At 58.7% G+C, this 108,391-nt stretch carries 92 protein-coding genes, 2 tRNA genes, 1 other RNA gene and 3 pseudogenes; 39 read left to right on the top strand and 59 right to left on the bottom strand.

All coding sequences use genetic code 11. The annotated features are described in order from the left end of the window. Nucleotides 1-68: 68 nt before the first annotated feature. From msrQ to mrcB, 9 genes are all read right to left on the bottom strand, one after another. Entirely contained in the window at nucleotides 69-689 is a 621-nt protein-coding gene (msrQ, locus tag H097_RS24190; RefSeq protein ID WP_032862951.1) for a protein-methionine-sulfoxide reductase heme-binding subunit MsrQ, read from the bottom strand. Beyond that, a complete protein-coding gene (gene msrP, locus H097_RS24185; protein ID WP_032862949.1) occupies nucleotides 689-1,702 on the bottom strand; it encodes a protein-methionine-sulfoxide reductase catalytic subunit MsrP in 1,014 nt (337 codons plus the stop codon). Before msrP ends, msrQ begins: the two co-directional genes overlap by 1 nt. 63 nt (nucleotides 1,703-1,765) lie before the next feature. Further along, nucleotides 1,766-2,623, bottom strand: a complete 858-nt coding sequence (gene pssA, locus H097_RS24180) for a CDP-diacylglycerol--serine O-phosphatidyltransferase (protein ID WP_029298897.1) — start codon at nucleotides 2,621-2,623, stop codon at nucleotides 1,766-1,768. 143 nt (nucleotides 2,624-2,766) lie between these two features. Further along, complete coding sequence (gene ilvC, locus H097_RS24175) at nucleotides 2,767-3,783, bottom strand: ketol-acid reductoisomerase (protein WP_007948647.1); 1,017 nt, start codon at nucleotides 3,781-3,783, stop codon at nucleotides 2,767-2,769. A gap of 47 nt (nucleotides 3,784-3,830) precedes the next feature. Further along, nucleotides 3,831-4,322 carry an acetolactate synthase small subunit gene (ilvN, locus tag H097_RS24170; RefSeq protein WP_003176102.1) on the bottom strand — a complete coding sequence of 164 codons (492 nt, stop codon included), beginning with the start codon at nucleotides 4,320-4,322 and terminating at the stop codon, nucleotides 3,831-3,833. Between the two features lie 2 nt (nucleotides 4,323-4,324). Continuing rightward, the gene (locus tag H097_RS24165; RefSeq protein ID WP_032862959.1) at nucleotides 4,325-6,049 is read right to left on the bottom strand and encodes an acetolactate synthase 3 large subunit; all 1,725 of its coding nucleotides are present in this window, start codon (nucleotides 6,047-6,049) and stop codon (nucleotides 4,325-4,327) included. A gap of 431 nt (nucleotides 6,050-6,480) precedes the next feature. Next, nucleotides 6,481-6,810, bottom strand: coding sequence for a YqcC family protein (locus tag H097_RS24160; protein WP_032862947.1), 330 nt, complete (start codon nucleotides 6,808-6,810; stop codon nucleotides 6,481-6,483). Then, nucleotides 6,810-7,541, bottom strand: coding sequence for a tetratricopeptide repeat protein (locus tag H097_RS24155; RefSeq protein ID WP_032862945.1), 732 nt, complete (start codon nucleotides 7,539-7,541; stop codon nucleotides 6,810-6,812). Before H097_RS24155 ends, H097_RS24160 begins: the two co-directional genes overlap by 1 nt. Before the next feature lie 16 nt (nucleotides 7,542-7,557). Beyond that, complete coding sequence (mrcB, locus tag H097_RS24150; RefSeq protein ID WP_032862944.1) at nucleotides 7,558-9,879, bottom strand: penicillin-binding protein 1B; 2,322 nt, start codon at nucleotides 9,877-9,879, stop codon at nucleotides 7,558-7,560. Between the two features lie 117 nt (nucleotides 9,880-9,996). Between mrcB and H097_RS24145 the strand changes: the two genes are divergently transcribed. The 3 genes from H097_RS24145 to H097_RS24135 all read left to right on the top strand — a co-directional run bounded on the left by H097_RS24145 (nucleotide 9,997) and on the right by H097_RS24135 (nucleotide 12,463). Continuing rightward, the gene (locus H097_RS24145) at nucleotides 9,997-11,553 is read left to right on the top strand and encodes a bifunctional aminoglycoside phosphotransferase/ATP-binding protein (RefSeq protein WP_032862958.1); all 1,557 of its coding nucleotides are present in this window, start codon (nucleotides 9,997-9,999) and stop codon (nucleotides 11,551-11,553) included. Between the two features lie 91 nt (nucleotides 11,554-11,644). After that, a complete protein-coding gene (locus H097_RS24140; RefSeq protein WP_032862942.1) occupies nucleotides 11,645-11,989 on the top strand; it encodes a pentapeptide repeat-containing protein in 345 nt (114 codons plus the stop codon). 201 nt (nucleotides 11,990-12,190) lie between these two features. Then, a complete protein-coding gene (locus tag H097_RS24135) occupies nucleotides 12,191-12,463 on the top strand; it encodes a TfoX/Sxy family protein (RefSeq protein WP_032862941.1) in 273 nt (90 codons plus the stop codon). A gap of 236 nt (nucleotides 12,464-12,699) precedes the next feature. On the opposite strand, the gene H097_RS24130 is transcribed toward H097_RS24135, so the two are convergent. The 3 genes from H097_RS24130 to H097_RS24120 are packed head-to-tail and all read right to left on the bottom strand — an operon-like array spanning nucleotide 12,700 to nucleotide 15,379. Continuing rightward, nucleotides 12,700-13,467: a heme ABC transporter ATP-binding protein gene (locus H097_RS24130; RefSeq protein ID WP_032862940.1), complete on the bottom strand. Its 768-nt coding sequence runs from the start codon at nucleotides 13,465-13,467 to the stop codon at nucleotides 12,700-12,702. Further along, a complete protein-coding gene (locus H097_RS24125) occupies nucleotides 13,467-14,504 on the bottom strand; it encodes an iron ABC transporter permease (RefSeq protein ID WP_032862939.1) in 1,038 nt (345 codons plus the stop codon). Before H097_RS24125 ends, H097_RS24130 begins: the two co-directional genes overlap by 1 nt. Further along, on the bottom strand, nucleotides 14,501-15,379 hold the full coding sequence (locus H097_RS24120) for an ABC transporter substrate-binding protein (protein ID WP_032862938.1): 879 nt from the start codon (nucleotides 15,377-15,379) through the stop codon (nucleotides 14,501-14,503). Before H097_RS24120 ends, H097_RS24125 begins: the two co-directional genes overlap by 4 nt. A gap of 207 nt (nucleotides 15,380-15,586) precedes the next feature. Between H097_RS24120 and H097_RS24115 the strand changes: the two genes are divergently transcribed. After that, nucleotides 15,587-15,904 carry a Rieske (2Fe-2S) protein gene (locus H097_RS24115; RefSeq protein ID WP_032862936.1) on the top strand — a complete coding sequence of 106 codons (318 nt, stop codon included), beginning with the start codon at nucleotides 15,587-15,589 and terminating at the stop codon, nucleotides 15,902-15,904. Here the strand turns inward: H097_RS24115 and sfsA are convergent. Both sfsA and H097_RS24105 read right to left on the bottom strand, forming a co-directional pair. Then, nucleotides 15,901-16,614 carry a DNA/RNA nuclease SfsA gene (gene sfsA, locus H097_RS24110; RefSeq protein ID WP_032862935.1) on the bottom strand — a complete coding sequence of 238 codons (714 nt, stop codon included), beginning with the start codon at nucleotides 16,612-16,614 and terminating at the stop codon, nucleotides 15,901-15,903. The two genes, H097_RS24115 and sfsA, sit on opposite strands and share 4 nt — an antisense overlap. Then, nucleotides 16,614-17,786 (bottom strand): pyridoxal phosphate-dependent aminotransferase, encoded by a 1,173-nt coding sequence (locus H097_RS24105; protein WP_032862934.1) that lies wholly within the window; start codon nucleotides 17,784-17,786, stop codon nucleotides 16,614-16,616. Before H097_RS24105 ends, sfsA begins: the two co-directional genes overlap by 1 nt. A 320-nt stretch (nucleotides 17,787-18,106) precedes the next feature. Between H097_RS24105 and dksA the strand changes: the two genes are divergently transcribed. From dksA to H097_RS24035, 14 genes are all read left to right on the top strand, one after another. After that, nucleotides 18,107-18,541 (top strand): RNA polymerase-binding protein DksA, encoded by a 435-nt coding sequence (dksA, locus tag H097_RS24100; protein WP_032862933.1) that lies wholly within the window; start codon nucleotides 18,107-18,109, stop codon nucleotides 18,539-18,541. 84 nt (nucleotides 18,542-18,625) lie between these two features. After that, a complete protein-coding gene (gene gluQRS, locus H097_RS24095; protein WP_032862932.1) occupies nucleotides 18,626-19,513 on the top strand; it encodes a tRNA glutamyl-Q(34) synthetase GluQRS in 888 nt (295 codons plus the stop codon). 62 nt (nucleotides 19,514-19,575) lie between these two features. Next, entirely contained in the window at nucleotides 19,576-19,752 is a 177-nt protein-coding gene (locus H097_RS28265; RefSeq protein WP_003176118.1) for a hypothetical protein, read from the top strand. Next, a complete protein-coding gene (locus H097_RS24085; protein ID WP_162237657.1) occupies nucleotides 19,736-22,690 on the top strand; it encodes a sensor histidine kinase in 2,955 nt (984 codons plus the stop codon). The genes H097_RS28265 and H097_RS24085 overlap by 17 nt, the downstream gene beginning before the upstream one ends. Nucleotides 22,691-22,712: 22 nt before the next feature. Then, a complete protein-coding gene (locus tag H097_RS24080) occupies nucleotides 22,713-24,146 on the top strand; it encodes a sigma-54 dependent transcriptional regulator (RefSeq protein WP_032862930.1) in 1,434 nt (477 codons plus the stop codon). Between the two features lie 712 nt (nucleotides 24,147-24,858). Further along, nucleotides 24,859-26,256 carry a polynucleotide adenylyltransferase PcnB gene (locus tag H097_RS24075; protein WP_029298948.1) on the top strand — a complete coding sequence of 466 codons (1,398 nt, stop codon included), beginning with the start codon at nucleotides 24,859-24,861 and terminating at the stop codon, nucleotides 26,254-26,256. A gap of 5 nt (nucleotides 26,257-26,261) precedes the next feature. Continuing rightward, nucleotides 26,262-26,762: a 2-amino-4-hydroxy-6-hydroxymethyldihydropteridine diphosphokinase gene (gene folK, locus H097_RS24070; RefSeq protein ID WP_032862929.1), complete on the top strand. Its 501-nt coding sequence runs from the start codon at nucleotides 26,262-26,264 to the stop codon at nucleotides 26,760-26,762. Between the two features lie 289 nt (nucleotides 26,763-27,051). Then, nucleotides 27,052-27,852: a 3-methyl-2-oxobutanoate hydroxymethyltransferase gene (gene panB, locus H097_RS24065; RefSeq protein ID WP_032862928.1), complete on the top strand. Its 801-nt coding sequence runs from the start codon at nucleotides 27,052-27,054 to the stop codon at nucleotides 27,850-27,852. Beyond that, nucleotides 27,849-28,703, top strand: coding sequence for a pantoate--beta-alanine ligase (panC, locus tag H097_RS24060; RefSeq protein WP_032862927.1), 855 nt, complete (start codon nucleotides 27,849-27,851; stop codon nucleotides 28,701-28,703). The genes panB and panC overlap by 4 nt, the downstream gene beginning before the upstream one ends. Nucleotides 28,704-28,992: 289 nt before the next feature. Then, a complete protein-coding gene (gene pgi / locus H097_RS24055) occupies nucleotides 28,993-30,657 on the top strand; it encodes a glucose-6-phosphate isomerase (protein WP_032862925.1) in 1,665 nt (554 codons plus the stop codon). 97 nt (nucleotides 30,658-30,754) lie between these two features. Next, nucleotides 30,755-32,692: an acetate--CoA ligase gene (gene acs, locus H097_RS24050; protein WP_032862924.1), complete on the top strand. Its 1,938-nt coding sequence runs from the start codon at nucleotides 30,755-30,757 to the stop codon at nucleotides 32,690-32,692. A 16-nt stretch (nucleotides 32,693-32,708) separates the two neighbouring features. Next, the gene (locus H097_RS24045) at nucleotides 32,709-33,578 is read left to right on the top strand and encodes an oxygenase MpaB family protein (RefSeq protein WP_032862922.1); all 870 of its coding nucleotides are present in this window, start codon (nucleotides 32,709-32,711) and stop codon (nucleotides 33,576-33,578) included. Nucleotides 33,579-33,754: 176 nt separating this feature from the next. Beyond that, nucleotides 33,755-34,771: a class I SAM-dependent methyltransferase gene (locus tag H097_RS24040; RefSeq protein WP_032862921.1), complete on the top strand. Its 1,017-nt coding sequence runs from the start codon at nucleotides 33,755-33,757 to the stop codon at nucleotides 34,769-34,771. Between the two features lie 107 nt (nucleotides 34,772-34,878). Then, a complete protein-coding gene (locus H097_RS24035) occupies nucleotides 34,879-37,812 on the top strand; it encodes a DUF748 domain-containing protein (RefSeq protein ID WP_032862920.1) in 2,934 nt (977 codons plus the stop codon). 363 nt (nucleotides 37,813-38,175) lie between these two features. On the opposite strand, the gene H097_RS24030 is transcribed toward H097_RS24035, so the two are convergent. The 16 genes from H097_RS24030 to rlmE form a co-directional block, all read right to left on the bottom strand. Beyond that, complete coding sequence (locus H097_RS24030) at nucleotides 38,176-38,523, bottom strand: BON domain-containing protein (protein WP_032862919.1); 348 nt, start codon at nucleotides 38,521-38,523, stop codon at nucleotides 38,176-38,178. A 297-nt stretch (nucleotides 38,524-38,820) separates the two neighbouring features. Continuing rightward, nucleotides 38,821-40,926: a polyribonucleotide nucleotidyltransferase gene (gene pnp, locus H097_RS24025; protein WP_032862917.1), complete on the bottom strand. Its 2,106-nt coding sequence runs from the start codon at nucleotides 40,924-40,926 to the stop codon at nucleotides 38,821-38,823. A gap of 195 nt (nucleotides 40,927-41,121) precedes the next feature. Next, nucleotides 41,122-41,391 (bottom strand): 30S ribosomal protein S15, encoded by a 270-nt coding sequence (gene rpsO / locus H097_RS24020; RefSeq protein ID WP_003177875.1) that lies wholly within the window; start codon nucleotides 41,389-41,391, stop codon nucleotides 41,122-41,124. Nucleotides 41,392-41,506: 115 nt separating this feature from the next. After that, nucleotides 41,507-42,424: a tRNA pseudouridine(55) synthase TruB gene (gene truB, locus H097_RS24015; RefSeq protein WP_003176136.1), complete on the bottom strand. Its 918-nt coding sequence runs from the start codon at nucleotides 42,422-42,424 to the stop codon at nucleotides 41,507-41,509. A gap of 3 nt (nucleotides 42,425-42,427) precedes the next feature. Beyond that, a complete protein-coding gene (rbfA, locus tag H097_RS24010; protein ID WP_029298974.1) occupies nucleotides 42,428-42,823 on the bottom strand; it encodes a 30S ribosome-binding factor RbfA in 396 nt (131 codons plus the stop codon). Nucleotides 42,824-42,982: 159 nt separating this feature from the next. Next, nucleotides 42,983-45,505 (bottom strand): translation initiation factor IF-2, encoded by a 2,523-nt coding sequence (gene infB / locus H097_RS24005; RefSeq protein WP_032862915.1) that lies wholly within the window; start codon nucleotides 45,503-45,505, stop codon nucleotides 42,983-42,985. A gap of 27 nt (nucleotides 45,506-45,532) precedes the next feature. After that, nucleotides 45,533-47,014 (bottom strand): transcription termination factor NusA, encoded by a 1,482-nt coding sequence (gene nusA / locus H097_RS24000; RefSeq protein ID WP_029298976.1) that lies wholly within the window; start codon nucleotides 47,012-47,014, stop codon nucleotides 45,533-45,535. 59 nt (nucleotides 47,015-47,073) lie between these two features. Beyond that, nucleotides 47,074-47,532, bottom strand: coding sequence for a ribosome maturation factor RimP (rimP, locus tag H097_RS23995; RefSeq protein WP_032862957.1), 459 nt, complete (start codon nucleotides 47,530-47,532; stop codon nucleotides 47,074-47,076). Between the two features lie 140 nt (nucleotides 47,533-47,672). Continuing rightward, nucleotides 47,673-47,749 (bottom strand) — tRNA-Met (locus H097_RS23990). Nucleotides 47,750-47,845: 96 nt separating this feature from the next. Continuing rightward, nucleotides 47,846-47,931, bottom strand: a tRNA-Leu gene (locus tag H097_RS23985). A gap of 22 nt (nucleotides 47,932-47,953) precedes the next feature. Beyond that, complete coding sequence (secG, locus tag H097_RS23980) at nucleotides 47,954-48,337, bottom strand: preprotein translocase subunit SecG (RefSeq protein WP_032862914.1); 384 nt, start codon at nucleotides 48,335-48,337, stop codon at nucleotides 47,954-47,956. A gap of 4 nt (nucleotides 48,338-48,341) precedes the next feature. Continuing rightward, a complete protein-coding gene (gene tpiA / locus H097_RS23975) occupies nucleotides 48,342-49,097 on the bottom strand; it encodes a triose-phosphate isomerase (protein ID WP_032862913.1) in 756 nt (251 codons plus the stop codon). 66 nt (nucleotides 49,098-49,163) lie between these two features. After that, nucleotides 49,164-50,501, bottom strand: a complete 1,338-nt coding sequence (gene glmM, locus H097_RS23970; protein WP_032862911.1) for a phosphoglucosamine mutase — start codon at nucleotides 50,499-50,501, stop codon at nucleotides 49,164-49,166. A 16-nt stretch (nucleotides 50,502-50,517) separates the two neighbouring features. Then, nucleotides 50,518-51,369, bottom strand: a complete 852-nt coding sequence (gene folP, locus H097_RS23965; RefSeq protein WP_032862909.1) for a dihydropteroate synthase — start codon at nucleotides 51,367-51,369, stop codon at nucleotides 50,518-50,520. Nucleotides 51,370-51,377: 8 nt separating this feature from the next. Continuing rightward, nucleotides 51,378-53,288, bottom strand: coding sequence for an ATP-dependent zinc metalloprotease FtsH (gene ftsH / locus H097_RS23960; RefSeq protein WP_032862907.1), 1,911 nt, complete (start codon nucleotides 53,286-53,288; stop codon nucleotides 51,378-51,380). A 200-nt stretch (nucleotides 53,289-53,488) separates the two neighbouring features. Further along, a complete protein-coding gene (gene rlmE, locus H097_RS23955; protein ID WP_032862906.1) occupies nucleotides 53,489-54,139 on the bottom strand; it encodes a 23S rRNA (uridine(2552)-2'-O)-methyltransferase RlmE in 651 nt (216 codons plus the stop codon). A gap of 105 nt (nucleotides 54,140-54,244) precedes the next feature. Between rlmE and H097_RS23950 the strand changes: the two genes are divergently transcribed. After that, the gene (locus H097_RS23950) at nucleotides 54,245-54,553 is read left to right on the top strand and encodes a YhbY family RNA-binding protein (protein WP_029298992.1); all 309 of its coding nucleotides are present in this window, start codon (nucleotides 54,245-54,247) and stop codon (nucleotides 54,551-54,553) included. A gap of 8 nt (nucleotides 54,554-54,561) precedes the next feature. Here H097_RS23950 and H097_RS23945 read toward each other — a convergent pair whose 3' ends face one another. The 8 genes from H097_RS23945 to grpE form a co-directional block, all read right to left on the bottom strand. Continuing rightward, nucleotides 54,562-54,966 carry a hypothetical protein gene (locus H097_RS23945; RefSeq protein WP_032862904.1) on the bottom strand — a complete coding sequence of 135 codons (405 nt, stop codon included), beginning with the start codon at nucleotides 54,964-54,966 and terminating at the stop codon, nucleotides 54,562-54,564. A gap of 28 nt (nucleotides 54,967-54,994) precedes the next feature. Then, the gene (gene greA, locus H097_RS23940) at nucleotides 54,995-55,471 is read right to left on the bottom strand and encodes a transcription elongation factor GreA (RefSeq protein ID WP_032862903.1); all 477 of its coding nucleotides are present in this window, start codon (nucleotides 55,469-55,471) and stop codon (nucleotides 54,995-54,997) included. After that, nucleotides 55,468-58,689: a carbamoyl-phosphate synthase large subunit gene (gene carB, locus H097_RS23935; protein ID WP_032862901.1), complete on the bottom strand. Its 3,222-nt coding sequence runs from the start codon at nucleotides 58,687-58,689 to the stop codon at nucleotides 55,468-55,470. Before carB ends, greA begins: the two co-directional genes overlap by 4 nt. A 105-nt stretch (nucleotides 58,690-58,794) precedes the next feature. Continuing rightward, nucleotides 58,795-59,931: a glutamine-hydrolyzing carbamoyl-phosphate synthase small subunit gene (carA, locus tag H097_RS23930; protein ID WP_032862900.1), complete on the bottom strand. Its 1,137-nt coding sequence runs from the start codon at nucleotides 59,929-59,931 to the stop codon at nucleotides 58,795-58,797. 259 nt (nucleotides 59,932-60,190) lie between these two features. Continuing rightward, nucleotides 60,191-60,997, bottom strand: coding sequence for a 4-hydroxy-tetrahydrodipicolinate reductase (gene dapB, locus H097_RS23925; protein ID WP_032862899.1), 807 nt, complete (start codon nucleotides 60,995-60,997; stop codon nucleotides 60,191-60,193). Nucleotides 60,998-61,007: 10 nt separating this feature from the next. Beyond that, the gene (gene dnaJ, locus H097_RS23920; protein WP_032862898.1) at nucleotides 61,008-62,132 is read right to left on the bottom strand and encodes a molecular chaperone DnaJ; all 1,125 of its coding nucleotides are present in this window, start codon (nucleotides 62,130-62,132) and stop codon (nucleotides 61,008-61,010) included. 316 nt (nucleotides 62,133-62,448) lie between these two features. Further along, on the bottom strand, nucleotides 62,449-64,371 hold the full coding sequence (gene dnaK / locus H097_RS23915; protein WP_032862897.1) for a molecular chaperone DnaK: 1,923 nt from the start codon (nucleotides 64,369-64,371) through the stop codon (nucleotides 62,449-62,451). A gap of 101 nt (nucleotides 64,372-64,472) precedes the next feature. Further along, complete coding sequence (grpE, locus tag H097_RS23910; protein WP_032862896.1) at nucleotides 64,473-65,042, bottom strand: nucleotide exchange factor GrpE; 570 nt, start codon at nucleotides 65,040-65,042, stop codon at nucleotides 64,473-64,475. Nucleotides 65,043-65,273: 231 nt separating this feature from the next. Here grpE and recN point away from each other — a divergent pair, with 231 nt between their 5' ends. Continuing rightward, complete coding sequence (gene recN, locus H097_RS23905) at nucleotides 65,274-66,947, top strand: DNA repair protein RecN (RefSeq protein WP_032862894.1); 1,674 nt, start codon at nucleotides 65,274-65,276, stop codon at nucleotides 66,945-66,947. Nucleotides 66,948-67,042: 95 nt separating this feature from the next. On the opposite strand, the gene fur is transcribed toward recN, so the two are convergent. Then, nucleotides 67,043-67,447, bottom strand: a complete 405-nt coding sequence (gene fur, locus H097_RS23900) for a ferric iron uptake transcriptional regulator (protein WP_003194220.1) — start codon at nucleotides 67,445-67,447, stop codon at nucleotides 67,043-67,045. Nucleotides 67,448-67,545: 98 nt separating this feature from the next. Here fur and H097_RS23895 point away from each other — a divergent pair, with 98 nt between their 5' ends. Beyond that, nucleotides 67,546-68,073, top strand: coding sequence for an outer membrane protein assembly factor BamE (locus H097_RS23895; RefSeq protein ID WP_032862893.1), 528 nt, complete (start codon nucleotides 67,546-67,548; stop codon nucleotides 68,071-68,073). Nucleotides 68,074-68,134: 61 nt separating this feature from the next. Here H097_RS23895 and H097_RS23890 read toward each other — a convergent pair whose 3' ends face one another. Both H097_RS23890 and H097_RS23885 read right to left on the bottom strand, forming a co-directional pair. Then, entirely contained in the window at nucleotides 68,135-68,449 is a 315-nt protein-coding gene (locus H097_RS23890; protein WP_032862892.1) for an RnfH family protein, read from the bottom strand. Further along, nucleotides 68,442-68,876 (bottom strand): type II toxin-antitoxin system RatA family toxin, encoded by a 435-nt coding sequence (locus tag H097_RS23885; protein ID WP_032862891.1) that lies wholly within the window; start codon nucleotides 68,874-68,876, stop codon nucleotides 68,442-68,444. Before H097_RS23885 ends, H097_RS23890 begins: the two co-directional genes overlap by 8 nt. Nucleotides 68,877-69,044: 168 nt before the next feature. Between H097_RS23885 and smpB the strand changes: the two genes are divergently transcribed. Then, on the top strand, nucleotides 69,045-69,527 hold the full coding sequence (gene smpB, locus H097_RS23880; protein WP_029299012.1) for an SsrA-binding protein SmpB: 483 nt from the start codon (nucleotides 69,045-69,047) through the stop codon (nucleotides 69,525-69,527). A 65-nt stretch (nucleotides 69,528-69,592) separates the two neighbouring features. Here smpB and H097_RS23875 read toward each other — a convergent pair whose 3' ends face one another. Next, entirely contained in the window at nucleotides 69,593-70,360 is a 768-nt protein-coding gene (locus H097_RS23875; RefSeq protein WP_032862889.1) for an FCD domain-containing protein, read from the bottom strand. A gap of 260 nt (nucleotides 70,361-70,620) precedes the next feature. Here H097_RS23875 and H097_RS23870 point away from each other — a divergent pair, with 260 nt between their 5' ends. The 5 genes from H097_RS23870 to H097_RS23855 all read left to right on the top strand — a co-directional run bounded on the left by H097_RS23870 (nucleotide 70,621) and on the right by H097_RS23855 (nucleotide 77,592). Beyond that, entirely contained in the window at nucleotides 70,621-72,315 is a 1,695-nt protein-coding gene (locus H097_RS23870; protein ID WP_032862887.1) for a lactate permease LctP family transporter, read from the top strand. A 126-nt stretch (nucleotides 72,316-72,441) separates the two neighbouring features. After that, nucleotides 72,442-75,276 (top strand): FAD-binding and (Fe-S)-binding domain-containing protein, encoded by a 2,835-nt coding sequence (locus H097_RS23865; protein ID WP_032862886.1) that lies wholly within the window; start codon nucleotides 72,442-72,444, stop codon nucleotides 75,274-75,276. 103 nt (nucleotides 75,277-75,379) lie between these two features. Continuing rightward, nucleotides 75,380-75,664 (top strand): hypothetical protein, encoded by a 285-nt coding sequence (locus H097_RS23860; RefSeq protein WP_032862884.1) that lies wholly within the window; start codon nucleotides 75,380-75,382, stop codon nucleotides 75,662-75,664. Nucleotides 75,665-75,754: 90 nt separating this feature from the next. Beyond that, nucleotides 75,755-76,148: a transfer-messenger RNA gene (gene ssrA / locus H097_RS28015) on the top strand. Between the two features lie 187 nt (nucleotides 76,149-76,335). Further along, nucleotides 76,336-77,592, top strand: a complete 1,257-nt coding sequence (locus H097_RS23855; RefSeq protein ID WP_010206636.1) for an integrase domain-containing protein — start codon at nucleotides 76,336-76,338, stop codon at nucleotides 77,590-77,592. Between the two features lie 165 nt (nucleotides 77,593-77,757). Here H097_RS23855 and H097_RS28940 read toward each other — a convergent pair whose 3' ends face one another. Genes H097_RS28940 through H097_RS23835 form a run of 4 tightly spaced genes read right to left on the bottom strand, consistent with a single transcriptional unit; the run spans nucleotide 77,758 to nucleotide 80,734 of the window. Next, the gene (locus H097_RS28940) at nucleotides 77,758-78,027 is read right to left on the bottom strand and encodes a hypothetical protein (protein ID WP_032862882.1); all 270 of its coding nucleotides are present in this window, start codon (nucleotides 78,025-78,027) and stop codon (nucleotides 77,758-77,760) included. After that, nucleotides 78,024-79,004, bottom strand: a complete 981-nt coding sequence (locus H097_RS23845; protein ID WP_032862881.1) for an integrase domain-containing protein — start codon at nucleotides 79,002-79,004, stop codon at nucleotides 78,024-78,026. The genes H097_RS28940 and H097_RS23845 overlap by 4 nt, the downstream gene beginning before the upstream one ends. Continuing rightward, on the bottom strand, nucleotides 78,988-79,341 hold the full coding sequence (locus tag H097_RS23840) for a hypothetical protein (protein WP_032862879.1): 354 nt from the start codon (nucleotides 79,339-79,341) through the stop codon (nucleotides 78,988-78,990). The genes H097_RS23845 and H097_RS23840 overlap by 17 nt, the downstream gene beginning before the upstream one ends. Continuing rightward, nucleotides 79,328-80,734, bottom strand: a complete 1,407-nt coding sequence (locus H097_RS23835) for a YfjI family protein (RefSeq protein WP_032862878.1) — start codon at nucleotides 80,732-80,734, stop codon at nucleotides 79,328-79,330. The genes H097_RS23840 and H097_RS23835 overlap by 14 nt, the downstream gene beginning before the upstream one ends. 880 nt (nucleotides 80,735-81,614) lie before the next feature. Between H097_RS23835 and H097_RS23830 the strand changes: the two are divergent. Continuing rightward, nucleotides 81,615-82,418: pseudogene (locus H097_RS23830) on the top strand (tyrosine-type recombinase/integrase); the annotation flags it as partial. Nucleotides 82,419-82,584: 166 nt separating this feature from the next. On the opposite strand, the gene H097_RS28005 reads toward H097_RS23830, so the two are convergent. Further along, nucleotides 82,585-82,854 carry a hypothetical protein gene (locus H097_RS28005; protein ID WP_082445662.1) on the bottom strand — a complete coding sequence of 90 codons (270 nt, stop codon included), beginning with the start codon at nucleotides 82,852-82,854 and terminating at the stop codon, nucleotides 82,585-82,587. Next, nucleotides 82,851-83,069 (bottom strand): annotated as a pseudogene (locus tag H097_RS28935) (integrase); the annotation flags it as partial. The pseudogene H097_RS28935 and the gene H097_RS28005, both read right to left, overlap by 4 nt. 720 nt (nucleotides 83,070-83,789) lie before the next feature. On the opposite strand from H097_RS28935, the gene H097_RS23825 reads away from it, so the two are divergent. Beyond that, nucleotides 83,790-84,185: a heme-binding protein gene (locus tag H097_RS23825; protein WP_032862877.1), complete on the top strand. Its 396-nt coding sequence runs from the start codon at nucleotides 83,790-83,792 to the stop codon at nucleotides 84,183-84,185. 42 nt (nucleotides 84,186-84,227) lie between these two features. Further along, nucleotides 84,228-85,244 (top strand): aldo/keto reductase, encoded by a 1,017-nt coding sequence (locus tag H097_RS23820; RefSeq protein ID WP_032862876.1) that lies wholly within the window; start codon nucleotides 84,228-84,230, stop codon nucleotides 85,242-85,244. A 174-nt stretch (nucleotides 85,245-85,418) separates the two neighbouring features. Here H097_RS23820 and H097_RS23815 read toward each other — a convergent pair whose 3' ends face one another. The 10 genes and pseudogenes from H097_RS23815 to H097_RS23770 all read right to left on the bottom strand — a co-directional run bounded on the left by H097_RS23815 (nucleotide 85,419) and on the right by H097_RS23770 (nucleotide 97,914). After that, nucleotides 85,419-86,777: a carbohydrate porin gene (locus H097_RS23815; protein ID WP_032862875.1), complete on the bottom strand. Its 1,359-nt coding sequence runs from the start codon at nucleotides 86,775-86,777 to the stop codon at nucleotides 85,419-85,421. A gap of 132 nt (nucleotides 86,778-86,909) precedes the next feature. Continuing rightward, complete coding sequence (locus H097_RS23810; RefSeq protein ID WP_032862874.1) at nucleotides 86,910-87,839, bottom strand: FAD-binding protein; 930 nt, start codon at nucleotides 87,837-87,839, stop codon at nucleotides 86,910-86,912. A gap of 16 nt (nucleotides 87,840-87,855) precedes the next feature. After that, nucleotides 87,856-88,605 carry an electron transfer flavoprotein subunit beta/FixA family protein gene (locus H097_RS23805; protein WP_032862872.1) on the bottom strand — a complete coding sequence of 250 codons (750 nt, stop codon included), beginning with the start codon at nucleotides 88,603-88,605 and terminating at the stop codon, nucleotides 87,856-87,858. Between the two features lie 99 nt (nucleotides 88,606-88,704). Beyond that, nucleotides 88,705-89,791: pseudogene (locus tag H097_RS23800) on the bottom strand (alcohol dehydrogenase catalytic domain-containing protein). 103 nt (nucleotides 89,792-89,894) lie between these two features. Further along, nucleotides 89,895-90,842: an ABC transporter permease gene (locus tag H097_RS23795; RefSeq protein WP_032862871.1), complete on the bottom strand. Its 948-nt coding sequence runs from the start codon at nucleotides 90,840-90,842 to the stop codon at nucleotides 89,895-89,897. Between the two features lie 12 nt (nucleotides 90,843-90,854). Further along, nucleotides 90,855-92,357 carry a sugar ABC transporter ATP-binding protein gene (locus H097_RS23790; RefSeq protein ID WP_032862870.1) on the bottom strand — a complete coding sequence of 501 codons (1,503 nt, stop codon included), beginning with the start codon at nucleotides 92,355-92,357 and terminating at the stop codon, nucleotides 90,855-90,857. A gap of 9 nt (nucleotides 92,358-92,366) precedes the next feature. Then, complete coding sequence (locus tag H097_RS23785) at nucleotides 92,367-93,350, bottom strand: ABC transporter permease (protein WP_241495442.1); 984 nt, start codon at nucleotides 93,348-93,350, stop codon at nucleotides 92,367-92,369. A 60-nt stretch (nucleotides 93,351-93,410) separates the two neighbouring features. Beyond that, nucleotides 93,411-94,517: a sugar ABC transporter substrate-binding protein gene (locus H097_RS23780; RefSeq protein WP_032862868.1), complete on the bottom strand. Its 1,107-nt coding sequence runs from the start codon at nucleotides 94,515-94,517 to the stop codon at nucleotides 93,411-93,413. Between the two features lie 195 nt (nucleotides 94,518-94,712). Then, nucleotides 94,713-96,365, bottom strand: coding sequence for a choline dehydrogenase (locus H097_RS23775; RefSeq protein WP_032862867.1), 1,653 nt, complete (start codon nucleotides 96,363-96,365; stop codon nucleotides 94,713-94,715). Between the two features lie 37 nt (nucleotides 96,366-96,402). Further along, nucleotides 96,403-97,914: an aldehyde dehydrogenase family protein gene (locus H097_RS23770; RefSeq protein WP_032862865.1), complete on the bottom strand. Its 1,512-nt coding sequence runs from the start codon at nucleotides 97,912-97,914 to the stop codon at nucleotides 96,403-96,405. 225 nt (nucleotides 97,915-98,139) lie between these two features. Between H097_RS23770 and H097_RS23765 the strand changes: the two genes are divergently transcribed. Further along, entirely contained in the window at nucleotides 98,140-98,796 is a 657-nt protein-coding gene (locus tag H097_RS23765; RefSeq protein ID WP_032862863.1) for a TetR/AcrR family transcriptional regulator, read from the top strand. A 56-nt stretch (nucleotides 98,797-98,852) separates the two neighbouring features. On the opposite strand, the gene H097_RS23760 is transcribed toward H097_RS23765, so the two are convergent. Continuing rightward, on the bottom strand, nucleotides 98,853-100,364 hold the full coding sequence (locus H097_RS23760) for a CoA-transferase (protein WP_032862862.1): 1,512 nt from the start codon (nucleotides 100,362-100,364) through the stop codon (nucleotides 98,853-98,855). Nucleotides 100,365-100,554: 190 nt separating this feature from the next. On the opposite strand from H097_RS23760, the gene H097_RS23755 reads away from it, so the two are divergent. The 8 genes from H097_RS23755 to H097_RS23720 all read left to right on the top strand — a co-directional run bounded on the left by H097_RS23755 (nucleotide 100,555) and on the right by H097_RS23720 (nucleotide 107,671). Next, nucleotides 100,555-101,700 (top strand): acyl-CoA dehydrogenase family protein, encoded by a 1,146-nt coding sequence (locus H097_RS23755; RefSeq protein WP_032862860.1) that lies wholly within the window; start codon nucleotides 100,555-100,557, stop codon nucleotides 101,698-101,700. Further along, entirely contained in the window at nucleotides 101,697-102,467 is a 771-nt protein-coding gene (locus H097_RS23750) for a 3-ketoacyl-ACP reductase (RefSeq protein ID WP_032862859.1), read from the top strand. Before H097_RS23755 ends, H097_RS23750 begins: the two co-directional genes overlap by 4 nt. Before the next feature lie 19 nt (nucleotides 102,468-102,486). Further along, entirely contained in the window at nucleotides 102,487-103,662 is a 1,176-nt protein-coding gene (locus H097_RS23745; RefSeq protein WP_032862856.1) for a dihydrodipicolinate synthase family protein, read from the top strand. A 67-nt stretch (nucleotides 103,663-103,729) separates the two neighbouring features. Beyond that, entirely contained in the window at nucleotides 103,730-104,587 is an 858-nt protein-coding gene (locus H097_RS23740; protein WP_032862855.1) for a sugar phosphate isomerase/epimerase family protein, read from the top strand. Nucleotides 104,588-104,629: 42 nt separating this feature from the next. Next, nucleotides 104,630-105,910 (top strand): MFS transporter, encoded by a 1,281-nt coding sequence (locus H097_RS23735; RefSeq protein WP_032862854.1) that lies wholly within the window; start codon nucleotides 104,630-104,632, stop codon nucleotides 105,908-105,910. A gap of 79 nt (nucleotides 105,911-105,989) precedes the next feature. Continuing rightward, on the top strand, nucleotides 105,990-106,709 hold the full coding sequence (locus H097_RS23730) for an IclR family transcriptional regulator (protein WP_032862853.1): 720 nt from the start codon (nucleotides 105,990-105,992) through the stop codon (nucleotides 106,707-106,709). 84 nt (nucleotides 106,710-106,793) lie between these two features. Continuing rightward, a complete protein-coding gene (locus H097_RS23725) occupies nucleotides 106,794-107,186 on the top strand; it encodes a heme-binding protein (protein WP_032862852.1) in 393 nt (130 codons plus the stop codon). Beyond that, a complete protein-coding gene (locus H097_RS23720) occupies nucleotides 107,183-107,671 on the top strand; it encodes an MFS transporter (RefSeq protein ID WP_241495441.1) in 489 nt (162 codons plus the stop codon). The genes H097_RS23725 and H097_RS23720 overlap by 4 nt, the downstream gene beginning before the upstream one ends. Nucleotides 107,672-108,391 lie beyond the last annotated feature (720 nt).

The following is a 108,391-nucleotide window of genomic DNA, read 5'->3' as shown; positions in this document are numbered from 1 at the left end:
TTTTCCGTTTCGACTGCGCCGGAAGTGGGGCGAATTATAGACTTCCTGATTCTGCGGTCAAGGGCTAATTACACTTTTGTTGCAGAAGGTGCTTTTTTAGCAATAAGACGAGGGATTCGACGCATCACAGGCGGGATCCGCAGGAGCAAAAGCAGCGCGCCTATAGAAGCATAGATAGCCCATTCCTTCAGGTCAGCCCGCACGATCCAAAGCATGTGCAATAAACCAAGCCCCAGAATCACATACACCAAGCGATGCAGCTTCTTCCAACGGCTACCCAACCGACGCTGGCTGTAGCGATTAGAGGTCACCGCCAACGCCAGCAGGCCAAGGAAACCCAGCGCCCCCACAATAATGTAGGGCCGCTTGCGTAACTCCACACCCAATTGCGACCAATCCAACCCCAGGATAAATACACAGTAAGCCGCAAGGTGCAGCACCACATAAGCAAAGCACCACAACCCCAACTGCCGGCGCACAGCGATCCACCCTGCCCAACCGCTCAGTTTTTGCAGAGGCGTCATCCCCAGGGTGACCAGCAACAGGATTAGCGTTCCCAGCCCCAGGCGATCAACCAGCACTTTGCCGGGATCTGGCCCCAAGGCCAGGCTCCAGGCCTCATACAACCAATACAACGGCCACACCGCCGCTGCTATAAAGACGCCAACGCGCCATATGGGGTAACGCATCAATAGTTCTTCCGCAGATCAAGGCCCGTATAAAGAGAGGCGACCTCTTGCGAGTAACCGTTGAACATCTGCGTCTCGCGCACATTCGGGCTGAACAAGCCACTGGGCAGCCGTCGTTCCCGCGCCTGGGTCCAGCGCGGATGATCGACCGTGGGATTCACATTCGCATAAAACCCATACTCATCCGCCGCAATGCTTTGCCAGGTAGTTTTCGGCTGCTCACTCACCAGACTGATCCGCACGATGGACTTCACACTCTTGAAGCCATACTTCCATGGCACCACCAAACGCAGCGGCGCACCATTCTGGTTGGGCAATTCACGCCCATACATGCCCACCGCCAGGATCGCCAGAGGATTCATCGCCTCATCCAGGCGCAACCCTTCTACATAAGGCCAGTCGATCAGGCCGAAGCTCGAACGCTGGCCCGGCATGCTCTTGGGGTCCTGGAGGGTTTCAAAGCGGATGTACTTGGCCTTGGAGGTCGGCTCAACCTGTTTCAGCAGGGCTGATATGGGGAACCCCATCCAGGGAATGACCATCGACCATGCCTCGACACAGCGCAGACGGTAGATCCGCTCTTCCAACTGATACGGCTTCATGAAGTCTTCCAAGGCATAACGCCCCGGCTTTGCAACCTCCCCATCAATTACGACGCTCCATGGCTCGGTCTTGAGTGACCCGGCATTCGCCGCCGGGTCGCTCTTGTCGGTACCGAACTCATAGAAGTTGTTGTAGTGGGTCGCATCCTTGAATGGCGTGATGGCTTCGTCTTTGACCGTCACCGCCTGCCATTGCGTACCAGGCAGCTTCTCGGTAAACCAGCCGGGAGCCTTGCCGGGCTCGACATCGGCATAACGCGCAGCGTCAGCCGCACTCGCCCAACGCGGCAGGCTACTGGCCGCGATACCGGCAAGCGCGCCACCGAGCAAACTGCGACGGGAGAAATAGAGGGATTCTGGGGTGACATCCGATTCGTGGCAGTCGGACGCTTTGGGCAACTTGATTAACATGGCAACTCCGCAGCATTGGAGAACTGATGCACCAATAGACTGCGGAGTATGGGGGAAATTACATTAAGGCAATGTTTTGTCCCGGCGAAGATGCAGCAGGTACTGAACCGGACCCGATGCGGCATACACCAGGAACGCCAGCAGCAGAATCCGCGGTGGATCGCTGAAGACGACCGCGAAGACCAGCACCACCACCAGAATCGCCACGAAAGGCACTCGCCCCTTCAGGTCGAACTCCTTGAAGCTGTTGTACTTGATGTTACTGACCATCAGCATGCCGGCCGCCGCAACCATCAAGGCCACCAGGAACGACATCTTCGAACCCTGGATACCGTAATCACTGAACGCCCAGACAATACCCGCCACCACACCTGCCGCGGCAGGGCTGGCCAGGCCAATGAAGTAGCGTTTGTCGGCAGTACCTACCTGGGTATTGAAGCGCGCCAGACGCAGCGCAGCTCCCGCCACATAGATGAAGGCAACCATCCAGCCAACCTTGCCCATATCTCCCAGCGCCCAGGCAAACGCCAACAACGCAGGTGCGACACCAAAGGCAACCATGTCCGACAGAGAGTCGTACTCGGCACCGAAGGCGCTTTGGGTATTGGTCATCCGCGCCACGCGCCCATCAAGGCCGTCGAGCACCATGGCCACGAAGATCGCGATGGCGGCAAAACCGAAGTATTTGCTGGCACTCGCCGCATCACCTGCCGCCAAGGCGCTCTGGGCGCTCATGGAATTGATGATGGAGTAGAAACCGGCAAACAGGTTCGCCGTGGTGAACAGGTTGGGCAGAAGATAGATGCCACGATGCCGGACCTTGCGGCCTTCCGCGTCATGCCCTTCTTCGACATGCTCATCGATCGGTAGCAGGCTTTCGGCGTCAGAGGCCTGGTTTGGCTCTTCGGGACGTTCGCTCATGGACTTTACCTTGCAACGGTGTGAAAAAATTCGACAGACACTTGCGGCGAGTGTTCGCCCGCAAACGATGCAGCTTTATACCAGAACCAGCCCTCAAACGAAAAAACGCGGCCGAGGCCGCGTTTTCACTTGATACGTACGACTTAGTTCTTGGCTTTGTCGACAATCTTGTTGGCACCGATCCACGGCATCATGGAGCGCAGTTGCTCGCCGATGATTTCGATACCGTGAGCGGCGTTGTTACGACGCTTGGCGGTCATCGAAGGGTAGCCGGTTGCACCTTCGCTGATGAACATTTTGGCGTACTCGCCGTCCTGAATACGTTTCAGGGCGTTGCGCATGGCCTGACGGGATTCGGCGTTGATCACTTCCGGACCGGTCACGTACTCGCCGTATTCTGCGTTGTTGGAGATCGAGTAGTTCATGTTGGCGATACCGCCTTCGTACATGAGGTCAACGATCAGCTTCAGTTCGTGCAGGCACTCGAAGTAGGCCATTTCCGGCGCGTAGCCAGCTTCAACCAGGGTTTCGAAACCAGCTTTTACCAGCTCGACGGTACCGCCGCACAGAACGGCTTGCTCGCCGAACAGGTCGGTTTCGGTCTCGTCCTTGAAGGTGGTTTCGATGATGCCGGTACGACCACCACCAACGCCTGCGGCGTAGGACAGTGCAACATTCTTGGCGTTGCCCGAGGCGTCCTGATAGATCGCGATCAGGTCAGGGATACCGCCGCCTTTGACGAACTCGGAACGTACGGTGTGGCCTGGAGCCTTGGGCGCGATCATGATCACGTCGAGGTCAGCGCGCGGTACTACCTGGTTGTAGTGGATCGCGAAGCCGTGGGAGAAGGCCAGGGTGGCGCCCTTCTTGATGTTCGGCTCGATTTCGTTCTTGTACAGCGCGGACTGGAACTCGTCCGGGGTCAGGATCATGACCAGGTCGGCAGCAGCAACAGCGGAAGCAACGTCAGTCACTTTCAGGCCATGAGCCTCTGCCTTGGCAACGGTCGCCGAGCCTTTGCGCAGGCCAACGGTCACGTCAACGCCGGAGTCTTTCAGGTTGCACGCTTGAGCGTGGCCCTGGGAACCGTAGCCGATGATGGCAACTTTTTTGCCCTGGATGATCGACAGGTCACAATCTTTTTCGTAATAAACTTTCATGAGGTTCCTCTATATATCCAGGCCCTTAAGGCCATTCACTAATTGGGTTAGATGCTGAGTACTTTGTCGCCACGGGCAATCCCGGTGACACCACTGCGTACGGTTTCCAGAATCGAGGCCGTCCCGATCGACTGGATGAAGCTGTCCAGCTTGTCGCTTGTACCGGTCAGTTGCACGGTATAAACGCTGGCGCTCACATCGACGATCTGCCCGCGATAAATATCGGTAGTGCGTTTGATCTCGGCACGCTGGGCGCCCGTGGCCTTGACCTTGACCAGCATCAGCTCGCGCTCGATGTGGGCACTTTCCGACAAGTCGACCAGCTTGACCACTTCGATCAGCTTGTTGAGGTTCTTGGTGATCTGCTCGATCACCTCATCGTGGCCTACAGTAGTCAACGTCAGGCGCGACAGGGTCGGGTCTTCGGTCGGGGCCACGGTCAGGCTTTCGATGTTGTAGTTGCGTTGCGAAAACAGGCCGACAACACGAGACAGAGCGCCGGGTTCGTTCTCCAGAAGCAGGGAGATAATGTGCCGCATGATTAGGTTCGCTCCGTCTTGTTCAGCCACATGTCGCGCATAGAGCCGTCTTTGATCTGCATCGGGTAGACGTGCTCGCTGGTGTCGACCTGGATGTCGATGAACACCAGGCGATCCTTCATGGCGAACGCCTCTTCCATCTTCGGCTTCAGATCCTTCAAATCGGTGATGCGCATGCCGACGTGGCCATAGGCTTCAACCAACTTGACGAAATCAGGCAGCGATTCCATGTAGGAATGGGAGTGACGGCTGTTGTAGCTCATGTCCTGCCACTGGCGAACCATGCCCAGTACACCGTTGTTCAGGCAGACGATCTTCACCGGCAAGCCATATTGCAGGCAGGTCGACAGCTCCTGGATGTTCATCTGGATGCTGCCCTCACCGGTCACGCATGCAACGTCGGTGTCGGGGAAGCTCAGTTTCACACCCATGGCCGCAGGGAAACCAAAGCCCATCGTGCCCAGGCCACCGGAGTTGATCCAGCGGTTAGGCTTGTCGAACTTGTAGTACTGCGCGGCGAACATCTGGTGCTGGCCCACGTCGGAGGTCACAAAGGCGTCGCCCTTGGTCACTTCGCACAGGGTTTCGATCACGGTCTGTGGCTTGATGATGCTGCCGTCGCCCTTGTCGTAAGGGAACAAGCCGCGATCGCCACGCCATTCGTCGATCTGCTTCCACCAACTGGCAACGGACTCCTTGTTCGGTGCCTCACCGATGTCCTTGAGCGCGGCGACCATTTCGGTCAATACGCTTTCCACTGGACCTACGATCGGCACGTCGGCCTTGATGGTCTTGGAGATGGACGCCGGGTCAATATCGATGTGGATGATCTTGGCATTCGGGCAGAACTTGCTCGCGCCGTTGATCACCCGGTCATCGAACCGCGCCCCCACGGCCAGAATCACATCGGCGTGGTGCATGGTCAGGTTGGCGGTGTAGCTGCCGTGCATGCCGAGCATGCCGACGAACTGACGATCCGAACCCGGGAAGGCGCCGAGCCCCATCAGGGTGTTGGTCACTGGCAGGTTCAGCATCTTGGCCAGTTCGGTCAGCGGTGCGGAACCGCCGCCCAGGATCACCCCACCGCCGGAGTAAAGCACTGGGCGCTTGGCCGCCAGGAGCATTTCTGCTGCCTTGCGGATCTGCCCCGAGTGCCCACGAACAGCCGGGCTGTAGGAGCGCAGCTTGGCTTTCTTCGGGAAGACGTATTCGAATTTTTCCGCCGGGTTGGTCATGTCTTTCGGGATATCGACCACCACCGGACCCGGGCGACCGGACTGTGCGAGGTAAAAGGCCTTTTTCATGACGTCCGGGATCTCCGACGGATGCTTGATCATGAAGCTGTGCTTCACGATCGGCCGGGAGATACCGATCATGTCGGTTTCCTGGAATGCATCGGTACCAACCATGGTGCTAGGCACCTGGCCGGAAATGATCACCATCGGAATGGAGTCCATATAAGCAGTCGCGATGCCGGTAATGGCATTGGTTGCGCCTGGGCCGGACGTTACCAGGACCACGCCGGCTTTACCGGTGGCACGGGCATAACCGTCAGCCATATGGGTCGCGGCCTGTTCGTGGCGAACCAGGATGTGGGTAACACCAGGTTCCTTGAACAGTGCGTCGTAGACATGCAGCAGAGCACCACCTGGGTACCCGTAGATATAGTCGACGCCTTCGTCACGCAAAAAGCGGACGAGCATCTCACCACCAGATAAAAGCTCCACGTTGTTCACCTCTAAAACGCCAGAATACCGTCCGTTGAAAACCGACGGGTCTTAATAGGTTTACTTCTCAACAGAGCATGAGCGACGGTGGTCGCCGACTACGTCAGCACTGACTGAGCAAGTATTGGGATCGTCCCAAGTGTTGCGGGCTTTTCCCACCCAGCGCGAGGTAACGCGTTGCGGGTGTAACAGGTCGGCGCGGATGTGCGCCTCATGATCTGCTGAGCGGGCCTGCTTCTGGCAGTCCCGATACAGCGGACTTTGGATTCTTCTGTTTCAGCCCCTTCAAGTCAAGCAATAATTGCGCTTTTTTCCAACTAAGCGCATGAGAACGCAGAAGAAAGGGGTTTGAGGAGGGATAAAACTCGCCTGAATGTCGTCAAGCGGTAGAAATGTGCGCAAGGCTGCCGGAAAACCCGGCAGTCAGGCAATTAACGAGCGTCGACGATCAGTTGGTCGAACTTTTTCAGCGCATTGCGCAAGCCGAGGCTCTCGCGCGGACGATCGGCGTAGACCATCTCGGCCATCTCCAGGATTCCCGACGCATTGGGCAGCGGCAAGTCCTGCTCCAGGATCTGTTTCATCCGGGCCAGGAAAATCCACTGCAACCACTGATGAAAATCCAGGGTATCGACAGAAAAAGGCTCGACGCTGCTCAGCGCCTCGGCGCTGGGAGACACTTCGTCCCACCAGCCCTGCACGCGCAGTTCACGCTCAATCAACAGCAATTGTTCGGCAATCGCCGGAAAACGCGAATCCATCAGAGGCTGACCTTGGCTTTTTGCCGGGCCTGGGCTGCGCCAGCGGCGTCACCTTGCGCAGCGCGCGCATCACCAATCAAGGCCCACAGACTGGCTTGCAGGTCAGGGCGACCATTGGCCATGGTCAAGCCACGACGGGCGAACTGTTCAGCTTGTGGCGCATCCCCCTGGGCCATGCGCACTTGTGCCAGGCGATACAGAACCTGTGGTTCACGCGGCGCTACACGCTGGGCGCGCTCAAGGCTGGACGATGCGCCGTTCAAGTCACCCCCAGCCTGCTGTTGCTGGGCGGTCGTGAGCAAGGCCAGGACCGGACCGTCCAATTGCTCGTCGGCAGACAGCCCACCGCTGCTTGCGGAAGGAATCCCACTCGGTGTCGAAGGCATGGAGTAGCTGCCCTGGTTGATCGGCGCCGTTTGAATCGGCGCGGAGTTCGACGGACCCGGGGTGATAGGCCCAGGCGTCCATGGCGCGGAGCTGATCGGCGCAGAAGTCGTGGCACCACCGCCCGGAACCATGACCACCACCCCGGAATCCTGAGGCACGGCCTGCGTCGTGGCTGGGTTCGGGCGCGTGACCACGGTCTGGCGAAAACCGCCATTGGCCGAAATCCGATCATTGTTGGACACGGCCGTGCCGGAATCCACCACCGGGATGGAGCCACGCTGCACGGTGGAACAACCACTGAGCAAAGCCAATGTTGTAACAGCTGGAATCAACCACTTGTTCACTTGAAATCCTCTTTGCTTAATTCATCCAGCCCTTGACCCAATCCATCACCGAATCCGCGTCTGTGGGCACGCCACCACACGGTGCGCCGGCTGGCGGTTCGCTGCCGCGAATATACGGCATCTGCACCGCGCCCGGACAGTTGGCATCGGAGCCCTGGCCGGTATGGGGATCGATCCAGGCCTGAACGATATTGTCAGGTTGTGGCATGTTCAGTGGCAGCGGGTCGGCCTTGCGCATAAAGCTGGTCCAGACCTGCAGGGCGCCGGTCGCGCCGGTAAAAGGTGTCTTGCCGTTGTCATCACGCCCCAGCCAGACCACCGCGAGCAGGTCCTGGCTGAAACCGGCGAACCAGCTGTCACGGGAATCGTTACTGGTACCGGTCTTGCCAGCCAGCGTCAGGTTGGACGGCAACACACTGTAGACCGAGCGCCCGGTACCTTCGCGCATGACGCGCTGCATGGCGTTCTGGGTCAGGTAGATGGAGGCTGGATCAAAGCGCTGTTCAATCTGGAACGGATAACGCTTGAGCGGCTCGCCTTCCGCCGTGAGAACACTACGAATCCCGCGCATCGGCGTGTTGAAACCACCGTTGGCGAGGGTCTGGTACATGGTTGCCACTTCCATCGGGCTCAAGCCCCCCGCACCCAGCAACATCGACGGGAACGCCGGGAACTCGCGGCTGACGCCCAGTCGCGCCAGCGTCTTGAGCACATTCGGCACACCCAGTTCCAGGCCAAGTCGCGCCGTGGACAAGTTGTAGGAATGCGCCAGGCCCTGGTACAGGAAAACCGTACCGTGGGAGCGGCGATCATAGTTCTGCGGCTTCCACACCTGACCATCGGCACCCTTGACCGAAAACGCCTCGTCGGACAACCAACTGGTCAGTGTGTATTTGCTCGGTTTTTCCAGCGCAGTGAGGTACACCGCCGGTTTGATCAGCGAGCCAATCGGCCGCACGGCATCCAGCGCCCGATTGAAACCGGCGAAGCTGGCCTGACGGCTACCGATCATGGCCTGGACTTCACCGGTTTCCGGATTGGTCACCACCATGGCGGCTTCGACTTCGTCCGAGCCTTTACGCCCGGCCAGGCGCTTGAAGGTATCGCTGACCGAAGCCTCGGCCTTCATCTGCAGGATCGGGTCGAAACTGGTGAAGATCCGCAGGCCTTCTTCGGTCAAGTCTTCGTCGCGATAATCTTCGCGCAACTGGCGTTTGACCAGGTCGATAAAGCCGGGGAACGAGCTGTCTGCCAACTTGCCACGGGTGGTGACACCCAGGGGCATCTTCTTCGCGGCAGCCACCTGTTCAGCGCTAGCAACGCCCTGCTGCTCCAGCACATCGAGCACCAGATTGCGGCGTTCCAGCGCCCGCTCCGGGTTGCGACGCGGGTTGTAATAGGACGGCCCCTTGACCATGCCCACCAGCAACGCCACCTGGTGCAGCTTCAATTCGGACAATGGTTGACCGAAGAAGAACTGGCTGGCCAGGCCGAAACCGTGCACCGCCCGCTGGCCATCCTGGCCGACAAACACCTCATTGAGGTACGCCTCCAGAATTTCCTGCTTGCTGTAATGCAGCTCCAGCAACATTGCCATCATGGCTTCGGTGAGTTTGCGAGTCAGGCTGCGCTCACTGGTCAGGTAGAAATTCTTGACCAATTGTTGCGTCAGGGTACTGCCACCCTGAGTCATCCGCCCGCCGGAGGTGTTGACCCACACGGCACGGGCGATGGACTTGGGCGATACGCCCCAGTGGCTATAGAAGTCCCGATCTTCGACCGCGACCAGGGTTTCCAACAGGTAGGGCGGTACCTGATCGATCTTGATCAGGATGCGATCTTCAAGGTTCTTCGGGTAAATCCCGCCGATCAGCAACGGCTCAAGGCGCACCACCGGCAGTTTGCCGCCATTGAGTGCCGACAGCTCGGCAACGTAATCACCGGAGAAGCGCACACGCACAGGCTGCGCCTTTTCCAGGCCTTCATAGAACTGGAAACCCCGGGTATTCAAGTCAACCGTGTTCCCGCTGACAGCCGCAGCGCCCGGGCCGTTGGCCACGGCTTCACGCCGATAGCCCAGCGCATCGAGTTCGGTGAGGAAGTCCGCCTTGCTCAGCTTCTGGCCGGTAAACAGTTCCAGCGGGCGAGCGTAGACCTTCGCCGGGATGGTCCAGCGTTTGCCTGAGAACTTCTCCTGGACCACCGCATCGAGGTAGACCGCGATGCCTGCGATCACCACCAGGCCCACCAGGCCGAGCTTGAGCGCCCAGCCCAACCAGGGGCGCAGGCTGCGGGGAGGAGGTTTTTTACGGGAACGGGGAGATCGGGTACGAGTCATGGCGGCGGATTATACGCACTTTATTGATGATCAACATGAACCGGACGGCGGTTTGCATGACCGGCTTGAGCGGCCATAATGCGCACCATTATTTTCCCAGACTCCGAAGGATCGCCCGTGAGCCAGCCCCTGATTGCCGCCCTGCAAAACCCGGCCTTGTTTCCTCATCCGGTCGACGCGTTTCAAGTCATCGAAACCCATATTTCCTGGGTCCTGCTCACCGGCCCCTATGCCTATAAAATCAAGAAGCCGGTGAACTTCGGCTTCCTCGACTTTACCCAATTGGACGCCCGCGGCCACTTCTGCAATGAAGAGCTGCGCCTCAACCAACGCCTGACACAAGATTTGTATCTTGACGTGTTGCCGATCACCGGCAGCGCTGAAGCACCGCAACTGGGCGGCGAAGGCCCAGCCATTGAATATGTGCTGAAAATGCGCCAGTTCCCGCAAAGCCAACTGCTGAGCACGTTGCAGGCCAATGGCGAGCTGACCAGTGGCCACATTGATGAGATGGCCAGCCAGATTGCCCACTTTCACCTGAGCGCGCCCAAGGTTCCCGAAGCCCATCCCGCCGGCACCCCGAACGAGGTGATGGCGCCGGTGCGGCAGAACTTCGAGCAGATTCTTCCCTTCCTCAGCGACAAGGACGACCTGGCCCAACTGCAAGCCCTGCAAGCCTGGGCCGAGAGCAGCTTTGAACGCCTCAAGCCGCTGCTGGAGCAACGCAAGCTCAATGGCTTTACCCGTGAGTGCCACGGTGATATTCACCTGGGCAACGCGACCATGATCGACGGGCACGTGGTGATCTTCGACTGCATCGAGTTCAACGAACCGTTTCGCTTCACCGACGTGTGCGCCGACACTGGCTTCCTGGCCATGGACCTGGAAGACCGTGGCCTCAAGTCGCTGGCCCGACGTTTTATCAGCCAGTACCTGGAGCTGACCGGCGATTATCAGAGCCTGGAGCTGCTGAACTTCTATAAAGCCTACCGTGCCCTGGTGCGGGCCAAGGTCGCGCTGTTCAGCATGCCGTCCGAGGCAACACCGGTCGAGCGGGCCACCACCCTGCGCCAATACCGCAACTACGCCAACCTGGCCGAAAGCTACAGCACCATCCCCTCGCGCTTCCTGGCGATTACCCATGGCGTGTCGGCGACCGGCAAAAGCCACGTGGCGATGCGTCTGGTCGACGCGCTGGGCGCCATTCGCCTGCGCTCGGATGTCGAGCGTAAACGCCTGTTCGGCGAGCAGCAGGTCGAAAATACCCCGCAAGCCGGGATTTATGCCGCAGATTCCAGCGCAGCGACCTACGCCCGCCTGCATACCCTCGCCGAAACCGTGCTGCGCGCAGGCTTCCCGGTGGTCCTGGATGCGACCTACCTCAAGCGTGAGCAACGCGCCGCTGCCGCCCAGGTCGCAGAAGCGACCGGGGCGCCCTTCCTGATCCTTGATTGCAATGCACCGCAGGCAGTTATCGCCAGTTGGCTGGCAAAACGTCAGGCAGATAAAAACGATCCGTCTGACGCCACCCTGGCAGTCATTGAAGAGCAGCAAGCCAGCCGTGATCCCCTGAGCGCCGAAGAACTGCTGCTGAGCAAACGGGTCGAGACCAATGAAAGCGGGACACTGGACGCACTGGTTGCCCATGTCCGCCAACGCTTGCCGGGCCTGTAATAAATATTTCTTGGCCGTGAAGCCGTTAACAGCTCACGGCCAGCAATAGTGGCACTATAATGGCGTCATAATTCCAACGGGAGATGCCGCCATGGGCCAGCCGAAGCTGCTTGATACCCCGCTCTACGCACTACTGCATAAAGATGACATCCGTGGCTTCAACCAGGAACGCCCCAAGGGTGGCCCCATCGATATGCGCGGTGGCGATTTCCGTGGGCTCGACCTGCGGGATCTGGACGCTGCCGGCGTGGACTTCACCGACGCCTACTTCCGCTCGGCCGACTTGCGTGGCCTGGACCTGCGCGACTGTTCGCTGGAAGGCGCCAGCCTGGCCCATGCGCAGATTTCAGGCGCTTACTTCCCGCCCGAACTGAGCGCTGACGAGATCCTCATGTCGGTCAATTTCGGCACTCGCCTGCGTTACCGCACCCGCTGACAGCACATCCTCACCCCCGGCCCCGCGCAATGCGGGCTGGGGGCTTGCGCCGCTCACCGTCAACATTCCAGCGCCAGCCTTAGAAGCGTTTACATCGTTTCTGAGCAAAGAACTACGCTTTTCCTACTGAGCGCTACACTCCTTTCAGGCTTGCCTGGTCACGATACCCACCGAACCATTCGGCCGTCGCAAGGAGGCTTGATGAATGATGAGCTGCAACACCTGAAAAACCTTGGCAAGACCTCGGCACAATGGCTGCATGCGGTGGGCATCCATAGCGCTTCGGACCTGCGCCGCCTGGGCGCGGTAGACGCCTACCGGGCAGTACGCACCCGCGGCTTCCGGGCTTCCAAAGTCCTGCTGTATGCCATCGAAGGCGCATTGATGGATGTGCATTGGAACGATATTCCAACCGAGCGCAAGGAAGCCCTGAATCGCCAATTGGACGCACTGTCGGTCCGCAACAAGAGCTGAGAGGGCCTGATGCCCAGCGTTTTCGGGAATTCCAAACAGACGTTTGAGGAAACATCCCGGGGCCGCAAAAACAAATGTTGACTCTTAAATGAGAATCGTTATGATTATCACAACTGGTCGCGAGATCAGCCGATAACTGAAAGACCATTGGTTCGGACTCTCAGCTTATCTCCTCATCAGGCTAATCACGGTTATTTGACCCGGCTCTTGCCGGGTCTTTTTTTGCCTACGGTTTTTTAACGGGCGATGATCAATGGATGACCTAGCTCAGGATGGGGCTGCACCAGTACATCCAGGCCAAACACCGCCTTGAGCAGTTCAGGACGCAACACCTGCGTCGGCGTATCCAGGGCATGGGGGCGGCCGTTCTCCAGCAGCAGGATACGGTCGCAGTAGCGCGCGGCCAGGTTCAGGTCGTGGAGGATCACCAGCACGGCGGCACCACGGTCAGCGAAGCTGCGGATGGCCTGCAAGGTGGTGTGCTGGTGCAAGGGGTCAAGCATCGAGGTCGGCTCATCGAGCAATAACGTCTGCCCAGCTTCACCCGGCCATAGTTGCGCCAGTACCCGCGCCAGGTGCACGCGCTGGCGCTCGCCACCGGACAAAGCCAGGTAGCTGCGCCCGCTCAAATGGCCCACATCGGCGGCCTGCAGGGCGGCGGCGATGATTTCATCGTCGCGCACGCGCCCGGTCTGATGGGGCAAGCGCCCCATGCCCACCACTTCCTCGACGCGAAAAGCGAAGTCCAGGGTCGACACTTGGGGCAGCACCGCAAGGCGCTGGGCCCGTTGCGCGCCCTGCCAATCCTTTAGCGCGCGATCGCCCAGCCATACCTGCCCCTCATCCGGGTGCAACTGCGCACACAATGCACCGAGCAATGTGCTTTTGCCCGCGCCATTAGGGCCCAGCACGCCCAATACTTCACCCGGCCTGAGGTCCAGGGTCACATCGGCCAATACGGTTTTGCGACCGCGACGGACCTGCAGGTTTTCCACTCGCAGCATCAGGCGCGTCCTCGTAACAACAGGTAAAGAAAGAACGGGGCGCCGATAAAGGCGGTAACAATCCCAATGGGCAATTCCGCGGGTGCCAGGGCCAGGCGCGCTACCAGGTCAGCGAATAACAACAGGCTCGCGCCAGCCAGCACCGAAGCCGGCAACAGCACCCGGTGATCCGGCCCGGCCAGCAGCCGCACAAGGTGCGGCACCACCAGCCCGACAAAACCGATCAACCCTGCGGCCGCGACCGCTGCGCCCACCCCGAGGGCCGTGCAAAACACCAGCTCACGCTTGAGCCCCTCAACGTTGATCCCCAGGTGACTGGCTTCCGATTCCCCCAGGAGCAAAGCGTTGAGCGCCTTGGCCCGGCGCGGTAGCCACAGCGCCACACCGGCACTGACCAGCAACAACGGCCACAAACGCGAGTAGCTGGCACCATTGAGGCTGCCCAGGTTCCAGAACGTCAGGGTGCGCAAGGTGGCGTCATCCGCCAGGTAGGTGAACAGGCCCACCGCCGAGGCCGCCAGTGCGGTCAAGGCGATGCCGGCCAACAGCATGGTTGCGACATTGGTCTGGCCGTCACGTCGTCCCAGGCGATAGACCAGCGCAGTCACACCCAGCCCGCCGAGAAACGCACACAACGACAGCAGATACGGCCCCACGGCATCCGGCAGGCCACCGAAGGCCGCGCCACCGACGATGGCCACCGCCGCCCCCAGCGCGGCGCCACTGGACACGCCGACCAAACCCGGGTCGGCCAACGGGTTGCGGAACAACCCCTGCATCGCCACCCCCGACAGCGCCAGCACCCCGCCGACCGCCAGCCCCAACAAGGTGCGCGGTAAACGGATCTGCCCGAGAATCAACTCGGCCTGCTCCAACCCCTGGGCCTCGATGGGCACGCCAAGCAAACGCAAGGCGGCGCGCAAGGTGTCGAGCAATGGCAGGCTGACCGGCCCCAAAGCCAGGGACAGCCAGATCGCCAATACACATAACAGGCTCAAGCCGATGAACAGCGCGCGCGGTTTAACCAGAGTGGTCATGGGGCAGCTTGGGTTTTAGGCGGATAGAACCCGGCGGACAAGGCTTGCAGGCTGGCCGGCAAACGCGGCCCCAGGCCACCGACCAACAAGGTGGGGTCCAACTCAAAGACTCGCCCGGTCTTGGCCGCAGAAGTGGCTGCCAGAATCGGGTTTTCCTTGAACAAGGCCGCGCGGGCTGCCTCGCCACTCAGGGCGCGATCAGAGAACACCAGCACTTCAGGACTCAGCCCCGCCAGGGACTCTACGGAAAATGGCTTGTAGCCACTGTGCGTCGCCAGGTTGTGCCCACCGGCTTGTTGCAGCACCCAATCGGCGGCAGTGTCCTTGCCGGCGATCAGTGGTTTGCCACCGGCATGCCCGAGCACCAGCAGCACACCTGGGGCCTTTTGCCGGGTTTGCGCCTGGGCCACAGCCGCTTTCTGCTCGTCCAGTTGCTGCTGATAGGTGTTGAACAGTGCCGCAGCCTTGGCTTCGGCCCCCAACAGTTTGCCAAGATGTTGCAGGTTGCCTTGCAGGGTCGGCAAATCCGGCTGCGCGGAGAACAGCTCCACTTGCACGCCTGCACCACGAATCTGCGCCAGCACCGGCGGCGGCCCCATTTCCTCGGTGCCCACCAGGATTTGCGGGCGCAGGCTCAAGATCCCTTCGGCCGACAGTTGGCGCTGGTAACCGATACTGGGCAGTGCCTTGAGTGATTGCGGATGCTGACTGGTGGTGTCGACACCCACCAGTTTGGACTCCCCACCCAGGGCCGTCACCCACTCCGACAATGCACCGCCTGCACTGACCCAGCGTTGTGGCAGCTCAGAGGCTTGTGCCCCGTGGTTGACCAGCAGTCCGACAACAAGCGCAATAGCGCTGGTACTCAGGCGCATAAAAGGGTTTCCTTCCAAGGGGTGGAGCCACTGAATCACTCAATCGTGTGACAGATCCTGGCGGTCTGGCATCGTACTGAGCACGCAGTCAGCTAACGGGCGAAGCCGGCATTTGATAATTGTTTGCATTTGAACGTCAAGCGCCAGGCTCGCCCATAAACCCTGGTTCGCCCTGCAGCCCTTGACCCGCACCACCTGAGAACACTCATGAAGTTTCTGTGCCCGTCCCACGAACTTGCCCAAGACAGCAGCCGCGGCTTCGATCTCGATGGCCGCAAGCTGTTTGCCGTACGCCGCGAAGGCCGGGTGTATTTCTATATCAACCGTTGCCCTCATCGCGGCGTACCGCTGGAATGGCAACCTGACCGGTTTCTCGACCCTAGCGCGAGCATGATCCAATGTGCCACCCATGGCGCATTGTTTCTGATCGAAAACGGCGAATGCGTCGCCGGCCCCTGCGCAGGCCAAAGCTTGACCCCCCTGCCCGGCCGCGAGGACGCACAGGGATTGTGGGTACAGCTCTAGGGGTTGAGCAACACTGGCAGTGGGCGATCGATATAGATTTGCTGCGCACTCACCTGCACACCGTAAGCTAAGACTTGCACCCCGGCAGCCTTGGCTTCACGCAGTGCCGCGGCATAGCCCGCGTCGATTTCCTCGGCCGGCCGTACACCGTCGATGCCAGACAGATTCACACAGTACAACTGCACGGCTCGTACACCGCTGCGAGCCAGATGCGCCAGCTCACGCAAATGTTTGGCCCCACGCTGGGTCACCGCATCGGGAAACGCTGCGATAGGCGTGCCGTCAAACCCCAGGGTGACACTTTTGACTTCGACATAAGCTGCACCGTCGGGGTAGTCCAGGCGAAAGTCGATACGGCTCTTCTCCTGGCCGTAGGGCACTTCGCGCTTTAAGGCGGTAAAGCCGTTGAGTTCGGTGATCACTCCAGCATTCAGCGCTTCTTCAACCAGTTGATTGGCGCGCGCGGTGTTGACGCACGCCAGGCGGCCCTGGGGTGTTTGCGCGATTTCCCAGGTCCCCGGCAGCTTGCGCTTGGGGTCGTTGGAGCGGCTGAACCAGACTTGCCCGCCCTCGACCATGCAGTTGAACATCGAGCCAGTGTTCGGGCAGTGGATGGTCAGCAATTCGCCGGCTGCGGTTTCGATGTCGGCCAGAAAGCGCTTGTAGCGGCGAATCAGCCGACCTTCTTCGAGAGGAGGATGAAAGCGCATCAGCCTTGCCAACTCTGCAAGCCACGGGCAATGCGTTCCACTGCTTCCTGTAGTCGATCAAGGTTTTGCGTGTAGGCAAAACGCACATGATGACCGGCCTGGAAGCGACCGAAATCCAACCCTGGCGTGAATGCCACATGCTCGGTTTCCAGAAAATGCCGGCAGAACGCGAAAGCATCGCCACCAAAGGCGCTGATATCGGCATACAGGTAAAACGCCCCTTCAGGCTCGACCGCAATACCGAAACCCAACTCGCGCAGCGCCGGTAACAAAAAGTCACGCCGGCGCCCGAATTCGGCCCGTCGATCTTCAAGAATCGCCAGGGTCTGCGGGGTAAAACAAGCCAATGCTGCGTGCTGGGCCATGCTGGGGGCGCTGATGTACAGGTTCTGCGCCAGTTTCTCCAGTTCGCCCACGGCTGCGGGGGGCGCCACCAGCCAGCCAAGGCGCCAACCGGTCATGCCGAAATACTTCGAAAAACTGTTTAGGACGAACGCGTCATCATCCACTTCCAGCACGCTGGCTGCGTCAGTGCCATAGGTCAGGCCGTGATAGATCTCATCCACCACCAAATGGCCATTGCGCGCCTTGATCGCACCGGACAGGCCAGCCAGCTCATCACGGGTCAGGATGGTCCCGGTCGGGTTGGCCGGCGAGGCAACCAAGGCCCCCACGCTGTCCTGGTCCCAATAACGCTCCACCAGGTCGGCGGTCAGTTGGTAACGCACCTCGGGACCAACCGGCACCAGTTGCGCCGCGCCCTCGACCAGTCGCAGGAAATGCCGGTTACAGGGGTAGCCAGGGTCCGCCAGCAACCAGTGCTTGCCGGGATCCACCAGCAGGCTGCTGGCCAACAGCAAGGCCCCGGAGCCGCCCGGGGTGATCAGGATGCGCTCGGGGTCGATGTTCAAGCCATAGCGCTGCTGGTAGAAACCACTGATGGCCTCGCGCAACTCCGGCAGGCCACGGGCAGCGGTGTAGCGGGTCTTGCCATTGGCCAGCGCGGCCTGGCCGGCCTGGATGATCGGCTCGGCGGTGGTGAAGTCCGGTTCGCCGATCTCCAGGTGAATCACATCATGGCCAGCGGCCTGTAGCTCATTGGCCCGCGCCAGCAACGCCATGACATGAAAAGGTTCGATAGCACGACTGCGAGCACTGTAGGGCTGAGCCATTAGCCTTCCTTAACAATGAGGACAAAATCGGGATTCTACCGAACCCGTGAGGTAAAACATGTTCTATTGCCTGCCTGGCTGGCGATGATGAGCCGGGCAAGCGCCGGCAAAAAGACTAAAATCATCATTCGGGACGATGCATGCCCGGCCACGGCGGGTCGCAGCCGTTTGCAACCCCGGCGCGACGGGCCCAGACAACCGGGAGTGGCGCACCCCGAATCTATCTGGTAAGTTCGCCCGCTTGCAGCCGCAGGGCCGGCAGGTGTCGGTGATGTTGCAATCCTGCGCAATGGATTAGAAGAGTGAGAGGCGGTCTATTCATGTCCACCCAAGCAAAGCAACAGAGCATCAGCGGCTTCGAACCCTACATCGAGTCGAAGGGCGAAGAGTACATGGGCGAGCCCATGCGCAAGCACTTCACCAAGATCCTGCAGAAATGGAAACAGGACTTGATGCAGGAGGTCGACCGTACCGTTGACCATATGAAGGACGAAGCAGCCAACTTCCCTGACCCGGCCGACCGAGCCAGCCAGGAAGAAGAGTTCAGCCTTGAACTGCGCGCCCGTGATCGCGAGCGCAAGCTGATCAAGAAAATCGACAAGACGCTGCAACTGATCGAAGACGAAGAATACGGTTGGTGCGAATCCTGCGGCGTCGAGATCGGCATTCGCCGCCTGGAAGCCCGTCCTACCGCAGACATGTGCGTGGACTGCAAGACCTTGGCCGAAATCAAGGAAAAGCAGGTCGGCAAGTAATCCCTGCCGAGCTGAACGAATGGGGCGTGCAAACGCCCCATTTTTGTTTCTGGCGCCTGGCGGTTTTCCAGTAATATCCAGGCCATGACAGCCTCCCCCTATATCGGGCGTTTCGCCCCCACGCCCAGCGGCCACCTGCACTTCGGCTCCCTGGTTGCAGCCCTCGCCTCCTATCTCGACGCCCGTGCCAATCAAGGCCGCTGGCTGATGCGCATGGAAGACCTCGACCCACCCCGTGAAGAACCCGGCGCCCAGGCAGCGATCCTGCATGCCCTGGAAAGCTATGGTTTTGAGTGGGACGGGGAACTGGTCCGACAAAGCGAGCGGCATGATGCCTACGCCAAAGTACTGAACGACATGTTCAACCATGGCCTGGCCTACGCCTGCACCTGCTCACGCAAGCAACTGGAACCGTACAACGGCATTTACCCCGGCCTATGCCGCAATGCCGGCCACGATCAGCAGGATGCCGCCATTCGTCTACGTGTTCCCGAGCTGGAATACCATTTCACCGACCGTGTACAAGGCCAATTCCGACAACACCTGGGCCGCGATGTCGGCGATTTCATCATCCGCCGCCGCGACGGCCTATATGCCTATCAACTGGCCGTGGTGCTCGACGATGCCTGGCAAGGCGTAACCGATATCGTACGCGGCGCCGACCTGCTCGACTCCACGCCACGCCAGCTGTACCTGCAAGAGTTGCTGGGCCTGCGCCAGCCGCGCTACCTGCATGTGCCCCTGATCATCCAGCCGGACGGTAACAAGCTGGGCAAATCCTACCGCTCCCCGCCATTGATGCCCGACCAGGCCACACCGTTGCTACTAAGGGCGTTGCGCGCGCTCGGCCAGCAACCTGGGGATGAACTGCACCATGCCAGCCCACGGGAACTGCTGGATTGGGGCATTGCGCACTGGGATGCCACTCGGATCCCGCGCACACTCACATTGGCCGAGGCGCAATTACACTGAAGGCGCTTGCAGCCTGCCAGCCATCCGTTAACATCGCCGCAGTTTTTCAATCAGAGGCCAACATGTACATCTATCGCTTGGTCCTGCTGTTGGTCGTCGGGATCTACCTGTTTTCTCCCGCCATCATGGACTGGTGGATCGACGCCACGGGCGCCTGGTATCGCCCTTATCTGCTGTGGCTGATCCTGATCGTCGTGACCTTTATCCTGCAGAGCCAAAAAGATGCCGATGAGCTTTAGCCTGACCCAGATGCTGCTGATCAGCGCCGCCTACCTGGCCGCGCTGTTCGGGGTGGCCTGGATCAGTGAGCGCGGGATGATCCCGCGGGCGATCATTCGCCACCCGCTGACCTACACCTTGTCGCTGGGCGTGTATGCCAGCGCCTGGGCGTTCTATGGCACGGTGGGCCTGGCGTACCAGTACGGTTACGGATTTCTTTCCAGCTACCTCGGAGTCTCTGGGGCCTTCCTGCTGGCGCCGGTGCTGCTGTACCCAATCCTGAAGATCACCCGCACCTACCAGTTATCGTCGTTGGCCGACCTGTTTGCCTTTCGCTTTCGCAGCACCTGGGCCGGCGCGCTGACCACGATTTTCATGCTGATCGGCGTGCTGCCGCTTTTGGCCCTGCAAATCCAGGCCGTGGCCGATTCCATCGGCATCCTCACCCATGAGCCGGTGCAACATCGCGTGGCCCTGAGCTTTTGTGCGCTGATTACCCTGTTCACGATTTTTTTCGGCTCGCGGCATATCGCCACCCGGGAAAAACACGAAGGCCTGGTGTTTGCGATTGCCTTCGAATCAGTGATCAAGCTGATCGCCATCGGCGGCGTGGGCCTGTACGCGCTGTACGGCGTGTTCGACGGCCCGCAACAACTTGAGCTGTGGCTGCTGCAAAACCAGACCGCCCTCGCCGCCCTGCACACCCCGCTGCAAGAAGGCCCATGGCGCACGCTGTTGCTGGTGTTCTTTGCCTCCGCCATCGTCATGCCGCACATGTACCACATGACCTTTACCGAGAACCTCAACCCGCGCTCGCTGGTCAGCGCCAGTTGGGGCCTGCCGCTGTTCCTGCTGCTGATGAGCCTGGCGGTGCCGCTGATCCTCTGGGCCGGCCTGAAACTGGGGGCCACCACCAACCCGGAATACTTCACCCTCGGCATCGGCATCGCCGCCAACAGTAAATCCCTGGCCTTGCTGGCCTACGTCGGCGGCTTATCGGCGGCCAGTGGCTTGATCATTGTCACCACCCTGGCGCTGTCGGGCATGGCCCTCAACCACCTGGTGCTGCCGCTGTACCAGCCGCCTGCCGAAGGCAACATCTACCGCTGGCTGAAATGGACACGCCGCGCGCTGATCGTGGCAATCATCATGGCCGGCTATGGCTTCTACCTGCTGATGGCGGCCGAGCAGGACCTGGCCAACCTCGGCATTGTGGCCTTCGTCGCTACGTTGCAGTTCTTGCCGGGCGTGCTCTCGGTGCTGTACTGGCCGACCGCCAACCGGCGCGGGTTTATCGCCGGGCTGCTGGCGGGGATCCTGGTGTGGCTGGTGACCATGCTGCTGCCGCTGGTCGGTAACCTGCAGGGCTTCTACATCCCGCTGCTGAACATGATCTACGTGCTGGATGACACCAGTTGGCACATGGCGGCCATCGCCTCGCTGGCAGCCAACGTGCTGATGTTCACCCTGATCTCCCTGTTCACCAACGCCAGCCCCGAAGAAACCAGCGCCGCCGAAGCCTGCGCCGTAGATAACGTGCGCCGCCCGCAGCGCCGCGAACTGCATGCGGCTTCGCCCCAGGAGTTCGCCACGCAACTGGCCAAGCCCCTGGGCGCCAAGGCCGCGCAAAAGGAAGTGGAGCAGGCACTGCGCGATCTGTACCTGCCCTTCGATGAGCGCCGGCCCTATGCCCTGCGCCGCCTGCGCGACCGCATCGAGGCCAACCTGTCCGGGCTGATGGGCCCCAGTGTGTCCCAGGACATGGTGGAGACTTTCCTGCCCTACAAGGCCGGCGGCGAAAACTATGTCACCGAAGACATCCATTTTATCGAGAGCCGGCTGGAGGACTACCACTCGCGCCTCACCGGCCTTGCCGCCGAACTCGACGCCCTGCGCCGCTACCACCGCCAGACCTTGCAGGAACTGCCCATGGGCGTCTGCTCCCTGGCCAAGGACCAGGAGATCCTGATGTGGAACAAGGCCATGGAAGAACTGACCGGCATCGCCGCCCAGCGCGTGGTGGGCTCGCGCCTGACCACCATCGCCGATCCGTGGAAAGAATTGTTGCAGGGTTTTATCAACCTGCCGGATGAACATCTGCACAAACAGCACCTGGCCCTCGACGGCCAGACGCGCTGGCTGAACCTGCACAAAGCAGCGATCGACGAACCCCTGGCCCCCGGCAACAGCGGCCTGGTGTTGCTGGTCGAAGACCTGACCGAAACCCAGATGCTCGAAGACAAACTGGTGCACTCCGAGCGCCTGGCCAGTATCGGGCGCCTGGCGGCTGGGGTGGCCCACGAGATTGGCAACCCGATCACCGGTATCGCCTGCCTGGCGCAGAACCTGCGTGAAGAGCGCGAAGAAGACGGCGAAATCACCGAAATCAGCGGGCAAATCCTCGAACAGACCAAGCGTGTCTCGCGCATCGTGCAATCGCTGATGAGCTTTGCCCATGCCGGCGGCCACCAGAATCACGATGAAGCGGTGTGCCTGGCCGAAGTCGCCCAGGATGCCATTGGGCTGCTGGCCTTGAACCGGCGCAATTTCGAAGTACAGTTCTATAACTTGTGCGATCCGGAACACTGGGTGGTCGGCGACTCACAACGCCTGGCCCAGGTGTTGATCAACCTGCTGTCCAATGCCCGCGACGCGACACCCGCTGGCAGTGCGGTAAGGGTCAAGAGCGAGGCTTTCGAGCACACGGTCGACCTGATCGTGGAGGACGAAGGCAGCGGTATTCCACAGAACATCATGGACCGATTGTTCGAACCCTTCTTCACCACCAAGGACCCTGGTGAAGGTACCGGTCTGGGCCTTGCACTGGTCTATTCCATCGTTGAAGAGCATTATGGACAAATCACCATCGACAGCCCGGCTGACACCGAAAGCCAACGCGGCACCCGTATTCGGGTGACCTTGCCGCGTCATGTCGAAGCGACGTCCGCTGTGAACTGAGACCGTCGAGAGAATTGAATCAATGCCGCACATTTTGATCGTCGAAGACGAAACCATTATCCGCTCTGCCTTGCGTCGCCTGCTTGAACGCAATCAGTACCAGGTCAGCGAAGCCGGCTCGGTGCAGGAAGCCCAGGAGCGTTTCAGCATTCCCACGTTCGACCTGATCGTCAGTGACCTGCGCCTGCCTGGCGCACCGGGCACCGAACTGATCAAGCTGGGCCAGGGCACGCCGGTGCTGATCATGACCAGCTATGCCAGCCTGCGCTCGGCGGTCGACTCGATGAAGATGGGCGCGGTGGACTACATCGCCAAGCCCTTCGATCACGATGAGATGCTCCAGGCGGTAGCCCGTATCCTGCGTGACCGTCAGTCGGCCAGCAGTGCACCCGCTGAACGACCTGCCGGCAAGGCCGCCAATGGCAGCGACAAGCCAGGCGTGGACAACAGCAATGGCGAAATCGGCATCATCGGCTCCTGCCCACCCATGCAGGACCTGTACGTCAAGATCCGCAAGGTTGCGCCCACCGACTCCAATGTTTTGATCCAGGGCGAGTCCGGTACCGGCAAGGAACTGGTGGCCCGTGCCCTGCACAACCTGTCCAAGCGCGCCAAGGCACCGATGATCTCGGTGAACTGTGCGGCGATCCCCGAATCCCTGATCGAATCCGAACTGTTCGGCCATGAGAAAGGTGCCTTTACCGGTGCCAGCGCCGGACGCGCCGGCCTGGTAGAAGCGGCGGACGGCGGCACGCTGTTCCTCGACGAAATCGGTGAACTGCCCCTGGAAGCCCAGGCGCGCCTGCTACGGGTGCTGCAGGAAGGTGAGATTCGTCGGGTCGGCTCGGTACAGTCGCAAAAAGTCGACGTGCGCCTGATTGCCGCGACTCACCGGGACCTCAAAAGCCTGGCGAAAATCGGCCAGTTCCGTGAAGACCTGTATTACCGCCTGCACGTGATCGCCCTCAAGCTGCCGGCCCTGCGTGAACGCGGTGCCGACGTCAACGAGATTGCCAATGCGTTCCTGTTGCGCCAGAGCGCCCGGGTCAACCGTACCGACCTGACGTTTGCGGCCGACGCCGAACAGGCCATCCGCCATTATTCGTGGCCTGGCAACGTGCGCGAGCTGGAAAACGCCGTGGAACGCGCGGTGATCCTGTCGGAGAGCCCACAGATCTCCGCCGAGCTGCTGGGCATCGATATCGAACTGAGCGACCTGGACGATGACGACTTCATTGGCCTGGCACCGCAACAGGGCGGCAGTAACACCAGCCACGAACCCACGGAAGACTTGTCCCTGGAGGACTACTTCCAGCACTTCGTCCTGGAGCACCAGGACCACATGACCGAGACCGAACTGGCACGCAAACTGGGTGTCAGCCGCAAATGCCTGTGGGAGCGGCGCCAGCGCCTGGGCATTCCACGGCGCAAGACCGGGGTTGCCAGCGAAAGCTGAGGCCAGCTCACATCGGGTAACACCCCAAACGTGAAAAAACTGTTACCTCAGATATTCACGTAACAAAAAGCCGGGGCTTACGGTAACGAAGCCCCGGCTTTTTTATGCCTGCCAAACCCACCATAACCGGCAAAACCCCTTGTTTTGCTGGGGTTTGCAAAAGTTGGCACGCACCCTGCTATATGCTTAGTACAAGAACAATAAAAAGCAACGTACACACACAATAAAAATAAGACGAATCGACTCACGCATAATAAAAACAACACGGCGGAGGCGCAGCTAACTGATTCTTTTGGAGAGGCGTTGCATTTGGGGCTTGCCCCGCAACCAGGCCGAGAACAACAAAAACTGCCCTAAGGCAGAGCCTGAACTGGTTGGATCATTGATCATAGCAACACAGCGACCAAAGCAATCCGTTTGCTCTTGACTCCCGATTGGGAGTGTCATGAAGGTCAAATCTCATGGCGAGGGCGATCAACAAAAACAAGAAGCCCGAAATCAATAATAAAAATAGAGCACGCAACTACTTTCTGGGGGAGCTTCGGCTCCCCTTGTAGTTTCTGCAATTTGAGCATCACGCCGGCTTATTTAAGCCTCTGGCTCAACGCTTGCAGCTAGTTCCTACACCATCCCCTGACTAAATGCTAGAATCCCGGCCCATCATGCGGTCATTCTTCGTTATGGCCGAACATTCCTTCAAACAGTGCATCCCATGCTGAAGAAGTTGTTCCAGTCATTCCGTTCCCCCTTGCGTCGTACGCAACACATTCGCAGCACGCCTGAAGTGCTCAACAGCAATCAACATTCGCTGCAGCGCGCCCAGTTCAGCCGTTATGCGGTGAACATCGTCGAACGCCTGCAGAACGCTGGCTACCAGGCCTACCTGGTCGGCGGTTGCGTGCGCGACATGTTGCTCAACATCACTCCCAAGGATTTCGACGTCGCCACCAGCGCCACGCCCGAACAAGTGCGTGCCGAGTTTCGCAACGCGCGGATCATCGGCCGGCGCTTCAAGTTGGTGCACATCCACTTTGGTCGCGAGATCATCGAGGTCGCGACCTTCCGCGCGGGCCACCCGCAAAACGATGAAGAGGAAGACAGCAACCAGTCTTCCCGCAACGAAAGCGGACGTATCCTGCGGGACAATGTGTACGGCACCCTGGAAGAAGACGCGCAACGTCGCGACTTCACCATCAATGCCCTTTATTACGATCCGGTCAGCGAACGCATTCTCGATTACGCCAACGGCGTGCACGATATCCGCAATCACCTGATCCGCCTGATCGGCGACCCCACGCAGCGCTACCAGGAAGATCCGGTGCGCATGCTGCGGGCCGTGCGGTTTGCCGCCAAGCTGAACTTCGGCATCGAGAAACACACGGCCGCGCCGATTCGCGAACTGGCACCCATGCTGCGGGAAATCCCCTCGGCGCGCCTGTTCGAGGAAGTGCTCAAGCTGTTCCTGTCCGGGCATGCCGCCGACACGTTCGAAATGCTGGTGGACCTGCAGTTGTTCGACCCACTGTTCCCGGCCAGCGCCGATGCACTGGAGCACAACCCGACGTACACCCACACCCTGATCAGTGAAGCGTTGATCAACACTGACCTGCGGATCAAACAGAACAAACCGGTGACCCCGGCGTTCCTGTTTGCTGCCCTGCTCTGGCCTGCGTTGCCAGCCCGGGTACTGCGCCTGCAGAACCGCGGCATGCCACCGATTCCGGCGATGCAGGAAGCGGCGCACGAACTGATCGCCGAACAGTGCCAGCGCATCGCGATCCCCAAGCGTTTCACCATGCCGATCCGCGAGATCTGGGACATGCAGGAGCGCCTGCCACGGCGCAGTGGCAAACGTGCCGACCTGCTGCTGGACAACCCGCGCTTCCGTGCCGGCTATGACTTCCTGCTGCTGCGTGAAAGCGCTGGCGAACAGACCGATGGCCTGGGCGAATGGTGGACCGACTACCAGGACGCCAATGACAGCGAACGCCGCGAGATGATTCGTGAGCTCAGCAGCAAAGGCGAAGCCACTGGCGACGGGCCGAAAAAGCGCCGTCGCAGCAGCGGTAGCAAGCGCAAACGCAGTGCCGCCGATACCTCTGGCGAGTAAGCACGGTGGAGCGTATCTACATCGGCATGGGCAGCAACCTCGCTGCCCCGCAGCAGCAATTGCGCAACGCCATAGAGGCGTTGGCGCAATTGCCGAACACCACAGTCGCGGGTGTCTCTGCCTTCTATCAAAGTGATTCCCTGCTTCAGGGCCAACCGCGCTATACCAATGCCGTGGCGGCGCTGGACAGCGCCCTCGCGCCGCTGGAACTGCTGGATGCACTGCAAGCCATCGAGAACGATCAGGGCCGCGAACGTCTTGAACGCTGGGGCCCACGCACCCTGGACCTGGATATCCTGCTGTTTGGCGAGCGCCTGATCGATGAGGCGCGCCTCAAGGTGCCTCATTACCAGATGCATCTGCGGGCTTTTGTGCTGTACCCGCTGGCTGAACTGGCGCCTGCCACGTTGCAACTGCCTGACGGCCGTCTACTCAATGACCTGCTCGCCGAATGCCCGTTCGTCGGCCTGGAACGCTTGGCTTGCTCGCGAAAATCGTCAATATAAATGCAGGCGGCCTGATTAAACGCGTTGTCTAGATGTTCTTCGCGAGCAAGCTCGCTCCTACAATCGCATCAGTAACAGCGGTAACACCCCACTCGTAACAATGCGGTAACACATCCAATTGACTTCCAGAGTCCTCCTCACGACTATAGGCGTCCCGCTGCCGCCAACCCGGCGCTGAAGGGCGCAATCCAGGCCTTATAAGCACTGCTCTGAAGAAAGTGCGCCTGTATAAACGAAGACTCACGCGCGTTACTCGCTGTTTCCAAGCGCCTGAATGAGGACCCTTTTCATGCCAGACATTACCCTGACCACCTTGCAGAGCCTCAAACTCAAGGGTGAAAAAATCGCCATGCTGACCTGCTATGACGCCACCTTCGCCCATGCCTGCTGCCAGGCCGGCGTCGAGGTGCTACTGGTGGGCGACTCCCTGGGCATGGTTCTTCAAGGGAATGACAGCACACTGCCCGTCACCACAGACGAACTTGCCTACCACACCGCCAGCGTCAAGCGCGGTAACCAGGGCGCCTTCATCATCGCCGACCTACCGTTCATGGGTTACGCAACGCTTGAGCAGACCTTCCAGAATGCCGGCAAGCTGATGCAGGCCGGGGCACATATGATCAAGGTCGAAGGTGCCGTTTGGCTCGCCGAGTCGATCCGCCTGCTGGCTGAACGTGGTGTACCGGTGTGCGCGCACATGGGCCTGACGCCGCAGTCGGTGAATATCCTCGGCGGCTACAAGGTCCAGGGCCGCAATGAAGCCCAGGCGCGGCAGATGCGGGCCGACGCCATTGCCCTGGAGCAGGCCGGCGCGGCGATGATCGTGCTCGAATGCGTGCCGAGCGAACTGGCTGAAGAAATCACCCAGGCCGTGAAAATCCCGGTGATTGGCATTGGCGCGGGCAGCGCCACCGATGGCCAGGTCCTGGTGCTGCACGACATGCTCGGCCTGGCCCTCACCGGCCGTGCACCGAAGTTCGTGAAAAACTTCATGGCCGGCCAGGACAGTATCCAGGCCGCACTGAGCGCCTATGTCGCCGAAGTCAAAGGCGTTACCTTCCCAGGCATCGAACACGGATTCTCGGCATGAACACCGTCAAAACCCTGCGCGAACTGCGGGCCGCGGTCACTCACGCGCGTAGCGCCGGCAAGCGCATCGGCTTCGTGCCCACCATGGGCAACCTGCATGCCGGCCACGCCACACTGGTGACTCGGGCCGCCGAGCAAGCAGACTTCGTGGTGGCGAGCATTTTCGTCAACCCGCTGCAGTTTGGCGCTGGCGAAGACCTGGACAAGTACCCTCGCACTCTGGCCGCCGACCAGGAAAAGCTGCTGGTGGCCGGCTGCAACCTGCTGTTCGCCCCCACAGTCGACGAGATGTACCCTGATGGCATGACGGTGCAGACGCGGGTCAGCGTGCCGCAATTGTCCGAAGGCCTGTGCGGCGCCAGCCGCCCTGGTCACTTCGAGGGCGTGGCGACGGTGGTGAGCAAGTTGTTCAACATGGTCCAGCCTGACCTGGCAGTGTTCGGGCAAAAGGACTACCAGCAACTGGCGGTGATCCGCGCCATGGTGCGCGACCTGAACATGCCGATCCAGATCATTGGCGAGCCTACGGTGCGCGCCGATGACGGCCTGGCGCTGTCCTCGCGCAACGGCTACCTGACGCAAGAACAGCGCGCCATCGCCCCGGTGCTGTACCGCAGCCTCAGCCAGATCGCCACGGCGATCCAGGCCGGCGAACGTGACTTTGCCAAACTGCGCGCCGAACAGATCCAGCACATCGAGGCCGCCGGCCTGCGCATGGACTACCTGGAAGTTCGCCAGGGCCAGCATCTGCGCCCTGCAACTGTCGAGGATCGTGATGTGGTGATCCTGGTTGCCGCTTACCTGGGCGCGACCCGGTTGATCGACAACCTGCATCTCAATTTGCCCGCCTGAAGCTGGCGATAATCCAATGTGCGAGCGGGCTTGTGTGGGAGCGGGCAAGCCCTAATGCCACACAAACCTGCTCCCCCATTGGTTTTGTAGCGCCCCTCAGGCCCTGGTATAAAAAAGTACCAACCTCTGCACAGACAAAGCCAAGACATATCGACACGCTAGGTTTAATGTAATCGCCCGGCGTTATAGTTAGCGCTGTCTGGAACCCAATCCTTGATACAAGACTGGACGTTCCGGGTTCAGCAGTGTCCTAAAGGCAATCCCAGTAATAAAAAGGAAACCCGCAGCGATGGCGTATTACCGCACCCCTCATGACGTTACCGCTCTGCCCGCCTGGCAAGCGCTCAATCAACATCGCCAAGCCATGCAGGATTTCAGCATGCGCGAAGCGTTCAATGCCGATCCCCAGCGCTTTTCCCAGTTCACTCTGAGCAGCTGCGGACTGTTCCTCGATTACTCGAAAAACCTCATCACTGCGCAAACCCGCGACCTGCTGGTGGACCTGGCCAACGAAGTCGACCTCAAGGGCGCGATCAAAGCGCTGTTCGACGGCGAGCCGGTCAACTCTTCGGAAGGCCGTCCGGCGCTGCATACCGCACTGCGCCGCCCGGTGGGCGACAAGCTGTCGGTCAACGGCACCAACATCATGCCCGACGTGCACAAAGTGCTGAACCAGATCACCGACCTGGTGGGCCGCATTCATGACGGCCTATGGCGCGGCTACACCGAGAAGCCGATCACGGACGTGGTCAACATCGGCATCGGTGGCTCGTTCCTCGGCCCGGAGCTGGTCTCCGAAGCGCTGTTGTCCTACGCCCATAAAGGCGTGCGCTGCCACTACCTGGCGAATATCGACGGCAGTGAGTTCCACGAACTGACCCAGAAGCTGCGCGCCGAGACCACGCTGTTCATCGTCTCGTCAAAATCCTTCAACACCCTGGAAACCCTGAAAAACGCCCAGGCCGCCCGCGCCTGGTACCTGGCCCAGGGTGGCTCGGAAGCCGAGCTGTATCGCCACTTCATCGCGGTGTCGAGCAACAATGCGGCGGCCGTGGCCTTCGGGATCCGTGAAGAAAACATCTTCCCGATGTGGGACTGGGTCGGCGGCCGTTATTCGTTGTGGTCGGCCATCGGCTTGCCAATCGCCCTGGCCATCGGCATGTCCAACTTCAAGGAACTGCTGTCTGGCGCCTACTCCATGGACCAGCACTTCCAGAACGCTCCGTTTGAACAGAACATGCCTGTGCTGCTGGGCCTGCTGGGTGTGTGGTACGGCAACTTCTGGGGCGCGCAGAGCCACGCGATCCTGCCGTATGACCATTACCTGCGCAACATCACCAAGCACTTGCAACAACTGGACATGGAATCCAACGGCAAGAGCGTACGCCAGGATGGCACGCCGGTTGCCACCGACACCGGTCCGGTGATCTGGGGCGGCGTGGGCTGCAACGGTCAGCACGCCTACCACCAGTTGCTGCACCAGGGTACCCAGTTGATCCCGGCCGACTTCATTGTGCCAATCGTCAGCTTCAACCCAGTCTCCGACCATCACCAATGGCTGTACGCCAACTGCCTGTCCCAGAGCCAGGCGTTGATGCTCGGCAAGACCCTTAGCGAAGCCGAAGCCGAGCTGCGCGACAAAGGCATGGCCGAAGCCGAAGTGCAGAAACTGGCCCCGCACAAAGTGATCCCGGGCAACCGCCCAAGCAACACCCTGGTGGTCGAGCGGATCAGCCCGCGTCGCCTGGGCGCGCTGGTGGCGATGTATGAGCACAAAGTGTTCGTACAGAGCGTCATCTGGGGCATCAATGCCTTTGACCAATGGGGTGTTGAGTTGGGCAAGGAGCTGGGCAAGGGCGTCTACAACCGCCTGACAGGCGCCGAGGAAAGCACGGCCGACGATGCCTCGACCCAAGGCTTGATCAACTACTTCCGTGGTCGTCACCGCGGTTGAGGTGATCGGCACTACAATCAGGGATTGAACCTGCATAAACGGCTCCTATAGGGGCCGTTTACGCTCTTGTGGCCATAACAAGAATAAGGATCCCTGTATGTTCGATATCAGCCAGTTTCCCCATGCCGATGCCGTGCGCCGTGCTGCACAACTGGGCCAAGAGGACTACCAGCGCCTCTATCGGCAATCTATCGAGAACCCCGACACCTTCTGGGCCGAACAAGCCAAGGCCTTGCTCGACTGGGTCACGCCCTGGCAGACCGTCCAGCACTGCGACATCCACACCGGCGCCGCACAGTGGTTTGCCGGCGGCCAGTTGAACGTCAGCTACAACTGCATTGACCGGCACCTGGCGCAGCGTGCCGATCAGCCGGCCTTCATCTGGGAAGGCGACGATCCGGCAAAGTCGTCCAAAATCACCTACCGCCAACTTCATCAAAACGTCAGCCGCCTGGCCAATGTGCTGAAAAGCCGTGGCGTGAAGAAAGGCGACCGGGTGTGTATCTACATGCCGATGATTCCAGAAGCCGCTTACGCGATGCTGGCCTGCACGCGCATTGGTGCGGTGCACTCGGTGGTATTTGGCGGGTTCTCACCGGATGCCTTGCGCGATCGTATTCTCGATGCCGACTGCCGCACGGTGATCACCGCCGACGAAGGTGTACGCGGCGGTAAACCCGTGGCGCTGAAACAGAATGTCGACAAGGCCTTGGCCAGTTGCCCAAATGTCACGACGGTACTGGTGGTAGCACGTACCGGCGCCGCCGTGGCCTGGACCGAGGGGCGCGACCTCAAGTATCAACAAGCCGTTGACGCGGTCAGCGGCGAATGCCCGCCCGAGCCGATGGATGCCGAAGACCCGCTGTTTATCCTTTATACCTCCGGCAGTACCGGCAAGCCCAAGGGCGTGCTGCACACCACCGGTGGCTATCTGCTGCAAGCGGCAATGACCTTCAAGTACGTGCTCGACTACCGCGAAGGCGAGGTGTTCTGGTGCACCGCCGACGTCGGCTGGGTGACCGGCCACAGTTACATCGTGTACGGGCCACTGGCCAATGGCGCCACCTCCCTGATGTTCGAGGGCGTACCGAGCTACCCGGACAGCTCGCGCTTCTGGCAGGTGATCGACAAGCATCAGGTGAATATTTTCTACACCGCACCCACCGCCCTGCGGGCCCTGATGCGTGAGGGCCATGGTCCGCTGGAGAACACGTCCAGGGCTAGCCTGAGATTGCTCGGCAGTGTCGGCGAACCGATCAACCCGGAAGCCTGGGAATGGTATTTCAATGCCGTCGGCGAGCAGCGCTGCCCGATTGTCGATACGTGGTGGCAGACCGAGACCGGCGGCATCATGCTCAGCCCGCTGGTCAGCGCCCAGCGCATCAAGCCCGGCTGCGCGACCCAGCCAATGTTTGGGGTACTGCCGGTATTACTCGACGAACAGGGCAAGGAAATCAGCGGCGCCGGCAGTGGCGTCCTGGCGATCAAAGCCAGTTGGCCGGGGCAGATCCGCAGCGTGTATGGCGACCCACAGCGGATGATCGACACCTATTTCAAGCCCTACCCCGGCTACTACTTCACCGGCGACGGCGCGCGGCGCGACGAGGATGGCGACTACTGGATCACCGGGCGCATCGATGATGTGATCAACGTCTCCGGCCATCGCATCGGTACCGCCGAGGTGGAAAGCGCCCTGGTGCTGCATGACAAGGTGGCCGAGGCGGCCGTTGTCGGCTATCCCCATGACCTCAAGGGCCAGGGCATCTATGCGTTTGTCACGCCGATGAATGGCGTCGAGCCCAGCGACGAGCTGAAAAAGCACCTGCTGGCACTGGTCAGCAAGGAAATCGGTAGTTTCGCCAAGCCCGAGCTGATCCAATGGGCACCGGCCTTGCCCAAAACCCGCTCAGGCAAGATCATGCGGCGTATCCTGCGCAAGATCGCCTGCAACGAGCTGGACAGCCTGGGCGATACGTCGACCCTGGCCGATCCCAGCGTGGTCGATGGCCTGATCGACAAGCGCCTGAACCGATAGGAACCCCCAAGCCACCATGGAATTTCTGCGCAACCGTATCGAATCCCAGTTGATGAGCCTGACAGGCCTGTCCCTGGGAAACCTGGACCTGGAAAGCCCCAAGGGCGATCCAGGGCTGTTCGGGCCGGACTCGGTAAGCTGGCAGGTCCATGGTGATTTCAGCAGCATGCTGATCGGCGGTATCAGCGCCTTGATGTTGCAGGCGCTGCATCCCCTGGCGCTGGCCGGCGTGTGGGACCATTCGAACTTTCGCCAGGACATGCTCGGGCGCCTGCGGCGTACTTCGCAGTTTATTTCCGGCACCACTTTTGGCTCGCGGCGCGATGCCGAGTGGCTAATCGAAAAAGTGCGTACCATCCACCTGCAAGTGGTCGGGCATGCCCCTGACGGGCGTCCTTATGCGGCCAGCGATCCGCAATTACTGACCTGGGTGCATGTCGCCGAAGTCAGCAGCTTTCTGGCGGCGCACCTGCGCTACAAAAACCCGGACTTATCGCCTCGGGATCAGGACCGGTACTACAGCGAGATCGCCTTGATCGCCGAGCAACTGGGGGCACGACATGTGCCGCGCTCACGGCAGGAAATTTCGGATTATCTGCAACGAATTCGTCCACAACTGCTGTGTGACGAGCGCAGCCACGAAGTGTTGCGCCTACTGCTCAATGCCCCGGCCCCCAGCACCCTGGCCAAGCCGTTCGGCGCACTGATGATGCAGGCCGGCATCGACCTGCTGCCGGGCTGGGCCAGCGACATGCTTGGCCAGCAACAAAGCCCACTGCAACGCCAACTGATCCGCGCCGGGGTCAAGCGCAGCGCACCGCTGCTGCGTTGGGCAATGCGCAATGGTTCGGTGCAGCGCGCCCACAGGCGAATGGGCCTGCTGTAACGACGCAACCCCTTGTAGGCGCTGGCTTGCCAGCGAAAATCGTCAACGCTGACGCAATAAGCCTGACGAAGCGCGGCGATATCGAGTTTTTCGCGGGCAAGCCCGCTCCTACAAAAGCCGGGACCCACAGGAGCTGTTAAACTTGCGCGCTTCAATTCCCCAGCAAGGCGCGCTCCATGTCGTCCCTGAATCAGGCGCTGCGCGCCGCCCTCGATCACCGTCAAGACCTGCTCGCCGAGCTGCATGCCCAAGGCACCGATTGCTACCGGTTGTTCCATGGCAGCCAGGAAGGCGCCGGTGGCTTGACCATCGACCGTTACGGCCCGCAATTGATGGTGCAGAGTTTTCACCAGTCCCTGGACAGCGATGCGCTACAGCAACTGCACCTGATGATCAACCAGTACCTGGGCCTGGAGTTGCTGCTGGTCTATAACGACCGCTCCCGCGGCAACTCGCGGATCGACCGGGAAGACACGGTATACCGCGCCGAACCCGCGGCCCTGGAGGATCTGGTCGGCCACGAGTGGGGCCTGAACTACCGTGTGCGCGGCCGCCACCCCGGGCAGGACCCGCTGCTGTTCCTGGACCTGCGCAACACCCGTGGCTGGGTCAAGGCGCACAGTGCCGGCAAAAGTGTGCTGAACCTGTTTGCCTACACCTGTGGCGTCGGCCTCAGCGCAGCGGCCGGTGGAGCCCGCGAGGTATGCAACCTGGACTTTGCCGAGGGCAACCTGGCCGTCGGCCAAGAAAACGGCGAGTTGAACCCACAGCTGTCGAAAATGACCTTTGTACAGTCCGACTACTTCCCTGCCATTCGCCAACTGGCGGGACTGCCGATCACTCAGCGTCGCGGACAGAAGCTGCCCAGCTACCCGCGCCTGGAACAACGTCAATATGACCTGGTACTGCTCGACCCGCCGGCCTGGGCCAAAAGCGCCTTTGGGACCGTGGACCTGTTGCGTGACTACCAAAGCCTGCTCAAACCGGCATTGCTCGCCACCGCCGACAATGGCGTACTGATTTGCTGCAATAACCTGGCAAAGGTCAGCATGGATGACTGGCGCGAGCAGGTCTTGCGCTGCGCCGAAAAGGCCGGCCGGCCTGTACGCGACTGGAAAGTGATGACACCCGGTGCGGACTTTCCCTCACAAGACCAACAGCCACCGCTGAAGACTCTGATCCTGCAACTGTAGGATTGTCCTGAAAAGCTTAGGCTGGCGTAATAAAGGCGCGGTTCTTCGGAACCGCAAACCCGTGCCATACTCCAAGGCACTTCTGAACCACATAGATGGCGTCACCCATGCCCAAAGGATTGATTCGCGCCGCAGGCGCCTTGCTGACCGCCCTTGCACTCTATAGCTTGCTGGGCTTCCTGATTCTCCCCGGCATCGCCCTTCGCGTGGCCAACCAACAGTTGGCCAACTACGCCACCGTGCCAGCCCGCATCGAGCGTATCGAGCTCAACCCGTTCAGCCTTGAGCTGACCCTCTGGGGCCTGAAGATCGGTGAGCCCGGCAAGGAGCAGGTGGGCTTTGAACGCCTCTACGCCAACCTGCAGATCGACAGCCTCTGGACCCGTGCCCTGCACCTGGCCGATGTGCAGTTGGACAAGCCGAAGACCGAAATCCTGTTCGACAAGGCCGGCACGCTCAACCTCGCGCAATTGTTCAAAGTGCCGCCGAGCGAACCGACGCCCGATGATCCCGAAAGCAAACCGTTCCCACTGCGCATCGAGCGCATCAAGCTGGCCGGCGGCTACGTGCACTTTGAAGACGTACGCCCAAGCGAGCCTATCGAGTTTCTCTACGACAAACTCGACTTCGAACTGAAAAACCTCAGCACCCTGCCCGAAGACAACGCCGACATGACCCTGGTCGCCGCAGGCCCCGAAGGCGGCCAGATCGACTGGACCGGCAATTTCAGCCTGGTCCCGATCGCCTCCGAGGGTAAGCTCAAAGTCACTGATGGCAAGATGAAAGTCTGGTGGCCGTATGTGCGCGACGCTGTGCCACTGGTCCTGGAAGATGGCGTGCTCAATTTCAGCACCGACTACAAGCTCAACCTGGCCAAAGAAACCGAACTGAACCTGACCAACGTCTCCGCGAGCATCGCGCCCTTCGCGATCAAGGCCCCGGATGGCCGGCCACTGGCGCGTCTGGAGCGCCTGGATGTCAGCGAAACCTCGATCGACCTGGCCAAGCAGCAAGTGATCGTCGGTAAGATCCGCAGTAACAAGCTCGAAACCTGGGCTGCCCGCGAAGCCGATGGCCAGTTGGACTGGCAGAAACTGTTCGCCAGCCAGCCGAGCAAGCCGGCCGCAGCCCCTGAGCCGGCAACGGCCCCAGCCACCGCCGACTCGCCAAAACCCGAGGCGGTAGCGCCAAGCAAGCCTTGGCAAGTGCTACTCAAGGATGTGCAACTGCGCAACTATCAGGTGCATCTGGCTGATCGCCAGGTAAAACCTGCGGTAGCGCTGGAACTGGGCCCGCTGAATGTCGATGTCCAAGACTTCGACAGCCTCAACCAAAGCCCCTTCACACTCAAGATCGACACCGGCCTGGGCAAACAGGGCAAGATCCAGGCGAGCGGCCAGGTCAACCTGAACCCGGTCAGCGCTAAGTTGAAAGTCGACACCAAGGATATCGACCTGCGGGTTGCCCAGTCCTATATCAGCCCGTTTATCCGCCTGGAGCTGCGTAGCGGCATGCTGGGCAGCAACCTGGATGTGAACCTCAAGAGTACCGAGCCCCTCGCGCTGCAGATCACCGGCCGTGCGCAAGTGGACCAGTTGCACACCCTGGACACCCTTAAGACCCGTGACTTCCTCAAGTGGCAGCGCCTGGTGGTCGAAGGCTTGAACTATCAGCATGGCAACAGCCTGTCGATCGACAAGATCAACCTGCTGCAACCCTATGTCCGCTTCATGATCAACGATGATCGCACCACCAACGTCGATGACCTGCTGATCCCGCAGCCAGCCGACAGTGGTGCCAAGTCCACCACCAAATCCAGCGCGAGCAACGAAAAGCCCCTGGGCATCCGGATCGGCCAGATCGCGATCAATGATGGCTCGGCCAACTTCGCCGACTTCAGCCTGACGCCAAACTTCGCCACCGCGATCCAGCAACTCAACGGCCAGATCGGCACCATTGACAGCCGCCAGGCCAAGCCGGCCAGCGTCGATATCAAGGGCAAGGTCGACCGCTACGCACCTGTGACCATCAAGGGCAGCGTAAACCCGTTTGACCCGATGGCAGCACTGGACATCGCCACCAGCTTCAAACGTGTCGAACTGACAACCCTGACCCCGTATTCGGGCAAGTTTGCCGGGTTCCGGATCCGCAAGGGCCGGCTCAACCTTGACCTGCACTACATCATCACCAAGGGCCAATTGAAGGCCGAGAACAAGGTGGTGGTGGAGCAACTGCAACTGGGCGAAAAAGTCGACAGTGCGGACGCGGTGGACCTGCCGATTCGTCTGGCGATTGCCCTGCTCAAGGACACCGACGGCAAGATCTCCATCGAGTTGCCGGTGACCGGCGACTTGAACAACCCGCAATTCAGCGTGATGCCGATTGTCTGGCAAACCCTGCGCAACCTGGTGGTGCGCGCGGCGACGGCGCCGTTCAAGTTTATTGGCGGGCTGGTCACCGGTGGTGGCTCGGAAGACCTTGGCAACGTGTCGTTCGCCGCAGGCTCCAGTGCGTTGAGCAAGGACGCCGAGTCGGCCCTCAACAGCCTCTCCAAGGCCCTCAAGGAGCGCCCGGCCCTGCGCCTGGAGATCGAAGGCACTGCGGCGGCGAGCAGCGACGGTCCGTTCCTGGCCGGCGAGCGGCTTGAGCGCGAATACCAATACAACTACTACAAGATCCTCCAGCGCCGGGGCGATAAAGTCCCGGCCCAGGCATCCTTGCTTGTCGTACCGGAGAAGGAAAAAGCCCCATTGCTGGAAGGCATCTACCGCACACGCTTGAAGCAACAGCCTCCGGCCGAGTGGAAAGACCTGGGCGGCGATGAGCGCACGGCGAAGCTGCGCGAGGGCGTGATCAAGTTCTGGAGCGCCAGTGACGTGCTGCTGCGCCAACTGGGGCAGGATCGTGCCAGCGCCATCAAGGACTATCTGGTGGACAAGGGCCAGTTGGACGATGATCGGGTGTACTTCATTGATGCCAACCTCGGGCAAGCCGAGAAAGATGGCCGGGTTGTTACGCCAATGCACCTGGATGCCGAGTAATTACCCGGCACCAGAAGTCTGAAGTGTGGGAGCTGGCCTGCCTGCGATAGCGGTGGGTCAGCCAGCCTACTGGCTACTGATCTAATGCCAGTCAGTTAAGCGGTCATCGCCTCCTGTAGGAGCGAGCTTGCTCGCTCCTACAAAAAAGCCTTAACTGACTGGCATTAAGGCAAGCCAGCCTCCCACATTTGAGCTCCATCATCCGCAAATATGTATTCCAAACCACAATAAAACGGGCCCCGACACAAGTGCCGGGGCCCGTAGTGACCACATCCCTGTGGTCGGTCGCATGAACCTGTAAGGTGCATTGAGCGGATATCTGCCTCGCTCTAGGCCGCCTGGGTTCAGTCGAATTGTTAAGCGTTACTCTGCTTTCAGGCCGTCGGCCGATACAGCTTTAACGCCTTTGATTTTCTTGGTGATAGCTACTGCCATTTCCTTCTGTGCGTCAGTCACAGCAACGGTGGAGGACAGGGAAACCACGCCTTTGTTGGTTTCGACTTTGATGTCGGTGCCAGGAATGCCTTTCTCGGTGACCAGATCAGCTTTGACTTTAGTGGTGATCCAGGTGTCAGAGGTCGCTTCTTTGGCCTTGGTCACTTCACCAGCGGCTACAACCATTGGAGCCTGGGAAGTCTGGGCGAACGCAACGTTAGCCATGGTCAGGGTCAGAGCGGTGGCAGTTGCAGCAGCGATAGCGAACTTCTTCATACGAGTAACTCCTGTTTTTTCGAAGGTCTGCAGCGTTTCAACGTTAATGCTGCAGGGTTACCCGTACTATTGCAGGCGCTGTGCCAAGTCTTCACGATCAATAATTACCTTTAAAATCAACAAGTTGAAATATTTGTCGATTTTCGGAATCGTGCAACTTGCATGAAGGGTATCGTGCCTGCATGCAAGTTGCGGCTTTTGCCCTGGGCTAAACGGCTGATTTACCTTCACTTTCCCACGGCTATAAAAAAAGGACCCCGAAGGGTCCTCTTTTTCAGCGTGAAGCCTGGGGAGTAATTAAACGCCCGAAGCCTTGGCTGCCGCTACGTCCTTGATGGACAGCTTGATACGGCCGCGGTTGTCCACGTCCAATACCAGCACTTCCACTTCCTGGCCTTCTTTCAGGATGTCGGTCACTTTCTCAACGCGAGCATCGCTCAGCATGGAGATGTGAACCAAGCCATCCTTGCCCGGCAGGATGTTGACGAATGCGCCGAAGTCGACGATGCGCTCAACCTTACCGACGTAGATCTTGCCGATTTCAGCCTCAGCGGTGATGCCCAGGACGCGCTGGCGTGCAGCTTCAGCAGCTTCCTTGGTTTCGCCGAAGATCTTGATCGAACCGTCGTCTTCGATATCGATCGAAGCCTTGGTTTCTTCACAGATCGCACGGATGGTCGCGCCACCTTTACCGATGACATCACGGATTTTGTCGGTGTCGATTTTCATCGCGATCATGGTCGGAGCATTTTCCGACAGCTCGGTACGCGACTGGCCAATGATCTGGTTCATCTGGCCGAGGATGTTCAGGCGCGCTTCCAAGGCTTGGCCCAGGGCGATTTCCATGATCTCTTCGGTGATGCCCTTGATCTTGATGTCCATCTGCAGCGCGGTCACACCCTTGGCGGTACCGGCTACCTTGAAGTCCATGTCGCCCAGGTGGTCTTCGTCACCCAGGATGTCGGTCAGGACGGCGAACTTCTCGCCTTCCTTAACCAGGCCCATGGCGATACCGGCAACCGGCGCCTTCATCGGCACACCAGCGTCCATCAGAGCCAGGGAAGCACCGCAAACGGAAGCCATGGAGCTGGAACCGTTGGACTCGGTGATTTCCGACACAACACGGATAGTGTACGGGAACACATCAGCGGCCGGCAGCATGGCCGAAATCGAACGACGGGCCAGACGGCCGTGACCGATTTCGCGACGACCAGCACCACCCATGCGACCACACTCACCTACCGAGAACGGAGGGAAGTTGTAGTGCAGCATGAACGGGTCTTTTTTCTCGCCTTCCAGGGTGTCCAGCAGCTGTGCGTCACGGGCAGTACCCAGTGTTGCAACAACCAGGGCCTGGGTCTCGCCACGGGTGAACAGTGCCGAACCGTGGGTTTTTGGCAGAACGCCGACTTCGATGTTCAGCGGACGTACGGTGCGGGTGTCGCGACCGTCGATACGTGGCTTGCCGTTGACGATGTTTTCGCGAACGGTGCGGTATTCGATCTCGCCGAAAGCAGCTTTGACTTCGCTGGAAGAAGGCTGGCCTTCTTCACCGGACAGCTTGGCAACAACCTGATCCTTCAGCTCACCCAGGCGAGCGTAACGGTCGGCCTTGATGGTGATGGTGTAGGCTTCGGAGATCGCAGCGCCGAACTCGGAGCGGATAGCGCCCAGCAGTTCGGTGGCTTCTGGCTGAGGAGCCCAGGTCCAGGTTGGCTTGGCAGCTTCAGCGGCCAGTTCTTTAACTGCGTTGATCACAACCTGGAACTCGTCGTGAGCAAACAGTACGGCGCCCAGCATTTGGTCTTCGGTCAGCTCTTTGGCTTCCGATTCAACCATCAACACGGCTTCCGAAGTACCGGCAACGACCATGTCCAGGCTCGAAGCTTTCTGTTGTTCGTAAGTCGGGTTCAGCAGGTAGCCGGTGCTTTCGTGGAACGCAACACGGGCAGCGCCGATCGGACCATCGAAAGGAATACCGGAGATGGCCAGGGCAGCCGAGGTGCCGATCATCGCAGCGATGTCCGGATCGGTCTTCTTGCTGGTGGAGACGACGGTGCAGACAACCTGCACTTCGTTCATGAAGCCTTCTGGGAACAGCGGACGGATCGGACGGTCGATCAGTCGGGAAGTCAGGGTTTCTTTCTCGGAGGGACGGCCTTCGCGCTTGAAGAAACCGCCAGGGATCTTACCGGCAGCGTAAGTCTTTTCCTGGTAGTGAACAGACAGAGGGAAGAAGCCCTTGCCTGGATCGGCTTGCTTGGCACCAACGACGGTCACCAATACGCTGACGTCATCATCAACGGTGACCAGCACTGCGCCGGAGGCCTGACGGGCGATACGGCCTGTCTCAAGGGTAACGGTCGACTGACCGAACTGGAATTTTTTGATTACCGGGTTCACGGTGTCCTACCTTCTTTGTGGCTCTTGGGGAACTGGTCTTCTTGCGAAATTCTTGGGCAATGTCGGGAATCGGCCCAACCCTTGTCCAGGGGTAAAACGTGTATCCAGATAAAACTTGAGGCTGGGAGCCTGCCATGGGCCAGCGGGAATCCCACTGACACACGACAGACAACCAACCTCTAGCGCAATCGCTGATTAGCGACGCAGACCCAGGCGACCGATCAGAGTCTGATAACGACCCAGATCCTTGCCTTTCAGGTAGTCCAGCAGCTTACGACGCTGGTTTACCATGCGGATCAGACCACGACGGGAGTGGTGATCTTTACCGTTGGCCTTGAAGTGACCTTGCAGCTTGTTGATGTTGTGGGTCAGCAGTGCAACTTGCACTTCTGGCGAACCAGTGTCACCAACAGCTTGCTGATAGTCAGCTACGATTTGTGCTTTTTCTTGAACGTCGAGAGCCATGAGGCAATCCTTTTTTCAGGAAACCACCCAAAGGGCAGTTTCAACAGGCCAGGGACAAATCCCTGTATCTAAAAATGAGTGTTGACCGTGCCTGTTAACAGCCACACTCGTCCGGTCATTCTGACCGAATCAGTCGACGCGGCGCGATGCGCCCGTCTTCGCTCACTTCACCGATACCGATAAAGCGACCGTTGTGATCTTGTACCCGCACCATACCGAATTTCGGGGCATCCGGTGCGCGTACCGGCTGGCCGTTAAGCCAGTAGAACGCGCTGTGCTCCGAGAAGTGCAGCAATGGCCAATCCAGCAAACCGCTGTCCGATGGCATCAGGAAGCGATCAACTGCTTCGTTGCCGCCCTCGGCATGCACGGCCTCCAACTCTTCCAGCGTGACCGTCTGGGCCAGGGTGAAAGGGCCAGCCTGGGTGCGTCGCAACTCAGCAACGTACGCGCCGCAACCGAGCTGTTCACCAATATCTTCCACCAGGGTACGGATATAGGTGCCTTTGCTGCAATCCACGGCCAAACGTGCGGTGTCGCCTTCGCAGGCGAGCAATTCCAAGCGCGCAATAGTAACAGAACGCGGTTCGCGCTCCACTACTTCGCCCGCACGTGCCAGCTTGTAAAGAGGCTGCCCGTCACGCTTGAGAGCCGAGTACATCGGCGGTATCTGACTGATTTGCCCACGAAAAGCAGGTAAGGCAGCCTCAATATCTGCACGACCAACGGTCACGTCGCGAACCTGCAAAACATCACCTTCGGCATCTGCCGTGGTGGTGGTCTTGCCCAGTTGCATCAGGGTTTCGTAACCCTTGTCCGAGTCGAGCAGGTATTGGGAGAACTTGGTGGCCTCGCCAAAGCACAATGGCAATACGCCAGTGGCCAGGGGATCGAGGCTGCCCGTGTGCCCGGCCTTCTCGGCATTGAGCAGCCAGCGGACCTTCTGCAACGCGGCATTGGAGGTAAAACCAATGGGCTTGTCGAGCAGGATGATGCCGCTGACATTACGACGGATACGTTTGACCTGAGCCACCGCTTACTCCTTGGCGTCTTCAGGTGTGGACGGATGCTGATTGTCTTCAGCCACGGCGCGCTCGATCAGGGCCGACAGGTGCGCACCACGCACGACGCTTTCGTCGTAGTGGAAGTGCAACTGGGGCACGCTGCGCAGCTTCATCTCACGGGCCAACTGCATCCGCAAAAAGCCTGCGGCGGAGTTGAGCACCTTGATGCTTTGCGCGATCTCTTCGCTGTTGTCCTGGCCCATCACGGTGATGAAGATCTTCGCGTGACCGACATCACGGCTCACTTCAACAGCGGTGATGGTGACCAGGCCAACGCGCGGGTCTTTGACTTCGCGACGGATCAGTTGGGCCAGCTCGCGCTGCATCTGATCGCCGATACGTTGGGTACGGCTGTATTCTTTTGCCATGTCTTGTTACCTGTTACTGCCACACGGTGAAACCCGTGGGGTCTGAAAGCGGCAAACGCCCGGCCTGACAAAAGCCAGACCGGGCGTTGCGTTTAGAGTCCGGACACTGCGCGGGGCATTTGCATGCCCACACGCGGCGTGGCTCCTGAAGTGCGCGAGTTAGAGGCTGCGAGCAACCTGGACCTTCTCGTAGACTTCGATCTTGTCGCCAGGCTTGACGTCGTTGTAGCTCTTGACGCCGATACCGCATTCCATGCCAGCACGTACTTCGGAAGCGTCATCCTTGAAGCGGCGCAGGGATTCCAGCTCGCCTTCGAAGATAACGATGTCTTCACGCAGTACACGGATTGGACGGTTACGGTGCACAGTACCTTCGATAACCATGCAACCGGCGATCGCGCCGAACTTCGGCGAACGGAACACGTCACGCACCTCGGCCACACCCAGGATGTTCTCCCGGACGTCGCTGCCAAGCATGCCGGTGAGGGCCTTCTTGACGTCTTCGATGATGTCGTAGATGACGTTGTAGTAACGCATGTCCAGGCCTTCCTGCTCGACGATCTTGCGTGCGCCAGCATCGGCACGCACGTTGAAGCCGAACAGTACAGCGTTGGAAGCCAGTGCCAGGTTGGCGTCGGACTCGGTGATACCACCGACACCGCCACCGACAACACGCACTTGCACTTCGTCGTTACCCAGGCCGTTCAAGGCGCCGTTCAACGCTTCGAGGGAACCACGGACGTCAGATTTGAGGACGATGTTAAGCGTCTTCTTCTCTGCCTGGCCCATGTTCTCGAAGATGTTTTCCAGCTTGCCGGCGTGAGCGCGAGCCAGTTTGACTTCGCGGAACTTGCCTTGACGGAACAGAGCCACTTCACGGGCTTTCTTCTCGTCCGACAGCACGCTCATCTCGTCGCCAGCGTCCGGGGTACCGTCCAGGCCGAGGATCTCGACAGGGATGGATGGACCCGCTTCCTTGATTGGCTTGCCGTTCTCGTCGAGCATGGCACGTACACGGCCATAGTTCGAACCGACCAGCACCATGTCGCCTTGGCGCAGGGTACCGTCTTGAACCAGAACGGTAGCAACCGGGCCACGACCTTTGTCGAGACGCGATTCAACCACAACACCACGACCCGGAGCCGATGGCGTTGCTTTGAGTTCCAGGACTTCGGCTTGCAGCAGAACCGCTTCGAGCAGTTCGTCTACGCCAGTACCGACCTTCGCCGAAACCGAAACGAACGGCGTATCACCGCCCCACTCTTCGGAAGTCACACCGTGAACCGACAGTTCGCTACGGATGCGATCAAGATCAGCGCCCGGCTTGTCGATTTTGTTCACGGCAACAACCAGTGGAACACCAGCGGCCTTGGCGTGCTGGACAGCTTCAATGGTCTGCGGCATTACGCCGTCGTCCGCTGCAACTACCAGGATCACGATGTCGGTCGCCTTGGCACCACGGGCACGCATTGCGGTAAACGCGGCGTGACCTGGGGTGTCAAGGAAGGTGACCATGCCGCGCTCGGTTTCAACGTGGTATGCACCGATGTGCTGGGTGATACCACCGGCTTCGCCGGCAGCTACCTTGGCACGACGGATGTAGTCGAGCAGCGAGGTCTTACCGTGGTCAACGTGGCCCATTACGGTCACGACTGGTGCACGGGAGAAAGTCTCGCCTTCAAACTTCAGGGACTCGGCCAGGGAGTCTTCCAGGGCGGTGTCGCTGACCAGGGTCACTTTGTGGCCCAGTTCTTCGGCTACCAGTTGAGCAGTTTCCTGATCAAGCACCTGGTTGATGGTCGCTGGAGTACCCAGTTTGAACATGAACTTGATGATTTCAGCAGCCTTGACCGACATCTGATTGGCCAGATCGCCAACCGTGATGGTCTCGCCGATCTGCACATCACGCACGACAGGGCCGGTTGGGCTCTGGAAACCGTGGGCGTTGCGTTTCTTCAGCTTGGCCTTGCCGCGACCACCACGACGGAAGCCATCGCTTTCTTCGTCGGTAGTGCGTGGCGCAACGCGTGGAGCAGGCGCTTTCTCTTTGACCGAGGCACGATGCGGAGCGTTTTTACGCTCGCCATCGCCACCACCACTGCGACGATTGTTATCGTCGGCACGTGGTTTGTCCGGACGACGAGGTTCGTCGCGCTTGCGAGCGTCAGCAGCAGGTGCTGGAGCAGCGGCAACCGGAGCGGCCTCACGCACAGCTTCAACAGGCGCGCTAGGTGCAGCGACTGCGTCAGTAGCGGATTGCGCAGCAGCAGGCTGGCTACGCGCTTCTTCTTCGGCGCGACGCTTGGCTTCTTCTTCAGCCTTCTGGCGTGCAGCATTTTCTACTGCGCGACGTTCGTCCATCTCGCGTTTGCGCTCGGCTTCGATTTCTTCCGGGCTGCGCTGTACGAAGACTTTCTTCTTACGCACTTCAACGCTGATGCTCTTGCTACCAGCCACCCGCAGGGTGCTGGTTGTTTTGCGCTGCAATGTAATCTTGCGCGGTTCTTCCACTTTCGCCTTGTGGCTGCTTTTCAAGTGAGTCAGCAACGATTGCTTCTCACTGTCGCTCACATGTTCCTCGGCGGCGGTGTGCGGCAGACCTGCCTCACGCATCTGCTGCAACAGGCGCTCTACCGGTGTTTTGACCTCATCGGCCAGTTGTTTCACCGTGACTTGCGTCATGCACTTCTCTCCTCAGGCCGCGCCTAATTACTCGAACCAATGGGCTCGGGCGGCCATGATCAACTTGCCGGCACGATCATCGTCAATGCCGTCGATGTCGAGCAGGTCGTCAATAGACTGCTCGGCCAGGTCTTCGCGGGTAATTACGCCGCGCACCGCCAGTTCCATCGCCAAATCCTTGTCCATACCCTCAAGCGAGAGCAGGTCTTCGGCCGGATGGGCGTCTGCCAGCTTTTCCTCAGTAGCGATGGCTTTAGTCAACAAGCGATCCTTGGCCCGAGCGCGAAGCTCGTTGACGGTGTCTTCGTCAAAGCCGTCGATGTTGAGCATTTCCTCCACCGGTACGTAGGCAATCTCTTCCAGGCTGGTAAAGCCTTCATCTACCAGCACCTGTGCCAGGTCTTCGTCGACTTCCAGCTCGTCGATGAAGTTGCGCAGGATGTCGCCGGTTTCTGCTTGCTGCTTAGCCTGGATGTCCGATTCGGTCATGACGTTCAGGGTCCAGCCAGTCAACTGGCTGGCCAAACGTACGTTCTGACCACCGCGACCGATGGCCTGGGCCAGATTGTCTGCGCCAACGGCGATGTCCATTGCATGGGCATCTTCGTCAACAATAATTGCCGCGACTTCAGCCGGGGACATGGCGTTGATCACGAACTGCGCCGGGTTATCGTCCCACAGCACGATATCCACACGCTCACCGCCCAATTCGCCCGACACTGCCTGGACACGCGAACCGCGCATACCAATGCAAGCGCCCTGCGGGTCGATGCGTTTGTCCTTGGAACGGACCGCGATCTTGGCGCGCGAACCCGGGTCGCGGGACGCAGCCATGACTTCGATCAGGCCTTCGGCAATTTCCGGCACTTCGATACGGAACAGCTCGATCAACATTTCCGGCGCGGTACGCGACAGGATCAGTTGAGGGCCACGGTTCTCGGTGCGGATTTCCTTGAGCAGCGCACGCAAACGCACGCCAACACGGAAGGTTTCGCGGGAAATGATGTCTTCACGGGCCAGCAACGCTTCAGCGTTGTTACCCAGGTCGACGATCACGTTGTCGCGGGTCACTTTCTTCACGGTGCCGGAGATGATTTCCCCCAGGCGCTCGCGATAGGCGTCAACGACTTGAGCACGCTCGGCTTCGCGGACCTTTTGCACGATGACTTGCTTGGCAGTCTGTGCAGCGATACGACCGAACTCGATGGACTCGATCTTTTCCTCGACGACGTCACCAACCTGGGCACCAGGATGCGTCAGCGCAACCTTGCTTGGCCAGGTTTCGATGGCCGGATCATCAAGATCGGCTTCTTCGACGACCGTCCAGCGACGGAAAGTCTCATAGGCTCCGGTGTGGCGATTGATTTCCACACGCAGATCAACTTCGTCTTCAAAACGCTTTTTGGTAGCAGTGGCCAGGGCCAGCTCCAGCGCTTCAAAAATCACGTTTGCCGGTACGCCCTTTTCATTGGATACCGACTCAACAACCAGCAGTACTTCTTTGCTCATCGTACGCCTCGCCTTTCGCAAGCCATTGGATCCGCGGGATCCGCAGTTTCTGGCACGTCTCAGTCAAAACTGGGAATAATGTTGGCCTTGTCGATCATATCGATCGGCAACAGGAACTCGTGGTCTTCTACCTGCACCACTACATCCTGTTCTTCTACACCGCGCAGAAGGCCCTGAAAGTTGCGTCGCCCTTCAAAGGGAGATCGCAGCTTGATCTTCACTTGTTCACCGACATATTTAGCAAACTGCTCAATAGTGAACAGTGGGCGTTCCATGCCTGGCGAGGAAACTTCGAGGGTGTATTCAACGGCAATCGGATCTTCAACATCCAGGACACCGCTGATCTGACGGCTGACAATGGCACAATCGTCCACCAGCACACCGCCCTCTTTATCGATATAAACGCGCAACATTGAGTGGCGACCTTGAGCCGAAAACTCAATACCCCAGCATTCATAGCCTAGGGCCACGACCACCGGGGCCAGCAAGGCCTGCAACTCTTCTAGCTTGCTCGACACCTGAACCCCCTCGTGCATGTATGTGCATGCTGTGCAAAATAAAAAAATGGGCGAAACGCCCATCCTTGAAACGCCGTCGAACAGCGGCGTTGAAAGTGTCCAGCTAACAAAAAGCCCCTTAAAAGGGGCTCCGCTAAAACTGGTTGCGGGGGCCGGATTTGAACCGACGACCTTCGGGTTATGAGCCCGACGAGCTACCAGACTGCTCCACCCCGCGACAAAGCTGGGGCGGAAGTATACGACCGATCCCTTACAGGGTCAATGTAACCTTCCACCTACAAGAAAGCCCGCAATTGCGGGCTCTCCTGATAATTGGTACCGAGAAGGGGACTCGAACCCCTACACCCTATGGGCACAACCACCTCAAGGTTGCGTGTCTACCAATTCCACCACCTCGGCAATACAGCGCTTACAACCCTTCTTACTTTTGCTCTTGAGCTGGAGGTACGTCAGTCGCTGGAGTAGCCGACTTTTGCTCTTGAAGCACCGGGACATCATCAGAAGCCGGTTTTGCTTTTGGAACTTCCAACACTGCTGGATTTGGCAAACCTGCCTGAGTCAGCACTTGAGCTTTCTCTTTAGCAAAGTAACCTAACCCCAAGCTGGTTATGAAGAAACCTGCGGCAAGTATAGCAGTAAACTTACTAAGAAAGGTAGAGGAACCTTGGCTTCCGAACACAGTATTTGAAGCACCTGCCCCGAAAGACGCACCAGCGTCCGCACCCTTGCCCTGTTGCAGCAATACCAGAGCAACAACGCCCAGCGCACCCAACAAATGAAAAACGACTACGACTGTTTCCAGCATTTTCTCAGTTTCCCGCGGCGCGACAAATCGCACCGAACTCATCTGCATTCAGGGAAGCTCCACCAATGAGCCCCCCATCGATATCCGGCATGCCGAACAGTTCGACCGCATTGGCCGCCTTCACGCTGCCGCCGTATAGAAGCCGCACACCTTGTGCGACCTCAGAATTCTCTGCCGCCAACTGCGCGCGGATGGCTGCGTGCACATCCTGCGCCTGTTGCGGTGTAGCAGTCAGCCCGGTACCAATGGCCCAGACCGGCTCGTAAGCAATTACTGCCTTTGCAAATGCACCAACACCCAGCTCCTCGATGATGCTGCCCAGCTGACGCGAGACAACTTCAAGAGTCTTGCCGGATTCACGCTGCTCAAGGGTCTCCCCTATGCACAACACGGGAATCAGGCCACAAGCCTGTGCCGCTGCGAACTTGCGGTTGAGTGTCCCATCACGTTCGCCCATCATCTGACGGCGCTCGGAGTGCCCAACGAGCACATAGGAACAACCTGCATCAACCAGCTGACTCGATGCAATCTCACCGGTCAACGCACCCTGCATGGCTTCTACCGCGCAATTCTGCCCGCCGACCTGGATCGACTTGCCTTTCAAGCCATCAACCACTTGGTTGATATGCAAGCAAGGCGGGAATACCGCGATATCGACACCGCTCGGCAGGGCCAAGTGACGAAGGCCATTGACCAGCTCAGCGACACTGGCGCGGGTACCGTGCATCTTCCAGTTACCAGCTACCATAGTGCGACGCATGCTGTACCTCGTCGGTCAAAGTGGGCGCAGATGTTACCCAACCGCATCAACACTGGCAAGCCGAATTCAGGTGCAAACTTCAGTTACCAGTTTTGCCAGCTCTTCGGCATAGCCGCGAACCTGTGTTTCGTCATCGCCTTCGACCATGACACGCACCAAAGGCTCGGTTCCCGACTTGCGCAACAGGACCCGGCCACGGCCAGCCATGGCGACGGTAACGCGCTCACAGGCTTCTTTGATCGCCGGGTGCTCGATAGGGTTTTCGCCCCCCGAGAAACGCACATTGAGCAGCACCTGAGGGCACTTGCGCAGAGCCTGGCGCGCCTGGGCCAGGCTTTCTTCACGGCGACGCAAGGCCAATAGCACTTGCAACGCGGCAATGATCGCATCGCCGGTAGTGGTGTGCTGGAAGCACACAACATGCCCCGAATTCTCGCCACCTATCACCCAGTTACGCTCCAGCAACTCGGCGATCACGTAGCGGTCGCCAACATTGGCCCGCACGAACGGAATCCCCAGGTCGGCCAGGGCCAACTCCAGCCCCAGATTGCTCATCAGGGTACCGACCACGCCACCTTGCAGCTTGTTGCGCTCCTGCAGGTCACGGGCAATGATGAACAGCAGGTCGTCACCATCAACGATGGCGCCTGTATGGTCGACCATCAATACGCGGTCGCCATCGCCATCAAAGGCAATCCCCAGGTCCGCGTGCTCAGCCAAGACCGCAGCCTGCAATTGGCCCATATGGGTCGAGCCACAGTTATCGTTGATATTCAGACCGTTAGGCTGGGCCGACAACACGGTGACCTCGGCGCCCAACTCCTTGAATACGCTAGGGGCTACCTTGTAGGTCGCACCGTGAGCACAATCGATGACAATCTTGAGCCCGGCAAAATTGGTGCTGGTGGGCACGCTGCTTTTACAAAACTCGATATAACGACCCGAAGCGTCGTTGATCCGCGAAACCTTGCCCAGCTTGCTCGACTCGACGACGGTCATCGGCGCATCCAGCAACTCTTCAATCATGTGCTCAATCTCGTCCGGCAGCTTGGTGCCCTGGCCCGAGAAGAACTTGATGCCGTTGTCATCATGGGGATTGTGCGAAGCGCTGATCACAATACCGGCTTGCGCATGAAAGGTACGCGTCAGGTAAGCGATCGCCGGCGTAGGCATCGGCCCCAGCAACATCACATCAGCCCCGGCAGCGGACAGGCCCGCCTCCAGCGCAGATTCGAACATATAGCCGGAAATCCGCGTGTCCTTACCGACAAGGATGCGGCATGCGCCCATGCTGCGGAAGGCCATCCCGGCCGCCCAGCCCAGCTTGAGCATGAAATCCGGAGTGATCGGAAACTCGCCGACCCGACCACGAATACCGTCGGTGCCAAAATATTTTTTAGTCATAAGTGCTCCATCATTCTTATTCGGCTGATTCTACCGCTTCGATCATCCGCACGACGTCAACTGTCTCGGCCACATCATGCACCCGCAGAATGCGCGCGCCCTTGACCACGGCAAGCGCCGCCAGGGCCAGGCCGCCATGCAGGCGCTCGCCCACAGGGCGATTCAAGGCCATGCCTATCATGCTCTTGCGCGACACCCCAACCAACAGGGGGCGACCAAGGGCGTGCAGGGATTCCATATGCTTGAACAGGCTCAAGTTGTGCTGCAGGGTTTTGGCAAAACCAAACCCCGGATCGAGGATGATCCGCTCTGGCGCAATGCCCGCGACGGCGCATTGGGCAATGCGCTCGGCAAGAAATTCCGTCACTTCATCAACAAGATTGTCGTAGTGAGGGGCATCCTGCATCGTCCCGGGCTCGCCGAGCATATGCATCAGGCAGACAGGCAGCCCCGTGGCAGCAGCTGCATCCAGCGCTCCGTCGCGCTGCAGTGAGCGGACGTCGTTGATCAACCCCGCCCCGAGCCGTGCGGTTTCACGCATGACGGCGGGCGTCGAAGTATCTACTGAAATGATTACATCCAGCTCGCGGTGGATTCGCTCAACAATCGGCGCAACACGCTCCATCTCCTCCAACGGGGAAACAGCACGCGCGCCAGGCCGGGTTGACTCACCACCGACATCGATAATGGTCGCACCCGCAGCCACCATCGCTTCCGCATGGCGCAATGCCACATCCAGCTGACTGAAACGACCACCGTCGGAAAAGGAGTCAGGGGTTACATTGAGAATGCCCATGACATGAGTATGGGCCAAATCAAGAACCCGGCTGCCGCAAGGCAACCGGGTGGAGGACAACGCAGAAGTCATTTCAAGCCTTAAAGGTCGGCAGCCGGGCCGCCGATTGGGTTTTCCGGGCGCTCGTTCTGTACCACTGGCGGAGTGCCTGAAGTACCCGAACCACCTTCCCAATCGCGAGGCTCGCGAGGCGCACGACCAGCCATGATGTCGTCGATCTGCTCGGCATCAATGGTCTCGTACTTCATCAAGGCATCAGCCATGGCGTCGAGCTTGTCACGGTTATCGGTAAGGATCTGCTTGGCCGTGCCGTAGCACTGGTCAATGATGCTGCGCACTTCAGAGTCGATCAGCTTGGCAGTCTCGCCGGAGAAGCTGGCACCTTGACCACCGCCGCCACGACCCAGGAACACTTCGCCTTCTTCCTCGGCATACATCAGCGGGCCGAGCTTTTCCGACAGACCCCACTTGGTAACCATGTTCCGCGCAATCTGGCTGGCACGCATGATGTCGTTGGAAGCGCCGGTGGTTACACCATCGAAGCCCAAGGTCATCTCTTCAGCAATACGACCACCGTACAGCGAGCAGATCTGGCTGATCAGGGCGCGCTTGGAAAGGCTGTAGCGATCCTCTTCCGGCAGGAACATGGTGACACCCAGTGCCCGACCACGAGGAATGATCGATACCTTGTAGACCGGGTCATGCTCAGGCACAACGCGACCGACAATGGCGTGACCGGCTTCGTGATAAGCGGTGTTCTGCTTCTCTTTCTCGGACATGACCATGGATTTGCGCTCGGCACCCATCATGATCTTGTCTTTGGCCAGCTCGAATTCTTTCATCTCGACGATGCGCTTGCCGGTACGGGCAGCGAACAGCGAGGCCTCGTTCACCAGGTTGGCCAGGTCGGCACCGGAGAAACCAGGGGTACCACGGGCAATCACACCTGGAGCCACGTCATCGCCCATTGGCACTTTGCGCATATGGACTTTGAGAATCTGCTCGCGGCCACGGATATCTGGCAAGCCAACCACGACCTGACGGTCGAAACGGCCCGGACGCAGCAGCGCAGGGTCAAGTACGTCAGGACGGTTGGTGGCGGCAATCACGATGATGCCATCGTTCATTTCGAAGCCGTCCATCTCCACCAGCAACTGGTTGAGGGTCTGCTCACGCTCGTCGTGACCACCGCCCATGCCAGCACCACGATGGCGACCGACAGCGTCGATTTCATCGATGAAGATGATGCACGGCGCGTGTTTCTTGGCCTGCTCGAACATGTCACGCACACGGCTGGCACCCACGCCGACGAACATCTCGACGAAGTCGGAACCGGAAATGGTGAAGAACGGAACCTTGGCTTCGCCGGCAATCGCCTTGGCGAGCAGGGTTTTACCGGTACCCGGTGGGCCGACCATCAGCACACCGCGAGGAATACGACCACCCAGGCGCTGGAACTTGCCCGGATCACGCAGGAACTCGACCAACTCGCCGACTTCTTCCTTGGCTTCGTCACAACCGGCAACGTCAGCCAGGGTAGTTTTTACCTGATCTTCGGAAAGCAGGCGCGCCTTGCTCTTGCCGAAGCTCATCGGCCCGCCCTTGCCCCCTGCACCACCTTGCATCTGGCGCATGAAGAACATGAACACCGCGATGATCACCAGGATCGGGAAGCTGGCGACCAAAAGCTGGGTCCAGATACTCTGCTGCTCAGGCTGCTTGCCTTCAACGATGACCTTGTTGTCCACCAGGTCGCCAATCAGGCCATTGTCCTGGATCGCCGGACGGATGGTCTTGAAGCTGTCACCGTCGTTACGTTTGCCGGTGATCACGTAGCCATCAACCGCTACGCGCTCGACCTTGCCATCCTTAACTTGCTGGATGAAGTCGGAATAGTTGAGGGTCTGCGGCTCGTTAGGGCTGGAGAAGTTGTTCATCACCGTCACCAGGACAGCCGCGATGATCAACCACAGGATAAGATTCTTTGCCATATCGTTCAATTAACTACCCTCTGAAGCAAGCTCCGCTACTGGCGCGCGCTTCGCATGATATTCACCGGCCTAACTTACTACATTACCTACAACTCTGGCAGGCGCCGTCTGTAACCCTTTGTGAAACTTTGACTACACAATATTCGTAAAGCTTCGTGACGAAAGCGATATAAAAAAACCTATCGCCTACCTCCAATTCCTCAAAAACGCTCTTCGCTTGCAGCGCCCTCGACACCGCGGAAGCCGCGGCACAACAAATACTGCTCCCTGGATCGGTCCCGGGAAGAATCAGGCTTGCGCGTCTGCACCTTGTCGAACAACTTGCGAATGTTCTTGTGGTACTCGTCAAAACCCTCGCCCTGGAAGACCTTCACCAGGAAATCTCCACCCGGACGCAAAACCCGACCCGCCAAATCCAACGCCAACTCACAAAGGAACATCGCGCGCGGCATATCGACGGCCGGTAATCCACTCATATTGGGGGCCATGTCGGAAATCACAAGGTCTACCTGCGAATTTCCCACAGCCTCAAGAATCTGGGCGAGGACGGCGTCCTGGGTGAAGTCACCATGAACAAAGGTCACATCCGGGATGCTGTCCATTTCCAGGATGTCGGACGCAATCAGTCGCCCCTGCCCACCAATCAGACGACTGGTCACCTGGGACCAGCCACCCGGGGCGGCACCCAGGTCAATAACGCTCATGCCTGGGCGGATCAACTTATCCTTGTCCTGGATCTCCAGCAGCTTGTAACTGGCCCGTGAACGGTAGCCGTCCTTCTGCGCCTTTTTGACGTAAGGATCGTTGAAATGCTCTTGCAGCCACTTAAGGCTAGTTTTGGAACGGGCCACGGGCCACCTCGAAAATAAAACGGGTCGTGATTAACTGGGCGGTCCCGGACTCGCTCGGGTAAACTGGCCGCCGCTTTTTACAAGATCAGACGCAGGGGTCAGATTATGCCGCTCACTCAAGAGCAGAAGAAACAGTACAAATCCATTGGCCACCATCTGAAACCAGTTCTGATTGTGGCAGACAACGGTTTGACTGAAGGTGTGTTAGCCGAACTTGAACGCGCATTAGGCGATCACGAGCTGATCAAGATCAAGGTCAACATCCTTGATCGCGAAGCACGCCTGGCCGCCATTGCAGAACTGTGCAAGGTGGGCAAAGCGGACCTGGTTCAGGTCATCGGCAAGATGGCGCTGCTGTATCGCAAGAATTTCAGCGCCAACAAGCAACTGTCGAACGTTCATCGCTTCAAATGATTCAAGGGTCACGGGCGTGCTTCGCGCGCCCTGCCGCTCCACCCAGGTGCAGGCTGTACCACCAGCACCAAGCCAGAAAACCCTAGCACAAGATAGCTGAACAGCTGCCAGCGCAACGCTTCCGGCAGCAACATACGCACCACGCAATACATTGCGCATGCATACAGCGCCATCAACAGCAGTTGCCCACGCATATCCCGCCACAAACTCCCCAAACCCTCGGCCTTGATCAGCACCAGCGCCTGGAGCGTCACGCACGTGGCTGCAAAACCTACCAGCAACGCACTCAATAATCCGCCGATCTCATCAATCAGCAACGGCGCCAGGCCAATCATGCCCAGCACCGGCAATACACCCAGATGTAACAGCCACAGGCCGCCAACCCAGAGCATCTGGGTCAACTGCCAAAGCATGGCGCCCGCTCGAAGCGGGCGCCGCCTTTCAGATGTGACGAACTTCGACAATCTCGTACTCGATCACGCCACCAGGCGTCTTGACGGCCACCACATCACCCTCTTCCTTGGCAATCAAGGCACGGGCCAGGGGCGAGCCGACGGAGATCTTGCCGAGCTTGAAGTCAGCCTCATCCTCACCCACGATGTGGTAAGTCACGCTTTCATCAGTCTCGACGTTGGCGATTTCCACCGTTGTGCCGAAAATCACCTTGCCGGTCTTGGGGATGGTCGTGACATCGATGATGACCGCATTCTGCATGCGCCCCTCGATATCACGGATCCGCGCCTCGACCATACCCTGCTGCTCGCGGGCAGCATGGTATTCGGCGTTTTCCTTCAAGTCACCCAGCTCACGGGCCGTACCGATGTCCTGGCTCAGCTTTGGACGTACGACCTTGGTCAGGTGGGCGTGCTCCTCTTCCAGGGCCTTGGCGCCCTGGACAGTCATTGGATATTTGATCATGCCTTCAATCCTGCGTGTAGATCCTGCAAGCGACGTACGGTTTTTTCCGGACCGAACTTGAGCGCTTCACAGATGGCTTCGCCAGCAGCAATGGTGGTGGTGCAATAGATCTTGTGCTGCAAGGCGTTACGACGAATGGAGTAGGAGTCCGCGATCGACTGGCGACCTTCGGTGGTGTTGATGATCAGGGTGACTTCGTCATTCTTGATCATGTCGACCACGTGTGGACGGCCTTCCGTTACCTTGTTCACGCGACGCACTTTCAGGCCGGCCGCTTCAATCAGCTTGGCGGTCCCTGCGGTGGCCACGACTTCGAAGCCCAAGTTGATCAGATCACGCGCCACACCTGCAACCAGTGGCTTGTCATCATCACGCACGCTGATAAACGCAGTACCGCCGGTCGGCAGCACTTCGCTGGCGCCCATCTGGGCCTTGGCAAAGGCTTCGCCGAAGGTGTCGCCCACGCCCATCACTTCACCGGTGGACTTCATCTCTGGGCCCAGGATCGGGTCCACGCCAGGGAATTTGGCGAATGGGAACACCGCCTCTTTCACGCTGTAGAAGTTCGGAATGATTTCCTTAGTGAAGCCGATTTCCTTCAAGGTCTTACCGGCCATCACACGGGCGGCGATCATCGCCAGGGACACACCGATGCACTTGGAAACAAACGGCACGGTACGCGAGGCACGCGGGTTGACTTCGATGACGTAGATGTCTTCGCCTTGCAGCGCCAACTGTACGTTCATCAGGCCAACCACGCCCAATTCCAGGGCCATTTTCTTGACCTGTTCACGCATCTCGTCCTGGATGTGCAGCGGCAGCGAGTACGGCGGCAGGGAACAGGCCGAGTCGCCGGAGTGAACGCCCGCCTGCTCGATGTGCTGCATGATCGCACCAATCACCACGTCGGTACCGTCGCAGACCGCATCCACGTCCATTTCGATGGCGCAGTTGAGGAAGTGGTCCAGCAGCACCGGGCTGTCGTTGGACACTTTCACCGCATCACGCAGGTAGCGCTTGAGTTCTTCTTCTTCGTAGACGATTTCCATCGCCCGGCCGCCCAGTACGTAGGACGGACGCACCACCAACGGGTAGCCGATCTTGCTGGCTGCACGGATGGCCTCGTCTTCGCTGCGCACGGTAGCGTTTGGCGGCTGGCGCAGGTTCAGGCGCTCAACCATTTGCTGGAAGCGCTCACGGTCTTCGGCACGGTCGATGGCGTCAGGGCTGGTACCGATGATCGGCACGCCGGCCGCTTCCAGGGCACGCGCCAGTTTCAGCGGGGTTTGCCCGCCGTACTGGACGATCACGCCTTTTGGCTTCTCGACGCGACAGATTTCCAGCACGTCTTCCAGCGTTACCGGCTCGAAGTACAGGCGGTCGGAAGTGTCGTAGTCAGTGGAAACAGTTTCCGGGTTGCAGTTGACCATGATGGTCTCGTACCCGTCTTCGCGCAGGGCGAGGGCGGCGTGTACGCAGCAGTAGTCGAACTCGATGCCCTGGCCGATACGGTTTGGACCGCCGCCCAGGATGATGATCTTGTCGCGGCCCGACGGCGCGGCTTCGCACTCTTCCTCATAGGTGGAGTACAGGTACGCGGTATCGGTGGCGAACTCTGCGGCGCAGGTGTCAACGCGCTTGTAGACCGGGAAAATATCCAGCTTGTGGCGATGCGTGCGCAGGTTCTTCTCGGTCACACCCAGCAGCTTGGCCAGACGCTGGTCGGAGAAGCCTTTGCGCTTGAGGCGGAACATCAGGTCGCGGTCGATAGAGGAAAGACCCAGGGTCTTGACCTTTTCTTCTTCCTTGATCAGATCTTCGATCTGCACCAGGAACCACGGGTCAATCATGTTCATGCCGAAGATGTCTTCGACGGTCATGCCAGCGCGGAAAGCATCAGCCACGTACCAGATACGCTCGGCGCCCGGCACGGTCAGCTCGCGCTTGAGGATACTCATGCTTTCCGGGTTGCTCAGGTCGAGCTTCTCGTCCAGGCCGCAAACGCCCACTTCCAGGCCACGCAGGGCTTTTTGCAGGGATTCCTGGAACGTCCGGCCGATAGCCATGACTTCACCGACCGACTTCATCTGAGTGGTCAGGCGGGCGTCGGCTTTCGGGAACTTCTCGAAGGCAAAGCGTGGCAGTTTGGTCACGACGTAGTCGATGGACGGTTCGAAGGACGCCGGCGTAGCACCGCCAGTGATTTCGTTTTGCAACTCGTCCAAGGTGTAACCGATCGCCAGCTTGGCAGCGATGCGCGCAATCGGGAAGCCGGTAGCTTTTGATGCGAGCGCCGAAGAACGCGATACACGCGGGTTCATCTCGATCACGACCATGCGGCCTGTATCCGGGCAGATGCCGAACTGAACGTTGGAACCGCCGGTTTCAACGCCGATCTCACGCAGTACCGCCAATGAGGCGTTACGCATGATCTGGTATTCCTTGTCCGTCAGGGTCTGTGCCGGCGCAACGGTGATCGAGTCACCGGTGTGCACGCCCATCGGGTCGAAGTTTTCGATCGAGCAGACGATGATGCAGTTGTCCTTTTTGTCGCGGACAACTTCCATCTCGTACTCTTTCCAGCCGATCAGGGATTCGTCGATCAGCAGCTCTTTGGTCGGCGACAGGTCCAGACCGCGTGCGCAGATTTCTTCGAACTCTTCACGGTTGTAAGCGATACCGCCACCGGTGCCACCCATAGTGAAGGACGGACGGATAATGCACGGGAAACCCAGCTTTTCGAGAACCGCGTTGGCCTCTTCCATGCTGTGGGCGATACCCGAGCGCGGGCAGTCAAGACCGATGGACTTCATAGCCTTGTCGAAACGCGAACGGTCTTCAGCCTTGTCGATGGTGTCGGCATTGGCGCCAATCATCTCTACGCCGAACTTTTCCAGGACGCCTTCGCGCTCCAGGTCCAGGGCGCAGTTCAGTGCAGTCTGGCCGCCCATGGTCGGCAGCAGTGCGTCCGGGCGCTCTTTCTCGATGATCTTGGCAACGGTCTGCCATTTGATCGGTTCGATGTAGGTGGCGTCGGCCATGTCCGGGTCGGTCATGATGGTGGCCGGGTTGGAGTTCACCAGGATGACGCGGTAACCCTCTTCGCGCAGGGCCTTGCAGGCCTGGGCGCCGGAGTAGTCGAATTCGCAGGCCTGGCCGATAACGATCGGGCCAGCGCCGAGAATCAGGATGCTTTTTATGTCTGTACGTTTTGGCATGGGTTTGTCACTCAAATCCGCAGGTCAGTCGGCAAGCCGTCTTGAACAATCCTTGAAGAGCCTGAGGGGGCCGCCGATTTTCCGGGCCACCCTCAGGCCACTCATTTAGCGTCGCTTGGCCATCTCATTGATGAAACGGTCGAACAGCGGCGCTACGTCGTTCGGGCCCGGGCTTGCTTCAGGGTGGCCCTGGAAGCTGAACGCGCTCTTGTCGGTGCGCTCGATACCCTGCAGGGAACCGTCGAACAGCGACTTGTGAATGGCACGCACGTTGGCCGGCAAGGTGGCTTCGTCCACCGCAAAACCGTGGTTCTGGCTAGTGATCATCACGACGCCAGTGTCCAGGTCTTGCACCGGGTGGTTGGCACCATGATGGCCGTGGCCCATTTTCAGGGTCTTGGCACCGGAGGCCAGGGCCAGCAGCTGGTGGCCCAGGCAGATACCGAATACCGGGATCTCGGTTTCCAGCACATCCTTGATCGCCTGGATCGCGTAGTCGCAAGGCTCCGGATCGCCCGGGCCATTGGACAGAAACACGCCATCCGGTTGCAGGGCCAGCACATCGCTGGCCGGGGTTTGCGCCGGCACCACGGTCACGCGGCAACCACGTTCGACCAGCATGCGCAGGATGTTGTACTTAACGCCGTAGTCATAAGCGACCACGTGGTAAGGCAGCTCGCTAGCCTCGATGGTCGCGTGGCTGTCAGTCCTCAAGTCCCAGACAGTGGAGCGCCACTCGTACTGTTCTTGGGTGCTGACGACTTTCGCCAGATCCATGCCTTTCAGGCCAGGGAAGCCTTGCGCTGCAGCAATCGCTGCGGCTTCGGAAACATTGTCACCGACCATGATGCAGCCATTCTGCGAGCCTTTTTCACGCAGGATGCGTGTCAGGCGGCGCGTATCGATACCGGCGATCGCCACAACGTTGTTGGCTTTCAGGTAATCGGACAGCGACATCGTGTTACGCCAGTTGCTCGCAACCAGTGGCAGGTCACGAATCACCAGACCGGCCGACCAGACACGATCAGACTCGACGTCTTCCGGTGTAGTACCGGTATTGCCGATGTGCGGATAGGTCAGGGTAACGATCTGCTGGGCGTAGGAAGGATCGGTAAGGATTTCCTGATAGCCGGTCATGGCGGTGTTGAACACCACCTCTCCAACGGTCTGACCGTCGGCTCCAATGGCTTCGCCGCGAAAAATGCTGCCATCAGCAAGGGCGAGTATGGCTGGCTTAGTCAAGAAGACCTCCCGTAAATAAAGCCTGAAAGGGCGATCGCAGGTTGTAAAAAAGCGGAGTGACGTATGGACACGTCACCCCGCTTCTTCACTGAATTATTCTGCGCGCTTTTAGTGGACACACTAAAGCTGTAGCTTACAGAAAAAGGCTTTTTTGGTCCACCGCTAAAGAGCCTAAAAGGCAGGAGAATGCGACAGGACGTCGCTTAGCGGGTAAAAACGGGGCCCTAGAGTAATACCCAGGGCCCGTTTTTGCTACTGATTAACGCAGATCCAGCACGTCTTGCATGTCATAGAGGCCCGCTTCGCGCCCCTCCAGCCACAATGCCGCACGCACCGCGCCCTTGGCGAAGGTCATGCGGCTGGAGGCTTTGTGAGTGATTTCCAGGCGCTCGCCTTCGGCAGCAAACAGCACCGTGTGATCACCCACCACGTCACCACCGCGCACCGTGGCAAAGCCAATGGTTTCACGCTCGCGCGCACCGGTATGGCCTTCGCGACCATATACCGCGACTTTCGACAGGTCGCGCCCCAGGGCATCGGCAATCACTTCGCCCATGCGCATGGCAGTACCCGATGGCGCATCCACTTTGTGGCGGTGATGCGCCTCGATGATCTCGATGTCCGCGTCATCACCCAGTACCCGTGCAGCCATGTCGAGCAACTTCAGCGACAGGTTGACGCCCACACTGAAGTTGGCGGCAAACACGATCGGAATATCCTTGCCCGCCGCGACAAGCAATTGCTTTTGCTCGGCATTCAGGCCAGTGGTACCAATAACCATGGCCTTACCCGCCTTGCGGCAGAACGCCAGGTTTTTCAGCATCACCTCGGGCAGGGTGAAGTCGATCAATACATCGAATTCATCAGCCACTTGCTCCAGGCTGCCAGACAACGCCACACCGATCCGCCCCAGCGAAGCCAGCTCACCGGCATCGGCACCGATCAGCGTACTGCCCGGACGCACGATTGCCGCCGTCAACCCCGACAGAGGCGAGCGTTGCTGCACCGCCTCCACCAGGTTCTTGCCCATGCGCCCGGCGGCGCCCATCACTGCTATACGTCGCATATCCACGTCCTTACAGGTCGCCGAAGAAGCGCTTCACGCCTTCAAACCAGCCAGCGGTCTTGGGCGAATGGGAGCCATCACCGTCCAGGGAGCTGCGGAACTCTTCGAGCAACTCACGCTGACGACGATCCAGGTTGACCGGAGTCTCGACAGCCACACGGCACATCAAGTCGCCCGCCCCACCGCCACGCACTGGCGCAACGCCTTTGCCACGGATGCGGAACTGCTTGCCGGTCTGCGTCCCCTCAGGGATCTTCAGCTTGACGCGACCATCGAGGGTCGGAATCTCCAGCTCGCCACCCAGGGCAGCATCGACAAAGCTGATCGGCACTTCACAGAACAGGTGCTTGCCGTCGCGCTGGAAGATCGAGTGCTCGCGCACATTGATCACCACGTACAGATCGCCCGTCGGACCACCCTGCGTACCTGCCTCACCTTCACCCGACAAACGGATACGGTCGCCGGTATCGACACCTGCCGGCACTTTCACCGAAAGGGTCTTGTACTCTTCGACACGCCCTTCGCCGTGACAGGAGTCGCACGGATCGGAAATGATCTTGCCCTGACCATGGCAGCGCGGACAGGTTTGCTGAACAGAGAAAAACCCCTGCTGCATGCGTACCTGGCCAATACCACCACAGGTTGGGCACGTAATCGGCGACGAGCCCTTCTTGGCACCCGAACCGTCACACGGTTTGCAATTGACCAGCGTCGGCACGCGGATGTTGACGCTAGTGCCGCGCACAGCCTCTTCCAGGTTCAGCTCCAGGGTGTAGCGCAAGTCGCTACCACGCTGGGCACCGCCACGCTGACCACCACGACCGCCACCGAAGAAGTCGCTGAACACGTCGCCGAAGATATCGGAGAAGTTCTGGCCGCCAAAACCGGCACCGCCGCCGCCCATGCTCGGATCGACACCGGCGTGGCCGTACTGATCGTAGGCCGCGCGCTTGTTCGGATCACACAGGCATTCGTAGGCCTCATTGGCCTCTTTGAACATTTCTTCGGATTCTTTGTTATCCGGATTACGGTCCGGGTGGTGCTTCATCGCCAGACGACGGTAGGCCTTCTTCAGGTCCGCCTCGCTGGAGCCGCGCTCCACACCCAACACTTCGTAATAGTCACGCTTTGCCATAAGTCTTTGCACTCTTAAGGACGTTCGGCAAAACCCTCCTGAGCTTGCCAAACTCGTTGAGCCCCAATACAGGCCCGGACCCAACTCACGTCAAATTCAACGATCCTGGTCTTTACTGCTCTCAGCCGAGACCCAGCTAAAAACGCGGTGACTGTCGATCGCAAAGCAGGAGCATTCCCGATCACACCGCCAGCATCCGAACCTTGTCGCATGCTGTAAAAATTCGCGTACCCCAGACACGCCAACGCGGGAGCAAGCTCCCGCGCGGCGACATCCTACCAGTCACCGCTTGATAGCGGTCAACCGGGCGACCAAGTTACTTCTTCTGGCCTTCTTTGACTTCTTCGAACTCGGCATCGACAACGTCGTCGTGCTTGGCTTCAGGCTCTGCCTGTTGCGCAGCGCCATCACCTTGCGGAGCCTGCTCGGCGTACATCTTCTGAGCAACCGGCGCGGAGACTTTCGACAACTCCTCAACCTTGGCTTCGATGGTGGCCTTGTCGTCGCCTTTGACGGCGGCTTCCAGGGCAACCACGGCTGCTTCGATTGCGGTCTTCTCTTCAGCAGTCACTTTTTCGCCAGCATCAACGATCATTTTGCGCGTCGAGTGAACCAGCGCATCACCCTGGTTGCGGGCAGCGGCCAGCTCTTCAAACTTCTTGTCGGCCTCGGCATTGGTTTCAGCATCACGAATCATCTGTTGAATTTCTTCATCAGACAGACCGGAGTTGGCCTTGATCGTGATCTTCTGCTCCTTGCCGGTAGCCTTGTCTTTCGCGCCGACGTGCAAGATGCCGTTGGCATCGATGTCGAAGGTCACTTCGATTTGTGGCACGCCACGTGGTGCTGGTGGAATATCGGCCAGGTCGAACTTGCCCAGGGACTTGTTCTGAGCAGCCTGCTTACGCTCACCTTGCAGCACGTGAATGGTCACAGCGCCTTGGTTGTCATCGGCAGTCGAGAACACTTGCGATTTCTTGGTAGGAATCGTGGTGTTTTTCTCGATCAGCGCAGTCATCACGCCGCCCATGGTTTCGATACCCAGGGTCAGCGGGCTGACGTCCAGCAGCAACACGTCTTTCACGTCGCCGGCCAATACCGCACCCTGGATAGCAGCACCCATGGCAACCGCTTCGTCCGGGTTCACGTCTTTACGTGCTTCTTTACCGAAGAACTCGGTCACTTTCTGCTGTACCAACGGCATACGAGTCTGACCACCGACCAGAATCACGTCGTTGATCGCACCCACGTCGATACCGGCATCTTTCAAAGCGGTACGGCAAGGTTCGATGGTGCGCTGAACCAGGTCTTCAACCAGGGATTCGAGCTTGGCGCGCGAGATCTTCACGTTCAAGTGCTTAGGACCGGTGGCATCTGCTGTGATGTACGGCAGGTTCACGTCGGTCGACATGCTCGACGACAGCTCGATCTTCGCTTTTTCAGCAGCTTCTTTCAGGCGCTGCATGGCCAGCGGATCACCCTTGAGGTTCATGCCGCTTTCTTTCTTGAATTCGTCGACGAGGTAGTCGATCAGACGAATGTCAAAGTCTTCACCGCCCAGGAACGTGTCACCGTTGGTAGCCAACACTTCGAACTGGTGCTCACCGTCGACTTCAGCGATTTCGATCACGGAAACGTCGAAGGTGCCGCCACCCAGGTCATAAACGATCACAGTGTGATCGCCCTTGGCCTTGTCCATACCGTAGGCCAGAGCGGCTGCGGTTGGTTCGTTGATGATGCGTTTTACGTCCAGGCCCGCAATGCGGCCGGCGTCTTTGGTCGCTTGACGCTGGCTGTCGTTGAAGTAGGCAGGAACGGTGATCACCGCTTCAGTCACTGCTTCACCGAGGTAGTCTTCGGCAGTTTTCTTCATCTTTTTCAAGACTTCAGCCGAGATCTGCGGTGCAGACATCTTGTTGCCGTTTACTTCAACCCAGGCGTCACCGTTGTCAGCCTTGGCGATTTTGTAAGGCACCATCTTGATGTCTTTTTGTACGACTTCTTCGTCGAACTTACGACCGATCAGACGTTTCACCGCGTACAGGGTGTTGTGCGGGTTGGTTACAGCCTGACGCTTGGCCGACTGACCAACGAGGATTTCACCGTCGTTGGCGTATGCAATGATCGACGGCGTGGTACGCGCGCCTTCGGCGTTTTCGATAACTTTGGCTTTGCCGTTTTCCATGACGGAGACGCAGGAGTTGGTGGTCCCCAGGTCGATACCGATAATTTTGCCCATGATTTACTCTCCCGAAACTTGAATTTGGTTGCCGCAGCAGTGGTGGCTGACTGCGACAGACTTAAACACTTGACTTATAAATGGGGTCGTTACGAAGGATTTCAAGCCTGCTCGTCAATCGACGGTGCAACAGGTGCAGGAGCCTTGCTCACCACGACCATCGCAGGGCGCAACAAGCGACCATTGAGCAAGTAACCCTTCTGGAACACTTTCAACACACTATTGGGCTCAAGATCTGCACTTTCCTGCATCGCCATGGCCTGGTGATGTTCAGCGTTGAACGGCTCACCGCCTTGCGGATCGATGGCTTCCAACTGATAACGCTTCAGGGTGTCCTGGAACATTTTCAGGGTCAGTTCGATCCCCTCGCGCATGGCGCGGATGTTTTCGTCGTCCGGGTTGGACAACTCAAGGCCACGCTCCAGGCTGTCGATGATCGGCAACAGATCACCGGCAAACTTTTCCAGCGCGAACTTGTGGGCTTTCTCTACATCCTGCTCGGCGCGGCGGCGGACGTTCTGCAGATCGGCAGCAACACGCAAAGCCTGATCCTGAGCGCCTACCAACTGCTCTTCGAGCACTTGCACACGAGCCGCCAGGTCTTCACCCGCTGCCTGCGAGGCCTGGTTGGCGTCTGGGTTTTGCGTATCCAGCGTCTGTTCGTCAGCCATAGTTCTCTCCTTTCTAAATCCTGCGCGAACTCGACTCGCGCTTCTGTTCCGGTATATGGGGCCACAATTTCCAGGTTCAAGGGCCGACATGTCCCGACTCATACTTTCCACTCATTCCTCATCGCACTAAAAAAAACTACTACCCAAGCAAATTGAGCTAAGCCGCAGGATTGTCAGCCCAGAACAAAACACTGTATAAATAACCAGACCTAAAGCCTGGGAGCAGCCGTCATGCTGGTTCACCTGTCCGTACATAACTACGCCATCGTCGAGCATCTGGATCTTGAACTGGATCGCGGGATGAGCGTAATCACAGGCGAAACCGGCGCCGGCAAGTCGATCATGCTCGACGCACTGGGCCTGACCCTGGGCGACCGCGCCGACAGTGGGGTGGTTCGCCCCGGCGCAGACAAGGCCGATATCCTGGCAACCTTTGATCTGGCCGACATCCCGGAGGCCAGCGCCTGGCTCGCCGAACGCGACCTTGATAACGATGGCCCGTGCATCCTGCGCCGGGTAATTACCGCCGAAGGCCGCTCCCGCGGCTACATCAATGGCACGCCCTGCCCACTCGGTGATTTGAAAGCCCTTGGCGAACTGCTGATCGACATCCATAGCCAACACGAACACCAGTCCTTGCTCAAAACCGACACCCATCGGCGACTGCTGGACGAATACGCCGGCGCGACCGACCTGGCGCGCCAGGTACAACTGGCCGCACAACGCTGGCGCCAGACCCGCCAGGAGCTGGAACGGCTGTCCAATTCCGGAGACGAACAACGTGCCCGCCACCAGCTTCTCAGCTATCAGTTGGAAGAGCTGGAAAGCCTGGGCCTGGGCGAAACCGAGCTGGAACAGCTGGAGCAGGAGCACAAGAACCTGACCAATGCCGAGACACTGCTGGGCATTTGCCGCCAGGTTGTCGAGCAATGCAGCGAAAGTGACTCCGGCAATGTGCTGAATGCACTGACAGCAAGCCTTAACCGCCTGTCGAGCGTGAACAGCGGCTCTGGATCATTGAATGAAGCCACCACCCTGCTGACCAGCGCACAAATCCAGGTAGAAGAAGCCGTTGGCGAGCTGAACCGCTTCCTCGACCACTTCGATGCCGACCCGGCACGCCTGCAAGAGATCGAAGAACGCCTCGACACTATTTATACCCTGGCACGCAAACACCGTATCCAGCCGACCGAAGTCGCAGCCATGCAGCAAAAACTGCTGGACGAGATCGAAACCCTGAATGCCAATGATGAATCCATCGAGCGCCTGGGCGATGAACTGGCCTCCTTCGCCCGCCACTACCAGGAAAAGGCCCGGGAGTTGAGCGACCTGCGACATCATGCGGCAACCGGACTGGCCTGCGCCGTGGAACAGGAAATCCAACGCCTGGGCATGCCCGGCGGGCGCTTCACCATCGAGTTGCACGCCAATAGCGGCAATGAACTGCAGCCCAATGGCCTGGAGCAGGTCGAACTGCTGGTGAGCGCCAACCCTGGTCAACCCCTCAAGGCGCTGGCCAAGGTGGCGTCTGGCGGCGAACTGTCACGGATCAGCCTGGCGATTCAGGTCATTACCGCCCAGACCTCACGCGTACCAACATTGGTATTCGACGAAGTGGACGTGGGGATCGGCGGGCCGACTGCAGAAATTGTCGGCCAATTGCTGCGCCGCCTCGGCGAGCGTGGGCAAGTCTTGACGGTTACCCACTTGCCACAGGTGGCAGCCCAGGGGCATCAGCATCTGTTCGTGCATAAGGTGCGGGGCAGCGATGCGACGCATACCGCCGTGTCCAAGCTGAACAAGACCGAGCGGGTGGAAGAAGTCGCGCGCATGCTCGGCGGCATCGACCTGACCAAGGAGTCCCTGGCTCATGCGAAAAAGATGGTGGTAACGGCAAAGGTTTGATCCCGTTCTTTCCGGGATTTTCTGGCGACAGACAGCACGAAGGCGACCCTAGGGTCGCCTTCGATCGTTTCGCAGAGTGAATCTGCGTAGCTTTCTTACTTTTTCTTACGTATGTACAGAACCAGATTATGGTCCACCAAATCGAATCCGTGCTCCTCAGCAATCTTGTGCTGCAGCGCTTCGATTTCGGGACTGGTGAACTCGATAACCTCATTGGTATCCAGGTCAACCATGTGGTCGTGATGACCACCGTCAGCCAGTTCAAAAACTGCATGACCGCCGTCGAAATTATGACGAACCACCAGCCCTGCGGCTTCAAACTGGGTCAGTACACGGTAAACCGTGGCCAGGCCGACGTCCTCGTTAGACTCCATCAGCGCCTTGTAGACATCCTCGGCACTCATGTGGCGCTGCTCGGCGGAATCGAGCATTTGTAGAATCTTGACTCGTGGCAGAGTCACTTTAAGACCGGCTTTGCGTAGTTCGCTATTTTCAACCATGGTTAGCTTTCTCGCGGATGCTGCTTCGCAGCTTCTCTTAATACGGGTATGATCGGCGTTTACGTTGTCCCAGCCAAGATAGTGGAAGTCGCCCACCGATGCAAAACACCAAGCTCTTGCTAACCAGTTTCACCCTTGTGGGACTGCTCGCACTCGCCGGTTGTTCATTCCCCGGGGTTTACAAAATCGACATCCAGCAGGGCAATGTCGTCACGCAGGACATGATAGACCAGTTACGTCCGGGAATGACCCGACGGCAAGTACGGTTTATCATGGGCAATCCCCTGCTGACCGACACATTCCATGCCGATCGCTGGGATTATCTCTATAGCCTGCAGCCTGGGGGCGGGGAGCGCCAACAGGAGCGCGTCAGTGTCATCTTTAATGGCAACGACCAGCTCGTCAGCCTTTCCGGTGACTTCATGCCTGGCGTGAGCCGCGATGAAGCCCTGCTAGGCAAGGATAACGGCACCAACGTCACTGCTCCTGTGCAGAACGGCGAGAAGCCCAAGTCCGAAGTGCCGGCCAAGCCAGGTTCTTTGCTGGATACGATCCAGAAAGACATCGACAGCGTGGAAACCGTTCCGGTGCCAACACCAGAGCCGCTGGATACTGGCCCGCAATAATTTTCATTGTTCAACAAAAAGCCCGGCATGCCGGGCTTTTTGTTGCCTGCTATTTCACAGGTCACGGATTTTGCCGCCGAGCCTCGGCCGCTTTTGCCGCTCGCAAGCGCCTCACCTCTTTGGGATCCGCCAGCAAAGGGCGATAAATTTCAATGCGATCGCCGACCTGCACGCTGCGGGTTTGCGCATCCGCCACGACCTTGCCGAAAATCCCCAAAGGGCAATTAGCCACATCCACCTCAGGAAACTGTGCCGCAATGCCTGAAGCCAACACCGCCGCCCGCAGGCTCGTACCCGGCGCAACGGCCAGGTTCAACAGCCGTTGGCGGTCTACAGCGGCGTAGACCACTTCAATCTCGATCAGCGGCTCAGCCATGCAGTTGCTTGGCTCGCTGGCAAAACGCATCCACCAGGGTATTCGCCGCCTGGTTGAACAGTGGGCCCAAAGTTGCCCGCACTATGGAGCCTGCATAATCAAACGTCAGGTCCAGGCTGATCTTGCACGCCTTCTCCCCCAATGGCTTGAATACCCAGACACCGTGCAGTTGAGTGAATGGCCCTTCTTCCAGATTCATCTCGATGGACCGGCCAGGAACCAGCACATTGCTGGTCACAAATTTTTGGCCAAGCCCGCCCTTGGACACTTCCAGACTCGCACGCATATGCTCATCGCTGCTCTCCAGCACCGTGGACGAGGAGCACCAGGGCAGGAAATCCGGGTAGCTCGCCACGTCGTTGACCAGGTCATAGAGCGCTTGTGCCGGGTAAGGCAACAGGGCCGAGCGTTGAATATGCGTCGTCATGGGAGCGTTATTTCCGAAGCTGAGCGGCAAACATCGCGAAAAGACTGCCCGATTCGCGAGAGAAAAAAATCAGAGAACAGCCTGTATTGTCCGGGATTCATCCAACACGCTCAAGCACGCAGGTTGACCGTAGCCGACACGCTCGCAACTCCCTATAATGCCGCCCCTATGGCTAAACAAAAGAAACACCCAACAGGGACCATCGCGCAGAACAAAAAGGCGCGACACGATTACTTCATCGAACATCGGTTCGAGGCTGGTCTGGTCCTGGCCGGCTGGGAAGTAAAAAGTCTGCGCGCCAGCAAGTTGCAACTGGTCGACAGTTACGTGCTGCTCAAGGATGGCGAGGCCTGGCTGCTCGGCAGTCATATCACGCCGCTGATGACTGCCAGCACCCACGTGATTGCCGACCCGGTGCGTACGCGCAAGCTGCTGCTCAATGCCCGCGAACTGGAAAAGCTTGCCGCTGCCGTGCAGCAGAAGGGTTATGCCTGCGTTTGCCTGTCGTGGTACTGGAGCAAGCACCTGGTCAAGTGCGAGATCGCACTGGGCAAGGGCAAGAAGGAATACGACAAGCGCGATACCGAGCGCGAGCGCGACTCCAATCGGGAATTGCAACGCGCCGTACGCAACAAGGGCAAGGAAGACTGATCTTCCCCGCCCCTTGATGCGAGCCCGCGCGGCGTAGGGACGGCTCCCTGCGCCGCAATGGCAGGCTACATGCCCTTGCGCCGCTCCGCCCGAGCCATGCGCTGCACTTCCTGACGCACCTCCTCCAACACCTCCTGCACATACAGCAGGTGACGTGTTGAAACTTCCCGTGCCTGTTCCGCCCGCCCTTCAATAATCGCCAGGTATAAATCCCGGTGCTGGTTGATCAGCATGTCGCGGGTTTCGGTGCGTTGCTGGTACATGCCGCCGATATTGGTCACCACGTTGCGCTTGAGCAAATCAAACAAGCCGCGAATGGTGTGCAGCAATACCGCGTTGTGGCTGGCCTCGGCGATAGCCAAGTGAAACCTGGCATCGGCCGCCCCCTCTTCAATGCGACTCACTTCATCATCACGCGTGTAGCAATCCTGCAACGCGTCAAAAGCTGCGGTCAGCCGCTCCCGGTCCACTTCGGTGGCGCGCAAGGCGGCGTAATACGCACAAGAGGCTTCGAGCGTCTGGCGAAACTCCAACAGATCGCGCTGGGCCTCGGGATTGCTTTCCAACAAATGCAGCAATGGATCGCTGAAGGTTGAACCCAGCGTCTCCACCACATAATTGCCGCCGCCCTGACGACTGACCAGCAACCCCTTGGCCGCCAGCTTCTGGATCGCCTCGCGCAGCGACGGGCGCGACACACCGAACTGTTCAGCCAGTGCGCGCTCGGCTGGCAATCGCTCGCCCGACTTCAACGTGCCCTCAAGGATCATCCCCTCAAGCTGCTCGACAATATCGTCGGACAAACGGCGCTGACGCACCTGATCAAACGCCATAACTGACTCTCCACGATCCCGGCCACTCGCCGGGCCCTCTATTCTGGCCTATTGCCGCGCCGGCGGCACCTATCAGAACCCCTTTGATTACACCGATCAGACCCAACGCCCGCCGACATGCGACCAAAGTTTCTCAGGCGGCAAATTGACACATCACCCCGAAGGCTCTTACCCTAGCCATCAGCGATTGTAAATTGGTATTACCAATTACCCAGATCCGCTGAACATGCATGACCAACAACAATTAGGGGCCACCCCATATGCAAACCTGGCAACAGCTCTACAGCCCACTCGGCAGCCTTGGCCTGTCCGCACTGGCCGCCGTCATTCCTATCGTATTTTTCTTCCTGGCCCTGGCGGTATTTCGCCTTAAAGGCCATGTTGCCGGGAGCATCACCCTGGCGTTGTCGATCCTGGTGGCGATCTTCGCCTTCCAGATGCCGGTCGATATGGCACTCGCCGCTGCCGGCTATGGCTTTGCCTACGGCCTGTGGCCAATCGCCTGGATCATCGTCGCCGCGGTATTCCTCTACAAACTGACGGTCAAAAGTGGCCAGTTCGAAGTGATCCGCAGCTCCGTGCTGTCGATTACCGATGACCAGCGCCTGCAAGTGCTGCTGATCGGCTTCTGCTTCGGCGCGTTCCTGGAAGGTGCCGCCGGTTTCGGCGCACCCGTGGCGATTACTGCCGCGCTGCTGGTAGGACTGGGCTTCAACCCACTGTACGCCGCCGGCCTGTGCTTGATTGCCAACACCGCACCCGTGGCGTTCGGCGCCCTGGGGATCCCGATCATCGTGGCCGGCCAGGTCACCGGTATCGACGCCTTCAAGATCGGCGCCATGACCGGTCGCCAATTGCCACTGCTGTCACTGTTCGTGCCGTTCTGGCTGGTGTTCATGATGGACGGTGTGCGCGGCGTCAAGGAAACCTGGCCTGCAGCACTAGTGGCTGGCTTGAGCTTTGCCATCACCCAGTACCTCACCTCCAACTTCATCGGCCCGGAACTGCCGGATATCACCTCGGCCCTGGCCAGCCTGATTTCCCTGACCCTGTTCCTGAAAGTCTGGCAGCCCAAGCGCACTGCGGGTGCCCAGATTGCTGGCGCCACGTCCAGCGTTTCGGTCACCGGCAGCGTCGGCGGTTTCGGCCAACCACGCACTTCCGTGGCTTCGCCTTACAGCCTGATGGAAATTTTCAAAGCCTGGTCGCCGTTCCTGATCCTGACCGTGCTGGTCACCATCTGGACCCTCAAGCCGTTCAAAGCCATGTTCGCCGCCGGCGGGTCGATGTACAGCTGGGTGTTCAACTTTGCGATTCCGCACCTGGACCAGATGGTGGTCAAGGTTGCGCCCATCGTCACCAACCCGACGGCCATCTCGGCGGTGTTCAAGCTGGACCCGATTTCCGCCACGGGCACGGCGATTTTCTTCTCCGCATTGCTCTCCATGCTGGTGCTGAAAATCAACGTCAGAACTGGTCTGACCACTTTGAAAGAGACGTTCTACGAGTTGCGCTGGCCAATCCTGTCCATCGGTATGGTGCTGGCGTTCGCATTCGTCACCAACTACTCCGGCATGTCTTCGACCATGGCGCTGGTATTGGCCGGCACCGGCGCGGCATTCCCGTTCTTCTCGCCGTTCCTTGGTTGGCTGGGCGTGTTCCTCACCGGTTCCGATACCTCGTCCAATGCCCTGTTCAGCTCCCTGCAAGCCACCACCGCGCACCAGATCGGCGTCAGCGATACCCTGCTGGTAGCGGCGAACACCAGTGGCGGCGTGACCGGCAAGATGATTTCCCCGCAATCGATCGCCGTGGCCTGCGCCGCGACCGGCCTGGTGGGCAAGGAATCCGACCTGTTCCGTTTTACCCTCAAGCACAGCCTGTTTTTCGCTACGATTGTCGGCCTGATCACCTACGCCCAGGCGTACTGGTTCACCGGCATGCTGGTGCATTAAGACCACAGGCAATACCGTAAGAACCGACGCCGCAGCCGCCTTGCGGCGTCAGCTATTCACAACCCAGTCTGCTGAGCCGTGGCGCCTAGGCTCCTCAGACTGGGTGCTGCTGATCCTGGAGGCACCATGAGCCTACCCATCGCGTTCCTTGATGCTGTCGCACGACTGATCCCGAAAGATCGGCGCTTCGACGACCCTCTTTCCACCCTGGCCTTCGGTACCGATGCCAGTTTTTACCGACTGATCCCACAACTGGTGATCCGCGTCGAATCGGAAGATGAGGTAGTCGAACTGCTGCAACTGGCGCAACGCGACCGCGTGCCAGTGACCTTTCGCGCAGCCGGTACCAGCCTCTCCGGCCAGGCGATCAGCGATTCAGTGCTGATCGTGCTCGGCGATAACTGGAACGGGCGCGAGATTCGTGGCCAGGGTACGCAGATCCGCCTGCAACCCGGGGTGATTGGGGCCCAGGCCAACGCCTGGCTTGCGCCGTTCGGACGTAAGATCGGTCCGGACCCTGCGTCAATCAACGCCTGCAAAATTGGCGGAATTGTCGCCAACAATGCCAGCGGCATGTGCTGCGGCACCGCGCAAAACACCTATCACACCCTGGCGGGGATTCGCCTGGTACTGGCCGACGGTAGCCGCCTGGATACTGAAGATGCCGCCAGCGTCGCAGCGTTCCGCCAGCAACACGGCGCACTGCTTGAACGTTTGGCCACCCTGGGCCGCGAGACCCGGGCCAATGCTGAACTGGCTGCAAAAATCCGCCACAAATACCGTCTGAAAAACACCACCGGCCTGTCACTCAACGCCCTGGTGGATTTCGACGAGCCGCTGGATATCCTCAGCCACTTGCTCGTGGGTTCCGAAGGCACCCTGGGGTTCATCAGCGCAGTCACCTACGACACGGTGATCGATCACCCGAACAAGGCTTCGGCCCTGATCGTGTTCCCCGATGTGGAAACCTGCTGCAACGCGGTGACGGTGCTGAAAACCCAGCCCGTCTCAGCGGTCGAGCTGCTGGACCGACGCAGTATGCGTTCGGTGCAGGACAAACCCGGCATGCCCGCTTTCGTACAACAGCTATCGGAAGGTGCCTGCGCGCTATTGATCGAATCCCGCGCGGCTTCGTCCTCATTGCTGCATGAGCAACTGGCGCTGATCATGGCATCGCTGGCCAGTTTCCCAGTCGAGAAGCAAGTCGACTTCACCGAAGACCCGGTGGAAAACGCGCGCCTATGGGCGATCCGCAAGGACACTTTCCCTGCCGTCGGCGCCGTACGCAAAACCGGCACCACGGTGATCATCGAAGACGTGACCTTCCCGGTGGAGCAACTGGCCATTGGTGTGAACCGCTTGATCGAGCTGTTCGACAAACATCACTACGACGAAGCCATCCTTTTCGGACACGCCCTGGAAGGTAATCTGCACTTTGTCTTCACCCAAGGCTTCAACAGCGCGCAAGAAGTCACACGCTATCAAGCGTTCATGGATGACGTAGCGCAACTGGTGGCCGTGGAATTCGGCGGTTCGCTGAAGGCCGAGCACGGCACCGGTCGCAATATGGCGCCTTTTGTCGAACTGGAATGGGGCAGCGACGCCTACCAGTTGATGTGGCAGCTCAAGCGCCTGCTCGACCCCAACGGTATTCTCAACCCGGACGTGGTGTTGAGCGAAGACCCGCAAATCCACCTCAAGCACCTCAAGCCGCTACCGGCGGCCGACGAGATTGTGGATAAGTGCATCGAGTGCGGCTTCTGCGAGCCGGTGTGCCCATCCAAGGGCCTGACCCTGAGCCCGCGCCAGCGCATCGTGATCTGGCGTGATATCCAGGCGCGCAAACGCGCCGGTATCGATACCACTGAACTGGAAGCGGCCTATCACTACCAAGGCATCGACACCTGTGCCGCAACAGGGTTGTGCGCCCAGCGCTGCCCGGTAGGCATCAATACCGGCGACCTGGTGAAAAAACTGCGCAGCCGCGAAGCGAGTAGTACGAAAACCGCCGAGTGGCTGGCCGGCCATTTCTCCACCGCGCTGCAAGGTGCACGCTTTACCCTGCATGTAGCCAACGGCGCCCGCATGCTGCTCGGCGCGCCCCGCCTGGCGAAACTCTCGGCCACGGTAACCCGCCTGTCCAAAGGGCAAATACCGCAGTGGAACACCGCCATGCCCCAGCCGGAAAAAGCCATCCGCTTCAGCCCGGCCGTCAATGACGAGCGCCCCCGAGTGGTCTACCTCGCGGCCTGTGTATCGCGGGCAATGGGCCCGGCTGCTGGGGATAAAGAGCAGATGTCGCTGTACGACAAAACCCGTGGCCTGCTGGAAAAAGCCGGTTATCAGGTCGTCATCCCGGACAATCCCGACAGCCTGTGCTGCGGCCAGCCCTTCGCCTCCAAAGGCTACGCAGAGCAGGCCGAGCACAAACGCCAGGAACTGATCGGCGCCCTGCTCCACGCCAGCCGTGGCGGCCTCGACCCCATCTACTGCGACACCAGCCCATGTACCCTGCGCCTGGTCCAGGACCTTGGGCAAACGCGCCTGGACCTCTACGACCCGGTACGTTTTATTCGCACCCACCTGATGGACCGCCTGGACTTCACCCCCCAGGATGCACCGATTGCAGTACATGTAACCTGCAGCACCCAGCACCTGGGCGAAAGCCAGGCCCTGATCGACCTGGCCCGGCGCTGCAGCAATAACGTGGTAATCCCCGAAGGCATCCATTGCTGTGGGTTTGCCGGCGACAAAGGCTTCACCACCCCGGAACTCAACGCTCACTCACTGCGCTCCCTCAAGAACGCCGTGCAGTACTGCAGCGAAGGCATCTCCACCAGCCGCACCTGTGAAATCGGCCTGACCCAACACGGCGGCATCGATTACCACGGGCTGGTCTACCTGGTGGACAGAGTGACCCAGGCCCGCGCAACAAAAACGAACCCCTGCACACTGGCGTAGTCACTTGCTTAAGCCCTGGGAATCCGGGGCGGATCCAATGACCTCGCCGGCTGCCTGCACGTACCGCGCAGCATCGAGGCCTCTTTGCACAAGGAGATCTCCCATGAAGCGTTCCGCTCTTGCAGGTTTGCTCATCACCGCTGCAATGCTGGCCCCGCCCGCGTTTGCCGCTGGCAACGACGCAGACCTGTGCCAGATCAACCTGGATAAAATCAACAACGGCAAGGCGCTGCTCGCCACTGATACCAGCGGCAAAAGCGGCGAGATCGACACCGCCGTCTCCCAAGCCAAAGCGGCCCACGCGGCGGGTGATGAGAAGAAGTGTATCGAGATCACATCCAAGGCCCTGCAAGACCTGCAGAACCTGGACAAGGGCGGCAACCCATAACCCAGGCCAACCTTTCGGGTTGGCCTTCTGTGACCGTTTGACGTACACTGCACAGGCTTGTCGCTCACGATCACATCGAGCAACAAGCACGGGGCCGTTTAGGATTCGACGCCGGTTGCGAACCTTTAGGTGCATGCCGAGTTGGTAACAGAACTCGTAAATCCACTGTTGCAACTTTCTATAGTTGCCAATGACGAAACCTACGGGGAATACGCTCTCGCTGCGTAAGCAGCCTTAGCCCTTCCCTCCTGGTACCTTCGGGTCCAGCAATCATCAGGGGATGTCTGTAAACCCAAAGTGATTGTCATATAGAACAGAATCGCCGTGCAGTACGTTGTGGACGAAGCGGCTAAAACTTACACAACTCGCCCAAAGCACCCTGCCCTTCGGGTCGCTGAGGGTTAACTTAATAGAAACGGCTACGCATGTAGTACCGACAGCAGAGTACTGGCGGACGGGGGTTCAAATCCCCCCGGCTCCACCACTTCATCATCTAAAGACGTCCACGGACGTCTTTTTTTGTGCCTTAAATCCAGCAAATACAAGGATTTAGCGGCTATTGAGGTCTTTGTAGCTTCTTGGAGTTCCAGAGGTTTCGGTATTCCATACGGTATTCCAGCCCCTCCGGTGCTAACCTTTGGAATACCAAATCAGTGTCTGAGGGAAATCTCATGCCTGCTCAAACCCTACGTCTCTCCGATCGACAGCTTAAGGGAGTCAAACCCGCGTCCAAGGATTACGTCCTCACCGACGGGGACGGTTTGCAACTCCGAGTACGCAGCAACGGCTCTCTGCTGTGGAATTTCAACTACCGGGAACCGGTGACTAAAAACCGAATTAACATGGGCCTGGGTACCTACCCAGAGCTTTCGCTGGCGAACGCCCGAAAGATGGCAGTGCAAGCCCGCGAGCTGCTCGCCCAGGGCATCGATCCGAAAGTGCAGCGCGATACGCTAAATGAGGCCAAGCGCGCAGAAACGGAACACACTTTCGAGAACGTAGCCACTGCCTGGTTCGACCTTAAGAAGGACTCGGTCACGCCGGCTTATGCCGAGGACATTTGGCGGTCACTCACGCTGCATGTGTTCCCCGATTTGAAGACGACGCCACTCGCGAAAATCACCGCGCCGATGGTGATCGAGCTGCTTCGTCCAATCGAAGCGAAAGGCAGCCTAGAGACGGTTAAGCGCCTTAGTCAGCGGCTTAATGAGATCATGACCTACGGCGTGAACTCCGGCCTGATCTTCGCCAACCCGCTCAGTGGCATCCGGGCTGTATTCAAGAAACCCAAGAAAGAAAACATGGCCGCGCTCCCGCCCGAAGAGCTACCCGAGCTCATGCTGGAACTCGCAAACGCCAGTATCAAACGCACGACCCGCTGCCTTATCGAATGGCAGTTGCATACCATGACTCGCCCCGCTGAAGCAGCGACCACTCGCTGGTCGGACATCGATTTTGAAAAGCGTATCTGGACCATCCCTCCAGAGCGCATGAAAAAGCGCCGCCCACACAGCATCCCGCTAAGCGATCAAGCCATGGCATTGCTGGATATACTCAAGTCCCATAGCGGTCACCGAGAGTATGTTTTCCCGGCAGACCGAAACCCACGGACTCACGCCAATAGCCAGACCGCCAACATGGCGTTGAAACGTATGGGTTTTCAGGACCGCTTGGTCAGCCATGGCATGCGCTCAATAGCCAGCACCATCCTGAACGAGCATGGGTGGGATCCGGAACTGATCGAAGTCGCGCTGGCGCATGTCGATAAAGATGAGGTTCGAAGCGCCTACAACCGGGCAGACTACATCGAACGCCGGCGTACGATGATGGCCTGGTGGAGTGAACATATCCAGAAGGCGGCTACCGGCAGCCTGTCTGCAGCCGCGATCAATCACGCCAGAGACCTCAACGTCGTACCGATACGCTGAGCATTCTGGGGCCGGTGGCACCGGCTAAAAACCGTGTAGTGCAGCATGGCGATAGGCTTCACGACTATCGCCAAATCTCTCGCACGCCTGCGCTTTTTCGGCCAAGCCCCTGAGTATGGGAAGGCTCCGCATTCCCATACTCAGGGACTCACGCTTGAAGATCTATCAGCCAACCACGGCTTGCGCCTTTCTGCGTCGGATCAACCCTGCTGTTAATTCGTAGTAGTAGACGGTCGCAGGTGCTGAACAACGCAGAGAGTGCTCCAAAAACCATCTCACGTGCTTTTCCTTCCAGGACCAAGGAGTCGCGCAACCCCAGCGCTCACCAATCGCCTCGTGCATCCTTTCCGCCTGTCTGATGTGCCGCTGCCGCGAGGCATGCGCCCCCTTGAGCACGGGACTCAGAAACAACGCCATGTCGAACTCGGACGTCATCGCCGACCACCGATGTAGGCACTCACTACATCGATGCGGTTATGTCCCAACTCATGACTGATCTGCTGGCGGGCTTGCCGATCAAGCACTCGGTCTTCTCGATGGCCACGACCGCCATTGACGGGTGCCGAGAAGCCGGTCAATTGCTCATAGCGCTCACAGGCGTACGCCGCTCGCAGCTCATGAAAGCCTTTCAATCCATGCTCATGCAGAATGTCCCGCGCAGGACGCACAACTGCCCGTAAGAAGACTTTGTAACTTTCGTAGGGCGTTAATAGATTCCGACTGCCGTTGGGCGAGGCTTCGCTAGCTCTGTAGAGGGCATCGCGGACTTGATCCGTGACCGCAATCCAACGCGGCGCTGATGCGCCTGATCGACCGCCTTTGGTGCCATCCTGGATGTTGATCTTGCCCAGTTGCCTGGCCTCTCGTTGCAGTCGGGGCAGGTCCGCTAGGATCACTTCACGCAGACGCATGCCAGTCTCCCGGGCCAGATACACAATTGCGCTTACTCGTTGCTGGCCGTGCTCTGACAACGCCTGTGCGATCTGCTCGATCCGCACACGGTCTTGGCCTTGCGGTGCCTCACTGCGCACGCCTGAGCGCTGCAGGCCCAACGCCTTGCTCGGACTGGGAATTTTGACGTACTGATCACCACGCAGCGCGGCCATCGTTCGGTTCACGCTGGACAGGCGGTTCTGCGCGGTGGCAATACCGACGTTGCCCTGATCAACCTGCTCACGCACGTGACCGGCGTACCGCATGAGGATCTCGCGATCAATCTGTCGCGCATCATTGAGCCTCGGGCCGTCCTCGGATCGGCACCAATTCACGAAGGCTTGCCAGCGATCGCTATGGGCTTTGACAGTCGCAAAATGGCCGTCGCCAAACAGATCTTTCAATGCTTGCGGTCCGGCATAGCTAAGCTGCCGACCGAAGCCGAAATTGCGCCCAGCTCGCTTACAGACCCGAGCCATTTTTCTGCTCCTGATCGACTTCCGCGAGATCATGCAAAAGGGCTCGCCAGTGCGCACTCACGATCGCGACCTGAGCCCAATCAGTCGGGCGAAAACACAGCGTGTTGCCGGTGACGTAAAGATGCGCCCCCTCCTCTCTCAACCATTGAATGATGGCGGTCATCGAGGCGCTAGCTTCATGGGTAGTGGCGACATCGGCGACACCGGCGACAACGCTTGTTCTGCCTGGCTTTGAGCGTGGCGACAAAGTGGCGACACTGGCGGCGACAAAACGCGCTTTAGGCTCCTTTTGGCGTTGAGCCAGGTGATTGCGCAGCGCTTCGTCAAGATTGAACATGGCGCACCTCGAAGGTCTGGCCGTCGGTGATCAACCACTGATGATCAATCAACTCGACCAACAGCTTGGTGGTATAACGACTGCTCTTACGGGCAAAACGGGGGCCGTTGCGATTTAGCTCTCGAACACTGAAACGCTTCCAATCCTTGACCTGTAGCCAGCGCAGCAATCGATCAGCCTCTTCCTTTATCCGGCACACCGGCTCCTGTTCGGTCAGCCGCTGGATCTCGGTGAGGTAGTAGCCCATCAAGGTCGAGGCCCGTTGGATATGGTCGACCTCCACGGCACTGCTCTCCTCCACCACTGCCAGGATGCCAGCGACGCGCAGCAGGTTGTCGGCGGCCTTCGATCCACTAGGCCGTACGCTGGCCAGTTCCCCAAACTCACCCAACTGGGCTTCGATGGCGTCATGCAGATCAATCCAGCGGCGGCGCGCCAAAGGACTGAGGTTTAGCGGTGAGAGGCGCAAAGCACCGTCAGAGGAGAGCGACCAAGGCTGATGAAACAGGGCCGAAAGGCGGTGGTGATATCGCTTTAGGGCGGGGTCTTTGGACAAGTCGACAGCCTGGTAACTGCGTTGTCCGGCTAGGCTGGTGGGCCAGGTCATCAGGCAGCGACCAAGGATGCCTTGCCCCTGCAGCAACGGGTCACTGAGTAACTGCACGGCCAAGTACGGTTGCAGCATCAAGTGCAGACTCAAACGCCGGTCATAAGCCCGCAAGCTTTCACCGGCCATAGAGCGAGCGCGATCTATCGGGCTGCCATCCCAGAGTGACGACAAGGTCGTGACCGCTTTCAAACGGTTGTCCCGACTCATGGTGCTGCTACCAAGGAATTGCCCGCCTTCGTCGCAGAACAGGCCCATGCTCGGTAAGTCGTGACAGAGCCCTTTGACCAGCGCCTCGATAGTCGGGTCCGTAGTGATCAACCTAGGGGCAGAGGGCTCCTCTTCTACGAGCACACGGTTTGCGGAGTCAGGATCGCCAGGATTAATACGCTGAGCCTTTTTTTGTACGGCACGGTATCGAGCAAGTTGTTCGCGATAGCGTTGCCACTGCTCACGTTCCCATTGCCGTGCAGGCAGTAATGCACATCGATCTGCTGCCGTTTTACGATCACCGGACGCGGCCACCGTAATCAGGTACAGCGACAGAGGGTAATTTCTCCCGTCGAGCTGTAAACCCGCATGACCTTGGGTGGCCAGCGCCGAAGCAGCCAAGGCTGATTGTGCAGCCAGTGCCTGGGGCACGCCGATTACCTCGGCCATGCGCTCGACCGCAGGCCCTAGAATCCCGCCCAGTGCCTGGATCGGATAAGGCTCGGCCACAGGATTCGACTCGACCAGCGGTCGAGGGAATCGTGGTAGTTCAAGCTTCGAATCTAACTGCTGCATGGGCCCTCTCCTCGTTCATTGCTGGTTGTCCTCACGTAGTCCCGCCACGGGTGTTGAGTGTTATCAGGGATCAAGGCCCCTGCGGCCTGTGAGGTGCTCACTGACGCGGAACGAACGGCTCCTTACGACCGGGAGCGAGGGCATGAACCCATGAATCTGGCCTCCTTGGCGCATCCGAAAATGCGGGCGGGTGGCGGCTGTGCCGACCGACGAGTTCGGCACCTGGAGATCCTGGGAGGGAGAAGGCAACAACATCGACACCTAGGGCACACCTGACTGTCAGTCAGGTGCAGCCTTTCCATAGGCTGCGGCACCGGTGCCTGTGTCGTTGCGGATGGCGACGAATCGGATTTGTCAGGCCGATTGTCACGAGGAGAGTTGCGGCAATGCCATGTACGGCGTGGCTTGCAGCAGTGGTACGAGCGCCCGTCTCTTTCCAGGAGAAAGAGACGGGCGCGGATTGGCGCAGAGAAATGTGCCGAGAGGTGAGGTTGCTGCAGCGCAGCGAGGGAGGTCCATCGTCTGCCGCAGTAGCCAGACAAGTCGAGTAGGCATCCATCACTCTTGGGGAGTGACCGTGCGAGCCGCCGGATGCTAATCGCACTTTGGGAGAACCACCACGCAAGTGGCGTAGCCTTGAAGGTTCTGGCTACCTGGGCTGGTGCTGTCAACGACAGCGATCCGTGCGCCAATTTTTATACCCACTCGAAATGGCGGTCAAGCGTCACGGCCAATGCGCTCAGAAAGTGGCGACTGTCGCCACTTCTGTCGCCATGCTCCAGTCCGCGCTTTACGTGCGTTGTCGCCGGTGTCGCCACCCCTATAGCCATAGCCGCACGAGAAGATCAGCTCTGACATTTGAGCGGCACTTCGATTACCCGCTCCGATGGTTATCAAGATCCTTCGCCCAATCGAGGCCAAAGGGAGCCTCGAGACCGTGAAGCGATTGAGTCAGCGACTCAACGAGATCATGACCTACGGGGTCAACTCGGGGCTGATATTTGCGAACCCCCTCAGTGGTATTCGGGCGGTGTTCAAGAAACCCAAGAAAGAGAACATGGCTGCGCTACCACCTGAGGAGCTTCCCGAGCTCATGATGGAAATCGCAAACGCCAGCATTAAGCGTACGACCCGCTGCCTGATCGAATGGCAGTTGCACACAATGACCCGCCCTGCCGAAGCAGCCACCACACGATGGGCAGATATCGACTTCGACAAACGCGTCTGGACCATTCCGCCAGAGCGAATGAAAAAGCGTCGGCCGCACACAATCCCCCTTACCGATCAGGCACTTTCGTTACTGGAGACGCTCAAGCAACTCAGCGGTAACAGAGAGTACGTGTTCCCCTCAGATAGAAACCCCCGCACCCATGCCAATAGCCAGACCGCCAACATGGCGTTGAAGCGCATGGGCTTTCAGGACCGTCTAGTCAGCCACGGCTTGCGTTCGATGGCGAGCACCATCCTGAATGAGTATGGTTGGGATCCGGAGCTGATCGAGGTCGCGCTGGCGCATGTCGACAAGGACGAAGTTCGTAGCGCCTACAACCGGACGGATTACATCGAACGCCGGCGTCCGATGATGGCTTGGTGGAGTGAACATATCCAAAAGGCGGCCACCGGCAGCCTGTCGGCATCGGCCATCAATCAAACCAGAGATCGCAACGTCGTACCGATTCGTTGAACATCCAAAAGGTACGCGCCACCGGCTACGATCCGTGTCGTGTAGTAGGGCGAAAGGAGTGACGACAGTCGCCAGATCTCTGGTATGCCTGCGCCTCTTCAGCCAAGCCCCTGAGTATGGGAAGGCTCCGCATTCCCATACTCAGGGGCTCACGCTTAAAGGTCTATCAGGCAACCACGACTTTTGCCTTTCTACGGCGGATCAACCCTGCTGTTAACTCATAGTAATAGACCGTCGCTGGTGCTGAACTACGCAGATAGTGCTCTAAAAACCATCTGGTGTGCTTTTCCTTCCAGGACCAGGGGGTCGCACAACTCCAGCGCTCACGAATCGCATCGCGCATCCTTTCTGCCTGCCTGATATGTCGCTGCCGCGTGGCATGCGCACCTTTGAGCACGGGACTCAGAAACAACGCTATATCGAACTCGGCCGTCATCGCCGACCTCCGATGTAGGCACTCACCACATCGATGCGGTTATGTCCCAATTCGTGGCTGATCTGCTGTCGTGCACGCTGATCAAGCTCTCGATCTTCTCGATGAACACGACCGCCATTGACGGGTGCATTTAAGCCAGTCAGTTGCTCATAGCGCTCACAGGCGTAAGCCGCCCGTAGCTCATGAAAGCCTTTCAATCCATGCTCATGCAAGATGTCCGTGCCGGAATCGAATTTTTCTCTTTGTTATTGAAAATAAATGGAAATTTTGAGTTCGGAAAATTTTCTACCTCTATGTGTACCCTCAGTCTGCGAGCGGCCTCAGTATTGAGCGTTGCTACCGGTTTCCACCGAGTAATCGCCATGGAAAATACGGGTGTGGTCATCCACACGAAAGGGTCCTTCGGTGAGTGGACTATTCCAATGGTTCGACTGGAACGCAGTAGAGCACCGCATGAACGACAGCGAACCTAACTCCGATTGGACCAGAAACGGGTCGCAGACCACCGATTTCATCGGATTTGATAAGCAGGGAACGACCCAATACTGTCGATGGCGACAGGCAGCATCAGTCGATAAATGCAGTCGATCGGTTTTGCGAAAACCTTCACCTGATTTAGAAAACCAAGACCACCTAGCTTTCGTGGACTGAATGGTCTTAGGGAGTATGCGTCCGGCCAACACACTTTCCTGACCCCCGACGCCAAAGGCGATGGTGTCCACCTAAATTTGATCTGACCCCGAAATGTTGGACGCCTTCTATGCCCGCCGTGCTTGAGTCCTGTTGTAGGGCTCAGGCCACACACCTCTCCTTTGGATTCAAGGAAATATTCGACATCAGCAAACTTTCTCCACCAAGCGCTCCTTACACCTTCACGACAGCAAGTAGCCCCCGGATGATCAGGACTCCTACCCTCTCAGCTCAAGGAGCTATACATGCTGGATCAACTGTCTCAGGAAATTGTCAGTCGCGCGGTGTCGCTGGCAAACGAGCAAGGCTTTGCAGTCTGTATCAGCGTGGTTGATGACGCCGGTCTCCTGCGAGCCTTTCTGCGAATGGACGACGCCCTGCCCGGTGCCATAGAAGTCGCAACCAAGAAGGCCCGCACCGCTGCGTTGTTCCGCACTGACAGTGCCGCGCTCGGTGTTCGGGCTCAACCGGGAGGTGATATTTACTCCCTGGAAGGCACCAACGGCGGGCTGATCAGTTTCGGTGGCGGCATTGTTCTGCACGACCGCCAAGGCAAGGTCATAGGAGGTCTCGGGATATCAGGCGCAACAGTCGAGGCGGATCAAGTTATCGCACTGGGAGCAGGTCGCCCACAGCTCTGACTACATTGAACTTTAATCAGCTACCTATTTGAGGATTGACTCATGCAGCCGTCTACAAAAAGAAAACTCGGCCGAGTGAACCTGGATGTCAGCAATTTTGCCTTTGGTACTTCTCCCGTCGGCAACCTGTTTCGTCCTACCGACGAAGCCACTTCAGATGCCATGTTCCAGCGTGCCTGGGAGGGTGGCGTCCGCCTCTTCGACACTGCCCCGATGTATGGCCACGGTCTGGCCGAACTGCGCACCGGGCACTCGCTGCGCTGGAAGAACCGCGACGAGTTTGTGATCTCCTCCAAGGTCGGGCGTGTTCTCAAGGCCAAGCCGCGTTCGCTGATCGACTTCAGTCCCTGGAGCAGCGCTGCCCCGAACGAAATGACCTTCGACTATAGCTACGACGGTACCATGCGCTCGTTCGAAGACTCTCTGCAACGATTGGCGCTGGAGCGAATAGATATTTGCTTCATCCACGACATCGACGTCTTTACGCGTGGAGCGGAGCAACCCGAGATATTCAAACAAGCCATGGACGGTGCCTGGCGAGCCCTCTCACAGCTGCGAGACGAAGGTGTGGTGAAGGCAATCGGTGTCGGAGTGAACGAATGGCAAGTCTGCCATGAAGCCCTGAAGCAGCGGGATTTCGACTGTTTTCTTCTCGCTGGGCGCTACACACTGCTCGAGCAAGACTCCCTCGACGAATTCTTGCCACTGTGCGAAGAACGGGGCGCCGCCGTGCTCATCGGAGGGGGATTCAATTCAGGGATATTGGCCACAGGCGCCGTTGAAGGGGCTCGTTACAACTATGCCCCGGCCCCTGCGCATATCATGGAACGGGTGCGGGCCATTGAAGTGGTGTGCAAGGCGTACGGCGTACCACTGCCGGCCGCCGCCATGCAGTTCGTGGTCGCTCATCCGGCGATTCCCTCGTTCGTTGCCGGCACACGAACCGTGGAACAACTGGAGAAGAATCTTGAGTGGTTCAGCCACCCGATTCCCGCCGAGTTCTGGCAGGCATTGAAACGTCACGGGCTTTTGCGCGAAGACGCGCCAACCCCGAACTGATAGCCGCTGCGTAAGGGATGCAAGGTCTGGTGCGTTTATCCTGACCTTGCATCCATGTCACAAGAAGTAATTTGAAGCGTGTTCATTACCAATGAATGAACAAGGCACCTGAAAAAAAGCCACGACGTGCTGTCGTGGCTTTCATGTAGCGGGCGGATGAATCAGGCCAGAACGTTAGAAACTGCTCTGGATTTTCACCCCGGCCACCCAGGCATTATCGACCTCGCTGACACCGCCCGGATTGTGCACGTACTGAACATTGGGGCGAATGATCAGCCACTTCGTCGCGTGGACACCGTAGTACAACTCAGCGTCATACTCATTACCCTGCACCGGCTGATACGCGGGATTGTTGTAGTCCGTTTGGTTGTTGGCCTGGTTGATCGCTTTTTGATTGTTGCGATAGCGCGAGTTGGTACTGATGCGCGCCACGCCAAATCCCAAGTCGTCGTGTGGACGGGCATCGAACACGCCTTTGTACGTCAACCCAGCCTGAATAAAGTGCCCGACCTGACTGGTTTCACGATCCTGCACCGTGACGTTGGCGAACAGCGACAAACCACGGCTGGGGTCCCCGTTGTGAGAGGTGACCTGCTGCTGCGCGACCAGCCAGTAACCGTATTTGCTGTCGCGTGAAACCAGGTTGCTGGAAACATCACCGGGCACTTCACGGCTTTTAACGTCGGTAGCATCGGCCGTGCTGTAATAGGCGCCGACTCGATACTCGCCAGGCAAGGCGTTCACAGTCGGAGTCCAGAGCAGCTCGATCGGCAAGATCAAACCTTCACCGCCACTCATGTTCAATTTAAAGCCGTTGTTGTCCTCCAGCAGCGACGGGTTGTGTTCGTAGGCCCCAACTTGTACAAACACTTGTGGTGCCAACTCGTATTTGACGCGTCCGGCCCACTGCGAAATGGGCCAGTTGTACCAGATCCCACTGCCTGCCCAGTTGCCCATCTGTGAACCGCACATGGCCAGGTTCTGGAAGTCGCAGGGGAAGCTGTTGAAATCCTCGCCTTCGCCGAAACGCCCAAATTTGATGTTGAGTTTTTGGTCGAGGTACGACTGGCTGATCCACATCTGCGTCAACCGCCACGTCTGCCCTCTTCCCCAGACTTCCTGGGTCGACGAATACATCGGTGCACGCGGGTCGCTGATGCGGTCATTGGTGATGTTGCGACCTTCCCGTTCGGTGATGGCCAACTTGAAAGTTGCATCGTGCCAACCGAAAATCTTTTCCAGGTCCAGCTTCGCGCCCAAGGTGAACTGCCCACTCCAGCGCGCCGTTCGATCCTGGTCATAACCGCCGTGAGCGTTGTAACCCAGCTCCCCTACATAATCGAGGGTGACGTCATAACCCTTCTCGATAAGTTCGCTACGAGTTCCTCCCCAATCTCCGGTCATGCCCACTGCATCAGGGTCGAAAGGCCCGGCTGCCATGGCCTGGCTGGATATCAAAATTGCTGAGCCGGTAGCGATAAAACTTCTAATCAGGGCGCAGGAAAGCCTCCCGCGCAAATTTGCGTTATACATTTTGTGGCGACCTCTGTTGTTATTAAAATGAGTCTTGAGCGCACAACATTTCGATCACGGCATGCTTGAAACATGCCGCGTCGATTCACTGACAGCGTTTAAATCATTGCTTAACTAACTTTCCTTCATTGCTTACAACGAAGATTGAAACTCCGGCAACGCCTCGAACAGGTCCGCCACCAGGCCGTAATCGGCCACCTGGAAGATCGGCGCTTCTTCGTCCTTGTTGATCGCAACGATCACTTTGGAGTCTTTCATGCCGGCCAGGTGCTGGATCGCGCCGGAGATACCGACGGCGATGTACAGCTGGGGAGCAACAATCTTGCCGGTCTGACCGACCTGCATATCGTTGGGTACGAAACCTGCGTCGACAGCGGCGCGGGAAGCACCGACAGCAGCGCCCAGCTTGTCGGCCAAAGCGTACAGGTGTTTGAAGTTGTCGCCGTTCTGCATGCCGCGACCGCCAGAAACGACGATCTTGGCAGCGGTCAGTTCCGGACGATCGGATTTGGCCAGCTCTTCGCCAACGAAGCTGGAGGTGCCAGCATCGAGGGCAGCAGCAACCGCTTCAACAGCAGCCGAACCACCTTCAGCTGCAACCGGGTCGAAACCGGTGGCACGTACGGTGATCACTTTTACGGCGGCGTTCGATTGCACGGTGGCGATCGCGTTACCGGCGTAGATCGGGCGCTTGAAGGTGTCAGCGCTTTCTACCGAGATGATCTCGGAGATTTGGTCAACGTCCAGCTGCGCAGCAACGCACGGCAGGATGTTTTTGCCGTTGGAAGTGGCGGCAGCCAGGATGTGGCTGCAGCCAGCGCCCAACTCGGCAACCAGTGGTGCGACGTTTTCCGGCAGTTGGTGAGCGTAGGCGGCGTTGTCGGCCACCAGCACTTTCGCCACGCCAGCGATTTTCGCAGCGGCTTCAGCCACGGCGCCAACGTTCTGGCCAGCGACCAGGACGTGGATGTCGCCACCAATTTTCGCAGCGGCAGCCACGGTGTTCAGGGTGGCCGGGGCCACAACCTTGTTGTCGTGTTCTGCGATTACCAAGATAGTCATGATTCGGCTCCTTAACTCAAAGCACCTTCGCTTCGTTTTTCAGTTTCTCGACCAGTTCAGCCACCGACTTGACCTTGATACCCGCGCGGCGTGCAGCCGGCGCTTCGACTTTCAGGGTCTTGTTGGTGGAGGCGGTGGAAACGCCCAAAGCATCCGGAGTCAGCACTTCAAGCGGCTTCTTCTTGGCTTTCATGATGTTTGGCAGGGACGCATAACGCGGCTCGTTCAAACGCAGGTCGGTGGTGACGATAGCTGGCAGTTTCAGGGAAACTGTCTGCGCGCCGCCGTCGATTTCACGCGTCACGGCAACGCTATCGCCAGACACTTCGACTTTCGAAGCGAAGGTGCCCTGACCGTAGCTGCTCAATGTAGCGAGCATCTGGCCAGTCTGGTTGTTGTCGCTGTCGATCGCTTGTTTGCCCAGGATCACCAACTGCGGCTGTTCCTTGTCGACAACAGCTTTCAACAACTTGGCAATGGCCAGGGAAGTCAGGTCTTCGGCGGATTCGACGAGGATGGCGCGGTCGGCACCCAGAGCCAGCGCGGTGCGCAGTTGCTCTTGAGCGGTGGACGGGCCGATGGAGACGACGACGATTTCAGTCGCAACACCTTTCTCTTTCAGGCGTACGGCTTCTTCCACTGCGATTTCGCAGAAAGGGTTCATCGACATCTTCACGTTAGCGAGATCGACGCCGGAGTTATCCGCTTTGACGCGGACCTTGACGTTGTAGTCGACCACGCGTTTGATTGACACGAGGAGTTTCATTGTTGTTTCCACCGTTTTTTACAGAGTCAGTTTCAAGACCGAATACAGTCGCAGATAATCAACGAGCGCCCAGCCAAACTGGGTCGCGTTGCCCTCGCTTCACTGGCCCGGCTTCAACAGGACCTTGATCGACTTCACCGAGTCGGCCATGGCAAAAGCTTCTTCCCAGTTTTCCAGCGCAAAGTCATGGGTGACGATGCCCTTTGACGTCAACAGGCCACGCGCGAACAGGTCGATGGCCACCGGGTAGCAATACGGCCCAAGGTGCGCCCCCCCGCACATCCAGCTCCTTGCGGTCGCCGATGATCGACCAGTCCGCGGTAATTTCGGTACCGAACACGCTGAACTCGACAAAACGCCCGAGCTTGCGGATCAGGTCCAGCCCCTGGGTCACGCCGACCGGTACCCCCGTGGTTTCAATGTAAACGTCACAGCCATAGTTATCGGTGAGGCTATGGATGATGGCCTTCGCGTCTTCACGGGACGGGTTGATCACCACGTCGGCACCTAACTGCCTGGCCAGTTCCAGGCGCTCGTCGACCATGTCGATCACCACCAGCTTTTTCGGGGTCTTGAGCCTGGCCACTTGCACCATACACAGGCCCAAGGTACCGGCTCCGGCGATCACCAGCACGTCGTCGAGCTGGATCTCGCCACGGTTGACCGCGTGGATGGCACAAGACATCGGTTCGATCAGCGCGGAGTCTTCCAGGGATACCGAGTCGGGGATCTTGTGCACGATGGCGGTCTTTGGAATACGCATGTACTGAGCCATGCCGCCTTCGGCCACTTCGCGCTGGAAGCCGAAGATGTTGTGCACTTCACACATCCAGTATTTGCCAGACTTGCAGAAGCGGCACTTGTCGCACGGCACGATTTGTTCGGCGATGACCTTGTCGCCCACCACCACATCGAAATGCTCCTCAGCGCCCTCGCCGGCTTCGACCACATAACCGAAGAACTCGTGACCCGGCACCACCGGTGCCTTGACCCACGGGTCGCCGCCGCCCCAGAACAATGCCGCGCCCGAATGACACTTGCAGTCACTGGCACAGATACCGCAGGCGGTGATGCGGATCACCAGTTCGCAGGGTTTGGCTTTCGGTTTGCCGATAAGCTCCAGACGGTAGTCATTCGGGCCGTGGCAAACAATGGCTTGCATGTCGTGTTCAGTGTTTTTGTCCATGGTGATTCAACCTTTCAAGTCATGTCGGGATCCGCCACGGCCCTCGCGAGCCGTAGTGGAAACTGGTTTTCTTGATGCGGGGCGATAAGCCCAACGGGATGTCTTACTTGACGACGGGAAGCTTCGAACGATCGATGGTGAACGCCACAGCGATGATAAGGATCACGCCGAAAACGATCTGTTGGGCAAACACGCTGACACCCACGAACGTCATGCCGATCCGCACGACGGAAACCAGCAGTGCGCCGATCAGCGTTCGCCAGACACCACCCACACCACCGGTCAATGCCGTCCCCCCAACCAGTACCGCCGCGATTGCTGGTAGCAGGAATTCATTGGCCAAAGTGGGCGAACCGCTGGACAGCCGTCCGGCCATGATGATTCCGGACAAAGCTGCCAGACCCGCCGAGATGGCGAAGGTCATGATCTTGATGCGATTGACATTGATACCTGACGCCCAGGCAGCAGGCTCACCCGCCCCAATGGCATTGCCAAATCGGCCGAAAGGCGTCTTGCGGTGCAGGAAAATGCACAACATGAACACAACAAAGGCCACGCAGACTTCATTGGGAATTCCGCCAGTATGGCCAGTGACCCAGCCAAACCAGGCATCGCGCTCTGCAGCATCGATATTGATCGACCGGTTGTTCGAAGCGAGCATGGTGACGCTGGTAACGACACCGCCGACCGCCAGGGTGACGATGAACGAAGGAAGCCGCAGCCACGTATGCAACAACCCACTGAGTGCGCCGGTAACGATGCCCAAGCCCAGGCCAATCGGAAAAGCCCAGAATCCGTAGGCCGGCAACAACAGTGCGACGATCACGCTGGCCATGGATGCCACGGCCTGTGAAGACAGATCAATACCACCGATCAGCAAAACAAAAGTAATGCCAGTCGCCATCACAAACAGTGTCGAGGTGTCGGCGAGCAGGCCAAGAACAGCGCCGGGATGAATGAATCCAGGGTCATATCCACCGATCAAGGCAACCAGGACAATCAAGGCGAGCAAAGGCGCCTGACTGCGAAATCCGCTAAGGGAAATAGGCATTTTTGTACTCTCTCAAACCATGTACTTGATCAGGTCTACTTGCTGCGGCTTGGAGCCGGGCAGGCAGTCGAAAGACTGAGCAACTTCACCATCACGCATAACCAGAATCCGGTGACTGAGCCCAATCATTTCCTCCAGGGTATCGGCGGTCAGAATCACCGAGACGCCCTGACGGGTGATCTCGCGGATCAACTGGTAAACGTCTTCCTTGGCCCCCACATCCAGCCCACGAGTCGGGTGATCGAGAATCAGAATCGTCGAACCCGCATTACGCCACTTGGCCAACACCACTTTTTGCTGGTTGCCGCCACTCAGATTGAGCAGCAATGCATCGGGCCCCGGGGTTTTAATGCTCAGGCGCTTGATCCAGTCTTCGGCTATCGATCGCTCTTTGCGCTCATCAAGCAGTCCGAGCGAGGTCACTTGGCCGATGCGCGCCAGGGTCATGTTCTGCGCCACGCTAAGCATCGAAACGATGCCTTCAACCTTACGTTCGCGGGGGATGTAGCCAATCCCGGCACGAATTGCTGCCCCCGGACCTCCAGTGCCCAGGCGCCGGCCTTGCACCTGGATTTCACCGCGGCTTTTAGGTATCAAACCGGCCAGCACCCGACACAACTCCTCACGGCCCGAGCCGATGACCCCGGCAATGCCCAGCACTTCTCCACGATGCAAATCGAAATCCAGGCTAGAAAAACTGCCATCGAGCGCCAACTCTCGGGCCGACATCACCACCTCGGGCAAGCACGGCTGCTGGAGCGACTCACGGTAAAACTCAGCATGCAGCGAACGGCCGACCATCAAGGTGTGCAAACGGTCTTTTGACGCCTCGGCGGCGTCCATTTGCGCCACCACTTCCCCGTCTTTCATGACATAGACCCGGTCGCTGAGGTCGAGTAATTCGTCCAGTCGATGCGAGACAAAGATGAACGAAGCACGGGACTTGAGTTGCCGCACCAGGCGGAACAACGTATCGATTTCCTTTTGCTCGAGGGCCGAGGTCGGCTCATCCAGCAGGATGATCAAGTGGCCATCAGTACGCTCTTCCAGCGCCAGGGCTTTAGCCAGCTCAATCATCTGGCGCTGACCAAAACTCAACTCACTGCACAACACACCCGGGTCGATATCCAGATTGACTTTGGCCAATTGCAGGCGAGCAGCCTTGTGCAGTGTTTTCCAGTTCAGGCAACCGAAGCGCGAGAACTCGTCCTCGCGGCCCATGAACAGGTTTTCAGCGACCGATAGGTTGAGCAGGATCGATTGCTCCTGGTACACCATCGCGATGCCGTTGGCGGTAGCCCCACGCGGTCCATCGAGCAGTATTGGCGAACCGTCGAGTTCCAGATGACCTTCATCCGGTTGGTAGACACCGGTGAGAATCTTCATCAGCGTCGATTTACCCGCACCGTTTTCGCCGATCAGCCCGACAACTTCATGCTTGCGCACCTCGAGCGAAATGTTCTTCAGTACCGTGATGCCGTTGAACCGCTTACTGACATTATTGAGCGTGAGCATGGGACCTCCTCACTTGACGACGCGTGCTTTCGCACGGTCGAGGGCGATGGCTACAGCGGCAATGATCAGCACGCCCTGCACACCTTGCTGGACGTAAGGGGCAACACCCATCAACACCATGCCGTTGCTGACCACCACTACGATCAGCACCCCCAGCAACGTTCCCACCGGGCTGCCATTACCGCCGGCCAATGAGGCACCGCCAACGACAATTGCTGTGATCGCCGTGAACAGTTGGCCTTGCGCAATCAATGCATGCCCTTGCCCGAACTGAGCCACGGCAAGGATCGCCGCCAACCCATAAAAAGCACCAGCCAAGGCAAAAATGGTAATCCGCGTACGGTTGACGTTGATGCCATTGAGTCGCGCCAGATCCTCCCCGCCGCCAATGGCCAGCGCGTGTCGCCCCAGAACCGTGTGCCGGGAAATGAAGTGAGCGACACCCAGCGCCAGCACCACGATCCAGACCGACATTGGCAATCCCATCAAACGATGCAAGGCAATCGCCCGGATGTCCATGTCCAGCACCCGCACGGTGTTGCCTTCAAGCAAAGCGGTCGCAAGGCCAATACCAATGAAGCCGACGCCCAGCGTGGCCATGAACGAAGGAATGCGCATTTTGACTTGCAGCAGCCCGTTGATGAGACCGGTCAACGCACCAACCAGGATGGCTATTGGCAGAGCCCAAAAACCGATGGCATGGGCGTTGACTGTGTTGCCGATCAGCAAGGCGAGACAAACTGCCGAGACCGCGACAACCCCTTCAACAGAAAGATCGATGCTTCCCATCTGAATGACAAACATTCCACCCAGCGCCATTAGCAGCGGGATTGAAGACGTGGTGGCGATTCGCGCCAGGTTCATCGGGTCAAAAAAAACCGGATTGACCGAACCGATAAGCAAGCCGATGAGCAGCAGGACAATAAACGATGAAAACCGTCGCAGGCGGACCATGACGATAACTCCAGAAACAGGCATTGAATAAGCGTTCATGCACCACTACACCAACAGGTCGAGGGAGCGGCAGAAACAGGAAAGACCGCGACTGAATGGTTAAGAGTTGTAGCGAATAGGCCCGGCAATTCGGCCCCAGAAATCGCTGACATCCAGTGCAGGTGTCGCCTTGAAGTTCGCCGCGTAAAAAGCTTCGACATTCTTCTTCGTGATCAACTGCGGACGAACATAGAATTCGCGGTGCTCGTGAGGTTCTTTGGCCGGATCGAACTGTCCGGTCTTGGCCGCATGCGCCAGCGCCAACCCCATGCTGCCGAGCCAGTACGGATCCAGGTTGGAGGTTGCGATGTATTCACCGGTACGAATGGCGTCGACTGCCTGTTCGATTGCATCGATACCCACCACTGGAATCGCACCTGCCAACCCTTCGCCCCGCAAGGCTTCCAGTGCGCCCATGCCCATGTCGTCATTGGCGCACCAGATGCCCTTGATCTCGCTGCCAAAACGCGTCAGCCAGGACTGTACGATCGGAAACGCTTTGTTTGCGCTCCAGTCGGCCGCCTGGAAATCCAGCAGTTTGATGTCAGGGTATTTTTTCAATGCGGCGTCGAGACCGCTGCGGCGCCCGATCGATGCAACGTTACTGAAGATGCCGCCCAAGCCGACGATGCCACCCTTGCCACCCATCGCTTCGAACAGCTCAGTGGCCACCGCCTCACCCACGGCCTGGCCATCCTCGGCCATATGTGCCACCCAGTACGGGCTGTAATCCCAGGGATGCATGTCATCCGGTTTGTTCCAGATGGTCGTGACGTATACGCCAGCCTTGACGCATTGCTCGATGATCACGCGGGCGTCGGCGGAATCGTTCGGTTCAACGTTGAGAATCAGGTTCCCGTCCGTCTTGGCGATTAACGCGCGAATGTCGGCAATGCCCTTCTGGCTGTTGCCTTCGGTCACCAGCGGGGAATACGGCAGCTTTTGGCTGGCGGCATAGGCTTCACCACCCCGATTGAAAATGGCGTGGTAGGGATTGGTCAGCGAACGGAAGGAGTTGGAAAAGGTCAGCGTCGTCTGTGCCCACAGCATCGTGGGAAACAAACTCGCCACCGCACCGGCTCCAGCCAGGCTGGCGGCACCCATCAGCAGCTTGCGCCGGCTCAATTCAAGGAGACGGGCTGGATCATTTTCATTGTTGTTATTCATGTGACCTCCGGGGGCGCTTCACCGGGTGATTAGCGCTTTATTGTATTTTTTAGTAACCAACTAGTTATTTATAAATCTATTGCAGCGAGGATGCAATCCTCAGGAATTGGACAGGGTCAAAAAATCTACGGATGGTCGATTGCGATGAAGCTCCCGTGCATCAAAAACAGCGATCGATGCAGGGGAACCCGCGCCTTATACGGTTTGATCGTGGGATTGACGACCGATCCTGGTCTGCACCTCGGACGGTGTCAGCGTGCGGCCCAGCAGCAGATCGGCACCTTTCTCGGCAATCATGATCGACGGTGCATTGGTGTTGGCACTGATCAGTCGTGGCATCACTGAAGAGTCGATCACACGCAGGCGCTGCACACCGCGCACCCGCAACTGCGGGTCGACCACAGCCATCTCGTCGACACCCATCTTGCAGGTGCCGACGGGGTGATAACCGGTTCTGCCGCAGCGCCGTGCATAGTCTTCGTAGTCCGTCTGGGTGCGCACGCTAGTGCCTGGAAAATGCTCGGACTTGAGGTACCGGCTCAAGGAATGCTGGGACATGATTTCACGGCTCAGCTTGATACCTTCAACCGACACATGCAGGTCATAGGGGTCACTGACGTAGTTGGGATCGATCAATGGCGATTGCAGCGGATCCGCGCTGCGCAGCCGGACACTGCCGCGACTGCGAGGGCGCAGAAAATAGGAATTCAGCGTACAGCCAGAACCCGAAGGAACGGGTGGAATACCGGCCTCAACGCCGGCCCCCGGCAAAAAGTGAAACTGCAGATCAGGCGTCGTGGAGCGCGAGTCGCCGTACCAGAAAGCGCCCGCCTCAGCGATGTTCGAGGTCACGGGGCCTTTGTTGAACAGCTTATATTCCAGCCCGGCCATCAGCATCATGTGCGGTTTGGCGTACTTGTCCAGGCTTTGCGAGCCCTTGAGCTCATACACGATATCGATGTCGAAATGGTCTTGCAGGTTCTGCCCAACACCCGGTAAATCCTGCTGGACAGCAATACCCAAACTTGTCAGTTCCTGAGCCGGACCGACACCTGATAGCATCAGAATTTTCGGTGAACCGATAGCGCCTGCAGCGACCACTACTTCGCGCTCGGCCGCGGCGAACTTCACCTCCCGTGAACCGCTGCCTTGAACATACTCCACACCCGTGGCCTGACCGTTTTCGATACGAATCCGTGTGACCAGGCACTCGGTCTGAATGGTCAGATTGGGTCGATTGCGAATCTTGCTCAGATAGCCTTGTGCTGCGCTGCAGCGGCGTCCACCACGTTGTGTCACTTGATAGGTGCCGCATCCTTCTTGTTTGCCACCATTGAAGTCGGCGTTATGCGGAATACCAGCCTCCTGGGCAGAACGGATAAACGCCTTCGTCACTTCATTAACAGTGATCAGATCGGATACGCCCAAGGGCCCGTCGGTGCCGTGGTATTCATTGGAAAACCGTTCGTTGTCCTCAGCCTTGCGGAAGTAAGGCAACACATCGCGGTAAGACCAGCCACGACAGCCCTCCTCCTGCTCCCAATCGTCGTAGTCCTTGGCGTTGCCTCGGGTATAGACCATCGCGTTGATCGAGCCACCTCCGCCCAGGACCCGCCCCTGAGGAAAGAGAATCGAGCGATTCTGGATATCACCCTGCGCCACCGTGTCATAGCCCCAGGTCAGGGGGCCACCCGTCATCTTGAAAAAGCCGACCGGCATATGAATGTAAGGATTGGTGTCGGCAGGCCCGGCTTCCAGCAGCAGTACCCGAACATCAGCCGGCTCGCTCAACCGCGCAGCCAGTACGCAGCCGGCCGAACCACCGCCGATAATGACGAAATCGTACATTTTGTTGTCTCCAGTCTTATTTTTGTACTGACACAATTCAGACTTCAACCCAGCGCGGGCGCTCTCCCAGCTGTACGTGGACAGACTTGAGTTCAGTGTATTCCTCAACCCCATAGCGACCGGTTTCCCGCCCGATACCCGATTGCTTGAAGCCGCCAGAAGGCAATTCCGGACCACCGGCAATGGTGGTATTGACCCACACCCGACCCGCCTTGATTTGCCGCGTCGCTTGTAATGAAGTTTCCAGGTCGCGACTCCAGATACTCGCCGCCAAGCCGAAAGGCGTGTCGTTGGCCAGGCGTATGGCTTCGTCGAATTCGTCAAACGCGGTAATGGTCAGCACCGGGCCAAAGATCTCTTCGCGGGCAATGACCATGTCCGCAGTCACCTCACTGAAGACCGTCGGCTGCAGGTACATCCCTTGCGCAGAATCGATCCGGGCGCCCCCCTGAACCAGTACGGCACCTTCTTTGCGGCCTTGCTCGATGTACCCCAGGATTCGTTCAATATGACGCTGCTCGGTAATCGAACCGACCTGCGTCGATTCTGACAACGGATCGCCGATCCGCACTTTTGCCATCAACGAGCATATTTTTTCGGTCAACAGCTGTTCAACGGAGCGATGGACCACCACGCGGCTGCCACTGACACAACATTGACCGGCGTTGAAGCAAATGCCGAAGACAATTGCATCTGCCGCCGCATCCAGATCGGCATCGGCGAAGACGACCTGCGGATTCTTGCCGCCCAGTTCCAGACCAATTTTTTTCATGTTGCCCGCGGCGGCAGCCATGGTCAGGCGTCCAACTTCCGTGGAGCCAGTAAAGGACACCATATCGATGTCTGTGTGTTCAGAAATCGCCTGCCCCACCACCGAGCCCGGTCCGGTCAGCACGTTAACGACGCCGTCGGGCAGACCGGCCTGTTTCAGCAGGCCTGCCAGCATCAACGTGGTGCCTGAAGTCAGCTCACTGGGCTTTACAACCACAGTGCAACCGGAGGCGAGAATGAAGGGCAACCGCTCCGCGAGGATGAAGAATGGGAAATTCCACGGCGTAATCAAACCCACCACACCCACCGGCTCACGGGTCACCAACCCAAGCAGGTTATCGCCCAGATTGTTGAACGAATCACCGTGCAATGCTCTGGCCTGCCCTGCGGCATATTCCCAGATACCCGCTGCACCGAGTACTTCACCGCGAGACTGATTGATCGGCTTTCCGGTTTCGAGCGTTTCGCAAAGCGCCAGTTCTTCACTGTTCTGGCGAATCAATGCCGCTGTTTTCAACAGCACCGTGGCACGAAAATCCGCCCCGGACTTGGCCCAAAGCCCATGATCGAACGCCCGGCGAGCGGCTGCCACCGCCTGATCGACATCGGCCACGCCACCCGATGGATACTGGCTTACCGGCACATTATGCGCCGGACTCATGCGCGTTACCTGCTTGAGTGCCGAGCCCTGCGTCCATTGCCCGTCAATGAACATGTCAAAGTGGCGCGGTTCAGTTGGCAGTTGATGAATCCGGGTGTTGCCATTGTTGTTATTCACAAAAACGTCCTCTGTACAGCGTTCGATTCAGGCAGTTGATGCTCAAAAAACGGAGCAGATAAACCGCCAGCCAAATATATAACTAACCAGTTGTTTACATGCAAGCCTCAAGCTAAGCTTTATTTGTCAGCCATATGCCCTACGGCTAAGCTCATCGCCCTACCGCCGTGGCACGCAATATCCGCGTAATGAGTAACAACACCTATGCTCTGGAGAGCGTTTTAAATGCCCACGAAACCTACCGACGACACATCGACGCGCCCTACTCGCGATTCCGATGCCACGCGCCTGAGAATTCTTAACGCGGCAAAAATCGAATTTGCCAAGTTGGGGCTTGGCGGTGCCCGCATTGACAGCATCGCACTGAGAGCAAAATCCAATAAACGAATGATTTACGAGTACTACGGCAATAAAGAAGGCTTGTTCGAAGCCGTACTTGAATTGGCTTATCAAGACATTCGCCAAGCGGAACGGAAGCTCAAACTGGAAGAACTGGAACCGGTCGAAGCGATCAGCAAACTGGTGAGCTTCACCTGGAAGTACTACCTGAAAAACCCTCATTTCCTGACCCTGGTCAACAGTGAGAACCTGCACAAAGCCGCGCACTTGAAGCGCTCTCGCGAAAAGATGCACGACATGCATGCGCCGATGGTTTCGATGGTCGCCGAGATTCTTACTCGAGGTGTTGCACAAGGCGTTTTCCGTGAAGGTATTGATCCAATTCAACTGAACATCACGATTGCCGCGATCAATTACTACTACCTCAACAACCGTTTTACCGGCGAGATCATCTACGGCTTCGATCTGATGTCTCCGCAAGCGCTGCAAGCCCGTATCGACTTCAATATTCAGACGATCCTCGGCATGTTGCGCCCTGACTGAAAGTGCCGCACCCGATCGCCCCTTTTCGCTCGAGCGCAGGCCAAAAGGGGCCAATATCACACCAGCTCCGCCACTTTGACGTCGCGAACGATCGGCGCGAACGCCATGCGATCCAGCACGTCACGCTGGATATCGACGCCTTGTGCGACCTCGATCAACTCAATGCCTTCGGGTAAAAGCCTGAACACCGCGCGCTCCGTGACATAGAGCACCTCTTGTCCGGCAAGCACGGCTTGCGGGCCGCTGAAGGTGATATGACGAACCTTCTCTACCAGCTTGGGAACCTCACCGAGCCGATTGAGCTGCAACTCGCCACCGACCTTCGCCACCTCCAGACCCTTTGCCTCGAACGCCCCGCAGAACACCACTTTGCGAGCGCCCTGGGTAATGTCGATAAAGCCACCAGGGCCGACCAGCGAGCCACCGAGACTCGACACGTTGACGTTACCCTGGCTATCCATTTCGCCCATGCCGAGAAAAGCCAGGTCCACCCCGCCACCGCTGTAAAAATCAAACTGGTCAAGGGAGGTAACAATCGCTTGTGGGTAACGCGCTGCGCCGAACATCGCGCCACCCAACATCCGGCCGTTGTGAATACCCTGCTCGATGCTGCCCCAATAGCTGTCTTGCAACCCGCGCTCAGCGAGCAATGAAGGGATGCCGCCGGGGATGCCAAAACCGAAATTCAAGGACATGCCGGGCATGAATTCGTCAGCGGCGCGTTGCGCGATGATTCGACGAATGTCGTCGGGAATGGCTTTCTCGGTTTCAGCCGATTGCGCAAGGCATTCGCCACTGATGGCCGGGTCGTAATCCGCCGCCACACACTGGCGCTGCTCGGGGACTACCACCACTTCATCGATCAGCACACCGGGAATCCGCACCAGTCGCGCCGGGACAAAAGCACTGTCGCTCAGTTCACGCACCTGCACATACACCTTGCCGCCACTGTTATGGGCTGCCAGCGCCAATGCATAGGCATCCAGGTCCGCCGCCTCGTGGCACAAGGAGATGTTGCCGCTCGGGTCAGCCAGGCTACCGCGAACAATCGCCACGTCGACCTTGAACGGCTTGTAGCGCAGGTACGTTTTGCCTTCAATCTCCAGGCGCTCGACGATGCTTTCGGTTGCCCGCGCGTTGCATTTTCCGCCGGCAACCAGCGGGTCGGCGAACGTCCCGAGGCCGATGTGGGTAATCAACCCCGGACGCGCCGCACCAATTTCACGCATCAGACTCATGATCACACCGGCGGGCAGGCTGTAAGCCTCGATTGCGTTATTGCGCGCGAGCGCTTGCATCTTTGCCGACCAACTCCAGTGCCCGCCGATGACCTTGGCCACCAAACCTTCATGAGCGAGCCGCTCCAGACCGCTGCCCTGCCCGTCACCAATACCCAGGGCATGTACCACGGTTAGCCCGCAGGGGTGGCCGGTACGCAGAAACGAATCCTCGATGGCTGCGAGCAGCGCGTCAGGTTCCAGCAGAGTCCCTGAACCACAGACCGCGATCGTGGCCCCGTCGGTAATCCGGCTGGCCACTTCTGACGCTGATGAACAGCTTCTTTTCATTGTTTTTTCCTCATCAATACGCTTGCTGTAATCGGACCCGATTTTTTCATAGAGCGCTTGACGCTTTCCAAAATGACGCATTAAATAAATAACCGGTTGGTTACTTAAACTCACTTTAATCCAGCTAAAAAAAGAACACAACCCAAGCGATGAAGGTCTTTCCCATCGCGCAACAGAAAGGAAAAAAACAATGCAGCTTTCTGAAACGCACGTACAGATCCGTGACGTCGCCCGCCGTTTTTCCGACCAGGAGATCCGTCCGCTGGCCGAAAAACTCGATCACGACGAAAGTTTTCCCGCCGCGCTGTACCGCCAAATGGGTGAACTGGGCCTGTTCGGCATCACCGTGCCCGAGGCGTTCGGCGGCACTGGCCTCGACACCACCGCCTACGCGCTGGTGATGGAAGAGTTGTCGCGCGGCTATGCCTCGGTCGCCGACCAGTGCGGCCTGCTGGAACTCATTGGCACTTTGCTGTCGGTTCACGGCAGCGCCGAGCAGCGAGAGCGTTTCCTGCCGCCACTGCTGAGCGCACAGAAACATCCGGCGTACTGCATCACCGAGGCGGAAGCCGGTTCAGATGTGTCGGGTATCCGCACCACGGCGGTTCGCACGGAGAAAGGTTGGTTGCTCAACGGTTCGAAGTTGTGGATTCACAACGCGCCAGTGGCGGATCTGGCGTTCGTCCTGGCGCGCACCGACCCGGAAGCAGGCAAGCGCGGTATGAGCATTTTCATTGTTGATTGCCATCTGCCGGGCGTCTCCAAAGGCCCCAAAGAACACAAGATGGGGCAACGCGCGTCGCAGGTCGGCGGCTTGAACTTCGATAACGTCGAATTGCCATCCGACGCCCTGCTCGGCGTGGAAGGCCGTGGTTTCCACATCATGATGAGCGCTCTGGACAAAGGTCGGGTCGGCATCGCCTCGCTCGCCGTCGGCATTGCTCAGGCAGGTCTCGAAGCGGCGCTGGAGTACGTGCCGCAGCGCAAACAGTTCGGCAAGCCCGTTGCGGAAAACCAGGGTTTGCAGTGGATTTTGGCGGACATGGCCAAGGACATTCGCGCAGCACGCTTGCTGGTACTCGATGCAGCGGATCGTCTGGACCGCGCTGACAACGCCACGATTGCCTGTTCAATGGCCAAGTGTTTCGCCGCGGACATCGCCGTTGAGCACACCGCGAATGCCGTCCAGTTATTTGGCGGCAGCGGCTTTATCCGTGGCTTTGAAGTCGAGCGTCTGTACCGTGACGCCAAGATCACCCAGATCTATGAAGGCACCAACCAGATCCAGCGCACAATCATCGCCCGCGAGCTGTTCAACCACGGAGCACGCACATGATGCCGCGTCCTACCGCGCTGGTCACCGGCGCACGCGGTGGCATCGGCCGCGCCATTGCAGTGGGTCTGGCGCAAGCCGGTTTTGATCTGGCCGTGGTGGATTTACAGGTCGATGAGGCTCTGCTGGAAACCGTACGACTGGCGGCCGACCTGGGTGCCAACGCCGTTGCGCTGGCCGGCGACATCTCGGTCATCGAGCAGCATGAAACGCTGCTGGACGCAGCACAGGCAGCGATCGGCCCGCTGTCTTGCCTGGTCAACAATGCCGGGGTTTCGGTGCTGTCACGAGGCGACTTGCTGGAGGTCAGCCCGCAAAGTTTTGATCGCTGTCATCAGGTGAACACCCGGGGCACCTTCTTCCTGACTCAGGCGTTCGCCCTACGCTTACGGCGGCAAACACCGTCCGAACTGCATCGCTGCATCATCACCATCACCTCGTCCAACGTGCACGCGGTTTCGATCTTGCGCGGCGAGTACGGCATTTCCAAGGCCGGATTGTCCATGGCTTCGCGACTGTTCGCCGTACGCCTCGCTGATGAAGGCATTGGCGTCTACGAGGTGCAGCCGGGACTGATCGCCACCGAGATGACAGCACCATCCAAGGCGCGCTACGACACTGAAATCGAACAAGGCCTGACGGCCATCAAACGCTGGGGGCAGCCCGAAGATGTCGCGCGGGTCGTCACCACCATGGCGACGGGTGGGTTGCCCTACACCGTCGGCCAAGCAGTGCCGGTGGACGGTGGTCTGCTGATTCCGAAGTTCTAATCTGCCAAGAGACAAGCACATGCCTTTAACAATCGACCTGTTGACCTCTGACGCGGACCGTCCGCTGCAGAAATACACCTTGATTGGCGAGCCGCTATTGCCACCGGCCAAGCCTTTGCCCGCCAACCGAATCGCGTTGTCCGCCGCGCACGTCGTCGCTGATCCGTTCAGCGCGAACCAGCCCGGTACCAAAGCCGCCATCGATTGGGAACAAACCCTTCACTATCGACGTTACCTTTTGCAGCAAGGTTTAGGCATTGCAGAGGCGATGGACACCGCCCAGCGCGGAATGGGCCTCGATTGGCCAACGGCGCTGGAACTGATCCAGCGCACGCTCGAAGAAACCCGCGACATCAAGCATGCAGTGATTTTTTCCGGCTGCGGTACTGACCAGTTGGCAGCAAGCGATGCCAACAGCCTTGACGATGTGCTCAAGGCATACGACGAACAGCACAACGCAATCGATAAGCTCGACGGGCGCATCATTCTCATGGCCAGCCGCGCCTTGGCCAAGGTTGCCAACGGTCCGAAAGACTACAAAAAGGTTTATGGCCAAGTGCTGTCCGATGCTCGGGAGCCGGTGATTTTGCATTGGCTGGGCGACATGTTCGACCCCGCCTTGACAGGCTATTGGGGCAGTCAGAAGTATGAGGAGGCCTTGGATACCTGCCTTGAAATCATTCACGAGAATGCCGACAAGGTCGAAGGGATCAAAATCTCGTTGCTCGACAAAGAGAAGGAAATCCTCCTGCGTCGGCGTTTGCCCGACTCGGTGAAGATGTACACCGGCGACGACTTCAACTACCCGGAACTGATCGCCGGCGATGAGCAAGGTTTTTCCCACGCCTTGCTGGGTATCTTCGATGCCATTGCACCGGCCGCCTCCCACGCACTGGCGGCATTGGCCGAAGGCGACCTGGCTCGTTACTACGCACTCCTCAATCCTACCGTGCCACTGGCGCGATTGATTTTCAGCAGCCCCACCCAGTATTACAAAACCGGCGTGGTGTTCCTGGCCTACCTCAATGGCCACCAGGAACACTTCATCATGCTCGGTGGCCAGCAAGCCATGCGGCCCCTGCCCTACTTCTGCGAGATTTTCCGCCTCGCCGACCAGGCCGGACTGCTCAGCGACCCAGCACTGGCCGTGGCCCGGATGAAAACCTTCCTCGGGCTCTATGGCGTAGGCGCTTAAGGCTGTCCGCGGAGCGCCGCAAAGGCTGCGCTCCGCAACCGAATCCTCGGCCATCGTGGAGATTTGAATGTCATACCGCTCGCTGGAAAACCGCCTCGATCGCTGTTCGATCAATACCGCCACCCTCGGCCATCGTCTGCCCATCGAGCAGACCCTGGACCTCATCGCCCACGCGGGATTTGGCTATGTCGCCCCGTGGCGCAGGGATATGCAGGACCGCACCCCCGGCCACATTCGCCGGCACTTGCGCGACGCCGGACTCAAGGTCAATGCCTATTGCCGCTCCACTTTCATTCCGGCAGCCACGCGCCAGGGATTCGACGCAGCCATCGCAGACAACTTGCGGGCCATTGAAGAAGCCGCCGAATTACACGCGCAGTCTTTCATCATGGTGGTCGGCAGCTTGCCCGATGGTTCCCGGGACCTGCCGGCTGCACGGAATCAGGTGGCCGAAGGCCTGGCCCTTCTGCTTGAACATGCCAGACAGCATCAGGTTTCACTGGCGCTGGAACCCCTGCACCCGATGTATGCAGCGGACCGATCCTGCCTGTCGACGCTGGAACAGGCACTGGACCTGTGCGAGATGCTGGAGCCGGGAAACTACCAAAGCCTTGGTGTCGCCGTGGACGTTTACCACTGTTGGTGGGACCCCAAGCTGCACGAGCAGATACAACGCGCAGGCACGCAAAAACGCATTCTGGGCCTGCACCTGTCCGACTGGCTGGTGCCCACCCGGGACCTGCTGCTCGATCGCGGCATGATGGGCGATGGCGTGATTGATCTGCGCGGCATTCGCCAACAGGTTGAAGCAGCCGGTTATGACGGCGCCGTCGAAGTGGAAATTTTTTCCCGTGATACCTGGTGGAAACGCGACGAGGCCGAAGTCCTGCACTCCTGCGCCGAACGTTTGCAAAGCTGCTGCTAAACGTCTTGCGCCCTCGATAACAATAAAAAGAGAGATGCTCCTATGCCCCATCAATACCGCTGGCAAATCTGCGCGCTGTTGTTTTTCGCCACCACCATCAATTACCTCGACCGTCAGGTGCTCGGCCTGCTCAAGCCGTTGCTGGAGCAACAGTTTCACTGGAGCGAGACGGACTACAGCTATCTGGTCATTGTCTTTCAAGCAAGCTACGCAGGTGGCTTGCTGGTCTTCGGCAAACTGATCGACCGTCTGGGCACCAAGCTCGGTTATGGCTTGTGCATCACGGTCTGGAGCATCGCGGCGATCGGCCATGCCGCGGCGCACTCCACCTTGAGCTTCATGTACATGCGGGCGTTGCTGGGACTTGGGGAATCCGGCAACTTCCCGGCGGCGATCAAAGCCGTGTCCGAGTGGTTCCCGAAAAAAGAGCGGGCCTTGGCGGTCGGCATTCTCACCTCCGGGACCAGCGTCGGGGCGATTCTGGCACCCGCCTGCGTGCCCTGGCTCGCCGACACTTATGGTTGGGAGTCGGCGTTTGTCATTACCGGCCTGACCGGTTTTGTCTGGCTGGTTTTCTGGAAGATTTTTTACCACTCCCCCACCGCACACCCACGGATCAGTGCCGGCGAACTGGCCTACATCAATCAGGGTGCTCAGGTTGAACCCGTCGACAAGGTCAAATGGGGCGATCTGCTGAAGCTGCGCACGACCTGGGTGTTCGTCACCGGCAAGTTCCTCACCGATCCGATCTGGTGGTTCATGTTGTTCTGGTTGCCGTCCTACTTCTCCAGTCGCTTCGAACTCGACCTCAAACACCTCGGCCTGCCGCTGATGATCGTCTACTGCGCAACATCCATCGGCAGTGTGGGGGGTGGCTGGATATCGTCGAGAATGATCAGCGCCGGGTGGTCGACACGAAAAGCTCGCAACAGCGCAATGCTGATCATGGCGGTTTTGGTTTTACCGATTGGATTCTCAAGCTACGTCGACAACATGTGGGTCATGGTCGGTCTGCTGAGCCTGGCGGCGGCTGCGCATCAGGGATGGTCAGCCAACCTGTTCACCACCGTGGCGGACAATTTCCCACGCTCGCAGGTCGCCTCGGTCATGGGCATCGGTGGCACGGCGGGATCTGTGGGCGGGATGATCTTTCCATTCATCGTCGGCCTGGTTCTGGAACACTACAAAACAATGGAGAATCTCACCCTCGGCTATAACCTGATTTTCATGGTGTGCGCGAGCTCTTACCTGACCGCATGGATAATCATGCGGCTCATGGGCAGTCGTGGCGCGTCCGTGCTTCAAGAACCTGTGAAAACCTGATATCCGGGCTTTCGCCGAACCACGAGGCACTGCGCCTCGTGGACCTCAGACTCATTACAGGCCAACGAACGTCCCTCACATGATCAACGAGAACAAAGGCATACAGTCCGTCGAACGCGCGATGATGATTCTTGAGACCATCGCGGCGGCAGATGGCGAAATCCGCTTGGTAGACCTTGCGGCGCAATCGGGCTTGCACAAAAGTACCTTGCACGGATTGCTCAATACCCTGGCCGCCATGGGCTACATCGCCCGTCGCGGCACTCACTACGCCCTGGGCTTACGTTTGCGGGAGATCGCGCAGCCGTTGAACGACGCTGATGCGTTACTGCGCGAAGCCTTCGCCCCTGCGCTACGCACGCTAGCTGAACGTACTGGCGAAACCTGTTTTCTCGCGGCACCTTGCGGCACTCGCGCATACTTCTACATGGACGCCCTTGAAGGTACCGGCAGCCTGCGCGTTGCCAGTCCGCGCGGGCGCCGCGCGGGACTGACCACTTCGGCCATTGGCAAGATATTCCTGGCATTCGACGAAGACTTGCGCCGCAGTTTGCGCCGAGCGCAATTGCTACCGATGGAACTGGAGAATGAATTGGCCAGCATCGTCACAGATGGCTATGCATTGGACCTGGAAGAAGCCGAGGCCGGGCTCAATTGCGTAGCGCTACCCCTGCGCTTGCAAGGTCGGGTAGTCGCGGCACTCGGCGTAGCGGCACCGGCATCACGCTTGCCCAAAAATGCGCTGCACAAGATGGCTGCCCAAGCCATGCGAGAAATGTTCGACATGCTCAAACTTTAGTCGTCAATGGCCTGGCGCATATTCCCCTGAAAAGCAATCATCGGGATCATTGGGGCTCTGTCGTTTTACTCAATGGAGTCCCGAATGTTTGAGCAACTGTCCCTGGAAGTGATCAACCGTGCAAAAGCGCTGGCGCGTGATCAAGGCTTCGCCGTTTGCATCAGCGTGGTCGACGATGCCGGACTTCTGCGCCACTTCGTCCGTATGGATGGCGCCGTACCAGGCGCCATCGACGTTTCGCTGAAAAAAGCGCGCACTGCGGCATTGTTCCGCGCCGACAGTGCGCAATTGGGTGTGGAAGCACAACCCGGTGGAGCCATCTACTCGCTGGAAGCCACCAACGGTGGGCTGATCAGCTTTGGTGGCGGCGTGGTGTTGCACGATGACCAGGGCAAGGCCATCGGTGCCGTAGGCGTCGCCGGTGCCACCGTCGAGGCCGATCAGGTGATCGCCCTGCAGGCCGCAGGTCGTCCATGAATCAGTCAAAGCAACGCATTCATCCAGGCGTGCTGGCATTGGCGGTGACAGCCTTCGCTATCGGTATGGCTGAGTTTATTGTCGTGGGCATTCTTCCAGCTATCGCCTCTGACCTCGACGTACCACTGGCGCGGGCCGGCAGCCTGGTCGGGTTGTACGCACTGGCGCTGGCCATAGGTACGCCATTGACGGTGCTGGCTTTGGCACGTCTGCCGCGAAAACCGGTGTTGTTGACGCTGATTGCTCTATTTCTGGGCGGGAACCTGCTGGCGGCACTGTCCACCGACTATCCCTCGCTGTTGGCAGGACGCGTTGTGACAGCACTCGCGCATGGCAGTTTTTTCGCTATCGGTGCCACCGTCGCCGCCAGCCTGGCGCCGAAGGGACAATCAAGTAAAGCCATCGCAGCGATGTTCGCCGGTCTGACGCTAGCGATGGTTGTCGGTGTGCCGCTTGGCAGTTTCCCGGCCTGCAGCAACCGTTGATCAATCAGCGCGTCACGTGTTTCCCAGTAAAACTCATCAGTTAGATGGGGAAACTGAATTTTGAGCCACTCTAGCAGCGACTGATTGCCAATACTTGAGCCATCGACGGGAACGGCGGCCAACAAGGCCTCAACCAACTCATTCATTCACAACACTCCCTTGCAGCCCGCGGTAACATGGGCCTACCAAAATAAAATATGGCGACAAATAAACTGGAAGGAATCAGAGGGAAACTGACACTAAGAGCGGGGCAAAGACCTGCGCCTATGGAGAGCCATCCCTGAGCATTGAGACCAATCATCTTGCGATGTCGATCACCTTATCCATCGACAAAGCATGGGTAAAGCCAAAAGTCACAGCTTTTTGCCATCATGGCTCAGAGAAGCATATTGGTCGAACATTGATATTTTGGCCACATGGCAGTGGCGTGTGCAGGAAAGCTTTACGATCTGGCTTGTACACGCCAGCGTTCGCTAGCAGCGGCCTTAGACTCTGCTCAAGCAAGATTGAAGTGCCACTGTGAATTGAGCGTTGATCGAAGCAAAGAAAAAAATCTAAAAAATCCTGGATAGTATTCCAAAAGGTATTCCAAAAAAAATCTGAAAAAACAATAATAAATAAAAATCAAATACTTATGAAATCAATTCAAATTACCCCGGCTCAACATCTAAAGACGTCCACAGACGTCTTTTTTTGTGCCTGAACCCCAGTGAATACGGG

Source organism: Pseudomonas sp. FH4 (assembly GCF_000510915.2).
GTDB lineage: Bacteria > Pseudomonadota > Gammaproteobacteria > Pseudomonadales > Pseudomonadaceae > Aquipseudomonas > Aquipseudomonas brenneri.
The sequence above is the reverse complement of the archived record's forward strand: the minus strand, read 5'-3'. Positions and strand labels throughout refer to the sequence as shown.

Bases quoted from the DNA above. Each gene is read 5' to 3' on its own strand.
- H097_RS23860 (WP_032862884.1), top strand. From the start codon at position 75,380: ATGAAGCGTTCCGCTCTTGCAGGTTTGCTCATCACCGCTGCAATGCTG.
- panC (WP_032862927.1), top strand. From the start codon at position 27,849: ATGAACACCGTCAAAACCCTGCGCGAACTGCGGGCCGCGGTCACTCAC.
- ftsH (WP_032862907.1), bottom strand. From the start codon at position 53,288: ATGGCAAAGAATCTTATCCTGTGGTTGATCATCGCGGCTGTCCTGGTG.
- H097_RS23845 (WP_032862881.1), bottom strand. From the start codon at position 79,004: ATGGCTCGGGTCTGTAAGCGAGCTGGGCGCAATTTCGGCTTCGGTCGG.
- msrP (WP_032862949.1), bottom strand. From the start codon at position 1,702: ATGTTAATCAAGTTGCCCAAAGCGTCCGACTGCCACGAATCGGATGTC.
- H097_RS23730 (WP_032862853.1), top strand. From the start codon at position 105,990: ATGATCAACGAGAACAAAGGCATACAGTCCGTCGAACGCGCGATGATG.
- rpsO (WP_003177875.1), bottom strand. From the start codon at position 41,391: ATGGCTCTCGACGTTCAAGAAAAAGCACAAATCGTAGCTGACTATCAG.
- H097_RS23785 (WP_241495442.1), bottom strand. From the start codon at position 93,350: ATGAACGCTTATTCAATGCCTGTTTCTGGAGTTATCGTCATGGTCCGC.
- H097_RS23950 (WP_029298992.1), top strand. From the start codon at position 54,245: ATGCCGCTCACTCAAGAGCAGAAGAAACAGTACAAATCCATTGGCCAC.
- ilvN (WP_003176102.1), bottom strand. From the start codon at position 4,322: ATGCGGCACATTATCTCCCTGCTTCTGGAGAACGAACCCGGCGCTCTG.
- H097_RS28005 (WP_082445662.1), bottom strand. From the start codon at position 82,854: ATGACGGCCGAGTTCGATATAGCGTTGTTTCTGAGTCCCGTGCTCAAA.
- recN (WP_032862894.1), top strand. From the start codon at position 65,274: ATGCTGGTTCACCTGTCCGTACATAACTACGCCATCGTCGAGCATCTG.
- H097_RS23840 (WP_032862879.1), bottom strand. From the start codon at position 79,341: ATGTTCAATCTTGACGAAGCGCTGCGCAATCACCTGGCTCAACGCCAA.
- grpE (WP_032862896.1), bottom strand. From the start codon at position 65,042: ATGGCTGACGAACAGACGCTGGATACGCAAAACCCAGACGCCAACCAG.
- H097_RS24160 (WP_032862947.1), bottom strand. From the start codon at position 6,810: ATGGATTCGCGTTTTCCGGCGATTGCCGAACAATTGCTGTTGATTGAG.
- dapB (WP_032862899.1), bottom strand. From the start codon at position 60,997: ATGCGACGTATAGCAGTGATGGGCGCCGCCGGGCGCATGGGCAAGAAC.
- H097_RS23755 (WP_032862860.1), top strand. From the start codon at position 100,555: ATGCAGCTTTCTGAAACGCACGTACAGATCCGTGACGTCGCCCGCCGT.
- H097_RS23735 (WP_032862854.1), top strand. From the start codon at position 104,630: ATGCCCCATCAATACCGCTGGCAAATCTGCGCGCTGTTGTTTTTCGCC.
- H097_RS23825 (WP_032862877.1), top strand. From the start codon at position 83,790: ATGCTGGATCAACTGTCTCAGGAAATTGTCAGTCGCGCGGTGTCGCTG.
- H097_RS23945 (WP_032862904.1), bottom strand. From the start codon at position 54,966: ATGCTTTGGCAGTTGACCCAGATGCTCTGGGTTGGCGGCCTGTGGCTG.
- H097_RS28940 (WP_032862882.1), bottom strand. From the start codon at position 78,027: ATGACGTCCGAGTTCGACATGGCGTTGTTTCTGAGTCCCGTGCTCAAG.
- H097_RS24030 (WP_032862919.1), bottom strand. From the start codon at position 38,523: ATGAAGAAGTTCGCTATCGCTGCTGCAACTGCCACCGCTCTGACCCTG.
- dnaJ (WP_032862898.1), bottom strand. From the start codon at position 62,132: ATGGCAAAGCGTGACTATTACGAAGTGTTGGGTGTGGAGCGCGGCTCC.
- H097_RS24075 (WP_029298948.1), top strand. From the start codon at position 24,859: ATGCTGAAGAAGTTGTTCCAGTCATTCCGTTCCCCCTTGCGTCGTACG.
- H097_RS23780 (WP_032862868.1), bottom strand. From the start codon at position 94,517: ATGAATAACAACAATGAAAATGATCCAGCCCGTCTCCTTGAATTGAGC.
- H097_RS23870 (WP_032862887.1), top strand. From the start codon at position 70,621: ATGCAAACCTGGCAACAGCTCTACAGCCCACTCGGCAGCCTTGGCCTG.
- H097_RS24125 (WP_032862939.1), bottom strand. From the start codon at position 14,504: ATGACCACTCTGGTTAAACCGCGCGCGCTGTTCATCGGCTTGAGCCTG.
- infB (WP_032862915.1), bottom strand. From the start codon at position 45,505: ATGACGCAAGTCACGGTGAAACAACTGGCCGATGAGGTCAAAACACCG.
- pgi (WP_032862925.1), top strand. From the start codon at position 28,993: ATGGCGTATTACCGCACCCCTCATGACGTTACCGCTCTGCCCGCCTGG.
- msrQ (WP_032862951.1), bottom strand. From the start codon at position 689: ATGCGTTACCCCATATGGCGCGTTGGCGTCTTTATAGCAGCGGCGGTG.
- H097_RS23745 (WP_032862856.1), top strand. From the start codon at position 102,487: ATGCCTTTAACAATCGACCTGTTGACCTCTGACGCGGACCGTCCGCTG.
- H097_RS23750 (WP_032862859.1), top strand. From the start codon at position 101,697: ATGATGCCGCGTCCTACCGCGCTGGTCACCGGCGCACGCGGTGGCATC.
- H097_RS24115 (WP_032862936.1), top strand. From the start codon at position 15,587: ATGAAGTTTCTGTGCCCGTCCCACGAACTTGCCCAAGACAGCAGCCGC.
- H097_RS24085 (WP_162237657.1), top strand. From the start codon at position 19,736: ATGCCGATGAGCTTTAGCCTGACCCAGATGCTGCTGATCAGCGCCGCC.
- H097_RS23760 (WP_032862862.1), bottom strand. From the start codon at position 100,364: ATGAAAAGAAGCTGTTCATCAGCGTCAGAAGTGGCCAGCCGGATTACC.
- folP (WP_032862909.1), bottom strand. From the start codon at position 51,369: ATGACTTCTGCGTTGTCCTCCACCCGGTTGCCTTGCGGCAGCCGGGTT.
- fur (WP_003194220.1), bottom strand. From the start codon at position 67,447: ATGGTTGAAAATAGCGAACTACGCAAAGCCGGTCTTAAAGTGACTCTG.
- sfsA (WP_032862935.1), bottom strand. From the start codon at position 16,614: ATGCGCTTTCATCCTCCTCTCGAAGAAGGTCGGCTGATTCGCCGCTAC.
- H097_RS23775 (WP_032862867.1), bottom strand. From the start codon at position 96,365: ATGTACGATTTCGTCATTATCGGCGGTGGTTCGGCCGGCTGCGTACTG.
- glmM (WP_032862911.1), bottom strand. From the start codon at position 50,501: ATGACTAAAAAATATTTTGGCACCGACGGTATTCGTGGTCGGGTCGGC.
- H097_RS23865 (WP_032862886.1), top strand. From the start codon at position 72,442: ATGAGCCTACCCATCGCGTTCCTTGATGCTGTCGCACGACTGATCCCG.
- ilvC (WP_007948647.1), bottom strand. From the start codon at position 3,783: ATGAAAGTTTATTACGAAAAAGATTGTGACCTGTCGATCATCCAGGGC.
- carB (WP_032862901.1), bottom strand. From the start codon at position 58,689: ATGCCAAAACGTACAGACATAAAAAGCATCCTGATTCTCGGCGCTGGC.
- H097_RS23855 (WP_010206636.1), top strand. From the start codon at position 76,336: ATGCCTGCTCAAACCCTACGTCTCTCCGATCGACAGCTTAAGGGAGTC.
- H097_RS23795 (WP_032862871.1), bottom strand. From the start codon at position 90,842: ATGCCTATTTCCCTTAGCGGATTTCGCAGTCAGGCGCCTTTGCTCGCC.
- H097_RS23875 (WP_032862889.1), bottom strand. From the start codon at position 70,360: ATGGCGTTTGATCAGGTGCGTCAGCGCCGTTTGTCCGACGATATTGTC.
- greA (WP_032862903.1), bottom strand. From the start codon at position 55,471: ATGATCAAATATCCAATGACTGTCCAGGGCGCCAAGGCCCTGGAAGAG.
- H097_RS24120 (WP_032862938.1), bottom strand. From the start codon at position 15,379: ATGCGCCTGAGTACCAGCGCTATTGCGCTTGTTGTCGGACTGCTGGTC.
- H097_RS23805 (WP_032862872.1), bottom strand. From the start codon at position 88,605: ATGAAACTCCTCGTGTCAATCAAACGCGTGGTCGACTACAACGTCAAG.
- H097_RS23790 (WP_032862870.1), bottom strand. From the start codon at position 92,357: ATGCTCACGCTCAATAATGTCAGTAAGCGGTTCAACGGCATCACGGTA.
- H097_RS23835 (WP_032862878.1), bottom strand. From the start codon at position 80,734: ATGCAGCAGTTAGATTCGAAGCTTGAACTACCACGATTCCCTCGACCG.
- tpiA (WP_032862913.1), bottom strand. From the start codon at position 49,097: ATGCGTCGCACTATGGTAGCTGGTAACTGGAAGATGCACGGTACCCGC.
- acs (WP_032862924.1), top strand. From the start codon at position 30,755: ATGTTCGATATCAGCCAGTTTCCCCATGCCGATGCCGTGCGCCGTGCT.
- nusA (WP_029298976.1), bottom strand. From the start codon at position 47,014: ATGAGCAAAGAAGTACTGCTGGTTGTTGAGTCGGTATCCAATGAAAAG.
- H097_RS23885 (WP_032862891.1), bottom strand. From the start codon at position 68,876: ATGACGACGCATATTCAACGCTCGGCCCTGTTGCCTTACCCGGCACAA.
- smpB (WP_029299012.1), top strand. From the start codon at position 69,045: ATGGCTAAACAAAAGAAACACCCAACAGGGACCATCGCGCAGAACAAA.
- H097_RS24105 (WP_032862934.1), bottom strand. From the start codon at position 17,786: ATGGCTCAGCCCTACAGTGCTCGCAGTCGTGCTATCGAACCTTTTCAT.
- secG (WP_032862914.1), bottom strand. From the start codon at position 48,337: ATGCTGGAAACAGTCGTAGTCGTTTTTCATTTGTTGGGTGCGCTGGGC.
- H097_RS24045 (WP_032862922.1), top strand. From the start codon at position 32,709: ATGGAATTTCTGCGCAACCGTATCGAATCCCAGTTGATGAGCCTGACA.
- H097_RS23740 (WP_032862855.1), top strand. From the start codon at position 103,730: ATGTCATACCGCTCGCTGGAAAACCGCCTCGATCGCTGTTCGATCAAT.
- H097_RS23890 (WP_032862892.1), bottom strand. From the start codon at position 68,449: ATGGCTGAGCCGCTGATCGAGATTGAAGTGGTCTACGCCGCTGTAGAC.
- H097_RS24080 (WP_032862930.1), top strand. From the start codon at position 22,713: ATGCCGCACATTTTGATCGTCGAAGACGAAACCATTATCCGCTCTGCC.
- H097_RS23725 (WP_032862852.1), top strand. From the start codon at position 106,794: ATGTTTGAGCAACTGTCCCTGGAAGTGATCAACCGTGCAAAAGCGCTG.
- H097_RS23810 (WP_032862874.1), bottom strand. From the start codon at position 87,839: ATGACTATCTTGGTAATCGCAGAACACGACAACAAGGTTGTGGCCCCG.
- pssA (WP_029298897.1), bottom strand. From the start codon at position 2,623: ATGAGCGAACGTCCCGAAGAGCCAAACCAGGCCTCTGACGCCGAAAGC.
- H097_RS23765 (WP_032862863.1), top strand. From the start codon at position 98,140: ATGCCCACGAAACCTACCGACGACACATCGACGCGCCCTACTCGCGAT.
- H097_RS23815 (WP_032862875.1), bottom strand. From the start codon at position 86,777: ATGTATAACGCAAATTTGCGCGGGAGGCTTTCCTGCGCCCTGATTAGA.
- mrcB (WP_032862944.1), bottom strand. From the start codon at position 9,879: ATGACTCGTACCCGATCTCCCCGTTCCCGTAAAAAACCTCCTCCCCGC.
- rbfA (WP_029298974.1), bottom strand. From the start codon at position 42,823: ATGGCAAAAGAATACAGCCGTACCCAACGTATCGGCGATCAGATGCAG.
- H097_RS23720 (WP_241495441.1), top strand. From the start codon at position 107,183: ATGAATCAGTCAAAGCAACGCATTCATCCAGGCGTGCTGGCATTGGCG.
- H097_RS24040 (WP_032862921.1), top strand. From the start codon at position 33,755: ATGTCGTCCCTGAATCAGGCGCTGCGCGCCGCCCTCGATCACCGTCAA.
- dnaK (WP_032862897.1), bottom strand. From the start codon at position 64,371: ATGGGCAAAATTATCGGTATCGACCTGGGGACCACCAACTCCTGCGTC.
- H097_RS24130 (WP_032862940.1), bottom strand. From the start codon at position 13,467: ATGCTGCGAGTGGAAAACCTGCAGGTCCGTCGCGGTCGCAAAACCGTA.
- H097_RS24140 (WP_032862942.1), top strand. From the start codon at position 11,645: ATGGGCCAGCCGAAGCTGCTTGATACCCCGCTCTACGCACTACTGCAT.
- H097_RS24035 (WP_032862920.1), top strand. From the start codon at position 34,879: ATGCCCAAAGGATTGATTCGCGCCGCAGGCGCCTTGCTGACCGCCCTT.
- H097_RS23895 (WP_032862893.1), top strand. From the start codon at position 67,546: ATGCAAAACACCAAGCTCTTGCTAACCAGTTTCACCCTTGTGGGACTG.
- panB (WP_032862928.1), top strand. From the start codon at position 27,052: ATGCCAGACATTACCCTGACCACCTTGCAGAGCCTCAAACTCAAGGGT.
- gluQRS (WP_032862932.1), top strand. From the start codon at position 18,626: ATGACAGCCTCCCCCTATATCGGGCGTTTCGCCCCCACGCCCAGCGGC.
- H097_RS28265 (WP_003176118.1), top strand. From the start codon at position 19,576: ATGTACATCTATCGCTTGGTCCTGCTGTTGGTCGTCGGGATCTACCTG.
- H097_RS24135 (WP_032862941.1), top strand. From the start codon at position 12,191: ATGAATGATGAGCTGCAACACCTGAAAAACCTTGGCAAGACCTCGGCA.
- H097_RS23820 (WP_032862876.1), top strand. From the start codon at position 84,228: ATGCAGCCGTCTACAAAAAGAAAACTCGGCCGAGTGAACCTGGATGTC.
- dksA (WP_032862933.1), top strand. From the start codon at position 18,107: ATGTCCACCCAAGCAAAGCAACAGAGCATCAGCGGCTTCGAACCCTAC.